Genomic DNA, 115,343 nt, shown 5'->3' with positions numbered 1-115,343 from the left:
GCTGACGTTCTAATCGTTTCAGCCAACGCAGAAAAAAATAGACCCACAGGCCAATCCCGATCGCAACCAAGTATCCCAATTCTGTTAACAGTCCAACGACCGTTAATAACGATGCAATATATAACGGAACCTTTGATGTCACTTGAAATGGTTGTTTTGATGAACTCAGTGCATCAGCGCCGTGCTGTAAATCATCGACATAATTCATCACACTGAGCATAAAACCGATGCCACTGATATAACTCAGGATTCGGACATCTAAGTACCATGCCCCGATCCCTACCAAGATCAGCGTCATCAACCAAATCATCTTGATTTCATTATTCTGTTTCAGCATACCTGCTTCGTCATTTTCCTGAATGTTTTGATGATACATGAGCCTGACGGATGGATTAAAACTATTCATCAGTGATTCGGTAAGTTACATATACAATCTAGACTCAGCGTACGGGCAAAAAATCACGTACAATAAAACCGTTTTTAGGATTAGGAAATTATCAATGCCACCATTTGTCTTGGTCGATGGCTCATACTTTTTATTTCGTGCCTACCATGCACTGCCACCATTAACCACTTCAACCGGTTTGCATACCAATGCAATCCGAGGTGCCATTTCTGCCATCCAAAAATTAATGCGTCGTATCCAACCGACGCACATGGCCGTTATTTTCGATACACCTGAACCAACCTTCCGTCATGAATTGTCCCCGATTTATAAAGGTGACCGTCCAAGCATGCCTGAAGAATTATCACAACAAATTCCATATCTTCATGCATTAATTCGTGCTCTAGGGATTCCGCTGCATATGTTGCCGGGTGCTGAAGCCGATGACATTATCGGAACTTTAGCCAAACGCGCTGAAGCAGCCGGTCATCAAGTTTTGATCTCCACTGGTGACAAGGACATGGCGCAGCTCGTTACTGAGCGTGTCACTTTAGAAGACAGCTTCAAAGACAAACCGATGGACGTTCAAGGCGTTTTTGAAAAATTTGGGGTGTGGCCGAATCAAATCATTGACTACCTTACGCTGATGGGCGACGCCTCTGATGGTATCCGTGGTGTACCCGGTGTTGGCGCAAAAACGGCAGCGAAACTTTTAACCGAGTACGGCTCGATTGGCGGCATTTTAGAAAATGTCGACAGTATTAAAGGTAAAGTCGGTCAAAACATTAAAGACAATGTCGAAGGGATTGCTCTTGACCACCAACTGGCGAGTATTGTTTGTGACCTCGACATGGGTCTTAAATACGAAGATTTGAAACTTGCCGATCCAAATATTCCAGCACTGCGTGATTTATATACGGAACTAGAATTCCGTAACCAACTGCAGTCTTTAGATCATCCGAACAACCCCAATGGCGCAACTTACAAACAAGCAGCCAAAGCCATCAACACCACGGCGACTGTTGCCAATGCACCTGAAGTTGAAGATCAAGCGGACAAAACCAGTGTTGATGATTTACTCGGTGAAGCACGTTATCACACGGTATTGACTCAAGAAGATTGGGATGTGTTATTTAAACGTCTGAGCACTGAAAAGCGTTTTGCCTTTGATACTGAAACCACAAGCCTCGATTACCGCGTGGCACAGATTGTGGGTTTCTCAGTAGCTTTAGATGCACATGATGCCTATTACGTGCCGCTTGCGCATGATTATGAAGGTGCGCCGCAACAACTTGATCGCGACACGATCCTGAATCAACTCAAACCTTTACTTGAAGATAATGACGTACAAAAAATTGGTCATCATCTCAAATATGATGCACATGTCTTAGAAAATCATGGCATTCATTTGGCAGGTTGGTATTTCGATACCATGTTGGCCTCTTATGTCCTTAACTCTGTGGCTACACGTCATGGGATGGATGACGTCGCACGTTTGTATTTAAGTCATCTCACAACGACGTTCGAACAAGTGGCGGGCAAAGGTGCAAAACAAAAGACCTTTAACCAAATTGAGCTTGAAACTGCAGCCCATTATGCCGCAGAAGATGCCCATGTGACCTATCGTCTGTATGAAGTACTCGATAAGAAGTTACAAGCCCATCCGGAACTGATCAATATTTTGCACAATATTGAAATGCCAGTTGCCCGTGTTCTGACCTCTATGGAAGAAAACGGCATTGAGCTAGATATGGACTTCCTCGACCAACTCGGTGTGGAATTTGCCAATACCATTCAAAATTTAGAAACCGAAATTACCGATCTTGCGGGTCAAAGCTTCAATGTCAGCTCACCAAAACAAGTGGGTGAGATTCTGTTTGATAAATTAGGTTTAAAAGGCGGTAAGAAAACCTCTACAGGTCAGTACAGTACCAGTGAAAGTGTGTTAGAAAAAATCGACCACCCGATTACCGACTTAATTTTGGAATATCGTGGTCTCTCTAAACTGAAAAGCACCTATACCGATGGTCTGTTAAAGCAAGTGAATAATGACACACATCGTGTGCATACCAGTTATCACCAAGCGTTAACAGCTACAGGTCGTTTATCATCCACAGATCCCAACTTACAAAACATTCCTGTCCGTGAAGATATTGGACGTCAAATCCGTAAAGCCTTTATTGCACCTGAAGGTCGCATTTTACTGGCAGCCGATTACTCGCAAATCGAATTACGTTTAATGGCGCATTTCTCGCAAGATCATGCATTGGTCGATGCCTTCAATCATGGACAAGACGTACATAAACGGACTGCGGCAGAAGTTTTGGGTATTCCACTCGACGAAGTGACCAGCAACCAACGTCGTCAAGCCAAAGCGGTGAACTTCGGTCTGCTCTATGGCATGTCAGAATTCGGTTTGACTCGTCAGTTGGGTTTCACTCGTGAAGAGTCGCGTAACTATATTGGTAAATACTTCCAACGCTACCCTGGTGTTTTGGAATATATGGAACGTACTCGCCAAGTTGCACGTGAACAAGGTTTTGTGGAAACCATTTTAGGTCGTCGTCTGTATACACCAGACATTATGGCGAGCAACAAAATGGTGAAACAAGGCGCTGAACGTGCAGCGATCAATGCACCACTACAAGGTTCTGCGGCAGATATTATTAAATTGGCTATGATTGCAGTCGATAAAATCTTACCAAAAGATCAAGCCAAAATGTTACTGCAAGTACACGATGAATTGGTATTTGAAGTTGATGCTGCAATTGCCGATGAACTCTCTGCCCAACTGACTGAAGTGATGCAATCTGTGTTGAAAATTTCCGTTCCACTGATTGTGGAAGTCGGTCAAGGTAATAACTGGGACGAAGCACACTAATTCATTCACGTTCATTCACACCTTTCTCCTTCTAGGAGGAAGGTTGGGATAGAGGTGAGATGTTTCTTAGTTAGTAAAAATATCTTGTTTTACACCTCATATTAAATCCACAAAAAAGGACGCCTCGGCGTCCTTTTTAATTTAACTCATCTTAGCTCAGATTAAAGACCAGTCAATAATGCAATTGCGACTTGCTTCATAATGGTTTCCGCAACCAACAATGCCAAAATCGCAAAAATTGGTGACAAGTCAATCATCCCCATATTTGGAAGAATACGGCGGAATGGCGCAAGTAGCGGTTCTGCCAATTCTTGAACCACTTCAATATAAGGCGAACGTGACTGACTAAACATCACGACCCAACTCAAAATAATCGATGCAAAAATTAAGTAACGACAGAAACGGATTAAATCCTGAATCATGGTCACAAAGGTCATAATAATCAGATGGAATGGACTATTCACCGCCACGCCAGACAAATACATCAAACCAAACATTTTTAACAAATACAGAATCACCACCAACACCAATGCTGCGGTATTCACTCGACCTTTGGCCAAAGTAGGGAAAATTCGGCTAAAGATATCGACAATTTTTGTTGCTTTTGCTGTTGCCAAAACCACAGGGTTATATGGACTCACGGCAGCAAGCTGCATTAAAAAACGGAAAAATACGAGCAAAATTGCAACGTTAATAATGATTCCAAAAATTTGAGCAGAGCCCATACTTGAACTTTCCTAAATCAAATCGAATTATTTGGTGCTTTCGCTTAACTCTTGTGCCAACTCTTGGCTACGCTTTTGCGCTGCGGCTAAAGCGGCCTGAATATTTTGTGAAATTTGAGCATGATCAAATACTTCAATCGCAGCTTGTGTTGTACCGTTTGGAGAGGTTACATTTTTACGCAACTCCGCAGGACTGTTGGCACTGGTAATCGCCATTTGTGCAGCGCCCAATGCAGTTTGCAAGGTTAGCGCTGTAGCTACCTTTTCATCCAAGCCCATGTTTTTACCTGCACGGATCATACTTTCCATCATATAGAAAAAGTATGCAGGACCTGAGCCAGAAACAGCTGTTACCGCATCAATTTGCGCTTCTGAGTTTACCCAAAGTGTTAAACCCGTTGAAGCCAAAACTTGACTTGCAAGATCACGATCTTCAGCTGTAACCGCTTCACCTGCATATAAGCCATGCGCACCGGTTTGAACTAAAGCCGGTGTATTTGGCATGACACGAACAATACGCTCTGTGCCTAATAGTTTTGAAATCGTTGCAATTTCTGCACCTGCAACAATTGAAATCACCAACTTCCCTTCTAGCAAACCTTGTAATGGTGCCAAAACTTTTGCCAACACCTGAGGTTTAACCGCAAAAAGAACAATGTCAGCATCTCGAATTGCCGCAACATTATCATCGGTCACATGCAAATCTTTTTCAGCCAAAAGCTCACGTACTTTTTCTACGGGATCTGAAACTGTAATACGTGTAGTCGGGACACCACGTGCAATTAGGCCACCAATTAAAGCCTGTGCCATGTTGCCGCCACCAATGAAACTGATATTACAATTTAGAATTGCGCTCATGATTGAAGATCCGATATTGCAGATTTAGCGTTAAGAGATAATGTCGGTTGCCAGCCAGCTTGAGTACAAAATTCAGACTGCGCCAACCAAAAGCCCTGAGGCGTAAAGACGCCTAGCATAACATTATCTCGGCTTAATATTTGAATAGTATGACGCTGCCATGGAAAAATTTGCGCCTGCTGAATGGCTTTTTTCAAAGGCCAACTTCCGACACGACCATATAAATGAATTTTTTCTCCGCCAAGGCGTGGGCGAATCTGCAGTTGCTGCCCCAATAATTCTGGTGATAAGCCAACCTCTGAGGGTTGAATCACAAAATGTCCTGCAGGCAACTTGAGGCACTGACCTGCAACACAAGTTACAACCTCAACCTCTTGAATGGGTTCAGTTGGCAGATATTCCGCTTTGGCAATCCGATGAAGTTGCTGTTGAAAGCGCAGATAATAAAATCCATTCCAGTGTAATGCCGCTTGCGAGTCTTCGCGTGAGCCAATCACTTCTGAAAATAAACGCTGTACCATTTCAAAACTTGGACGATATTGCCCCTCACCTTTCATCCAGTGCGATAACAACTGACGCTGACGTGCCTGACTGAGCTGTTGTAAAGCAGCCAAAGATAACATTTGTGATGAACCACAGGCCGCTAAATCTTGCTGCAACACCTCATATAAAATTTCATCAGCATCTTGCATCAAGTAACTGGTTCGGCTCAGAGCTTGCTGCATTTTAGGAAATCGCTCGCTGAGTAACGGCCACAAAATCTCACGACTCCACGCGCGGTCATAGTCAGTATCAAAATTGGTGAGATCTTGAATATTTTGCACATGCAGCTGTGCTGCCCATTGGCAAATTTGCTCACGTGAAAGATCCAATAGCGGACGCCATAATGTAAAATCTTCACGTACATCGAATTTTTTCATGGCAGCAAGGCCATGGACACCGGCACCTGAAAGTAGGCGCAATATCAGTGTCTCGGCTTGATCTTGCTGATGATGCGCGAGTACTAATATTTCATCTGCTTGTAAATGTTGGGCAAAGGCTTGATAGCGGGCCGAGCGTGCTTGATTTTCAAGGTTACCTTGCGCAACCTGGACTTTCTGTATAATGAATGGGAGATTTAACGCTGCACACTGAGCGTGTACAAACTCGCCCCAAGCATGACTACACGCTTGTAGTTGGTGATCAATATAAATCACCCGTATTTTTTCAGGGCACAAAAACGACATAAGATGCAGCAGCAACATGGAATCCATGCCACCACTACATCCTATTAAAAATCGGCTTTGTTCAGGCAGCGCCTGAATTTGACTTAAGCAGTCAGCCCTAAATTGTCGCTGCCAAACTTCATTAAACGCTGATAACGCGCTTCGCATCGTTCGTTTGCATCCATTGGTTGCAGTTCTTCTAGAGCTTGCTTCAAGACCACTTTCAAATCCTGCATGACTTTTTCAGGGTTTAAATGTGCGCCTTCCGCTTCGTCCACCACGTATTCTACAATGCCCATCTTCTGCAATTTATCTGCCGTCAATGCCAATGCTTCACTTGCTTGTTCTGCTTTTTCTGCAGTTTTCCACAAAATAGATGCACAGCCTTCAGGTGAAATCACTGAATAAATACTGTGAGATAACATAATCACACGGTCAGCTACGCCGATACCGAGCGCACCACCCGAACCACCTTCACCTAATACCGTTGCCACTACAGGCACTTTGAGTGAAGAAAGCTGAGCTAAGCTGGTTGCAATCGCTTCAGCCTGACCACGTTCTTCTGCACCGACACCTGGGTACGCCCCCATGGTATCAATAAAGGTAAAGACAGGCAGATTAAAACGCTCGGCCATATCCAATAAACGCTGTGCTTTACGGTAACCTTCGGGGTTACTCATACCAAAATTATGTTGTAATTTTTCACGTGTACTACGACCACGGTGCTGACCTACAATCATCACAGGCTGACCATCTAAACGAGCCAAACCACCAATCATCGCTCCGTCATCACCAAATAGGCGGTCACCGTGCAAAGCATCGAACTCTGTAAAAATTTCGCCAACATAATCCAAAAACTGCGGACGTTCAGGATGACGTGCGATCTGAACCGTAGTCCAGGCTTTAGATTGAGCTGCTTTATTTTTCATAGGTCGATCATTATCCCTAACTTAACTGGTCTGTTAATTGATAAATTGTTCCGACTGGATATTCAGTTCAATATCCCAATGCTTAAATTGCACTTGCTCATCATGCAAGTCTGCAACCAACAAAGGCCACTGTTTGGCATCACCAGAAACACTAAGTTGCCATTGTTGCGCATTGTCCACGCTTAATTCAATGGCAGGAAGCATCTCATCGCTGCGACTATGATTTAATAAAACTGCTAAACGAAGCAATAGACATAAGTAAACAAGTTTGTTACCACCGACTTTCATCACATCGACACGTGCATCACTGCGTAACTTACGACGATGATGCGCCACTAAATGCGACAAATGATTTTGATCAATTTGTGAGAAACCCGGAATATCCGAATGTTGCAGTAAATAGGCACCATGACGATGGTAACCACTATGACTGATCGCTAAGCCAATTTCATGCAAATACGCTGCACGACGCAGTAAATCACTGTCATCACTGGTCAAATTCAGTGCGGTCGCCACACCATTAAACAGCTGTTGCGCAGTATTTACCACTCGCTCAGCTTGTTTCATATCTGCGTTGTAGCGCCCCATCAACGCATGTACAGAACGGTCACGAACATCTTCATGTTGGAAACGTCCCAATAGGTCGTACATCACGCCTTCACGTAACGCGCCATCAGAATAAACCAATTTATCGATATTCAGCACATCAAAGACTGCATACAAAATGGCAATGCCGGCTGGCAAAACTGCTCGACGGTCTTCTTTTAGACCATCAAATTCCATTTCATTGACATGCTTATATTTAAGCAATTTATCTTTGAGTTTAAATAAACCGTCACGTGTCAGTTCTTCCTGATCGTTGCTCCAGCCCATATTGACACAAATCTGACGACACGCTTTGATCGTGCCACTTGAACCGACAACAGTATCCCAGCCTGCAGCTTTATAAGTGTTGGCAATGCCTGCGATTTCCTTGCGAGCAGCATTTACCGCTTTATCAAAACTTTTCAGGTTAATTTCACCATCAGCAAAAAACGCTTTGGTAAAAGCGACACAGCCCATTTGCACAGATTCTGTATGAATCGGTTCAAACTCTTCACCAATAATCAACTCTGTTGAGCCCCCACCGATATCAATCACAAGGCGGCGACCACTATTTGCCATAGTATGTGAAACCCCTAAATAAATTAGACGGGCTTCTTCACGACCAGCAATGATTTCAATTGGTTTTGGTAAAATTTCAGCGGCTTTTTGAATAAATTCATGACCATTTTTTGCTTGACGCAAGGCATTAGTCGCCACAATACGTAAACGGTTAGCTTGTACAGGATTTAAACGCCCCACAAAACGTGCTAGGCAGGCTAATCCTCGTTGCTGTGCGGCTTCAGTCAAATTTTTATTTTCGTCTAGACCTGCGGCAAGCTGTACTTTTTCTGACATTGATGCAACTTTTTTCACTTCACCATGGTCTACGCGTGCGATAGCCAAGTGGAAGCTGTTCGATCCCATATCGATAGCAGCAAGTAATTCTTCATCAATCAAAAAATCAGACATTATTCAAAAAAACCTGTTCAGAATTGTGCTTAGATTAATTCACATACATGTAATTTAAAAGCCATTTATGAGTAGTTCGGGCGGAACTTATCGATTTTTTATCTGAAGCAATGATAGTCATACACGATCATCGGCATCGTGATCATCCATTAGACAAACTCGCCATTCAGGTCGAAAATTTACATAACCCCCTACATTGTTATAGTTGGCTATGTAATACTTATAAACATAGAGTCAACTTAAAAATTAATTCCGGAGCAAAATCCATGTCTGGCAATATCGTAAATACAACTGATGAAAACTTCCAAGCCGATGTACTAGAGTCTGATACTCCTGTACTTGTAGATTTCTGGGCAGGTTGGTGTGCTCCTTGTAAAGCCATTGCACCTGTACTTGAAGTACTTTCAACTGAGTTTGAAGGCAAAGTTAAAATCGTTAAAGTAGACGTAACTTCTTGCGAACAAACAGCTGTAAACTACAACATCCGTAACATTCCTGCATTATTAATGTTTAAAAACGGCGAAGTTGTAGCAACCCAAGTCGGTGCAGCACCAAAATCTAAATTGACAGCTTTCATCCAAGAAAACATCTAATATTTTTTCGATAAAAACACTCGAAAATACGCTGTTTTACACAGCGTATTTTTTTGGTTGATAAATTGACAAATGCTGTGTTCTCTCTTATATTGTTTACTCAAGAAATTAAGGATCTCAAATCCTGTCATTTTCTTACAACACAACACATAAAATGCCGCTCGGCAACAGAATTGTTTTTCACATCTCTCTTCATATAACGAATCAGATCTCTGAATTGTTTTGTGCAAACCAATTGCTATCGTTTCTTGCATGATCGCGGCACATTTGTTGCTCCCTTTTCCAACCTGTACCTCAGAATTTTAGATTCTATCTGACCACCTATGAACTTAACCGAACTCAAGAAAAAACCGATTGGCGAACTCATCAAGATTGCCGAGTTTATGGGCCTCGAAGGAATGGCTCGTAACCGTAAGCAAGATATTATTTTTGCCATCTTAAAGCGCCACGCAATGAACGGCGAAGAGATTTTTGGTGATGGCGTTCTAGAAATTCTGTCGGACGGCTTTGGTTTCTTACGCTCTGCAGCGGGTTCTTACCTAGCCGGCCCTGACGATATCTATGTGAGCCCATCACAAATCCGTCGCTTCAACCTTCGTACTGGTGACACTATTACAGGTACGATTCGTCCACCTAAAGAAGGCGAACGTTACTTTGCATTATTAAAAGTTAATCAAATTAACTACGACACACCAGAAAACTCACGTAATAAGATTCTTTTCGAAAACTTAACACCTTTATTTCCAACCGAACAATTGGTAATGGAATTAGGTAATGGTACAACAGAAGACTTAACTGCGCGTGTGGTTGACTTGGTTGCTCCGATTGGTAAAGGTCAACGTTCAATTATCGTTGCACCACCAAAAGCGGGTAAAACCATGTTGTTACAAAACATCGCACAGTCGATTGTTCGTAACAATCCTGAATGTTTCTTGATTGTCCTTCTGATTGACGAACGTCCTGAAGAAGTAACAGAAATGGAACGTACTGTTCGTGGTGAAGTAGTTGCTTCAACATTCGATGAATCACCAGCTCGTCACGTACAAGTTGCAGAGATGGTGATCGAAAAAGCTAAACGTCTTGTAGAACACAAAAAAGACGTGGTGATTTTGCTAGACTCAATTACTCGTTTAGCACGTGCTTACAACACCGTAATCCCTTCATCTGGTAAAGTTCTTACTGGTGGTGTGGATGCCCATGCTTTAGAACGTCCAAAACGTTTCTTCGGTGCAGCACGTAATATCGAAGAAGGTGGTTCACTGACAATTATCTCAACTGCCTTGATTGAAACTGGCAGTAAGATGGATGAAGTGATCTACGAAGAATTCAAAGGTACAGGTAACCAAGAAATTACCCTAGACCGTCGTATTGCTGAAAAACGCGTGTTCCCTGCGATGAACATCAAAAAATCAGGTACACGTCGTGAAGAGCGCCTAATGTCTGAAGATAACCTCCGTAAAGTTTGGATTTTACGTAAATTGCTTCATACACAAGACGAACTTGCAGCGATGGAATTCTTGCTTGATCGCATGAAAGAAACCAAAACCAATGATGATTTCTTCGATCAAATGAAACGTAAAGCATCCAACTAAGTTGAATGTTTGACTGAAAAGGCCATCTATAACGATGGCCTTTTTATTTGGTTGACTTTAGTTACACAAAGAAACATTTGATAGATCTCCATGTAAACTTATTTTCAAGTTTATGATTATAAAAAATATATGTTAAAAAACCCTATTCTTTTTAGTAGTTTATTTGCTATTTCGCCAATATAAAACTTTCTCTTAATTGTTATTTTCTGTTAAAAAATGGCCGTTTTTCACCTATTTTTAACGGTTTTTTCAAAGTCACTAGTAGCATTTCAAAATACTCAGTGATAGCATACACGCAGACCAGTTAGACTGCTCTATGCATTTTTAATACCTATTCAAATTAGGCATAATAAAAGCACACAACAGACTAACGCAGGTTATTTTTTAATCTCATATTTTAGAGAGTGATGCCATGTTATTCAAAAAAATCGCTATTGCTGCTGCAGTTGCTACTACTTTAGCTTTCGTTGGTTGTGCTAAAAAAACTGAAGAAGCTGCTCCTGCTGCTGCATCTGAAGCTGCTGCTTCTGAAGTAGTTGCTGCGTCTGACGCTGCTGCTGTTGAAGCTTCTGCTGCTGCATCTGAAGCTACTGCTGCTGCTTCTGAAGCTACTGCTGCTGCTTCTGAAGCTACTGCTGCTGCTTCTGAAGCTCAATAATCTAACCGATTATTCAGCACAAAAAGAGAGCCCTTTGGCTCTCTTTTTTATTGCCTCAAACTTTAAACCTTTGTTAATAAAAATAGCTAAAATTCAAAATACTAAACCCATGCTTATTGAAAAATAAAAACTGAAGATTTAGCTCAAAGAAAGCCACAATCAATCTTTACGACAACTCAACTCAAATATATCGTCTCACTTTAAAACGAATATTCTTCAACATGAATTGTGCGATAGATGATGAGCACTGCGCCTCCTAAATCAAAGGAAAAAAAAGCAGATCAATTGATCTGCTCATTTCCAACACGTTGACGGAATTTTTGTCCCGCACGGAAGGTCACTACACGACGGGCAGAAATCGGAATTTCTTCACCCGTTTTCGGGTTACGGCCTGGGCGTTGACGTTTATCACGCAACTCGAAGTTACCGAAACCTGAGAGTTTAACTTGTTCCCCAGAGATTAGCGCTTGGCTAATCTCATCGAAGAATAACTCGACCATTTGTTTTGCTTCACGACGGTTTAAACTCGTGAGCTCACTTAAATGATCAGCCATTTCTGCTTTTGTTAATGCTGTCATGAAGCCCTCAATGTCGCCTGGTAAGTGTTTTCCAACACCTGAAGTATGTTATCCATACCGGTTTTGATTTCAGCATCTTCTAATGTACGTGTTGGATGTTGCCATTGAATTGCAAATGCCAATGAGCGCTTGCCTTCTTCGACACCTTGACCAGTGTACACATCGAATAACCAAACTGCGTCTAAAAGCTCACCGCCTGTTTTTTCGATAAGTTGCTGAATTTCACTAACATTAATCTTATCACTAATTAAAAGCGCAATATCACGTCGAACCGACGGAAAACGTGATAATTCTGTAAAATTAGATACATAAGTTTGCAAAACAGCCGATTGATCCAATTCAGCTACCCAAGTAGTCGCCAAATCCAACTCATCTTCTAAAGATGGGTGTAAACGACCGAAGTAACCAATTGATTGACCATTGACTAAGATTTCAGCAGATTGACCCGGATGTAACCACGTACGCTCTGAACGTACATATTCAACATTTAAACGTGCAGAATTTAAAATCTCCTCTACATCGCCTTTAAAGTCAAAGAAATCCATTGGCTGTGCTTTACCATGCCAAGATTCAGTCGTACGCGAACCTGTTGCAACCAGTGCAAAGGTTGGTATCTGTTTGAGATCATGAATGCTGTTCGCACCTTGATAATCAAAACGTAGACCAAGCTCATAGAAACGCACACGGTTTTGCTGACGGTTCACGTTGTATTGCACACATGGGATCAAACTTGATAATAAGGTTGAACGCATCACTGCAAGGTCGCTAGAAATCGGGTTTGCAAGCGCTAGTGGTTGAACCTGTGGATTCAATTGTTTCTCTAGTTTCGCATCTGCAAAGCTAAAGCTAATCGCTTCTTGATAACCCAAAGTAACTGCAGTTTGGCGTAACTGAACCAATTCAAATTGGTCTTGGTATTTCGCTAGTTTGACATCAATCACTGGCAAGCTGATTTGAATATTGTCGTAACCGTGAATACGTGCCACTTCTTCGATCAGGTCTTGATAAATCGCCATATCAAAGCGGTGTGATGGCGGTACAACTGTCCACTCACCTTCTGCTTTCACAGTGACATTGCAACCCAAACGCGTTAAAGCATCGGTAATAAATGCATATTCAACTTTATAACCAAGCAGTTGATCGACTTGCGCTTGGTTCAGTTCAATGGCTTCACGTTTTGGTAATAGCTCTACTTTTTCAGCAACAGTAATTGGACCAAACTCACCACCAGCTAAATCAGCGATAAGTTGAGAAGCACGGTGCATTGCCGTCATCGGCAATTCAAAGTCTACACCGCGTTCATAACGCTGAGATGCATCAGTATGCAAACCAAAACTACGTGCACGACCTGCGATATAGAGTTGATCAAAGAACGCCGACTCAAGGAAAATTTCAGTGGTATCATCAGAAACCGCTGAACTTAGACCGCCCATGATTCCTGCAATCGCCAAAGCTTTTTGATCATCCGCAATCACCATCACGTTTTCAGATAATTCAACTTCTTGTTCATTCAACAACGTTAATTTTTCTGCTGCTGTTGCTTGGCGTACACGAACTGCTCCTTCAACTTTACCGCCATCGAATGCATGTAAAGGTTGACCCAATTCCATTAAAACGTAGTTGGTAATATCGACCAAAATACTGTGCTGACGGATGCCCGCACGAGCCAATGCACGCTCCATCCACTCAGGAGTTGGTGCTTTGGTATTGACGTTTTTGATCACTCGACCTAAGTAACGTGGGCAACCATCAGTTTCAACAACAACTTTCTTCTCATCAGTAATTGTTGCAGCAACTTCTTTAATTTCAGGGGCAGTCACAGGGAGTTGATTAATCACACCAATTTCACGTGCAATACCACGAATACTGAAACAGTCTCCACGGTTTGGTGTAATACTAATATCAATGACATTGTCATCAAGATCTAAGTATTCACGAATATTTGTGCCTACAGGAGCATCTGCAGGAAGCTCCAATAGACCGTCGATTTTGTCTTCAAGATCAATTTCAGACGCACCGCACAGCATGCCTTGTGATTCAACACCACGAAGCTTGCCTTTTTTAATTTTGAAATCGCCCGGAAGTACTGCACCAATGGTTGCTACAGGAGCTTTCATGCCTACACGTACGTTTGGAGCTCCACAAACGATTTGTAACGGCTCGCCTGAACCGATGTTTACAGTAGTGACACGTAACCGGTCAGCATCGGGATGTTGAACCACTGTTAAAACTTCACCGACTACTACACCAGTAAATGGTTTTGCAGCAGGAGATAAATCATCAACTTCTAAACCTAACATGGTCAGTTGGTCAGAAAGTGTATCGCTATCAATGGCTGGGTTAACCCATGTACGCAACCAATTTTCGCTAATTTTCATTGTATAAAAACCTATTAATTCTAAATTTCTAATCCCCTCTAGCGCCCCTTTAAAGAAAGAGGACGAACCCTAAGTCATGATGGACAACCCCTCTCCTTTTAGGAGAGGTTAGGGAGAGGTATAAAACTGTTTAAGCAAATTGGCGTAAGAAACGCACATCATTTTGGTAGAACATACGTAGGTCATTAATGCCATAACGCAACATTGCAAAACGTTCTACACCTAAACCGAAGGCAAAGCCTTTGTATTTTTCTGGGTCAATGCCAGCGGCTTGTAAAACGTTTGGATGCACCATACCGCAGCCCAAAACTTCCAACCATTTACCACGTTCATCCATGATATCCACTTCCGCACTTGGCTCTGTAAATGGGAAATAAGATGGACGGAAACGTACTTTCAAATCTTTTTCAAAGAATTCATTTAGCAAGTTCACTAACAAACCTTTAAGTTCTGCAAAGCTGGTGTTTTCAGCCACATACAAACCTTCGATTTGATGGAACATTGGCGAATGCGTTTGATCTGAGTCACAGCGATAAACACGACCAGGACACACAATACGGATTGGAGGCTGCTGAGTTTCCATCGTACGAATTTGCACGCCTGAGGTATGCGTACGAAGTAAATGATTCGCATCAAAATAGAAAGTGTCGTGCATCGCACGTGCAGGGTGATGACCCGGAATGTTCAATGCTTCAAAGTTGTGATAATCATCTTCAACTTCAGGACCAGTCGCAACAGTAAAGCCAGCTTTGGTAAAGAATTGGCAAATACGTTCTTGAACTTGAGTCACAGGGTGAATACTACCCACCGTTTGACCACGGCCGGGTAAAGTAATATCAATCGTTTCGCTAGCAAGCTTTTGTTCTAATGCAGCTTTTTGTAATTCAGCTTGACGAGCAGTCAGTGCGCCAGTAATCGATTCACGAACGGCATGAATTTGAGCACCAAAAACTTTACGTTCTTCTGGGTCCATTTTACCGAGCGACTTCGATTGTTCCGCGAGCTGGCTTTTCTTCCCTGTAAATTGCACTCGCACTTGGTCGAGTGTAGCAAGGTCCTCTGCTGCTGCAATCGCAGCGAGCGCTTCAGTGGTCAGGGCTTCCAGTGACATAGTAACTCTCAAAGCAACAATTTAAAAAAATAATATAAACCCCTTATTCTAACAGTTTTTAGCCGTTATGATGAAGCGCATTCACAAGTTAAAATTGCATTAGCATCAAGTTTTAAAAAAAGTATAAGATAAACACAATATCAATGGGATCCAATCTTTATGGCACTCGATCCAATCTGGAAACAACAGCTCACACTCGTCACTTATGGCAATAAATTTCTCAACCAAGGTTTGAGTTTTCAACGTTGGTTGAATCACCACATTTTTGATCAGCACAGTTTCCATTTTCGTGATTTGCTATCACAGCATTTATTGGCTCAACATTTCCAAATTTGGCTAGAAGGCTTAAAAAAACAAGGGGTACAACGCTTAAGTTTACATAGCTCTAGCTTGCTAAATGATGAACAAAATCCGAATGCTAACGTTGAACTTCTTCCCTTTGCCCATTTTATTGTGAGCCACGAACAAAATAAAAAGCAGGCGTGGATTTTTGGTAAAGAACTTGCCGAGTGGTATAACGCAGAAAATGACTATGAAGCACCGGCATCCCAACAACTACAAATACGTCGCGAAACCTTTTGGCGCTATGAGCTGAACCATAAACTCATTAAACGCATCGAAGCGGATATGCAGTTACCAAAATGGGATGATATTCACAACTTCACTGAAGCAGAATTATTTTTACAAAAACCTGCGGAAGGTTTTATTGAGCCGGAGGTGTTAGGCACACCTTATTATGGTACGCAGCTTGATCTAAGCAGCGAATCGAATGAATCCGCAAAACTTGCACTCTTGCCAACGGATGCACAAGCGGATTTCGCACATGATAGCTTGCATCGCTTAGATGCATTAAACCGCCATATTCAGTCTAAAATTCAACATCCCTATCACGCAGATGGCAGCATCTATACACCTGAAGAACAGTTAAATTTGCGCCATTTTGCTCAAAAAACTGAAGATTTAACGGCAAAATTTATTGTTAAAGTCGCCAATCACTATAAAACTGCACGTTTAACTCCTGTGGTCGAAAGCTCTCCTCTGGATGGATTTAAAACTGAGCAAAGAAAATCAAATCCTCAGCATGCACACACGCCAAATCCAACCAATAAACCCGGTGCAGGTGGAGTGATTACTTTAATTATTATTACGGTAGTGATTTGCTTATTGGCTTATTACTTCGGACTTTAACTGTATAAATGTAATTGACATTAAAATGCCCTTCTCATAGAAGGGCTTTTTTTATAAACATACTTCTGTATGAAAGATTTCAAAATTATGAGGTCGTTAAATAATTAAACGGACGAATTTCTAATCGAACGCGATGCTGATCGGCATGTTGATTAATATAATGACTGACAGAGACTACTTCCCCCTCAAGCTCTGCGTCTGCACCATACATGATTTTGACTGCCTCACCTTTGCGGGGAATCATTTCGAGCTCTACAGTAATGCTACCTTGACCCATACCAACTATTTCAGCCAACATTTTATTTTCCTTTTGTTCTTTTCTATCCATACATTAGGCATGTCGCAAAGCGCGGTATAAAGATTATTTCTGTAACTTAACTGAACTTTTTATTGATAAAACATCAAAACTTAAACATCAAAAACATAAGAATCTAATTGTTCTAAAAATGCATCAACTGCATTTGCAGACTTTAAACGAATCCATTGAATATGTTGATATTCAGGTGCATTCATCATCTGTAGATATTTTTCACGATTCGTTTTATGGGTTTTAATCATCCACCAGACAATGGAATCTCGACCAAACATCCGCCACAAACTTTCCTGATTATTTGAATCTGGCCAAAGATCTTGTTTGGACTTAGCCCGAGAAATTGCGCGCTTTACAGAGCGGTATAAATTGACTGGAAACGGAAGGTCTAACCATATCACCGTATCTATTTCAGACCATTTAACAGGAATCGCCCGAGTATAATTGCCATCAATAACATAACCATTTTTCGCTTTAGCAATTTCAGCTCCGATACGTGCAAAAAAGATTTCGTCAGGACACTCCTGCCAATCATCTAGCCAAAATAGATTATCCAGTTCTATATAATTTAGTCCTAATTTGTCCGACAAAGCTCTGGAAAAGGTTGATTTTCCAGTGGCCGATGTACCGACTACGTTTATTCTTTTCATTGTCATGATGATCTACTTGAGTCTGGTGAATCTACTTCAAGATAACAGCATTGGATCTGTAGGTTAACTTTTATTCTTCACGATAATTTAAAAGATCTGCATCGATATTGATAAAGTCAGGCTTTAGGGTTTGTTCAAATTGAACGGCTAATATTTGCGACTGAGTGGTTATGCATGCTTTTGCGACTCGATGCATACCATCCATCACTCGACCACTAGCACATAAAATAATGGGATAACTTAAGTCCGCAGCATTTACCAATTCCAGATGTTCAATAATTTGCTGTGTGGTCGGTGCAGATTTTGGAAATTAATATGCTTCATTTAACTCCTAAATGTCATTTACAGGGATTTGCTGAATCTTAAAATTTTGACTGAGTTTTACTAAGTGATGCACATCCCAAATATACGTATCGTCGCCTACTTGGCGGAAGTGATACTGTTTGCGCATCAAGCAGTTACCTTTTAAGTCAAATTAAAGCTAAGATAGCTTACAATTGAAAAATAAAAAAATGCTTCATTATGATAGATCATTACGAGCAATTTATTCTTGGTTTGCAATATAATGCTCAACGCTTTTTTAACCAGAAAATTTACTATGACGAGATTTTGCACCCATGGTGCGGCCAAGCTTGCGACATTTTCTTGATTCGCGATTTTAAAACCAATGCATTACTACATGACTCAGTTGATCATTTGATCATGTATATGGCTGAAAAGCGGATTAGAAAATGCTCACTTTATCCATTTGATCTTCTTTTTGAGCATGCAAAACTTAATCAACATCCTCATTTTGACTTTGTAAAAACCAACTACCCTCTTGCTGTTTTCCACAACAATTTAAATCAAGCCTTTGCACTGGTTCAAATCCAATCTGAAACGAAAATTTTAGATATCAGCCCTATTGGTGATCCTCGGGAGTTTTGGGGTGCAAGTTCCACACAATTTCATGACGCATTCGGGCTGTTTACATTAATTGAGCTCAATCAACAACAGCGCAATGAATGCTTTTGCTTTGATAAAAAATCGAGTTGGAGCAGTTTAGTAAATAGCATTCAACTGGATTTATTTGAACATCCGTTTTCTACCCACATTCAGCCTCAATTTAAACTAATCCATAATTTGTATTATTATGGCCTTCTGAATGACTCACTCCCTCTTTTGGAGAATCCTCAAGCTTCACCTCAAGTTGGATTAAGTCTGCTTGAAATGCTCAATTCAATCGAAGCTGCTATCCAAAATTTAAAACATGTAAAAAACGAAAGCTCACCGATCCATTTATTTACAACCGAAGAATATGCACAACTATTGGATTATGAGTACAAACTGTCAGAACACCATGTAGATGTCACGTGCTATACAGCCAATCATTTCAACCGCGAAAATTTAGTCAATGATGAAGAGAAAGCTTTACTCAAACAACTACAGAAAAAATACCCCAAAGTTAATTATTTCAAGTCGACATCTGATCAAGCTCTTTCCGCCACCAACACTTCAACAGATAAAGAGCCTGAAAAACCATGGGTTGTATTTTTTTCTTTAGTTTTAATTTTTGCCATGCTATTCGCTTTACTTTATGGCTTTTATTTACTTTTTAAACAATTTGAGTTTATAAAATTTGCCGCAATCACAATTGGCATCATTGTGTTTTTAGCCATATGGTCGAAAAAATAAGATGTCTAATCAATTTCGTCCATAAAAAAAGACCGCTAAAAGCGGTCTTTTTTTAAGTCATAAAGACTTATGCAGCTAATGCATCTTTAGCTTTAGAAGCTAAAGATGCAAACGCAACTGCGTCATGCATAGCGATGTCAGCAAGTACGCGACGGTCGATAATCACTTGAGCTTTTTTCAAGCCAGCGATCATACGGCTGTACGACAAACCATTTTGACGAGCACCAGCATTGATACGCGCAATCCATAGAGCACGGAATTGACGTTTCTTTTGACGACGGTCACGGTAAGCATATTGACCTGCTTTGATTACTGCTTGGAACGCTACGCGATATACGCGTGAACGAGCGCCGTAGTAACCTTTAGCACGAGCAAGAATTTTTTTATGACGGCGATGAGCCTGTACACCACGTTTAACACGAGCCATTTATAATCTCCTTAGATGTATGGGCACATACGGCGAACTGAAGCAACGTCACTTACGTGAACCATTACACAGCCGCGTAATTGACGGATACGCTTAGCAGATTTTTTGGTCAAAATGTGTCGTTTGAACGCTTGGTGACGTTTAAAACCGTTTGCAGTTGGCTTGAAGCGTTTAGCTGCACCACGGCGAGTTTTCATCTTAGGCATAAGAACCTCTTTTGAACACCTGTTCGGCACGCCTGCACCATTGCAAAGACGCCCTGCAGGTAAGGGAGCGAGTATTCTAAAGCATCTTTGCTCAAAACAAAAGCGAATCTTTCTACCGAATATCGAACTTAATTAATTTTCTGATATAGATTTTCCGATGATTTTAGAAGCGATGATTTTAGAAGCGATGCCCAATAAGGCTTATATAATGTCGGCACGCCAACTATTAATGTCCATTATGAAACCTGCACAGGATGCTTTTGCAGCCCTACGTTATCGGGATTTCTCGATTGTTACGCTTAATCAATTTTGTCTGACCTTAGCCATTTTGATTCAAGAAATTATTGTTGCTTACTCACTGTATCAAATCACTAAAGACCCGCTAACACTGGGCTTAATTGGTTTAGCCGAAGCAATTCCTTTTATTGCTCTCTCTTTGTGGGGAGGATACTTTGCAGATCGTTTCAATAAACAGACCATTATGAAAATTTGTCTGTTTTTTTCTGTACCTATGCCACTGATTCTTTGGGGGTTATTTCACCAATATGGTCTCGGCCAAATTGATGTCACCCAACTGTCTTGGGGGATTTATGCAGTCATTTTTGGGCTTGGAACGATCCGTGGTTTCTATAATCCCTCGGCAACGTCGCTTAAACCTTTTTTAATCCCGCGGGAGCTCTATGCCAATGGTGCAACATGGACAACGATTGGTTGGCAAAGTGGGGTGATTATTGGGCCAATGCTTGGCGGTTTTATGTTGGCATTTTTAGGCCGTGAAACCAGTTTGCTCAGTGTTGCAGCACTACTAACGGTCTGCTTCGCCCTCATTAATCTGCTCAGTAAACGCAGTTTCCCTAAAATTGAATCTGACAATTTAAAAGATAGTTTAAGTGAAGGTTTTCGATTTATCTGGAAAACCAAAATTGTCCTTTGGGCGATTTCACTCGATTTAGTTTCTGTGCTTTTTGGTGGCGTGATTGCCCTCTTACCGATTTTTGCCGAAGATATTTTAAAAGTGGGGCCTGAAGGTTTAGGCTACTTACGTGCAGCGCCGTCTATTGGCGCCCTGATCACCATGATTGCATTGACCAAATTCCCTCCAACTCATCATGCATGGCGTAATATGTTATTGGCTGTAGCGGGTTTTGGTGTATTTACCATTTTATTCGCATTTTCAAGCCATCTTTGGTTATCACTCTTTGCACTAGCAATGACCGGCGCATGTGACAGCATCTCTGTAGTAGTTCGCCAAACCATTTTACAGCTCTACCCGCCCGAAAATATGCGTGGCCGTGTAGCCGCGGTCAATGGCATGTTTGTCTCCAGTAGTAATGAACTTGGAGCTTTTGAATCGGGACTTGCAGCAAAATATATGGGCACGATCATGGCGACACTTTTTGGTGGCTGTATGACCATGGCTGTAGTTGCGATCAGTTGGGCAAAAACCCGTGACTTGTTTGGGATCGACATTACCCATCAGTCAAAAAAATAATGGCATATTTTCCATTTAAACCTTGCCAGTATTTCCAATACAGGAAATACTGCGCAGCAATATCGACACATTCATCACTCACTTTGTGATCTTAGAATAGACTTATGAAACAATATCTGTGCTTAACCCTTTTGGCCTGCGCTCCATTTTCTACAGCGTTTAGTGCTTCAACCAAAACCCATCAACTTCCGGCACAGAATATTGAAGTTGCTCCTGCCCACTTAACCACGCGTTTAAATTGGTCGGTTTTTCCAAAACCAGTATATGCCAATGAAGACCTCAAGCAACGTGACCGCGCGGCCATTATTCGTGTCACAGCGAATGCAAAAGGTACAATTACAGATGCAAGTGTTGAAGAAAGTACAGGGGTCGATCAACTCGACCGAATCTTAATTTCTGCTGTCAAAAAAGCTAAAGTCAAACCACATTTAGAAAATGGTGAATCCAAAGCCATTATTGGCTATCAAGCGTTTAATTTGAGAGTTAAAGGCAATACGCCTGAATGTGATTTCAACTTTGATTCAAAAGTTTGGAATGCACAAAGTGCAAATAAGAAAACGCCATTCCAATATGTATCTCAACCAAAATTAGATCTCACTAGTCATGAATTGAAACAGCACGATCGTAAAGTCAAATTTAACTTTAAAGTGGATAAACACGGACAAGTAAAAAAGGTGAAGATCAAGCAAGGCTCTGGCATTTATGCACTCGATCAGAAAGTCGTTGAAGCATTGAGAAATAGTCAGATCTCGGTTAAACGTACTGCGAGCACCCTTTGGATCTATAAAAAGTCGAACTTTAAAGATGAAATTCAATTTAAAGTAAATGGCTGTAAATAAGTAATAGATTCAACATTTCAAGCAGGGATTGAATGTTTCAATGCCCTGTTTTATCTCAGAAGAAACCTAAAAATATAAGATAAATACAGAGATAACGCCCGGTTTTCGCTACGGTCACCATGAACACAAAGCGCCAGAAGTTTTCTTTCATTAAACCCGCAATTAAAGTAATAGGGTCTCCAATCATCGGCAGCCAACTCAGTAGCAAAGACCAATAACCATATTTGTGATAAATACCCTGTGCCTGCTGCATTTTCAGCTCTGACACGGGAAACCATGTTTTATTTTTATAATGTTCTACTTTTAAACCGAGCCACCAATTCACACAAGAACCGAGAATATTACCAATACTAGCCACCACAATCAGTAGCCATGGATTGTGTTGACCATAGCTCAACAAGCCGAGCAATACGGCTTCGGACTGTAAAGGAAGTAAGGTCGCAGCCCCAAATGCCGCGAAGAATAAAACTAAAAACGACCACATCGAAACGAATGCTTAGAGACCTAATTTTTTCTTCGACTTCAAATATTCAAAATTTGACCAAAGCACTGCTGCAACAATTACAACGATTCTCGACCATTTATATTGTGAAGAAATCGGTTCAATCGCAGCCCGCATCAAGTTTTGATCTTTGGTATGTAAATCTGCAAGAATATTTTGAACATGCACAATTTCAGCGACAAATAGCACTAAGCAGCCTGCAATACCAAAAATAATACTCCAATAGATTCTTGGGTTATTTTCAACAATACGGGTAAAATTTAAGAAAAAGTCTTTCATCGCAAAATCGTCCAACTAAGCCGTCAACAACGCGTTCTTTTCGGCAGCGCCGCATTCTAACACAGCGTTAGAATTTTCTTCCGTCCTATCTAAAATCTTAAGGTGAGTCTTTCCGCACTTTACTTTTATACATGAGACTTCTAATCTGCCACGCAAATATTGAATAATTTTAACTCACTTTATGAAAAAAATTCTTTGCTTAAGTTTTATCGTGTTATTACAAATTTTGACCGCTTTATATGCACAAAGTCCTTCTGAAGTTGCCAAACAACACCTGATTACACAAGATCAAATGATTTGGCAAAAGCGACCTATCTTTAACTTCAACAATGACGATATGGGCAATCAAAATCGTGACCTTAGTTTTAAATTGTATGTTTTAGCCACCGGCGAAGTTCAAAAAGCTGAATTAATCAAAAGCTCTGGACTTACACACATTGATAAGCGGGTTGAGCAGTCACTTTTACGTGCCAAGTTCAAACCTTATATCGAAAATGGTGTAGCCTCCCCCTTTGTTGCCTTACAACCCTTCTCACTCAAGACCCTGAAAGAAAACCAAAGACCTTGGTGGAAAAAGCTTCTATTCATTCCATAAAAAAAAGAGCATGTTTCCATGCTCTTTTTTTAAACGTGTATTGCTAAGGCTTTTTGTACCGCTGGACGGGCCGTCAGTCGATCGATATAGTCTTTCACGTATGGATAATCTTCCAGCTGAATTTGCTGCCATTCATGACGCAGTGCCCAAGGCAGAATAGCCATATCTGCAATCGAATACTCTCCAGCCACAAATTTTTGACCAATCAACTGATGGTTCAAAACTTTATATAAGCGTTTAGTTTCATTGACATAACGTTCAGTTGCATACGGAATACGTTCAGGTGCAAAACGACTAAAATGATGATTTTGTCCTAACATGGGCCCAAAACCACCCATTTGCCACATCAACCATTGTTCAACTTCAACGCGCTCAAACTCATCTTCTGGATAAAACAAACCTGTTTTACGTCCAAGATATTGCAGAATCGCACCAGACTCAAAAACTGAAATTGACTCTCCTCGTGGGCCATTCTGATCCACGATTGCAGGGATTTTATTGTTCGGAGAAATTCTCAAAAAGTCTGGCTGAAATTGATCATTTTCCAAGATATTAATCGGAAAAATTTGGTATTCCAAACCCATTTCTTCTAAAGCGATGGTAATTTTATGTCCATTGGGTGTACCCCAATAGTAGAGATCAATCATCTATATTCCTTTTTAATTTTCAGTAAGGCAATCTCATTTTGCTTTATGTATAACATGTTTAATCCAGTGAAAGCTTGTCAGTTTTTCTGCAAAGTAACGTTAAAATGTGAATTATCACTTTGCTTTTAAAATCACTTAAGGTACAAAAATTCAAAAAATATAATTTTTTTTATAAAAATCCCTTGAAAAAAATCAGCACAGACCGATATTGATACATGTACAAGGATCAAACGATCTTGTTAGTGAACAGTGGATGCCAAGCATCACTGAACATTTCTTATTGTTACAACTTTGCTTATTAAAGAGAGTTCTAATTATGAGTAGTTTAAATCTTAACCCACTTTTCCGTCGTAGCATTGGTTTTGATCGTTTTAACGATTTATTTGATTATGCCATGCAAAGCGACACACCAAATTACCCGCCATACAATATTGAAAAAACGGCTGAAAATAGCTATCGCATTGTGGTGGCAACCGCAGGTTTTACAGAAGATGAACTTTCGCTAAACTTAGAAAATCAAGTGCTAAGCATTTCAGGTAAACCAACTGAAGCGCAAGATACAACTGTGGAATTTCTGCATAAAGGCATTGCTCGTCGTACATTTAAACTGTCTTTACGCTTAGATGAACATATAGAAGTGCAACAAGCCCTATATGAAAATGGTTTATTGACAGTGGACTTACAGCGTATTATTCCTGAAGAAAAACTACCACGCCAAATTCCAATTGGCAAAAAGGCATTGATAGAAAGTCCTGTCCAAGAAAATATCGCTGAGTAAACCCTCATAAAAAAAAGACCCTTCGGGGTCTTTTTTATATTAAGAAAATTAGTTAGATTCAAAACATGACAAACAAGAATAAAAAATCATGCCATCTCAAGAATATAGTGTCTCGATTCCAATTTATATGTTTCGTTTTTTATCTATTCTCAACTTAATCTTACCCATAGGTGTTTTTAATGAATCCTTGGTGGGTCTGGCTTACAAGTTGTTCATCTACTCTTTTTAAATTTTGGCGTATCTTGCAAAAAATAATCCTACTCTGTATTACTATCTATTTATATGAAATGTACTTTGTTCTGATTGCTTTTATGACATGGAATATACGACCTAATATTACCAAGATGAAAATCTATTGGAGGGTACTGAAAACCCCTATTTCACGGCCTGTTTTATGTAAATAGATCTCACATAGTTAGCTCAATAAAAAGCTTTGCTCACTTTATACCTACATCAAGCGCAAGTTAAAGCATTTCGATACACTAGATTCGGAACAACGATTTAATAACCGTTACCGCACAATTGAATTTGTCTTTATTCAAAAGAGCCTATTTAGTACCCTAAGGCATAAATTTGCGCTGATTAATTTCGCACTATTTTCTAATCACCACTCAGCAGACATTCTTGCTGCCCTTCAGCAACATTGGAATTTAAAACCCGACATCTAGACAAAAAAAAAGCACTGCAAATGCAGTGCTTTTTTTATGGATACTTACTTTTTCTTTTTAGGACCAAGTAGCATACCCATTTGACGGCCTTCCATTTTCGGGGTTTGTTCAACAACACCGTATTCAACTACGTCAGCTTCAATTTTTTGTAATTGAGCCAAACCAAGTTGTTGGTGAGCCATCTCACGACCACGGAAACGAAGCGTGATTTTTACCTTATTGCCTTCTTCAAGGAACTTGATAATGGCACGTAGTTTAACGTTGTAGTCACCAACATCAGTACCAGGGCGTAGCTTGATTTCTTTCACCTGTACTTGATGTTGTTTTTTCTTCGCTTCTTTTTGCTTTTGTTTTAGATCAAACAAATGCTTGTTAAAATCCATGATTTTGCAGACTGGTGGCTCAGCATTAGCAACAATCTCAACAAGGTCAAGATCTACTGCTTCTGCAGCACGCAAAGCGTCAGCAAGAGATACAATCCCTTTTTGCTCGCCATTTTCGTCTACTAGACGGACTTCTTTTGCACGAATTTCATCATTCAAGGCAGGACGGTTTGATTTTCCGCCCTGTTGATTACGGTCAGGCTGTTTAATCGCTTTTACTCCACAATGTACCGGCCGCGTTCGGCTACGGCTGCTTTTACTAGGTCAACGAATGCATCAATTGACATAGTACCCAAATTTTTTCCAGAGCGAGTACGGACGTTTACAGTACCTTCCTCAACTTCACGGTCCCCAAGAACCAATAAGTAAGGAATACGCTCTAAAGTACGTTCACGAATCTTAAAGCCGATTTTCTCATTTCTCAAGTCTGAAATCGCGCGGATACCGCTTTCTTTAAGTTTAGCGACGACTGACTCACATGCTTCAGCTTGTGAATCGGTAATGTTCATCACACATGCTTGAATTGGAGACAACCAAGGTGGCATGAAACCAGCATAGTGTTCAATAAGTATACCAATAAAACGCTCGAAACTGCCAAGTATTGCGCGGTGCAACATTACAGGCTGATCACGGTCGTTATCTTCAGTCACATAAGATGCGTCAAGACGTTCTGGTAAGTTAAAGTCACATTGAATTGTACCGCACTGCCATACACGACCTAAGCAGTCTTTCAATGAGAATTCAATTTTCGGACCGTAGAATGCACCTTCACCCGGTTGAAGTTCCCACTCTAGGCCTGCAGCATCTAAAGCATCTGCTAAAGATTTTTCCGCCATGTCCCAAAGTTTGTCATCACCTACACGTTTTTCTGGACGTGTCGACAACTTCATTTGTACTTCTTCAAAGCCGAAGTCTTTATAAACATCTAATGTCAGTTTAATAAAGTCTGCAACTTCAGTACCGATTTGTTCTTTGGTACAGAAGATATGCGCATCATCTTGTGTAAAGCCACGTACACGCATAATGCCGTGTAATGAACCCGATGGTTCGTTACGGTGACATGAACCAAACTCAGCCAAACGAATTGGAAGATCACGGTAAGATTTCAAACCTTGGTTGAAGACTTGCACGTGACATGGGCAGTTCATTGGTTTTACAGCATAGTTACGGTTCTCTGAGTGAGTCGTAAACATGTTTTCAGCATAGTTTGCTGCGTGACCTGATTTTTCCCAAAGCGTGAAATCAACCACTTGCGGTGTACGGATTTCTTGGTAACCGTTGGCTTGTTGAACTTTACGCATGTATTGTTCAAGCACTTGGTAAATCGTCCAGCCGTTTGGATGCCAGAACACCATACCCGGCGCTTCTTCTTGCATATGGAACAAGTCTAACGCTTTACCAATTTTACGGTGATCGCGTTTTTCAGCTTCTTCAATACGTTTGATATACGCAGCTAACTGTTTTTTGTCAGCCCAAGCTGTACCGTAAATACGTTGCAGCTGTTCGTTTTTCGCATCACCGCGCCAGTAAGCACCAGAGATTTTAGTCAACTTGAACGATTTTAAGAATTTAGTATTTGGAACGTGCGGACCACGGCACATGTCCAAGTAGTCTTGATGGTAGTACAAGCCCATTTCAGTTTCTTCAGGCATGTCTTCGATCAGACGCAATTTGTATTCTTCGCCGCGTGCAGTGAACTCTTTGATCACTTCGTCACGTGGAGTCATTTTTTTGATGACATCATAGTCTTGGTCGATGAGCTTTTTCATGCGCTCTTCGATTGCTGCCATGTCATCTAAAGTAAACGGACGTGGCATCCAGATGTCATAGTAGAAACCTTCTTCAATGACAGGACCAATGACCATCTTTGCTTCTGGGAACAATTGCTTAACTGCATGACCCACCAAGTGCGCACAAGAGTGACGAATGATGTGAATACCATCTTCATCTTTAGGCGTGATAATTTGTAGGCTAGCATCTTCTGTAATTAAATCAGACGCATCAACTAAACGATCGTTTACACGACCCGCAACTGTATTTTTTGCTAGACCAGGACCGATGCTTTGAGCAACTTCCATCACAGACACGGCATGATCAAATTCTTTTTGATCGCCATTTGGCAAAGTGATAATTGGCATATAAAAATCCTTAAGGAGTGATGCCCCGTACAATGGAGCATATCACCGCGAGATTATGATCGAGGGAGACCCTCAAAAGATAAAAACGGTGGATAAATAAAATTCGACCTAAATTTTACACGCCCTGCCAACTTTAATAAACCTCTAATCCCATGGAAGTTGATTTTTCTACCACCTTTTACAAGACTCCTGATAATTCAAGCAGATTTCAGCCGAAATGCACTTTATGCTGTCAATATAATAATCACGTTCTAATTCATAAAATTATTCTGAATTTCGAACACCTATACCCACTGAACTCTCTATGTAGGCAGGTATCATGCAAGCACATTCACTTATATCTTGGTCTAGTTTAAAACCGCTCCAACCCGCTTATGCCCTTGCAGCCAATGTCGATCTTGTGGTCTTAAGGCTCGAAGATAATGATGCAGAACAAGTCGTGGTCATGTATGGTCGCTGTCAGCATCGTGGCGCCCTCATGGCTGATGCCCATATTCAAGGAGATAAAATCGTCTGTGGGCTGCATGGCTCGCACTATGTTAGATGATGCACCCGTAGCAACCGAAGTGGTAATTGGCCCAAATGCTAAAAAACCATTAAAACTCAAAATCCCCCTGTTTGTGTCAGATATGAGTTTTGGTGCGTTATCTCAAGAAGCCAAAGTTGCCCTTGCAACAGGTGCTGAACTTGCAGGTACAGGCATTTGTTCAGGTGAAGGTGGAATGCTTGCTGAGGAACAAGCGGCCAATTCACGTTATTTTTATGAACTTGCATCGGGTCGTTTTGGCTATGACATCGAAAAAGTTAAAAAGTGTCAGGCCTTTCATTTTAAAGGCGGTCAAGCTGCAAAAACAGGTACGGGAGGACATCTGCCAGGCCATAAAGTGGTTGGCAAGATTGCAGAAGTGCGCAAATTACCAGAAGGCACCGCAGCCATTTCTCCTGCAACTTTCCCCGACTGGACTCATCTTTCACAATATCGTGAATTTGCAGAATATGTCCGAGCAGAAACCGGCGGCATCCCGATCGGCTATAAACTCTCCGCACAGCATATTGAACGTGATATTGACGCAGCACTAAGCATCGGTGTGGACTATATTATTTTAGATGGTCGTGGCGGTGGAACAGGTGCAGCCCCAACCTTATTCCGTGACAATATCTCTGTACCGACCATTCCTGCACTTGCACGAGCACGTCGTCATTTAGACCGTTTAGGACGGTCAGATATTAGTTTAGTGATCACAGGTGGACTTCGTGTACCCGCTGACTTTATTAAGGCACTCGCTTTAGGTGCAGATGCCATCGCGATTTCAAACTCTGCCATGCAAGCCATTGGCTGTTTAGCTATGCGTGCCTGTCAGACCAATGATTGTTCTGTCGGCATCGCCACACAACAAGATCATTTACGTCGTCGTTTAGAAATAGACAAATCGGCACAACAACTGGCGAATTTTCTAAATGCATCCGTTGAACTGATGCAAGTCATGGCTCGTGCCTGCGGACATCATCATCTGAATCAATTCTGCAAAGATGACCTGACCACATGGAAAAAAGAAATGTCGAACCTCACGGGTATTCACTACAGTGGATTTGAGTAAGCTTCAAATCATGAGCTTTTTTCAAAACAATTGAACCTAAAAAGAGTCCATACGGGCTCTTTTTTTATTCTCTGAAGGTCTCAAAGGCCATGAATTGATCGGATTGGTACAACCAAAGCTGTGCAAATTGAGGGATGATCATTTCACTCTGGGTAGGGCGTAAAAAAATATAATCATCTACGTTTATGCTGCTTGTCTGTGGAATTTGCACAAGCTCCTGATTACTACTGCGACCATATAACGCATGGGGCTGACTGCCTTGAGGATAAACATAGTCCCCTCGCCAATAGCCTCCATAAATAAACACAGCCTGAGATTTTGCCCAACGACTGAGCCATTCTAACTGTGGTAATTCAGTCCGCGGCAACACTTTTAACACAGGCGTGGCGATCCACAAGGCACTTTGGAAAGCTTGTAAATTTTTCAGTTCAAAATCTGCAGGTTTTAATAACATCGAGCCAAACGAGACTTCGTTACAGACACTCTGCTGACAATGAAAACTAAAACTAGGACTACCACCACCATTCCAACAGGTGTGTTCATCACATAAGGTTGGGTAGCGCTGTTGTACATAAGCTTTGAATTGTTGATAACTTTGCTGGGACTGTTGATAAGTCTGTTCAGCAGATTGGATCAGCCGTGGAATCTTCGCCACATGTGCGTCATAGCCCATTAATCCTGAAAATTTTAAATGTTGGGGATGTTGAACGATTAGATCCAAAACAGCCTTTAGCTCATGGATCGTTTTCAGGCCACCACGGTGTAGCCCCACATCGATTTCGATATTGATGCGTAGACACAGTTGATGCTGCTCAGCAAATTTGAGGTATTGGGCTAAACGCTGTTCACTATCAATCAGCCATTGCACTTGCGATTGCGTTGCCTGCAAAAACGCCTTGTCTACATGGTTCAAAGCCTGAATCGGCATCGGTTTTCCAAACAACACATCGGCTTGCGGTATCGATTCGAAAAGTGTTTTTAGATGTGCAAAATGAAATAGCATGAAACGCTGTGTCTTGAGCTGTGTAGCACAGTGTTGAAGCAGAGCCATGCACGCCAAGGATTTCACCACCAAGCGCGGATGCAGACGCTCTGGCATTTGCTGCTGAGTGATCACCAAGTTGTGATTTAATGCATCAACATCCACGATTAACTGCGGCATCCCAGTGCCTTTTAGCTTTAACAGCGTATTCAACTGTTGAAAATATGCATCCATGCCATCCCCTTTTTCATATCGTTCAATTGGTCTTCAACGTTTAACGTTCCACGATGCTTATTCAATCAGTAATTGCTGTAGCTCTGGACTGAGCCACTTTTGCTTCGGATCTAATTCTTGTCGAATATTTAAAAAATCCAGCCACTTGGGGTACACATTTTGAAGCTGCCGCGCATTTAGGCTATGCAATTTCCCCCAATGCGGCCTCCCGCCATATTTTAAAAAAATCGGCTCCACAAGCTTAAAGATGACTTGATAATCTTGCTTATAAAACTGATGCACCGAAATTGAGGCCGAATCTTGCTGATAAAACGGACTGAGCCAAATATCATCCCCACGTACAAGTCGATATTCTAGCGGAAAAAACATCGGAACCTTATGTCGTCGAAGGGTATGCAAAATTTCTTCTAAACAATTCATCCCGTGTTGCAGCGGAATCTGGTATTCCATCTCATTAAATTTGGTATTTCGAGCAGAAGGAAAAATTCGACTTGACCAGTCTACGCTGATCGAGGGTTGGACAAAAACACCCAATAAGTTTTGTAGCCATGGATTCAGTGGTGGAAAAATTCGCGTCAATTCTGCACAAAATTTGAGTAATACGTCATCATCTAACCACTGTTCTTTCCGCGGTTGAAGGTTATCTTCCGTCTCATCTAAGGTTTTTAAAATAACCTGATCGGCATGACTAAATGCCCAGAACTCAATATGTCGATGTTCATATTGCCATTGCTGCATATTCTGCATGACTTCTTTCAGCGGACATAATCGCGTTTGTTCTTTGAGTTTATACATCGGTCGGTTTTGCAGCTGTACATGCGTCAGCACGCCTAAACTCCCGAGTGAAACACGCCCTGCTTGGAAAATTTCGTTGTTCTGTTCAGCACTGCATTGTAGTAATTCACCCTGCGCGGTTAATAATTCAAACCTCGTAACCAGCGCCGATAAACACGGTAATTCGAGTCCGGTACCATGCGTCCCTGTTGCAATAGCTCCAGCCAAACTTTGACGATCAATATCACCTTGATTAATCAGTGCTTGATCAAAAGCCGCGAGCTTCTCCCCCAAATCAAATAATCTTGTGCCAGCTTGGACGGTACTTTGGCAGCGTTCAGCATCGATATCTAGAATGCCTTTGAGATGATCTAAACGTACTAAGGTATCTGTAGTTTTTGCCAAAGGGCTAAAAGAATGCCCTGCACCGACCATACGAATCTTGGGATGGGATTGCACTATATCCATTAATTGCTCAAGATTTTGCGGTTGTATAAATGACTTCGGGATCGACTTCTGAGCACCTGACCAATTTTCCCATGCAATGTCGTGTTGAATTGTCATATTCATCCTTGTCGCCATACTTTTTATTGTATTTAGCCGTATTGTTTTATTTTTGATTTCTGCTTTTGCAATGTTAATGCGCAAGCCATCTTGATTTTTTAATTAGATTATACGAAGTTAAGCATCTTCTCAAATTTCAGTTTATTTTTATAAAACAGTAAATAAGCCACGATCAATTAAAGAAAAAATCATTCGTTTATACCCCCACAAAGACTATTCAAGGCACTCTACATTATTCGTTAAGCATCATTCAAACCTGATCAATAAAAAGGATCACGCACGAAAACATCGGTAAAATCAGCATAAAAAACCAACAACTATTGTATATTTTTCAGCTAAATTATTTATGCTAAAAAATCAATTTTGAGAACCATAGGGTTCATTTTTGTCACTTTACTGTTTTTATTTTATTCAATTTCAATAACTTAAAAATTTAGTATAAATACTCGACTAAAGCATAAATGCAGAGAAGCTACGGACTGAATTATTGTTAAGTCAGATTTAAAACAAATAGACATGGACTTGGAGTACCACGATGGTTAGCGCATACGATGAATTGCCACGGACCCCGGCAAATTTTGTGGCACTTTCGCCTCTACGTTATTTAGAGCGTGCAGCTTATATTTATCCTGATCAGGATGCCATTATCCATGGCAAACGTCATATTTCATGGCGCCAAACGTATAACCGTTGTCGTCAATTTGCACATCAGTTGCAACAATTAGGCATTGGCAAAAACGACACCGTGTCTGTGTTATTACCGAACGTTCCGGCTATGGTTGAAGCACACTTTGCCGTACCGATGGCGGGTGCTGTACTAAATACGCTAAATACACGCCTTGATGCGAAAACCATTGCCTTCATGCTGGAACATGCAGAAACCAAAGTCCTGTTGGTTGACCCTGAATTTGCTCAAGTTGCCACCGAAGCTTTGGCTTTGATCGATCAAGACATTTATGTCATTGATGTTGCAGATGCTGAATTTGAAGGCACAGCACAACCGATTGGACAAATTGAATTTGAAGACTGGTTGGCGCAAGGCGATGCCAACTTTGAGTGGCACTTACCTCAAGATGAATGGGATGCAATTAGCTTAAGCTATACCTCGGGTACCACAGGGAATCCAAAAGGCGTGGTGTATCATCACCGCGGCGCATATATCAATGCAGCGAGTAACATCATTGCTTGCGGCATGACGCCACGTGCAACGTATCTGTGGACGCTTCCTCTATTCCACTGTAATGGCTGGTGCTTTGCATGGACGATGGCAGCCAATGGCGGAACCAATATTTGTCTACGTAAAATCGACCCTGAACTGATTTTCAAACTGATCGCAGAACACAAAGTAGATTATTTCTGCGGTGCGCCAATCGTACTTTCAATGATGATCAATACGCCTGAAGAGAAAAAAGCACAATTTGACCATCGCGTTGAAGTGATGGTTGCTGGTGCAGCGCCACCTGCAGCGATTATTGAAGGGATGCGTAATATTGGCATCAATGTTACACATGTTTATGGTTTGACTGAAACATATGGTCCATCGGCACTTTGCGCATCGCAAGCTGGTTGGTCTGATCTTTCCATTCAAGAACAAGCACAGTTGCATTCTCGCCAAGGTGTGCCATACCCGCTTCAAGATGGCATGAAAGTCATTGATCCTGAAACCATGTTACCTGTTCCGCATGATGGCCAGACCATGGGTGAAATCATGTTCCGTGGCAACATCGTAATGAAAGGTTATTTGAAAAACCCAGAAGCAACGGCTGAAGCCTTTGCCGGTGGCTGGTTCCATACCGGTGACTTAGCAGTCTGCCAACTTGACGGTTATGCCAAAATTACTGACCGCTCTAAAGATGTGATCATTTCAGGGGGTGAAAACATTTCATCGCTCGAAGTAGAAGAAATTCTATATCAACACCCTGCTGTACTGACAGCTGCAGTGGTTGCAAAACCTGACCCTCGTTGGCAAGAAGTGCCTTGTGCCTTTATTGAATTAAAAGCAGGTAAAGAAGCAACGCCTGAAGAACTGATCGAATTCTGTAAGCAGCACCTTGCACGTTTCAAAGTACCTAAAGATGTAGTGATTACCGAAATTCCAAAAACCTCGACAGGTAAACTTCAGAAGTTCGTTCTCCGTGAATGGGCTAAAGAGCGCGCTGTTGGTGAATTTGGTTAATATTAAAACTCAAAAGCCAAGCATGATTTTTTCAATCATTTAAGCAAAAAAAGCGACCTAATCAGGTCGTTTTTTTGATGTGAAGTCTATAACTTCACGTTTTGCTTCAATGATCAGATCATGTTGAATTCTCTGATCATTGAGCTATCTAAGTACTTGGCTATCTAATCATGCATTAGTTATCAGATAATAAAGCCACTTGTTGAATGTAGTTAAACAATTTCAACTTTGACGCAGTCAGTTCTTCTTCGCTTACATTTTTTGCTATATCACGTTGAATACGCAAAATATGCTGACGAATAGGATGATGTTCAGCAGCATTATGTGCTTTCATGAACTCTTTAATGACGGGATCACCTTGGGCAATCATACGTTCAGTCCAGCGTTGAAGCTGCGCTGTTTTTTTCGCACCTTGCTGCGGGGTTAGGTAAGATAAAATCATGGTTTCATCTTCATTACGCAGCAATTTACCTACACGTTGAAACTGACGACGTCGCGCTTCATGTGAAGTAATGGTTTGTGCATCAAGTAGTGCTTCGATCAGACGCTCTTCTACAGGAAGATTTTTAATCTGTTTAGGATTCAGTTTTGCAAGTTCCTCACCCAAAGCAGCCATACGTTGTACAGCTTTCTTTTGCTCAGTTTTACTTGCACGTCCTTCTAAGGATTCAAAGTCTTCTTCGGTATAGCGGTTCGGTCGACGTGCCACGTTTAATCTGCCTCGTAAAATTTTGCCGCAAACAGTGCTTGAATTTCAGATAAAGCTTTTTCTTCATCTGCACCTTCAATCACTAAGCGTAAAGTTGTGCCCTTGCCTGCGCCAAGCATCAGCAAAGACATAATATTTTTGGCATCTACTAATTTTCCACCCTTACCAATTTGAATCGACGAGCGAAATTTGGTCGTGACTTCGATTAGCTTGCCAGATGCACGCGCATGTAAACCCAGTTTATTAATTACGTCAACAGTTGTGTCGATCATGACCAGTGCTTCATTTCTCTATGTAGAACCTGAATAGACCATTTTGCCTCAAGTGCTTTTTTTAGTCTATCTACGATATATACCGAACGGTGTTGCCCACCTGTACAACCGATCGACACCGTCATGTAATGACGATGCCCTTCGGAAAATGCCGGCAGCCATTTATCCAAAAAATTATAAATATCTTGGAACATTTCATTGGTTTGTTCACTTTGTTGTAAAAACTGACGAACTGGCTCATCTAATCCTGAATACTTACGCAATTCCATATCCCAGTGCGGATTAGGCAAATGACGGACGTCAAAAACATAATCTGCATCGAGTGGAATACCATGCTTATAGCCAAAAGACTGTAAGATCAAAATTAAATTATCTGCCTGTCCAAGTTTAGACAGCAAGGTATGTTTTAAATCATGTACGCTCTTGTCTGTAGTATCAATATGTACTGTCGAGCGTAATTGAATCGGCAACAGTAAAGATTTTTCTTCCTGTATGCACTCATTTAAACTTTTGAAACGACTTGCCAACGGATGGGGACGTCGAGATGAACTGAATCGCGCAATCAATTCCTGATCACGCGTGGTCAAATAAATAATATCGACTGAGCCATGGCGTTGTAGCTGTTGAAAAACCAAATCGAACTCTTGTAAATCTGCACGTGTACTGCGGACATCCACACCCAGTGCCAATTGTTCAAGATTATTTTCTGAATCGAGTTTTTCAACAATTTCGGGGAGTAAGGCCAATGGCAAATTATCGATACAGTAATAGCCCAAATCCTCAAGTATCTGTAATGCAGATGACTTTCCAGATCCAGATTGTCCTGTAACAATTAAAATGCGCTTCATCGCTTGCTACCCCATAGCCGTTTTAAACTGCAGTATATTTAACCTGCATATTATCAATAAGACGTGTTGCGCCTAATTTAGCCGCAATAAACAACACCACGTCTTGATCAAATTCTTCAATTTTCTGTAATTCAGGTGTACGTGCTTCAACATAGTCCACAACAAACCCCGCTGCTGTCAATGTTGCTTTAATATTCGCTAACACATCTGCCAGTTGAGTTCCAGCATGTAATTCTGCCTCAGCCGTTTTCAAGCTTTGGTAAATCGTTGGTGCAATCGCACGATTTTCCGCACTCAAATAACCATTGCGTGAGCTCAATGCCAAACCATCTTCAGCACGAGTAATCGGCACACCAATCACTTCTAGTGGAATATTTAAGTCACGTACAAACTGACGAATCACTGCAAGTTGCTGGTAATCTTTTTGCCCAAAGAATGCAAAATTCGGTTGAACAATATTAAAGAGTTTTGTCACAACAACAGCAACACCGTCAAAATGACCCGGACGCTGTTCGCCACACAAATCATTGGTAATGCCGCCCACGCTAATATTGGTTAAGCGCGGTTTGTTGCCATACATTTGTTCAACAGTCGGTGCAAACACAATGTCACAACCCACTTCAGCCAATAAGTGCTGATCTTGTTCCAAAGTACGTGGATAGTTGTCAAAGTCTTCATTTGGACCAAACTGAATTGGGTTAACGAAAATACTCACCACCACGACATCACACAGTTTACGTGCTTCACGAACTAAATTAAGGTGACCTTCATGCAAGTTCCCCATCGTTGGTACAAAACCAATGATTTTGCGCGCAGCACGTGCTGGATTTAGCGATGCACTTAAACCTTGAATCGTTGTTTCAGTTTTCATGTCTTACAGCTCAATTTGGAATGTATGTTCTTTGGCAGGGAAGCTACCATCTAATACGGCAGCATGATACGCCTTAAACGCATCCACAATTGCCGTTTCCCCTGCTTGCTCTTTCATAAAGTTGCGAACAAATTTCGCCACGTGACTAAACGTCAGTCCCAACATATCTTGTTGAACCAAGACTTGAGCATCCGTTTCTGCACCGGCACCGATCCCAATCACAGGTGTATTTGGGAATAATTCACTAATTTCTTTACCCACTTGGGCAGGAACACATTCCAAAAGTAAAATTGCTGCACCTGCATCAACCACAGCTTTACAATCTGCAATGAGTTGATCCGCGGTTTCGCGTGTACGTGCTTGTACTTTATAACCGCCAAACACATGAACCGATTGCGGAGTTAACCCTAAATGCACACACACTGGAATACCATTACGGGTCAATACTTCAACTGTTTCTGACAACCATGCACCACCTTCCAATTTGACCATCTGTGCGCCTGCTTGCATCACGGTCTTTGAATTCACCAAAGCGTCATTCAAAGTGGCATAGGTCATAAATGGCAAATCAGTCAAAATAAACGCATGTTTATTGCCACGACGCACTGCAGCAGTGTGATATACCATATCTTCAACAGTGACAGGCAAAGTTGAGTCATTCCCTTGAATGGTCATCCCCAATGAATCACCAATCAGAATACTATCGACTTCAGCAACTTCCATTGCTTTTGCCATGCTCGCATCATAGCAAGTCAGGCAGGAGAATTTGCGGCCTTCCGCTTTAAATTTTTTCAAGTCACTTAGACTAATCATTTCAATATTCCTCAGATGACGGCTTTCTCAAGTGGTCATACAAAAATTAAAGATGGGCCCAGTTTCCTGCATCCAATACAGTTAAATTTGGATTATTCAAAATAGGTAAATCTTTTAATGGTTGTCCTTTAATCTGTAGATTCTCATCTAAATCCAACAAAGGCTTCAACACAAAATCACGTTCTAAAACACCAACATGAGGCACCGTCAAACGTTCATTTTGAATGTGCTGTTCACCATAAATCAGTAAATCTAAATCCAGTGTACGCTCCCCCCAATGACGTAGGCGTACACGCCCCGACTCTTGTTCAAAGCGTTGCAATTCATCCAACAAGGCCAAAGGTGCTAGATCAGTTTCTAATGCAACCGCTGCATTTAAATAATTCGGCTGATCTTGTGGCCCCATTGGCGGGCTTTGATACAGTTTTGAGACTTTCACTTTTCCGAGTGTTGCAAGTTTATGCACCGCTTCACTAAGGATCTGTAGAGAATCACCTAAATTACTGCCTAAACCAATATATGTCAGCGTCATTGTGTTGGCCCAAAAATAACCTGAGTCAAATCTCGTTTCACACGTTTACGTTTTAAAATCGGATGATCTGCACCAATTTCACCACTGGCTGACGCTGCAACGATTGACACTGTCTCTAGACTATTGGCATGTGATTTAGGCTTACGTTGACGGCGACTTCTGCTTTCTGGTTCATTCACCAGCGGTTCAATTTCAACTTGCTGATGTGCAGAAGTTTTGGCTTCCACATCTTCATGCGCCGCTTTACGACGACTCTTGGCACGTTGACGATTGTATTGGCTAATTGCTCGTTCTTTTTCGTCAGTGCTCATCTGCTGATATGCATCCCACCACTGCCCCATGCCTTGCGTGCTTGTATCGCCCGATTTTTCACGCAGCAGCAGAAAGTCAAAGCCTGCACGGAAACGTGCATGACCTGAAAGTGCTTCAATTTGCTGTGGTTTTGGACTTAGTAAACGGGTTTGCATTTCCCAAACTTCACGAATAAATGTTTCGGCAAAGCGTGGAATAATGGTTCGTGTAGCCTGACGTTTCAATACATCCAAGCCTGCTTGAGCACGTGCTTCAGCAGGAACAACACCTTTATTTAGATAGAACGTACAACGCTCTTGGAACGGAATCCACAATAACACGGCATAGAAAAATGCAGGGTTAATGGTTTTCCCAATCGAAATACGTTGATCGGTATTTTTTGCTGCCAATTCAATAAATGGCGTTACGACCGGTTTGATATCTGCAAATAATTGATACCAAATACCAAAATCGATCAGCATCGGTAAGACGCGATTGAGATGCCCCATAGTAAAGAGTTTTTGTGACTCGTCGTATAAACGATGTGGAGACACATCACGCAGTAATCGAGTAAGTTCTGGGGTAAAGACATCCAGAATTTTTTCATCAATATTAAAGTTTAATTTGGCTGCAAAACGTAAAGTCCGAAGCATCCGCACAGGATCTTCTTCAAAACGTAGTTGTGGATCACCCAATAAACGCAACATTTTATGTTTTATGTCATCTACTGCATGACAAAAATCTAGCACTTCGCCTTTGCGTGGTTGGTAATACATTGCATTGATCGAGAAGTCACGACGTGCAAAGTCTTGCTCAATCGTACCCCAATTATTATCACGTAAAATCATGCCCGCAGCAGAAGTCACGGCTTTTTTAGGCGGCGCACGGAAGGTCGCAACTTCGATCAGTTCACGTCCTGAGTAGACATGCGCCAGCTCAAAACGACGACCAATAATTCGGCAACGTCGCCCGAAGACTTCTTTCACCTGAGCTGGTGTCGCATTAGTTACAGCATCAAAATCTTTAGGTGCATGACCCAACATTAGGTCGCGGACACTGCCACCCACGATATAAGCTTCATAGCCTGCCTTAGTTAAGGCATCAATCACATCTAAAATGGAAGAAGGTAATTGTGCGGTTGATAAACCACATTTGGACGCGCGCAAAGTTTGCAAAAGACGCTGTCTCCTACGTCTGAACGTAAAATTCTTAAGATGTCGCTAATGATATCTCTAACACAATCAAAGGGCAATTTGATTATCTCGATGCTCAAGCTGAGCTTAACCTAATTCTTTTTTTTACACTTCACTTAAAGTGCCAATTTTGCTTTATTTTTAGCAAACAGCGCAGGACCGATTCCCTTAACCTGTTGAATATCATCAATGCTTTTAAATAAGCCATTACTTTTGCGATATTGCACAATTGCTTCTGCTTTTTTCTGACCAATTCCATGCAATGTCTGCAGTTCATCGACTGAGGCTGTATTTAAACGTACCTGATCTGTTCGACTATTTTGTTGGGTGCTGGGTCGTGACAAATAATAGTTGGCATTGCTCGGTGCAGTTGTCGCTTTGGACTTCGAGGCCTCAGATTGCTTTTTTAATTGTTGATCTTTGGCTTGCTGTAAGGCTTTCCATTCCGCGTAGCCCGAAGGGCTTTGCGCAAAAGTTAAATCTGCCATTAAACTCAAAGCCAAGATAAGTAGTTGTGTAAAAAATTTATTCTTTAGGATGTTGTACATATTCAGCCTGTTGTTTTAATTGTTGTTTTGCCTGTTCCCACAACTGATCCATCTCAGTTAAGGATAAGTCTTCTACATGTTTTTGTTGTAATGTGGCCTGTGCTTCAATATAAGCAAAGCGGCTTCTAAATTTATGAATGGTACTTAACAGTGCCATCTCACTTGAGATGCCAATCTTACGTCCAACATTCACCAGAGAAAATAAGCAATCACCAAATTCATCAAATATTTCGTCGGATTTTTTGCCTGCTAAGGCCTCTTTTAACTCCCCTAGCTCTTCCTCAAGCTTGCCATAAGCCCCTTCAATATCTGGAAAATCAAAGCCAATTTTCGCCACATTTTTTTGGATTTCATCTGCTTGGCTTAATGCAGGAGCATGTTTAACTTCATCTAATCTAGATACTGATTTCCCTGCTTTTTCTTGTTGTTTAATCTGTTTCCATAGTGTTGCCACATCATCCGCATTGAGTGCTGAGAATTGCTCTGCCTGAAACACATGGGGATGACGGCGAATTAATTTATCTGTAATCGCTTGCACCACATCTTGAAAATCAAATGCGCCTTGTTCGCTATACATCTGCGACTGAAAAACCACTTGCAGCAACAAATCCCCCAGTTCATCTCGTACATCATCACTCTGACCTGAACGAACTGCCGCTTCAACTTCATAGGCCTCTTCGATGGCATAACGAGTCAGACTTTCTGGGGTTTGCTTTTGATCCCATGGACATTTTTCACGTAATTCTTTCATCACTGCTAATAATTGTTCCATGTGAACTCCAGCTATTTACTCATCAGTACATTGTTTCGATTACAGAATTTGATATGCTCAAAATTCACTCAGGGAATGAGCAACTCAATTCAGGGAAGCATAACATGCAAAGTATTTTTATTAGCGGTGCAGGACAAGGGATTGGCGCAGCAATTGCACGACTGTTCATACAACAAGGCTATAAAGTTGGGCTTTACGACATCAACCAATCTCAAGTCACCTCATTAGCTGCTGAACTCGGTAGCCATGCCAAAGCTGGGCTTTTAGATGTGACACAACCAGAGCAATGGCAAAGCGCTTTAGCTGAATTTGTCGCTTGGGCAGGTCAGCTGAATATCTTAGTCAATAATGCCGGAATTCTGTATTCAGGCAGCTTTGAACATACGGAACTGTCTGCACACCACCGAACAATTGATATCAATGTCAAAGGGGTGATAAACGGTTGCTATGCGGCATTCCCCTATTTACAGCAAAGCAATTTTGCTCGTGTGATTAACCTCTCTTCGGCTTCAGCAATTTATGGACAAGCCGATTTAGCCAGTTATGCCACATCTAAATTTGCTGTCCGCGGGTTCACTGAAAGTTTGGATATTGAATGGCAAAAATACAATATTCGCGTTTTAGATGTGATGCCTTTATTTGTTCAAACCGCGATGGTGCAAGACATGGATGCCCAAAGCATTAAGAAAATGGGCGTCAATCTTCAACCGAGCGATGTCGCTCAGCAAATTTATACCTTGGTACAAAAAAAGGATACGGTCTTAATGGCCACACATACACCTGTGGGGATGAAAGCTAAATTTTTATTTAATTTATCGAAGTTTAGCCCGCAATTTGTCAACCGCTTAAGTAATATTTGGATTGCACAAAAACCCAAATAGCAACGTGTTACTAATCATTTAATTTTGCAATCATATTTGTACGCAAATTACACAAAGTTACACAATTGTCACATTTTAACAGGACAAAATTCCTTTTTTTGAATAATATTCACCCGCCCATTACTTTCGGGCGTTTATTTTCTAACAATAAAAGTGAATTATTTCATGAAAAAATTACTTGTTCTTGCAACTGTTACTTCTATTTCAATTTCTGCTTTTGCTACAACTCAATTCGCATCTTCAGAATTAAAAGCGATGGATTGTGCAACTCTTGCTGTTGAAAAAGCGAATGCTAAGCGCTCTTTAGAAGCTGCTGACAAAAACATTGCAAACATCCAAGCATCTGCTCAAGCGCCAGGCAAATCATTAAGCAAATTTGCTGGTTTAGCGGGTGGCGCTCTTGCTGCTTTCGGTGGTAACTCTGAAAAAGCTGCTCGTGCAGGCAACATTGCAAACAGCTTGGCTGGTGAGCAAGATACTTCTGATGCAAGCAACCTTGAACTTCAACAAGCGAACAAATCTGCTGCTCAAGCAAACATCGACAACATTGGTATCTATCAAGGTTCTAAAAAATGCAAAATCTAATCTAATGCCAGTTTAGATTGATTTTCAAAAAAAGCCCTGTTCAGCCAGAACAGGGCTTTTTTCATGGTGATTTCTATTTCATACCGATTTATAAGACATTCAACTCAATTTTCGGCAAATGAAAGCCTCGGCAAGATTGTTCACTTTCCCATGCCACCGTCAACATCACATGCGGCAGTTGAATATTCTGATAAGCAAAAGTGCCAATTGCGGGATGACTACACATCCCACCATTCTGCTCAGGATGACACTGTGTATTCAGTTCATTCAGGTTCACTCGAATCCCTAAACCTGACGCTTTAAGTACCGCCTCTTTGGTGGTCCAAACTTTAAACCAAAAATCAGGATCATGCTCACAGCTCTCCCAATGAAGCAATTCTTCGGGATGAAAACTGTGTTGAGCCATCGCATCAAAACGAACTTTTCGATTTAAATCCTCAATATCAACACCAATATTGACGATTTTTTCACTGCTGGCCAAAACATAATGCTGCTGGCTATGACTATGATTAAAATGAAAGTGTGGAAAATCAGGAAGAAAAGGCTTACCAAATGCAGACTTTGAAAAATCTGAATTTTCAACTGACCTATTTAGCCGCTGCCCAAGTAATTGATTGCGATATTGGTAAATGGCTTGTCTACGCACGGCAATTACCTCTTGACGACTCAAGCCATGCGGCTCCACAAAGAAGTCAGTAATTGCACTATATTCAAGCTGAATTTTCGCCATAAGTTATTGATCCAATATCTTTTACACTACGTCCATGACGCTATATTTTATGCGACTCTCCGACACAAAATACACCACAATACAGATGAGCGCATCGGTCCTTTGACTCGTCGAGATTTTAAAACTCAGTTTAAAAATATTTTAACCCACTTAAGAAATACTTAATATTATAAATATATTCAAATACTTAAGTATAATAAATATTTTAAATACATCTTCAATTAGATAAAATACTCTAGATTCTTATAACTTTAATTTAAAACTCGGGGTAAATCAGATGCTAAGAAAAATTACGTTAATCAGTTCACTTTGTGTCCTACCATGTTTCGCTCAAGCAGGCTTATTGGATGCAGCTGTTGCAGTAATGGGTGCCAAAAATGGCGCGATTATGGACCAAGCTGAAGCGCGTATGAATCAAAGCCGTCAAGAAGCTGCTAACGCCGTGGCTCAAGCAGACCGTGGCTATGCCTCAAATTTCAATCAAGCTAACCAAACCAACAATAGTGTTTATAGCACCAGTTATTTAAAAACCTTAGATTGCACTGATCTGAGCGTTGAACGTAAAACTTTCGAACGTACATTGGAAGCATCGCAACTGGCATTAAGCCAAGCGTCTGCACAGCAAAATAATCAAGTTTCAAAATGGGCGGGGCTTGCTGGTAACGCGCTATCCGCATTTTCAGGTCAATCTGAAACAGCGGCCCGTATGGGACAATTTGCGACAGCTTTTTCTGGCAATAAAAATACACAACAGGATAGCAGCAGCGCACAGCAAGCCATGGAAATTGTTCAAGCTAATCTGGATAATATTGATATTTACCGCCAAGCTAAAAAGTGTAAAAACTAATTTCTACATCTTTTTAGATAAATAAAGTGAAATAAAAAAGCCTGCATATCTGCAGGCTTTTTTTTCTTATCCAAACTTAGCGTTTGAATTTCTTTTCCGCTTTTTTGAACTTCTGAACATAACGACGTTTACGTGCAGCCGTACGCTCATCGATTTGCGACTTACGACCTTCAAATGGGTTATCAGAGGTTTTAAATTCAATTTTGACTGGCGTACCTTCAAGTTTATAAACTTTACGGAACACGTTTTCTAGGTAACGACGATAGTCATTTGGCGTTTTATCGACCTTGTTACCATGAATCACAATCGTCGGTGGATTTTGTCCGCCAATATGCGCATAACGCATTTTGATACGACGACCTTGAACCATTGGTGGTTGGTGCGCATCAGTTGCATCATTCAAGATCTGAGTGATTTTCGCAGGTGATACTTTCAAATGCGAAGAATCATAAGCACGGTGGATCGATGGATAAAGATCACCAACACCTGTACCGTGAAGTGCAGAAATTAAGTGAATTTTTGCCCATGGAATAAAGTCAAAACGACGTTCAACATCTAATTTACATTGTTTACGGTCGTAGTCAGACATGTTGTCCCATTTGTTGATGGCAATCACCATCGCACGGCCTGCTTCAAGCGCATAACCAATTAAATGCAAGTCTTGCTCAACGATCCCTTCACGTGCATCGACAACAATAACCACAACATGCGCATCTTTCATCGCTTGTAAAGTTTTCACAATCGAGAATTTCTCGATCATTTCGTCCACTTTACCTTTACGACGTACACCCGCAGTATCGATTAATGTGTATTTACGACCGTCACGTTCAAATGGAATATAAATTGAGTCACGTGTAGTACCCGGCTGGTCAAATGCAACCACACGGTCTTCACCCAACAAACGGTTCACTAAAGTCGATTTACCCACGTTTGGACGACCAATAATCGCTAAACGTAAGCCTGTGTCTTTATCGTGTTGTTCTTCACTTTCATCTTCAGGCACTTCAGCTAACACTTCTTCAAGCATTTGCTGAACACCACGACCATGGCTGGCAGCCACTTGAAGTGGTTCACCCATACCCAATTTGAAGAATTCAACTAAAGCTGCTTCGGCATGAACACCATCAACTTTGTTGGCAACAAGATAAACTTTTTTACCTAGCGTACGTAAGTCACGTGCAATTTGCTCATCAGATGCCAATAGGCCTGCGCGCGCATCGACCACGAAGACAATAATATCTGCTTCATTAATGGCAGTTTTTGACTGTTCTGCCATGTACGAGTCGATACCACCTTCAGTTTCGCCAATACCCCCAGTATCAACGACGATGAAGGATTTATTTTGATAAGTCGCGTCACCATACTTACGGTCACGAGTCAGACCGGCAAAGTCAGCAACGAGAGCATCACGGCTCTTGGTTATCTGGTTAAACAACGTTGATTTTCCGACGTTCGGACGACCAATGAGCGCAATTACGGGTTTCATAGATTAACCTTTATTCCAGATCAGCCAGTTTGGTCTGGTCTGAACATCAGAAAGCTTAGGAAGAATGGAAATAGGATAAATGCCTAAAATAAATAAAAACACGGGGCATTGATGATTCAATCCCCCGCGTTAAAAATACGGTTTGGCTTATTTTAACATAAGCCGCAGAAAAATTAACGGTTCTGCCAAATGCTTAATGCACCCTTACGTGTCGACACATATAATTGGTTGTCAATTACACGTAGTGAACGTACTTCACCACTGGTTTTAGAACGACCAACCAACTCACCTGTCGCTGGGTTGATTAAGTGAAGTACACCATCCAGATCACCAACCACAAGGTCTTGACCTAACATCACTGGGTTACTCAAATTACGATTAAGCAATTGGTCATTTTCCCACAATGTTTGACCAGTGGTAATTTCATAAGCCACAATTTTACCATCAGTTTGTGTCACAAAAACACCATTGCCCGCAACTTCAGGACGCTGAATGCTACTCGCATCATTGCTCCAGATCACTTGTTGTGAGGCAAGATCAAGCGCTGTCACTTGGCCTTGGTAACTGGTGGTAATTAAAAATTGACCTGCTACAGTCGGTTCACCGTCAATATCAATGAGACGTTGTACATCTGAACGACCGTCTGACACTGCAACACGACGCTGCATTTTCGGAATACCGCTCAATGCATCAATCACATAGATATAGGCATTTGAAGAAGCGATGAGAACATGACGCGCATCGAGTGATACCGGTGCTGCCATACCACGTAAACTAAACTGCACATTTGGCAAGTTATAGGTCCAAGTTTGTTGGCCCGTTGCCACATCGTTTGCGTATACCGTACCATCATTGGTAACTGAAATAACGCGACCTGCTTGAATCAACGACGGTGAAAGTAACGCGCCGGTTAATTGCGCAGTCCACTTTTGTTCACCTGTTGCCTGATCTAATGCAAATAATTGACCTTTTGCATTACCAACAACCACAATTCCGTCAGCTGCTTCTACACCTGCAGTCAAACCTTGTTTAGAGATTTTCTTCTGCCATAAACGCTCTTTGCCTTTGTAGGCTTGAACTTCACCATTAGGATTTACGCTAAAAACAACGCCATTATCTGCATCCATACGTAAACGTAGTGGATCTGCTTCTTCAGTTGAAGCCACACTGTTTGAAAATACAGGTGCTAAAGTTTTTGCCTGTTCCAATTTTGGTAAAGGATTTGGTTTTACTTTTTCTACTTTTCCTTTATTTGCACAACCAGCCAAAGCAAGTGTTAAAACTGTCAGCGCACAGGTAATTTTGTATTTTCTATTCATTCAGTTGCTTCCACTTGTGTATCTATAATCGGACGTTCAATTTCAGGATCATCAACTAAAACGCCTACACTTTCGAGTTTAATTTGTAAAATTTGACGTTCTTCTTGTCGCTCAACTAAAGCATCCCATGCACTTTGATAAACTTTCTTTGCATTTTCGATATCATTTTTTGCAACATAGACATCGCCACGGGCTTCATCTGCAGTTGCTTGAAAAGCAGGTTCTTTAACCGCTTCTAAAGTTTTTAATGCTTCATCAAATTTCTTTTGTGCCAATTGTGCATACGCCAAACGTAATTTCACCAATTGAACTAAGCCTGCATCGTCAACTTTTGAATTTTCAACTTTTTTCAAAGCTTTCTCAGCATTGGCATAATCGGCTTTATCATATGCCAATTTTGCCATAAGCAACTGAGTTTGGATGGCTTGTGGCGAATCTGGCGCTTCTTTTACAATTTTATCTGCAGTCGCAGAAAGTTGTGTAAAAGCGTCACCCGTCGCCGACTGAGCTTCATCCATTAACTGCTGTACTTTGGCTGTTTGCATTTGCGATTCAGCCAAAGTTTTCTTCTGCCAGTATTCCCATCCGAAAAAGGCAATCAACGCAATTAAAATGCCGCTAACAATGGCAGAGCCATATTTTTTAGCAAACGATTTTAAATTATCAAGTTGTTCTTCTTCACTCAATGCGCTCATGAAATTACCTTTTTCCTTATGTTATAGGGATTATTTTGAAGAAATTTTTTCGATAATGAAGGCAACAAAGTCTGCCACATTCACTTCGTGTTGTTCTGCAATAGCTAGCTCTTTCACCAGCACTTGCCCTGCTGCTTGCTCACGTTCACCGTAAATCACAGCAAATAAAGCACCCGATTGGTCTGCTTTTTTCATTTGCGATTTCATTGAACCTTGTGAACCAACTTTTAAGCGAATGTTGCTACCCGCTGCTTCAAGTTGATCACGAATTTGTTCAGCAAGTACCAATGCCTTACCTTGAGTTGCAGGATCTGAAACCAAGAATAGCTCACAGTCACGCACTGGGGTATTGTCTTCCACTTGTTCAAGTAGAAGAAGCAAACGCTCCATACCCATTGCAAAACCAACAGCAGGCACAGACTGGTCTGCTTTACCTTTAAGCTGACCGACTAAACCGTCATAACGACCACCAGCACATACCGTTCCTTGAGAACCTAAGTGTGTAGTTGTCCATTCAAAGACCGTTTTATTGTAGTAGTCGAGACCACGAACCAATTTTTGATTGATCACAAAGCCAATACCTGCGTCAGTCAAATACTGCTGCAATTGGGCAAAGTGAGCCAACGTTTCTTCACCCATAAAGTCGTGAAGTTTTGGCGCATTTTCCAAAATGCTTTGTGTTTTTGCATCTTTAGAATCCAAAATACGCAGTGGATTCGTAGTTAGACGACGCTGTGAATCTTCATCTAAGTCATTTTTATGTGACTCTAAAAATTCAACCAATGCCGCACGATAAGCTGCACGTTCATCAGACTCACCTAATGTATTGAGTTCTAATTGAACTTTATCTGCAACGCCCATGCGTTTCCACAAACGCGCAGTCATTAAAATCAATTCTGCATCTTGATCTGGTGTTGCAACACCAAAAGTTTCTACGCCAAATTGATGGAACTGACGGTAGCGACCTTTTTGTGGTTTTTCATAGCGAAACATTGGGCCAACATACCATACACGCGGTGTAGCACCACGAAGTAAGTTATGTTCAAGCATTGCACGCACACACCCTGCTGTTCCTTCTGGACGCAAAGTCAAAGACTCAGGCGGATTACCTTTGTCTAAGAATGTGTACATTTCTTTTTCAACGATATCCGTTGCATCACCAATAGAACGTTTGAACAGATGAGTCTGCTCCACAATCGGCAAGCGAATTTGCTGATAACCATAAGCATCCATCAGGCTAGATAGATGCTGTTCTAGACGTCTCCATGCAGGACTTTGCGTAGGGAGAATGTCATTAAAACCTTTGATTGCGACGATTGAACTCATGATCTACTCAGAAAAACTTGTGCGAATAATCTCTTTAGCTTTAGCGTCTTCAAGATCGCTAACACGTTGACGAACCATCGCTTCGATTTCGTCAACCAACTGATTTGTGTCAATTAAATGGCTCTTTTCGCCATTACGATACACCAGTGAACGCGGACTTGCACCTACTACACCAATATCGGCTTCTTTGGCTTCGCCCGGACCATTTACTTTACAACCAATCACCGATACATCCATTGGGGTACGAATATCTTCTAAACGCTCTTCCAATGTTTGCATAACTTTGATGACATTAAACTCTTGGCGTGAACAACTTGGGCACGCAATAAAGTTAATGCCATTTGAACGTAAGCCCAATGATTTTAAAATATCAAAGCCAATTTTGATTTCTTCTTCAGGCTCTGCTGCCAATGAAATACGCATGGTGTCACCAATGCCTTCCATTAACAAACCACCTAAAGCGATAGCAGATTTGACTGAACCCGTGCGGTAGACACCAGCTTCAGTCACACCCAAGTGTAATGGGTTATCAATTTGTTTAGATAACAAACGGTAAGCATCCATCGTCAGAAAGACATTGGATGCTTTGACTGACACTTTAAATTCATGGAAATTTAAACGGTCTAAAATATCAATATGGCGCATTGCCGATTCAAGCAAAGCCTGACCTGTAGGCTCACCATATTTCTTTTGAATATCTTTTTCCAGTGAACCAGCATTGACACCAATACGCATAGAGATGTCATTATGTTGTGCAGCAGCTACCACTTCACGAATTTTAGCTTCTGAGCCAATATTACCCGGGTTAATACGCAAACAATCTGCACCAAGGTCTGCAACACGTAAAGCAATTTTATAATCAAAGTGAATATCGGCAACCAATGGCACTTGCACACGTTTACGAATTTCACCAAAAGCTTCAGCAGCTTCCATACTCGGTACAGAAACACGCATGATGTCCGCACCGACGTCTACACAGCGCTGAATCTGTGCCACGGTCGCTTCGACATCACAGGTTTCAGTATTGGTCATACTTTGGATGCTGATCGGCGCATCACCACCGACATACACCGAACCTACTTTAATTTTACGCGTTGGACGGCGCTTAATTGGATTTTCAATCATTGTTCAGTCTGCTCTGTTGTCCCTTAACGTGATAAACGGAAATCTGCTTTGCCGTTTACGGTATATGGTGACAATGAAATATTTTCATTATTTAAGCTTAATGACACTGCTGTTGCATCATCCAAACGAATTTGGAATGGTGTTTCACCGTTTAAGTTGAGCGTCGATGCTTGACGACCAGTTGCCAACACCTTACCCGTCGAATCAACAATATGTACTGAAGTCGGGCTACTAAAGGTCAATGTCAATTGATCACCGCTGACTGTTGCATTCCCACCATTCATGTCGAGGACTTGAACTTCTGAAGCGACTTCACTGGTCACAGCCTCTTCATTATCGCTGCCCGAGGTCATGCCCTGAATCGCTGCCACGATCGCACCAATGACCACCAACACCGCCAATGCAATCAGACCACGTTTGATCCATTTACGATTACGGTCACGGTTAGAACCGGGTAATTTACCCATAATTTTAATCGGTGAATTGTTTAACGCGTGATTTGGCAACAATCCCGTATCGTTGGCATAAATATCATCAAAACGTTGAATGATATTGGTTGCATCAACTTTTAAATATTTGGCATAAGTGCGGTAGTAACCTTTAATAAAGGTCGCTTCAGGCAATGACTTATAATCATCTTGCTCAAGTGCAGTCAGTGTTTTTAATGGAATATTGAGTTCTGATGCGACAGCTTCAAGTTCCAGTTTTTGCGTAATACGTACTTGACGTAAATACTCACCTGGGCGTTGTACATTTCCTAATGCATTTGGAGCTACGCTCGAACCATTCGATTGCGGTGAATTAGGATTTACTTCCATACGGCCTCAGTACTGTACTGTAATTGCAAATAGCGTTGGTATTCAGGACTTTCTGGGAACAAAGCACGTAACTGGTTAACCAGTACTTGCATACCCAAATTGTCGCCATTGGCACGCGCTGTTCGAATGCCAATCCAGAGTGCACGCGCACCCTGATTTTTTTGTCCTACTGCACGTACAAATTGTTCATACATTTGTGTGGCAGCAGGGAACTGCTGATTCAAATAAAAGATTTCAGACAACTCTAACATTGAAACATAGGAATCACGATTAGCCTGCAAAGCTTGTTTGAATGATTTTTCAGCATTCGCCACATCACCCACTTTCAGGTAAATTCGACCTAAATTTTCCAATGCTTTGAAACGTTGATCATAACCTAAAGTTGAACCTGCGATGCTGAACTGTTCAATCGCATCATTATAACGCTCAACTTGGTATAAATACGTACCGTAGTTGTTACGTGCTTGAGAATTTTTTGAGTCTGCTGAAATTGCACGCTTAAAATAACTATCTGCTTTTTCTAAGTTGGCTGGACTGCCTTCTCGTTGTAGTAAGACACCCATCATCATATTGGCTTGGGAATCGCGAGAATCCACCTCTAAAGCCTGATCTAATGCACGTTTAGCAGAGTCCAAATCCCCTGCTTTCAGGTGTTCAACAGCCAATTGCGTTCTGATTTTTACGGCTTTCTCTGGGTCTTTTTTCCCAATCTCAGGCGTTTGACATGCTGTTAATGCCAAAACCGATGCACATAAAGCTGAAACGAAAGTGAACTTATACGTTAACTTTTTCAATTGGCTGCCTCTTTATTATCCTTGTGAGCGCAGTATCTCATTTTGCTGCGCAACTTTCTTTTTCCATTGCTCCGCACGACGAGTACGGTCAGCAACTTGCCCCACGAGTTGTCCACACGCAGCGTCGATATCATCACCACGTGTCTGACGAATCGTACACACAAAACCGGCATCAGACAAAGTTTTTTGGAAAGAAATAATACGGTTACGGCTTGAACGACCGTATGGCGCATGCGGGAACGGGTTAAACGGAATTAAATTAATTTTGCTTGGTAAGTTTTTCAACAGCTTTAACATTTGCTGTGCATGTTCAGGATGGTCATTTACACCATCTAACATCACGTATTCGATGGTCACGTGTTTACGTGAACTTTCATTACCATCTTTAGCGATATAACGCTGACACGCGGCAATCAACTGTTCCAACGGATATTTTTTATTGATCGGAACAAGTTCGTTACGTAGTTCATCATTTGGCGCATGGAGTGAAATGGCCAAGGCCACATCAATGTCTTGTGCCAATTGGTCAATTTTAGGCACTACACCTGAGGTTGATAAAGTCACACGACGCTTCGACATACCATACGCAAAGTCATCCAACATGATACGCATTGAATTCAATACGGCATCATAGTTCAACAGCGGCTCACCCATGCCCATCATCACCACGTTGGTCACTGAACGTTCACGATCCGCAACTGGCACATCTTCCATATAAGAGAAGTTCGCCATCCAAAGCTGTCCAATAATTTCAGCTTGACTCAAGTCACGTTGGAAGCCTTGTTTACCAGTTGAACAGAATGAACAGTCCAGAGCACAGCCCACTTGTGATGAAATACACAAGGTCTTACGTGCGCCGGTTTTATCTTCCGCAGGAATCAGCACAGTTTCAACCAATGAACCTGCACCTTCACCTACACGGAACACCCATTTACGAGTACCGTCTTTTGAGTAATTTTTATGCACCACTTCAGGCGCTTTAATTTCACAAATCTTTTCTAGTTTTTCACGCAATTTTCCAGAAATATTGGTCATTTCAGCAAAATCAGTCACGAAGAACTGATGAATCCATTTCATCACCTGCCCAGCACGAAATTTCTTCTCCCCCATATCTTCGAAGAATTTTTCCATTTGTGGACGTGACATGCCCAGTAAATTCACTTTCTCCACAGTGTTTTGCTGCGTCGGAGCGGATGGAGATTGTTGCTGTGCATCAGAAACAGCTGATGTAGCGACTACTTCAGTACTCATGTGTAATTACCTAAACCATGTCTAAAGATCAAAGGAGATGCTCAGTATTTGAGCGAAGAATTATTCAGAGAATAAAAAAACCAGACAAGCAGTATACCACTTATCTGGTTTGAATACTTCGAATTAACGAGTACGTGGAGCGATCTCAGTTTGAGCGAAGAAGTAGTTAACTTCACGATCAGCAGATGCTACAGAGTCAGAACCGTGAGCAGCGTTTTCGTCGATGCTTACAGCGAAGTCTGCACGGATAGTACCAGGAGCAGCTTCTTTAGGGTTAGTTGCGCCAAGGATTTCACGGTGAGCAAGAACTGCGTTTTCGCCTTCAAGAACTGAAACTACAACTGGACCAGAAGTCATGAATGCAACTAGGTCACCAAAGAAACCACGTTCTTTGTGCTCAGCGTAGAAGCCTTCAGCTTCAGCTTGAGTCAAGTGTTTCATTTTAGTTGCAACGATTTGAAGACCAGCTTTTTCGAAACGAGCAAAGATGTCGCCGATGTGGTTTTTAGCAACTGCGTCTGGTTTAACGATAGATAAAGTACGTTCAATAGCCATGAGAGGCTCCTTAAGTCAATTTGACGTGAAAAATTTGCCGCATTATACCGAATAATGCGCTATTTTCTGCTTTTGCTATACAAAAAAATTGCTTTTTTCGATGTAGGGATTAACTTGCCTCATCAATCCAGGCCATCTGAATTCCCTCAAGCAGACCTTCAGTCGACTTTTCTGGGTCATCAGTGAAATTTGGCAATGCACATACCCATGCATGTAGGTCAGTAAAGCGAATCCATTGCGGATCAACATCAGGGTGAGCTTCATACAGCTCAATTGCGATATCAATGGTATCTGTCCAGCGTAAACCCATGGGTCTTCCTAACATCGTCTATAGAATGATGGCTTACTTTAACAAATTTCAGCAATTGGACGTGATAAACCCTTTTAATTTTTTTATTACCAGATTTTGCAATTGTGATGTCCACATCAAACTATAAAACCAAACCAAAAAGAGGTGCACAGAGAATAATAACGGCACCGACGGCAGCGCCTATTGCAGCACCGACTGCGACATCACTGGGGTAATGCAAACCTAAGATCATGCGGGATAACGCCACTAATAACGTAAAGGGCAACATCAAGACCAACAGCATGGGTTGAATATAGCCCAATACTGTTGTCGCCATGACCGCATGCAAAGTATGCCCCGATGGAAAACTAAAATGATCTAGAGGGCGTTCACCTAAGCGAATCACTTGATGCACTTGGTACGGTCTTGGGCGCACAGTTTTCTTTTTGAGGAGTTTATAGATCGAGGTGCCGACGGAACCACCCAGTAATACATAGACGATTTGTACACTGTAAGACATGCCCTGCACGATCCAAACCGTCGCCAACATGACATACCAAAACATACCATCACCAAGTCGACTCACCATTTTAAATATGTCAGCAACAACTTGTTGATGTGAAAAATGATTGAGATAAATACAGCCTTTTAAATCGAGATGCAGCATTCTTGTTTTTGCATTTTTAAAATTCATCGCTAATCTCCTATCTACAGTCAAAGCCTGACTGTGTTGGGGTTGAGCTAGATTTGTGTTGTTATTTTTACAAGTTGAGATCTGTACTTGACTCAGCTTAAGTTATCTTTTTGACAGTGCAATGATGCTTTGATGACAGTTCAATGAATATTGGTTATGAGGATGCTCAACCAGTATATAACCAATAGCGCTAGCTCCATTGGCTCATCATGGCTTGATCCACCACGCGATATAGCGCTTGCTCAAATTGCTGTACAGGATATTGCCATCCGATTTTAGCAGCGTCTTTTGCCGCCTCGATGCCCATTGTTTTTAATTTGGCGCGTTGCGGCAATTGTTGCATAAGACGAATAAATTCATCGGTTCGGGATAAATGACATAACCATCCCGTTAGCTGATTTCTCACGTGCAGTTGGGCACATGCAGCATTATATGCAATCACAGGCAATCCGCTGGCCATCGCCTCCAAAACCACATTACCAAAGGTCTCAACCTGACTTGCGAAAACAAAAACATCCGCACTAGCATAGGCTTCCGATAAAGCCTGACCACTTAAACTTCCCATAAAAATAACATCTAGGGATTTTGCCAGTTGCATTAATCGTTCACGATCAGGCCCATCACCCACAATGACCAATTTCGTTCGTGCATCCATGGCCAACATCGAACGATAGGCTGAAATTAAAACATCTACCTCTTTTTCAGGAGATAGCCGACCGACATACAGCATCACGCGGGTATGTTCATCTGCTCGCCACTGTTGTCTCAGATCTGCTCGATAATGTGAGGGAGAAAATCGACTATGGTCCACACCTCGCCCCACCACCACCAATGGACAACTAAAACCTAATCGATGCAAGGCATCCGCAGTATCTTGGCTCGGGACACAGGTGAGTTGAGTATTATTATGAAACCATCGTAAATAATGTTGTACAGGCTTCATTAAAAACGCTAAATCAAAGAATCGACTAAAATCATGAAAGGCCGAATGAAAACCACTGGACACAGGAATCTGTAAAGAACGCGCCAGTTGAAGCATAGCAAATCCCAAAGGCCCTTCAGTGACTATATGCACAATGTCGACTTGGGCTTTTTTTAGAGCTTTACTGAGTTTGATCAGTTGCGGCCAGCCAAATTGTAAACCTGAATATTTAGGAATCGACTGCGCTCGAACCAAACACTCTTGATCAGGTTTGAAATCCTGACAACTTTCGGACTGTTCTGGGCGTATTAAAAAAATTGAGTTGCCTTGTTGCTGCAAGCCTTTACACAACTGCAATAAAGAATGTGCAACACCATTAATTTCTGGCGCCCACGTATCTGTAACAAAGGCGATTTTTAGACCTGGACGGATTAAAGTTGAGACCGTTTGCACATCCATTCGTGATTGCATATGCTTAAATTGGAATTGAAAGCGTGCAGGTTCATCCTGCATACGCCCTAAATTGATAGCCGATTCTGTCATGATCTTACATGCTTCTTATAAATGTATATCCACAGTTTAAGCAGCAGTTTTTTGCATTTTGATGATTATTTGATGACAGTTTGTTGAAAAAAATTATCTTATTTCATCTACAAAATCATGATTTATCCGTAATTTTTAATCAGTTTTAAAATCGTCTGACCCACACGAGAAGTGATTTGCATATCTGCGTTCATCCGTTCTAAACACCCACTCATACTACGAAGCCCCACACTTAAACCAGCTTGATTGACCAGATCCACATCAACCCCCACGCCATTGTCTTCAACTTCCATTATCAAAGCCGAGTTTTCGTAGTAAATTCGGATCTGCACCACGGTCGCATGACTATGCTTCACAATATTGGTTAATGCTTCTTCAGCTACACGCTGTAAGCTTAGACATTCCAATGGAGTAACATCCACTTCCCATTTCGTAGGAACTGACCATTTAGCGTGTATATCGAGCTCATCAAATAACTGATTAAAACGGTGTCTAAAGTTGTTATCGGGGAAGCATATGCTGAAATCAAATTTCCTTCATTTCTGACTTTATACGCATAGCAGAAAATTAAGCTTCTTAGATTGAAGCCCAAGATTCACCTAAATATCTATCCTCAAGCTTCAATCTAGCGACATGAACTTAGCACTCTGCATATAATCACCTTGGGCTTGAAATAAATTTTGTCGCTAAGCAACTCAAAACACCATATTTACAAAGACTGTATCGCGGTAGATTCCTGCAGGTGTCGTTGCATTCACTCGCTCTACCAAACGCACAGCAATCACATAGTTATTTTTGCCAGCGCCTTGCTCAGTAGAAACATTCCACAAATTTTCCATCGCACCTGAAACAGTCATTCGTGTTTTGAGCTTAATCGGGCCATTCGTTACAAAACTACTGCCCGAAGTATCCTGCAAATTACGGCTATTAAAGCGTATGCGGTATTTACCGGAACAATCGACACTAAATGAACTTGCCGCTTGACTATTATAGTAATTCGCCAAGCGCATATTGGTTTCACTGATTCGTCCCATTTCACAACGACTCGGTGCTGCAAATGTCATTGAACTAAATAACGCTGCTGAGATGAGTAAAATGCTTTTCATTGGAAATACTCCTTTATTTACACTGCAATGTAATTAATTCAGGAGTTTGGTTTTCTACCTTTTTCGGCACTGTTAATGCTGTTTGGCAAGATCGACCACCACTGGTCCTCACCGTCAACTTGTAGTAGCCTTCAACCAAACCATATAACATTACCGTGCCATCTGAACCCACTGGATAAACATCAGCTTCTGGGGTATCAATTGCAACTTCACTTCCTGCCACAAATTGATGACCTTGTTCATCCAATATTTTGACCAATATTTGTTGTGTATCAAATACTGAAAAATTAATGTTATAACCACGCTGTCTTAACGCAACTAAACGATGTGCAGCATTCGGAACTTTGCTTTCGATCGGCAATTGGTTTTCATCGAATGAAATATCGTAATTAATATAAGGAACGATATCGTGTACAAAGGCATAGCCTTTTTTATTGGTTTTCGCGACTGGAGACATTGATCGCATGACATCAATATCTTCACGACCACCAACATTCACTAAAGCAAAAGCATTATCGACAAAACTGGTCAATGCGTATTGACCACCCAACCACACCATAGCGCCACGGTAGCCAACCTGTGTTGTTGAATCATTTTCACTATAGAGATGACTCAAGGTTAAATCACCAACATTAGTGGACAAACCACCATACGCATTCAATACCGTTTCATCATTACGATAATCCACACCGAGCGCATAATTTGCACCATATTCACCAAATGCATTTTGGATGAAACGTACACCGCCGGATTTATTGGTACCTGCATCAGCCTGAATACGTTTACCACCACCAAAATTATAAGAAAATGTAATAAAGGCACCTGAGTCATCGCTATCACCAAATTCTTTAAAATAATTGGCGGTATACATTAAATTCTGTGTGATTTCGCGACTCACACCCACTGTGAGCATTTTGCGATCCTCTAATTCAAATAAAGGATCATTAGATTCATACTGGGTTTGTTCGATATAGTTCAGGTTTAAATTTTGAAAGAATGGGAAATTAGCAAAACTCAAATACGCCATATTTTCAAATTTTGGAAAAATATGATTATCTTCATAACCTAACGCCCGATAATCATTTGTAGCGTAGCGTGAACTCACACCAAAATTGAGTTTCCCGAAATTACGACTAATAGCCAAACCTGCAGAATAGCCATCGTCATTATCGGTTTTACTGCCTAAAAAAATACTGTCTAAAACAAACCATCGATTGACCGCTTGCGTCCATAGCAGTCCTGCATTTTTTACTTTGTCACTATAGGTAGCACTTGCACCCAACGTGGTACGACTGGTGACACCTCTACGCCAATAGGCTGAACTGAAAAAATCGCGATAATCACTATTTTCTTCGTCATAACTGAAGCGTAGTTTCCCTAATGAAATGTTGTAATCATTTAAGTCTTCTTTGAGCAATTTACTACTAATTAACACCGGGAAGCTTCGAACAGTGGTATTCCCCAAGACATCTTGTACAACCATTTGCGCTGTACCTGCACTTTCAATATTGGCACCTGTTTGTAAGTTATAATCTCCAGGTGAAATCTTTTTCTGATAAATATTTACGCCATCAATATATAAATCAACAGTCGAAGGTAAAACTGCACTACCTTTTAGACTTGGAATATTCCAATACACAAAATCTGGACGTGACGTATAGTCTGTACCAAAACTCAAACCACCAAATCGCACACCATGAATTAATGCGCTATAGGCAGAGGTCGTATCACCAATAATCAGCTTGGTCGCACTTTTGGAGAAATCAAACTCAAGACTACTATTTAACCTTACAAATTTTTCTTCACGATAATCATCCCCTTTATTATTTCGATAAAAGGCATTATTTCTTAAAATCCAATTGTCTTTAAACACCCCAAGTTCAGGCAGTACACCAAAATTATTATGTTGAGTGTTATTTTCAAAGTGCATTTCATAATTGAGAAATGCACCAAAATTTGCAGGCATCGGCTGACTGATTAAGGCATCCGTTTCTAGCCCAAAGAAATATTTTGATGGAAGATTAATTTTGATGGCTTGCAATTGAGGATCAAATCCAGACTGAATATCTTGATCCGTTACCAAACAAAATGAATTTTTAGTTGCATGTCGTTTCAGAATTTCTACTTTGATTTGCAGCTTATCAAGATCTGCACACTCTATATAAAACTTGTTATTTTCAGTCAGTAATAATACTTCGCTCTTGCGGTCTACTTCGTTTACCCAAATACTGGTTGGAAACAAATCATCAGGCATATCAACGGCTTCTGCATGAGCAGAATTAGCACATAAAATACAATATAGAAGCAATGTAATTCTATTCATAGCCACTACTCAACTAAATTAAACTCCAAAGGAGTGTCACCTTTATCTGTTTCCACAACGACTTTATAATTACTAGCGCCTTGTAAAGAAACATTCCCGATGTCGTATTGGTTTTTACCTAATGCCAATAAATATTTCATATCGGAAGATTCAGCGACTGTTTTCTTGCTTTTATCGATGACATAAAGTTTTTGGATTTGAATGTGTGATTTTGCTAAATTTTCAACCTGAATAATGGTGCGACCATTCGTTTTTTTGGCAATAAATTTCAAATAAGCGGGTTCTTGTTTGCCGACAAAAAATGGCACATTAATACTTAATAACAGTGCAATTTTCGATTCAGAGTTCGTCACTTGTGGTAGCTCAGTATAAAGAATACGCCATGCTTCTTCTTGTTGTAGATTCATACTTTCTACAGATTGAGTAAAACCCACACGAACCATTTGTTTTGAATTTGGTTTTAAAATAAAGTTTTTCGGATTGATAATAATATTGGATTCAGGTGAAAGAACATCTTCCCCTGCGGCATTTTGAGTCCATTTAAATGCTTGAGCTTCAAAAATACGTGGTGTCTCATCATCCCCTTTCGATTCCAAAGTAAATGTCGCACTGCGTTGTTTAGATTTATCGGTTAAATATAACTGCACAGGGCTAATTGAAATACCTGCAAATATTTGAGGACTCAATAAGCAAGTCATTAAACTAAATGAAACGACTTTGAATAAACTTTTCATATACCCACCCCAGTACATTTAAATATTATTATCAATTCAAAAATAAAAAGAAGTTGACCCTAACTGTGTAGAATCAACTCCCGAAATTTGGATTAGTAAGCTACTTTAATATATAAAGTATCTTTGTATGTACCAGCACGTTGAGTACCTGAAATTGTATTTTTTGGAGCTACAGATACAGCAAAGTTATCAACGCTCATACCAGCTACAGGTGTAGAACCGATTGGATAATTCACACCACCTTTTGAAGTCGTGATTTTTGTAAATACTTTATCACTAGTGGTTTCATGTTTTACAAAAGTATCTGCACTTGAACCCGCGTTTAGCGTAGATAGATTTAATGTATATGGAGTGTTCGTTGTAACTGTAAAGCCACTAGCACCCGTATAACTGTCTTCAACGAGTTTGATGTCTTTACCTACCAAAAGCTCACATGCTTTCAGAATCTGTAACTCGATGTCGATTTCGCCTTCACACGGCGCACCGCCACATTGTTTAGATTCTTTTTTACCACCAGCGATTGCAGATGTTGCTGGAAGTGCTACGAACAATGTTGCAGATAGTACTGCGGTTAAAATTTTAGATGTAGACATTTCACTTCTCCATTCTCATATGAGATTTATTAGTATGTGCATCAAAGGATATTTATTAAGAAAAACTAATTAATCTTACTTTCCCTAGGTGCTGATTCATTCTTAATCATGTGGAGAAAAAAAGAACCCAATATGGAATTTTCACACGAATATTCATGTAATATTATTTTTTACAAATATTTAAATTATGTGTTTGTAATATATTAAATATTTTTAATTTTTATGTTTTTATTTAATTTTCCTCTTTATCCCAAATTTTGGGGATTTTTTTCATATCCCTATTTTTTGGTATATTATATCTTATTGTTTTTATTAAATTTAGTAACATTAAAAATAATATAGGCTGTTACATATTTCACCAAATATTTGTGAAATAGTTCAAAATAATTTTCAAACAAAACAATATTACATGAATATTCAACCATATTAATAGTAAAGACCGATTAAATTTAAATTTTAAATAGAATCTTAAATATATAATCACTACTTTCAGGTATGTCCTTTGAAACGCAATACAAGAATTACGTCACCAAATACTGAGCCTTTGTATTAAATTACAGGTTCTGAAACACGTCTTAGTTTCCAATGTTTAGCTTTTGTAAAACATATTTTCTTTCTTTAAATTTCAGTTTTTGTTTTTCAAATTTTTAGAATCTCATTTATTACGTGATTTATCACATATATATAAATTCACCGCCTCTCTTTCAACACTCATTTTACTTTGCTTTTTTATTCAAAATACGGACTACCTCTTTTAAAACTGCCTGAATTCTTCTTTAGAAAATTCTATAAATAAAAAAGCCCCAAGTTATGGGGCTTTTTAAAAAATTTAACTTACTCACTGACTGGATAAAGCAATCCTTGATCGACTCGAAAGATTTGACCTGATCCAAAGTCGATCTGCTGCAGCTCTCCTTTTAATTTTGGGAAGCCAGCAATTTTCTCCAATTGCGGTGAGCGTTGAAAATTCTTCGTTTTAGGATTGTACATCCAATAAATAAATCGCTTATCTTCTATTTTTCGACCATCAGAAGTGTCTGAGAGTACAACATCATAGTATCCATCAAAGTTTACATCTAAGAATCCCATACTATTCCCAAAGGCATTAAAGCCTTGTAATGACTGTAGTACCTCGCCATTTGACTTATTTATTACATCTACGCGCTTTAGAGATTTGCCATAAGGCTGATCTGCGGATTGCACTCCATAGAACTTAAACAACAGGATAGGTTTATCTACTGCTTTAAACGCAGGTTCAAACTGTAGATAACTTGTAGATGGTGATGCCGTTTTTTCCATCAGTTCAGCTTTAAACGAGCCTGTATTTGCATTCAAGGCTCCTGCCAATCGATAAGCAGTTGCCGCACTTTGTTCAGTCCCAACATTGACTGAATTCAGATCTATAAAATCAGCTTTTTGAGTCCCTTTAAAGTTAATTTGTTTGGGCTCTTGCAGATCAGTCAAAGTCCCGTGCGGATTCCATATACCAGCATACAAATCTAAGAAATAGCGTCCTTCAGTCGAGCGAAGCATCCGCTGCATGGATATCCGAACATCAGGTAAAGGCTTTAACTCAGGCAGTGTTATATCTGCCTCTTGTGCAAAACTCACCACTGGTAGACAAAGAGCGAGTAAAAGAGAGATTTTTGATATTTTCATTGCAATTACACACTCCATACAGCATGAATAATGCCTACTCTATCACAACCTAAATTCAACACAGATGACACAAATATAGGAGTTTTGAAACCACCTACAACTCAAATCATCAGATTAAATTGGAGTCGCTTTGAAAGCCCAAGTTTCCAAATCTAATGAAATACATTTCAAACCAATATTAAATTGAATACATAGATCTTTCAGCAATTCAAACTGATCTACCTTATGATCAATTACTAGCTTCACAAGCTCTTGCTTTCTTCTAAGATCAATATATGCATTTTTCCCAACATATACTTCAACAAAGGCTTCTTCAGGCAATTTTAACGTATAAATTGGACGCGTTTGCAATTGGACTCTTTGCCAAAGTTGGTCATTGATATATGCATGTATTTTTGTAGAAAAGTGATACCCGAATTGAGCATCGCTAATATTTTTTACAATACGTACTTCCTCTTTGTATGCCCATTCCTGCATTTTATAAAGCAAACCATGCTTTATTAAAACTTCTTCATTATCCCAATTTAAAATATTTGAATTTCCTACCGACATTAATTTTTCAACACTTGCCACATTGGCCTGCTTCGGCGCTGTTTTTAAATATCTCAACTCCCCTTTTGTTGAAGGAATAATAAATTGATCACCATCTTCAAGGCCTGCTTTGCATGTGTCTATTCCGATCACGACACCTTTTTTAACTATCCCCATAATGTGGCCAGATGAGTGGATTTAAAGCGGTTCTAGTCAAACTTAAAATCACATACTTTCTAGAAAACTGATTACGGAATGCCCCTATTGCTACGGATGTCGGTACATCCAAATCATAAAAACCAAAACCAGTGCATTCAAATGGGTCGTTAAAATCTTCTAAATGTGAAAAACCTAGAGATTTTGTTTTCAAAATCGTTAAAGCAGCTTCAAAACTCACATATTTATATAAAATCATTATTCTAACCCACGCTAATATTGGGTTCCTTGTAGCATAAAACTCAAAAGATAATTAAATAAATTCTTTTCTTTGCTTACGATTTTGTTCGCTTGGATCCAAAGTATGAACGAGTACAAAACATTGTTTTGTACGAAGTACAACGAGGCAGCACACTGTTTTGAGTGACGCGTAAGGAATGAGAGCACTACTTTTCTATTTTTAAGGCAAGTAACTTTAAATATTAAAAAACCCACTCAAAATGAGTGGGTCTTCGTATTCAAATCAATTGATTCAAGAAATTAGTTTTTCTCTTTATCAACGATTTTGTTCGCTTGGATCCAAGGTACGCAAAAATAGAAAAGTATTCTTTTCTATTTTTAAGGCACGTAACTTTAGATATTAAAAAACCCACTCAAAATGAGTGGGTCTTCATATTCAAATCAATTGATTCAAGAAATTAGTTTTTCTCTTTATCAACGATTTTGTTCGCTTGGATCCAAGGCATCATCGCACGTAACTTGTTACCAGTTACTTCGATACCATGCGCCGCGTTTTGACGACGACGAGCAGTCATAGAAGGATAGTTCAACGCACCTTCTTGGATGAACATCTTCGCGTATTCACCAGATTGAATACGTTTAAGCGCATTACGCATCGCTTCACGAGACTGTTCGTTAATCACTTCAACGCCAGTTACGTATTCACCATATTCAGCATTGTTTGATACTGAGTAGTTCATGTCCGCGATACCGCCTTCGAACATTAAGTCAACGATCAATTTAAGTTCGTGTAGACATTCGAAGTAAGCCATTTCTGGTGCATAACCAGCTTCAACCAAAGTTTCGAAGCCCATTTTAACCAATTCAACAGCACCACCACAAAGAACTGCTTGCTCACCGAAAAGGTCAGTTTCAGTTTCTTCACGGAATGAAGTTTCGATAATACCAGTACGGCCACCACCAACACCTGAAGCGTAAGAAAGCGCAACGTTACGTGCATTACCAGAAGCATCTTGGTGAACAGCGATAAGATCAGGTACACCTGAACCACGTTGGAATTCTGAACGTACAGTATGACCAGGCGCTTTTGGAGCAACCATGATTACGTCAAGGTCAGCACGTGGAACAACTTGGTTATAAAGAACAGAGAAACCATGAGCAAATGCTAGCGTTGCACCTTGCTTGATGTTTGGCTCAATTACGTCACGGTAAAGTTGTGATTGGAACTCATCTGGAGTCAAAATCATAACTAAGTCAGCTTGAGCTACAGCAGCAGGAACTTCTGAAACTTTAAGACCAGCATTTTCAGCTTTTTTCCAAGAAGTAGAACCAGCACGTAGACCTACAGTTACATCAACGCCTGAATCCTTAAGGTTAAGCGCATGAGCATGGCCTTGTGAACCATAACCAATGATTGCTACTTTTTTGCCTTGGATGATAGATAAGTCTGTGTCTTTATCGTAAAAAATTTGCATTGCTGTCTCCGCTAAAATGCTTTTGTTTCCTTTAACTTGATAACGTGATTCTGTTTGATTATTCACGTTTCAAGTACCTCACCCATAGGAGTGAGGTGAAAATATAAAATTAGATAGTTAAAACTTTTTCGCCACGTGCGATACCTGAAACACCTGAACGTACAACTTCTAGAATTGTATTTTCAGCTAAGGCATCAATAAAACCATCTATCTTTTCAGTTGTACCTGCGATTTGAATGGTATATGTTGTTGGTGTTACGTCTACGATTTGTCCACGGAAAATATCCGCAGTACGTTTAATTTCTGCGCGCGCTGAACCAAGTGCTTTGACTTTAATTAACATCAATTCACGTTCAATATGAGCACCTTCAGACAAATCAACAACTTTAACAACTTCGACAAGCTTGTTGAGTTGTTTGGTGATTTGTTCAATTTTATGCTCATCGCCATACGTGGTTAAAGTCAAACGCGAAAGCGTCGGATCTTCTGTTGGCGCTACGTTTAATGTCTCAATGTTATAACCACGCTGAGAGAATAAACCTACCAAACGTGAAAGCGCACCTGCTTCGTTTTCTACAAGTACAGAGATAATATGTCTCATTGTGTGCGCTCTCCTTTGCCTAACCACATATCTTTCATTGACTGGCCAGCAACCAACATTGGATATACATGCTCTGAACGGTCAACCATCACGTTAATAAACACGCACTTGTCATTGATCGCCATCGCTTCAGCAAGCTTCGACTCGAGTTCATCTGCATGGTCAATTTGAATACCTACATGACCATACGCCTCCATTAATTTAGGGAAGTCTGGAAGTGACTCAACATACGAGCTTGAGTGACGACCTTCGTAGTTCATGTCTTGCCATTGCTTAACCATACCTAATGCACGGTTATTCAAGCATAGAATTTTTACATTCAAGCCATATTGCTTACATGTAGATAGTTCTTGGATACACATCTGAATCGATGCTTCGCCAGTAATACACACTACTTGTTGATCTGGGAAGGCAAGTTTAGCTGCCATAGCATATGGCAAACCTACACCCATGGTTCCTAGACCACCTGAGTTGATCCATTGACGTGGACGTGTGTATTTGTAGTAAAGCGCACCAAACATTTGGTGTTGACCAACGTCTGAAGTAATGATGGCTTGACTATTGGTAATTTTATCCAACGCTTCAACAACTTGCTGTGGCTTCATCGAACCATCAGTTGGTTTGTCATAGTTCAAACCATGAACTTGGCGCCATTCATTGATTTGTTTCCACCAAGCCCCGATATCTTCAGGATTTGGTTTAGACACATTCAATTGTTTTAATTGCGCCAACATTTCAGTCAATACAGGCTCTACTGCACCCACAATTGGGATGTGCGCCATAATTGTTTTTGAAATCGTCGCTGGGTCGATATCAATATGAATGACTTTTGCATTCGGACAGAATTTTGCAGGATTGTTGGTTACACGGTCATCGAAACGTGCACCTACACACAAAATCACATCTGCATTGTGCATCGTCATGTTTGCTTCATATGTACCATGCATACCGAGCATACCAATGAACTGTGGATCATTCCCCGGGAATGCACCTAAGCCCATCAAAGTATTTGTTACTGGGTAACCAAGCAAATGAGCAAGCTCTGTCAACTGTGCAGAAGCGTTGCCTTGAACCACGCCACCGCCTGAATAAATAATTGGGCGTTTAGCATGAATCAATTCATCAATTGCTTTACGAATTTGACCAGAGTGACCACGATGCGGCGGTTGATACGAACGCATTTTCACTTTTTCAGGATATTCGTAAGCAAATTTCTCTGCAGGATTCGTCGCATCCTTTGGAATATCAACAACAACAGGACCGGGACGGCCACTTGAAGCGATATAAAATGCCTTCTTAATAATCGAAGGGATTTCGCTTGCATGACGTACTTGGAAGCTGTGTTTTACGATTGGGCGCGAAATACCGACCATATCCGTTTCTTGGAACGCATCCTCACCGATAAGATGGCTTGCAACCTGACCTGACAAAATCACCATTGGGATTGAGTCCATATAGGCAGTTGCAATTGGAGTTACGGTATTTGTTGCACCAGGACCAGATGTCACCAATACGACACCTGTTTTACCTGTGACACGTGAGTAAGCATCAGCCATATGACCAGCAGCTTGCTCGTGGCGCACTAGGTAATGATTGATTTTTTCTTGTTGAAATAGCGCATCATAAATATGCAGTACTGCGCCGCCTGGGTATCCAAAAACATGTTCAACGCCTTCGTCCGCTAAAGCGCGAACAAGCATTTCACCACCAGATAAAAGTTCCAACGTGATTCACCCTAATCTTTTTTCACGCACAAATGGAGGGCATTTGTCGTGGTTAATTCATTAACTGTGTGCTCTGTTATAGCACACAAATTTCATAGTTTTCATAGCAATAAGAAAAAAATCTGACCTGCTTGCTGTTTAAGCAATATGGGGTCTAAAACATGTTGGGATAAACATATTTTGTTGGCTTTGTTCAACCTCTCGGCTAGAGAAGAAGTCCATTGCTAAAATGCACTCATTCGAAGGGTGATCGATCTAAGGCATATAAAACTAAAGACAGCATTTTTGTAGTTTCAACCATTAAAGTCAAGTTTAAAAATGGGCTTTTTTCTGATTACTTACAGACCGTTTGTTTTTTAAGCACACTCCCGTTCTTTGCATTCTTTGTAGTTTGTTTATTTATAACCAGTTAGCATGTATTTAATAAAATACTTTTATAAATCTAATAAATAAATTAAATGAATTGCTGTGGGTTTTTAATTCAATTGCCTCACTTTCAACTTAAGGCATGGATTAAATGATAAAAACACAATATTTTGATTGCTTATTAATTCCACAATTCATCATTCACAAAGTTATTCATCCCACACGATGCCCCTTTTATCCTTTGTGCTAAAAAATGCATAGATTCTGCTGTCAAAAAAGCGCAAAATTTTCAGCATAATTTTGCATGATCACTCTAACTTTGGGACTGAATTTATGATGAAGACGACGATTGCTCGCACTGCCTGTATTTTATCTACCATGGCATTTTGCCTAACCAGTTTGGACCTTTCAGCGAAAGAATATTACAAGTGGGTGGACGCTAAAGGTTCAACGCATTACACCACCACGCCACCGCCAAAAAATGCGCAGCGTAAAGGTAAAGTGAATACCTATGGTGCAACAACAACTACGCAATCTGCTCCAACAAAAAACCAAGAAGAAGTTTCACGTGAAGCCGAACAGTCGAATGAACAAAATGAGCAACAAGCCGAACAACAACGCGAAGCCAATGCAGCGCTCCGCCAAGGTCAAGCCGTAGCCTCCGCACCACAATAATTTACGCCAAAGCCTTCAATTTTGACTTAAATTATTTACATCTACACAGCATCGCAAAATTCACTCTAGGCGTATTTTGCGCTATGCTGTAGCACAAACTTTTTAACCGTTATTTCTATTTACGTTTATGACTACTCACATTGACCCTGAATATCAAGCCAGTGCGATTGAACCTACAGTCCAACAAGACTGGGAAAATCGCAAAGCCTTTAAAGTTGCCGACCAAGTAGAAGGACCACGTCGTTATATCCTCTCTATGTTCCCTTATCCAAGTGGCAAACTGCATATGGGTCATGTGCGTAACTACACCATTGGTGATGTGATCAGCCGTTTCCACCGTTTACAAGGTGAAACTGTACTACAGCCCATGGGTTGGGATGCTTTCGGTTTGCCTGCTGAAAACGCGGCAATTGCACATCAAGTCGCTCCTGCGAAATGGACTTTTGAAAACATTGATTACATGCGTAATCAGCTTAAAAAGTTAGGTCTTTCTATAGATTGGGATCGTGAATTTGCAACTTGCACACCTGAATATTACCGCTGGGAACAATGGTTATTCGTACAGCTTTATAAAAAAGGTTTAATTTACCGTAAGCTTTCAACAGTGAACTGGGACCCAGTAGACCAAACTGTTTTAGCAAACGAACAAGTTGAAAATGGTCGTGGCTGGCGTTCTGGTGCATTGGTCGAAAAACGTGATATTCCAATGTACTACTTCCGCATCACTGACTATGCGCAAGAATTACTTGACGATTTAGAAACATTAAAAGACGGCTGGCCACAGCAAGTTTTAACCATGCAACGTAACTGGATTGGTCGCTCACAGGGTATGGAAATTACCTTCCCTTCAGCGAATCCAGACGTTTATGCAGATGGTTTAACTGTATTTACCACTCGTGCTGACACCTTAATGGGTGTGACTTATGTTGCGGTTGCAGCAGAACATCCGATGGCACTTAAAGCTGCGGAAAACAATCCTGAGCTTGCTGCATTTATCGAAGAGTGCCGTATGGGTTCTGTTGCAGAAGCTGATCTTGCGACTGCTGAAAAGAAAGGTATGGCAACAGGTTTATTTGTTAAACACCCTGTTACTGGCGAACAAATTCCTGTTTGGATCGCAAACTACGTATTAATGTCTTACGGCTCAGGTGCGGTGATGGCAGTGCCTTCACACGATGAACGTGACTTCGAGTTTGCGAATAAATATGGCTTAAAAATTAAGCAAGTGATTGATGCCAAAGGTGCAGACGATGCAGACTTTGACGCAACAACTTGGCAAGAATGGTACGGTTCTAAAGAAGGCAAACTGGTGAATTCAGGCGAATTTGACGGTTTAGACTTACAAGGGGCGTACGATGCATTCCTTGCAAAATTAGAACCGACTGGACTTGCCAACTCGAAAGTTCAATTCCGTTTACGTGACTGGGGTGTTTCTCGTCAGCGTTATTGGGGTTGTCCAATTCCTATGATCAACTGTGAAAAATGTGGTCAGGTTCCAGTACCTGAAGAACAGCTTCCAGTTGTATTGCCAACGGACGTGGTGCCGGATGGTTCAGGCAATCCACTCAACAAAATGCCTGAGTTCTATGAAACCACTTGCCCATGCTGTGGTGGCGATGCTCGTCGTGAAACAGATACTTTGGATACCTTTGTAGAATCATCTTGGTACTATGCACGCTATGCATCTCCAGATTTCACTGACGGTATGGTGAAACCTGAAGCGGGTCAAACTTGGCTTCCTGTGAACCAATACATCGGTGGTGTTGAACATGCGATTCTGCACTTACTCTATGCACGCTTCTTCCACAAATTGATGCGTGATGAAGGTGTGGTACAAGGCAACGAACCATTCACCAACTTGCTTACTCAAGGTATGGTGCTTGCGGATACTTACTACCGTGAATCAGAGTCAGGTAAGAAAACATGGTTTAACCCTGCCGACATCGAACTTGAAAAAGACGAAAAAGGTCGTATCATTTCTGCGAAATATCAAGGTGATGGTCAAGACGTCGTGGTTGGCGGTCAAGAAAAAATGTCGAAATCAAAAAATAACGGTATCGACCCGCAAGCGATTATTGACCAATACGGTGCAGATACTGCACGTGTATTCATGATGTTCGCAGCTCCACCAGATCAATCACTTGAATGGTCTGACGCTGGTGTTGAAGGTGCAAACCGTTTCTTAAAACGTGTATGGCGCCTAGCAACAGGTTTCCTTGAACAAGGCAACTCTGCTGTAAACATCGACAAAGCGACACTTTCTACCGCTGCACAAGACTTACGTCGTAAAACACACGAAACCATTCAAAAAGTGGGTGATGACATTGCACGTCGTCACGCCTTCAACACCGCGATTGCTGCGATGATGGAACTTTTGAATGCAAACAATAAGTTTGAAGCCAAAGATGACAATGACGTTGCCGTTGTACGTGAATCAATCATTACCCTTCTAACTTTACTTGCTCCGTTTGCACCACATTTAAGCCAAACCTTATTGGCTGAGTTTGGTATCGAATTAACATCAGCACGCTTCCCTGCGGTAGATGAATCTGCGCTGACTCGCAATACACAAACGATTGTAGTGCAAGTGAACGGTAAACTTCGTGGCAAATTAGAAGTGTCTGTCGATGCCTCTAAAGATGACATTTTGGCGCAAGCAAAAGCATTACCTGAAGTTCAACAATTCTTGACTGGTCCAACCAAGAAAGAAATTGTGGTGCCGAATAAATTAGTGAATTTGGTGGTTTAATAACCTTACAACTCCTTCTCCCTTTGGGAGAAGGTTGGGATGAGGGTAATTAATAAAACTCACCTCTCCCTAACCCTCTCCTAACAGGAGAGGGAATATAAGGATTTCACAATTCCCAAACAAAGCCCGTTGCCAGTCAACGGGCTTTGACTTTACAATCCACACAGGATTTCTACATTATCCCTTCGGGAAACAGAGGACACTTTATGCACTTGGTTCAACGTGTTGCTGCAATTGTATTAACTATGGGCCTGAGCGCAGGCATGGTCGGTTGTGGTTTTCATTTAAAAGGCACCAACCCTGCTGCTGTACCTGTAGCCTATTCCAATATGCGATTGGCACTTCCTGAAGATACGGATGACTTACATGAAAAGTTAGCGATTTATTTAGGTTCTGCAGGCGTGCAATTGAGCAATAATCAAAATGCCTATGTCTTACATGTGTTGGATTACACTCCGCGACGTTTAGAACTCAATGGTAAATTGGTTGAAACTTTATTGCGTTTGAATGTGACATTCCAAATTGAAGATGCTCAAGGCAATCCTGTAACTGAACCCCGTACATTGATGGCAACACGTAGCTACCAATACGACGTTGCAACCGTGAACACCGATGACCAAGAAGAAAAATATTTAAAACAAGTGATTATTGATGACATTGCACAACAGATCGTGCGCCAAATTTCATCAAACCGCTTACCGAAAGCAAACCCACTAACTGCACCGACCAAAGCTGAGTAATTTTGATTTATGAAACTTGACTATCTTCAGGCATTAAAACGTGTAGATGAAGCGCAAGGTGCCTGGGTGCTACATGGTCAAGAGCCATTACTTGAACAAAATCTCCTTGATGCATTTCGTAAGAGTTGGAACACTCGAGAAGTCGAGCGTCAACGGTATGACATTAGCTCTGCTGCTGATTGGAAAAATGTCTTTAATGCTTTAAATAGCTTGTCATTATTTTCCAGTCAACTGGCAATTGAGGCACATGGCAGCATTAAACCCGATGCCAATGGACTAAAACTGTTAAAAAGCTATTTGCAGCAAAATGAAAGTAACTTGCTGCTCGTGGTCATGCCGAAGCAAGACAGTGCGAGTTTAAAGACCAGTTTTTTCCAAACCATTGATGCCAATGGAGTCAATGTTGCACTGACTGCAAACTACCCTAAAGATCGTCAGCAAATTTTGGCCGTTGAAGCACAAAAGCTCGGCATTAAACTCGCCAATGATGCTTGGCAATGGCTAGAACAGCATCATGAGCACAACTTACTGGCTGCAAAAAATAGTTTAATGCGTGTCGCAGATACTTTTCCTGAAGCTGAAATGATTCAGATTGATCATCTGTACTCTTGCTTACAAGATCAGTCACGCTATACCACTTACGATTTAAATGATGCCATGCTGCAAGGCAATTTGGCACAGTCGATAAAAATCTTTCAATACTTAATCGCTTCAGGCGAGCCGATGTCGCTGATTTTATGGAGTATCAGTAAGGAAATGCGTTTGCTGATGCAACTGTTTGAGCAGCCACAAAATGCCTTGCAAATTGGTATTTGGAAAACCAAAGTCGGGCTGTATCAACAAGCGTTACGCCGTTTAAATGCGAACGATTTTTTGACTTGGCCTGCCCTATTACTTCGTTTAGACGCGTCAATAAAAGGTTTAGGTCATGAAAATCCTGAGCACTTGGTACAACAAGCTATTGCCAGCTTGTGTGGGCGCAGACTCTTCTAGTCTAATAAAAGGCTGTAATAACTTGCATTGCAGTATAAAAGAATAATTATCATTACTGTTTGTTCAAAAAGTTCACAATTTATCCGTATTTAAATCTTATAATTCAATCATCTTTATAAACTTTTAACTGCCAATCATGACAAAAATAAAACCAGCAAAATTGATCGTAGCCATCATCGTTGCTTTGGCAATCGCTGTCACTGCATGGCATTTCCTAAAACCTAAAGAAACTCAGCCGCAATATATTACTGCTGAAGTGAGTCGTGGTGACATTGAAAACTCTGTACTTGCAACAGGTGTACTTGAAGCAACCAAAATGGTGAGTGTTGGTGCACAGGTTTCTGGTCAGGTGAAAAAGATGTATGTGCAACTCGGTGATGAAGTGAAACAAGGTCAGCTGATTGCCCGTATTGACTCGGTACGTCAGGAAAATGATTTAAAAACTGCAGAAGCCAGCATCAAAAACCAACAAGCGCAATTGGCAGTTAAACAAGCAAATCTTGCAAAAGTCCAAGCTGAATATAATCGTCAACAAGCAATGTACGCTCAAGACGCGACTAGTCGTGCAGAACTTGAATCTGCGCTAGCAAGTTATAAAACTGCGCAAGCTGATATTGCAGCCATTAATGCACAAATCGAACAATCACGTTTAACTTTAGCGACTGCAAAAGAAGACTTAGGCTATACACAAATTGTTGCACCTATGGATGGAACCATCGTGGCGATTGTGACTGAAGAAGGCCAAACCGTAAATGCCAACCAAAGTGCGCCAACCATTGTGAAATTGGCAAAACTCGACACCATGACCATTAAAGCTGAAATTTCTGAAGCCGATGTGATGAAAGTCCAAGAAGGTCAAAACGTTTATTTTACAACCTTGGGCGACAGTGAAACAAAACACTATGCTACCCTGCGCCAAGTTGAGCCTGCGCCAAACTCAATTAACACCGAAAGTAACAATAACACCTCTTCGTCTTCAAGTACTGCGGTTTACTACAACGCGTTATTTGATGTCCCAAATGAAGACGGTAAATTGCGTATCGATATGACTGCTCAGGTGTATATCATTTTAGATGAAGCCAAGAATGTCTTGACTGTACCTGCCGCAGCCGTTCAAACCTCGAACCGTCCACAACGTAGCCGTAATAATGCATCTGCAAATGGTCAATCTGCTGATAAAAATGCCAACGCAGAAGCTAGATCGAACAAAGACAATCCAAACCGTCCTAAACGTTTAGAACTGACTGAAGCTGAAAAAGCATTGGTCAAACAAGGTAAAGCGAGCGTTGCCATGGTACGTGTATTGCAAGCGGATGGTTCTGCGCAACCTCAACCGGTATTACTTGGTTTAAATAACCGTGTGACCGCACAAGTGATCCGTGGCTTAAAACAAGGTGACAAAGTCGTGATTGCCGACGGTTCTGATACTTCAAATGATTCAGCTAAACGCAGCAACCGTGGTGGTGCTGGCGGCCCAATGAGAATGTAATCATGAGTCAACATCAAACACCTCTACTCGAGGTCAAGAATCTGACGCGTGAATTCCCTGCCGGAGAAAACACCGTCCAGATTCTAAAAGGGGTCAATCTTGAGATTTACCCAGGTGAACTGGTAGCAATTGTAGGTCAGTCCGGTTCTGGTAAATCAACTCTCATGAACATTTTGGGGTGCCTTGATAAGCCAACCAATGGCAGTTACAAGGTCAAGGGGCGTGAAACCCGTGAACTTGAACCTGATGAACTGGCACAGTTACGCCGTGAATATTTTGGCTTTATTTTCCAGCGTTATCACTTACTCGGTGATTTAAATGCTGCTGGTAATGTCGAAGTTCCCGCGATCTATGCCGGTGCAGATGCAACCGAACGCAATGCACGTGCCAAGCAACTACTAACCGATCTTGGACTGGGTGAAAAAACCCAAAACCGTCCGAGCCAACTCTCGGGTGGTCAGCAACAACGTGTATCGATTGCGCGTGCCCTCATGAATGGTGGTGATGTTATTCTTGCCGATGAACCGACCGGTGCATTGGATAAGAATAGTGGTATTGAAGTAATGCGGATTTTGCGCGAACTCAATGCCAAAGGTCATACCATTATTTTGGTCACGCACGACCATAATGTTGCAAAAAATGCGACTCGAATTATTGAAATTTCAGATGGTAACATCATTTCAGATCAGCCCAATGTACCTGAAACAGATGATGAACCTTTAGAAAAACAACAACTCGTTCCAAATACCCAGAAAAAAACCTCAAGCTGGCGCTCTGCCGTTGACCGTTTAGGTGAAGCCTTCCGTATGGCGATTTTAGCCATGAATGCTCACCGTATGCGAACATTTTTAACCATGCTCGGGATCATTATTGGTATCGCTTCTGTGGTTTCTGTTGTGGCTCTTGGGAATGGTTCGCAAAAGCAGATTTTAGAAAATATCAGTAGTTTAGGTACCAATACCATCACGGTGTATCAAGGTCGTGGATTTGGTGATAACTCAAGATCATCGCAAGTAAAAACATTGGTTCCAGCCGATGCGACGGCCCTTGCGGAACAACCTTATGTTGACGGTGTCAGTCCATCAGTCAACTCATCTGTCACAGCACGTTTTAAAGACACAGAAGCGTCAACCACAGTAAATGGCGTGAGTGAAGATTTCTTCTATGTCAAAGGAATGAACTTCGCTTCGGGTCAGCCTTTTGATAAAGAAAGCGTGACTGAGCAAGCGCAAGATGTGGTGATTGATAGTAATACTAAAAATACCTTCTTTGCAGATGGCACCAACCCTGTGGGTCAAGTGATTTTATTAGGCAGTGTGCCGAGCCGTATCATTGGCGTGATCGAAGAACAAAAAAGCATGATGGGCAACTCAGATAGCCTGAATGTGTATTTGCCGTATTCAACGGTTATGAGTCGTATGCTGGGGCAGTCGAACATACGTAGCATCATTGTCCGCGTAAAAGATGAATACCCAAGTGCCGCTGCTGAAAACGCCATATTAAACTTGTTAGTGCAACGTCATGGCGCGCAAGATGTCTTTACACAGAACTCCGATAGTATCCGTGAAACCATTCAACAAACCACTGCAACAATGACCTTATTGGTGTCTGCGATTGCGGTGATTTCATTGATCGTCGGTGGTATTGGGGTCATGAACATTATGTTGGTTTCTGTGACTGAGCGTACTCAAGAAATTGGTGTACGTATGGCCGTGGGTGCCCGTCAAAGTGACATTCTGCAACAGTTCCTGATTGAGGCGGTGTTGGTGTGTATCTTAGGCGGTGTGCTTGGGGTTTTATTATCTTTAGGTATTGGACAATTGATTAGTCATTTTGCCGGGGGAACATTCCAAATGGCCTATTCAACAACGTCTATCGTTGCTGCATTTGTCTGCTCAAGTATGATTGGTATTGTGTTTGGCTTTATTCCTGCACGTAATGCCGCACAGCTGAACCCTGTCGATGCGCTTTCTCGCGAATAAGGAAATAATGATGCAAATGACCTTAACTAAACTTGCAAGTGCCTTCATTCTCGGAAGTAGCTTAGTCGGCTGTGCCGCTGTGGTTAAGACGCCGTATGAAGCCCCTGCAACACAACTCCCGACGCAATTTCAAAATGCGAAAGCCATGAGTCAGCAAGTTCATGCAGATACGTATGCTGACCAATGGTGGACATTGTTTAATGATGCTCAGTTGAACCAGTTGGTGAATCAAGTTTTAGCGGCCAATACAGACCTCGCGGTTGCAGGTATTAATTTACAGCAAGCTCGACTACAAGCAGGTTTGGCTGAAAATAAACAAGGGCCACGCGTGAGTTCAAGTGTTTCAACTGGACATAACTTTGACCTTAACTCAGGTGATGACTCATCAAAAGGTGTATCACTCAGTGGTGGCGTTAGTTATGAAGTAGATTTATTTGGTCGTTTGGCTAGCCAGACTGAGGCCGCAAAATGGGAAGCTTTAGCGACTGAACAAGACCTGCAAGCCACTGCCCAAAGCTTGATTGCAACAACAGCAAACCTATATTGGCAACTTGGCTATTTAAATGAGCGCTACAGTATTGTGCAGCAAAACTTAGCCAGTACGCAAAAAACCTATGACTTAGTCAAGGTGCAATATAAAGCCGGTGCTGTGTCAGGTTTAGATCTAACCCAAGCGGAACAGTCGGTCCAAAGTCAAAAATCGACCTTAAGCCAAATTGCCCAACAAAAAGTGGAAACACGCACTGCATTGGCTGTGTTGTTACATCAACCTGTGCAACAACTGAATATTTCAGAGCCGCAGCGTTTACCTCGAATTGCATTACCGACGATTGCAGCAGGTTTACCTGCCGAGTTGTTGTCTCGCCGTCCAGATTTACAAGCGAGCGAATTAAGATTACGTAAAGCTTTAGCCAATAAAGATGCAACTAAAGCCAGTTATTATCCCTCAATCAGTTTGACTGGTAATTTGGGTTCGAGTAGTACCTCTTTGAGTAACTTATTGCAAAACCCTGCTTTGACTTTGGGCGCAAGTCTCAGCCTACCCTTCTTACAATATAATGATATGAAGAAAGACCTTGCTATTAGTGATTTGGATTATGAAAAAGCCATTATTCAATATCGTCAGACTTTGTATCAGGCTTTTGCCGACGTGGAAAATGCGCTATCGAATCGTACAGAGCTCAGCCAACAAGTTGCTTTACAAGAGCGTAATGTACAGCTTGCAGAAAAGACTGAGCGTTTAACAGAAGTTCGTTATCGTAATGGTGCAATTGCGTTGAAAAACTTGCTAGATGCCCAAGAAACTACACGTAATGCACGTTTGTCCTTGGTTCAAACCAAGCAGAGTCAATACAATGCTTATGTGACCTTGATGCAGGCATTAGGCGGTAGTCCGATTCAGCAGTTGCCTTGATTAATATAATAAAAAGCCCGAAAGGGCTTTTTATTATAGAAAATTCCAAAACTTCAAATAATTATCAAACCCACGACCTCGTGTTTGCATAATAAATTCAATAAACGAAGTAAAACACAATAACCCTATATAAGCGCATAGAATACATATTAAATAGTGAGTGAGTCCAAATTTAGTTGAATTTAAGCTAACACCTTCAACCTCACGAGCATCATGATCATTTTTAAAAGAATAATTTCTATTAAACACGTGAATAAATAGATTACCTAATAATGAAATAAGATAATAAAAGAAAAAGAAAGATCGAGCATAGTCAATAATTTTGTTTCTTTTTAAACTTCCAGCCTCATCAACCACATATTCATATTTCGAATGGCTTTGTTGCACAAAGATTTGAAATGCAAAGCGCCCCTAATTGAGCCAAATTTAAGGCGTAACCTGGGTAAGTGGTCGACCTAATTCCGTAAATCTGTTGAGCACTGCTACACGTGCATGAATCTCATTCACTTGGCTATCTAAACTCCTTGCACTGAGTTTATCTCCTAATAATTTAATGCAGTACATCTTAGTTTCAACCAAACTTCGCCGATGATAGCCTGACCATTTTTTCCATAGTGTCCTGCCTAAACGTGTAACTGTTCGAAGTAATTCATTTCGCTCTAGCGAGCTACTCTTTTTATCTTTCCATGGTTTCGCATTTTTTCTAGGTGGAATCACCGCATGTGCTTGCCGATCTGCAATGACCTGACGGCATCGTTTTGTGTCATAAGCACCATCTGTATAGACAGAATCGATTTGTTCATCTAAAGGGATTTGAGCAAGTAAATCTTCCAGTACCTGTGAATCACTGACATTATTGGTTGTAAGCTGAACTGCTCGTATTTGTAGGGTTTTAGCATCTATACCAATATGAAGTTTACGCCATTGGCGACGATATTCAGGTCCATGTTTCTTGCGCTTCCATTCGCCCTCACCTAGAAACTTCATGCCTGTAGAGTCTATGAGTAGATGCAGCCCATCGCTACTTTTTTGGTAGCTGATTACAATATCAATATGCTTTTGTCTTCTACAAAGCGTGGTGTAATCTGGAGCTATCCAATTTAATCCGCAAAGTTTAATCAGACTTTGCACAAAGCCAGTAACCATACGTAAAGACAGACGAAATAAGGATTTAATCATTAAGCAGCATTGGATGGCTGCGTCGGAGTAGGTTTGATTTCGCCCTTGTTTGCCTTTTGATGGCGCATACCATTGCGTAGCAGAATCAAACCAAATGGCAATATTTCTGCGACTCATGAGTGCTCGGTTATATGCGGGCCAATTGGTTGTGCGGTAGATTTTGTATGTAGGCTTCTTCATTTGAAAATTATATCGCTGAAAAAGCCCTCAAGAACAGCTTTGTGCAACAAAGCCATTCAGCTCTGTTTTTTCTCTTTTCGGTTTTCCATATCGGGTCTTTATAAAATTGAATAAGGTTCTGTTTGGAAACGTGAATAGTCTGAGGTTTCAATCTACTTAATAAAACCTGCATAGCCTGTTTGAAAAAATGGTAAAACTATTTGGTTCAAAAAATAATGCTTGGTGTAACTTGTATGCTGTAAGTTCTCTTGTATTTTATTATTGCTTTGAGTGTAATGTTGCGACTCGAAAATCGTCAAATCACTATCCCAACCAAATAATGTCAGGCTGTGTTCCACTTAATTTTGATTAACTATTTGACTTTGTTCAGATATTCGTCTTCCAAATATATCATAACCATAAATGGTGATTTGACTATTGTGATCACTTTGGATTAAGCGATTAAGGTTTCTGCTTATTTGGCTGGTTTCAATCACATTTTTTTGGTAAATTTAATACACATATTTTTCAAACACCTACACCTAAAATATTTTAAAAGTCTTCGTTTTTTTTATCTGGAAACAAATATTCAATTATAAGAAAAATTACTGAAACTACAATACCTATCGTTTGAGTTATTAAAAAGAAAAACATTAGATCATTAAAAGGCATTATATAATCATCATTAAAATAATTATAAATAACGGCTAAAAAAAATCCTGTCAACCCCAGTAAAACCCCCTTTATAAAACAAAACAAATAGGGATGATTATCTGCTTTCAGATTAGATATAAATGTACCTAACACAATTTCAATAATTATATTGAACATATAAAAGTACTTCCTTTATTATTTACTGTACTGTGGTTCATCTAACTTTAGACTCGGATTCTCTTTAATAGGCTTTGTTGTAATAGATTTTACTGCTGTTTGACCATAAAATATTCTTTTTCCAATAGTATTTGTAGTATTTTTATAGAAATTCATAGCTGTAACATATTCTACTCCATTTGCTTTTGCAAGATTTGCGCCAACTCCTCCTGCTAATGCTCCCACACCAGCTACACCAAGAGTTCGCTTATAATTATAGGCATTGCATTTACATCTAACACTATCAAATGTTTGAAAACCACCGTCTACTGCAGCAGAACCAACAGCACCCATTATTGGTGCCTTTGCACCTGCTCCAAAACCGCCACTAATTACTGTAACTCCATATGGTAAAGTAGCGGCGGCAGCTCCAACTGTACCTACATTTCTCATTCCTTGCTGATTTCTTAAAACATTTGCATCTTGCTTATTTTTCGCAACACTTGACATAGTTCCTGGCAATAATGCACCCAATATTCCAGTACTTGGTCTATTTTGTTGTTTGGATCTTGCATCTTTTATTTTTGAAACTTGCCAAGCAGCTTTTTGTTGAGCGAATCTTTCAGCTGCATGCTTTTCAACTAACGCATTATTCGCAGCAACTTTTTCCCTTTCCCCTTGTGCCATCAACCCCATCGAATCGACCCATTGATTCGGATCGCTCACATAAATTGAATTATTTAACCCACCAAACAACCCAATCGGATCTTTACTCACATACCTTGCACTATGTGGCTCATAATAACGATATCGGTTATAATGCAATCCAGTTTCATGGTCATAATATTGACCTTGGAAACGGATATTGGTTTGCTCTAATAAATTATCACTAGTATTAATCTCTAAAGCACTACCCCATGTATTTTGTTTGATTTCCCAAATACATTCGCCCAGCTCGTTACTCAAAGTTTGTGGCGTCCCCACTTGGTTGCAGTGATAAAACGCTACTCGCTCTAATTCAGCTCTGTTCTTTCTCGTTTCGTTTTTCCATATCGGGTCTTTATAGATTGAATAAGGTTCTGTTTTAAACTTTGAGTAGTCGGGTGTTTCAATTAGTTTAATAAACCCTGCGTAACCTGTTTGCAGCAGCGGTACAAAGCTATTCGGCTCATAAACATAATGTTTGGTGTAGTTTTTATCATGCTGAGAATTGTCTTGATCTTTGTTTGACTGTTGCGACTCCCAGATCATTAAATCACCATCCCAACCAAATAAAGTTAAGCTGTATTCTGGTTTGTTAATCTTAAATAAACGTCTTCCAAACACATCATAACCATAGCTTGTGATTTGACCATTGTGGTCACTTTGAATCAGGCGGTTTAAGTTATCCCATGTCAGCTTTAAAGTTTTACCTGCTTGGGTCGTTTCAACAACATTCCCTTGTGCATCGTATTTATAGTGTTTGCCTTGATATTGGGTGATCAGGTTATTTTTCACTTGTGATGACTGTGTTGCAATCGGGTCAATCAAGTTACCTGCTGGATCAAAGGCAAAGTTCTCAGTTTTTTGTGGGCTTTGGCTTTTGATTAAGCGTCCAATTGGATCATATTGGTAATTCAATTTTCCTAAGCGATTATCATCCACTTGAGTCAGTAAGTAGTTATTGTCATATTGATAATGGCGTTCGGCTTGGTATTTTACTTGTTGCAACTGGTTTGGCGTTTCTTGTTCAGGTCGGATGATCTGCGAACTGAGCAATCCAACTTCATTGTAGTTTTTGGTTTGAATGAGACCATTTGCCAACATCCGTGCCGTTTCACGATGTAAGTCATCGCGCTGGAACGCCACCATGTCTTGTTGGTTAAAGGCGATGCCATAGATATGCCCTGAACCATAGCTGAGATTAGTTTGCACTTGTCCATCGGGGCGGATGGTTTTAGTTAAATTGCCTAACTCATCATATTCATAACGCAGTACTGCAGTCAGCGGCTTTAAATTTGGTACTTTGTAGTGCTGATGTTCACGTATCAATTGCCCCATCGGATTACGATAGAAATCGATCTGACTGACTGCATTTTTGGCTTGGCTTAGTTGGTTATTCAGGTTGTATTCAAATTCTTCAATTTGGCTATGTCCTGTTTGTAAATGAGTATAGGTTTTTGAGGCAATAGAGCCATCTTGGTGATAGCCGAATTGAGTCAAGATATTCGGTTGGCGAATCTGCAATAATTGCCCCTTATCATCATAGCTGTAGTGTTTTTCTTCACCATCAAAAGCTTGCTCAAAAGTTAATTGCCCAAAGCTGTTATAAGCAAATAAATATTCTGCGTGGTTTTGATTGATGAGTTTTTGAATCCGACCTTGCTTGTCCCATTGGTAGCCAATTTGATGCCGATTGGCGTCAATCCGTTGTTCTAATAGACCGACTTGATTGTAACGATACTGAGTGATTAAACCTTTGCTATCGGTATGCTTTAGTAAACGTCCTTCTTCATCATGTTCAAACTGTTCTTTTAAACCATCAGGATAAATGATCGCTTGTAGTTGTCCTTTGTCTTTGCCTTGGGTGCTATAGAGATATTTCACTTGCTGCAGATCAGCAGAGGCTTGAGCAATGAGTGTGCCTTCCTCATCATATTGCCATGCACTTTCTTTGCCCGAACAATCGCTATAGGACAACATTTGTCCAAGCTCATTGTATTGGATTTTTTTTGAGCCACCCTTAGCATCGGTAATTTCAACAATTTGATTGTTATTGTTATATTTATACTGCGTGGAATGACCCAGTGGATTGATTTCCTTGGTCACATTACCATCGGCATCATATTCTTTTTTCCAGATATTGCCTTCGGGGTCTTTGGTTTCGGTTAAATTCCCCGCTTCATCATAAGCAAAACGGATGATGCCACCATTCGGCTGTACAATTTTAACCAGTTGATCTTGGTCATTATAGACTTGTTCGATTTCTAGGCCTGCAAAATCAATCTGTCGGGTAATGCGTTTTTGACTGTCACGTGATAGCCATTTTTCTCGGCCATCGGCTAAGCGTGTGCGATAAGTAAAACCATCTAAGTCGAAATAATAATAGGTTGGTACATCATAGGCATCGTACACAGCAACTTGACGTAGTCTCGGATGCCACTCCAAACGGGTTTTAAAACTACCATCATCCGCCCATTCGGCAATCGCTTTGGCTTTGGCATCAGTCGACTCATAACGAATATTTTGCCCCCGTCCGGTACGGTCGGTGTATCGGGTCAGCTGATGTGCTTCGTTATATTCATAACTGCGCACATGCCCATTTTGATCAATCGCTTGTATCAAATTACCTTGTGTATCGTATTGATAACGCGATAGTGGCTCTGCTTGCTCATCTACAAAGGCTGCAATGATTTTCGCTTGCTCATTAAAAGCAAATTTAACTTTGTGCTTAGCCCGTTTGAGCTGAAAATCAATGGTCTGCAAATAGGCACTTTGTTCGAATAGAAGATATTCAAGTACAACTTTTTCATCAGTCTTTTCGTTGAATTGCTGAATCAGTTGATAGTGATTTCCGCCATTAAAACTATGAAAATGAAAATTCCAGTCGGAACCAAAATTGAGTAATAAATCTCCATTGTCTAAAGGCTCGATACTAAAGCCCTCATAAGGGACAATATATGCTTCATACACAATTGACTCAGGCAACTGATGCTTACGTCCATTGCTATCAATAAACAGATAGCCCTGTTGATTTTGCAAAATCACATTGGAAAAAGGCAGCATCCAACGTGCCCCCATAATGCTGTGATCAAATTCATTCATTTGCGAATTATATTGACGACTAAAAGCAAAACCAACTTTAGGTAAATAGAAATCGGTATGATTAACTCGTTCTGCACCTATCGCATAACTAATACTGTTATTAGTAGCTGAGTCACTAGGTGTAGCATCCTCACTTGGAATTGAACAAGTTGAATCATTGAGCGCATCCACCTGTAAAGCAACAAACTCCAAGGTATCACCTGTTGTATGCTGCTCATGCTCACCGGTTTGATGAATCGGCACACTGGCATTGGCTTTATTGCCTTGTGCTTTTATGGCTTTTAACGTGCCTTGAATTAACCACGCCAACGTATATTTTATGCCTGCATTGCCTTGTTGTTGAATTACATTGGGGAGCTGCTTTAAAGCTGCTGTTGCTTCATTTTGTAATGGCGTATTGCTTTGTGCCTTTCTAATTTTCGGCAGCATATTGGCAAGTGCACTGGTCTTGGTCAGATCTATCAGTGGCTTGGTCCAATTACTAAATTGTTCCGTTGGATCACGTTTTTCCGCCGTTGCCCCGAAACTAATGGTCGGGGAAACCAAGCCGCTTTTAATCGGTGCTGCAAAGGTGTTGAGTATTGCACACCCCAAAGTATTTGCACCTGAAAGCAATTCCGGCAATTTAGCTTGTGTTTCAATAAGAAACTTTTCTAAATCCCCCGCCATTTGTGCATTTAAATGCAAGCTCATACGGCGAATATCGGCTTCTTGAATTTTGCCATTTTCGGGATATAACTTTTCCGCCATTAGCCCCAATAGCGGACGTAACGCCATCCGTACATGCGCTTCGGCTTTAGGCTCTAAATATAAACCTATCAAGTTCATGCTGAGCAATGCTGCTTTTTGCACTGCCGCATCACCTTGTTCTTGTTCAGTTGCAAATAATAGCAAATCTAAAACAGCACCCGATAATGCAAAAATATTGGCAACCGTTGGTACATTAGCAAGACTTTTCAACTGCCCTAAGTTGGTATTACCACATTGCTTTAAATAGTTTTCAATTTGATGTGCAATAAACTTATGATCTTCTGTATGCGTCACACTCTCTAAGTTAAAAATCGCCAGTTCAACTGCTGGCTTAGTTGTTGTCTGTTGTTCTTGTTGAACATTTTGCTCAGTTGTCATGTAAAAACCTATTACTCAAATTCTAAATATTTAAAATTGTGTTTTGCTGTCGCTCTTATGAAGTACTAACCATTGTTCTTTTTCGGTCGTGTGGTTTCACTGTAAGTGAGGTAAGGACTTGAATATTGTTTCCGGTCCACCCAATCATCATCACTAGCAAGGACAGGTATCGCTTTTTCTGTTGCAGCTTCCGCTACTTTTATTTCAGGCACTTTAGGCACTGCGACTGGTGCAGCTGTCACATTCGTAGGCGTTGCAGAGCCTTCTCGAATGGTTTCTGTATAGGTCAATGCGCGTGTGGAATAAGAAATTTTACGGCCCACTATATCCTTATCAATGGTTGCTTGTGAGTTCTGAACTGCGGCAGCAGTTGACCCAGAAACGATGCCGTTACTCATTCCACTTCCACCTAATACGCTGGATAAGCCTTGTGCACCCTGACCCAAACTTGCCATTTGTGAAGCAGAAAGTCCCAAGTTGAGTTTCGATGAAATTGCAGATAGTGCGGAATTGGTGACTTGGTCTTTAAATTGATTTAATGCCTGTCCACCTAGATCTTTTAATGCATTTTTTCCGATATTTTTTAAAGAATCGGCATTTAAATTAAAGAGATTATCTTTTAACTGTGATGTTAAATTTTGCCCCAACGACCCGAGTGCATCCTGAATCAAGTCTGAAGCTCCCGGTACAACGTTTTCTGCCCATTGATAGTCACGCTTAAAATGACTCGCTGAATCCCAAGCACTTCGAGGATCTTTGTCGAACTCAACTTTAGCCGGTCCTGGTGCAATACCCGTTACTTGAGCAAAGCCATTGCCGTCTAATTTTCCTGTAACTTGCTTGCCCAAAGCATCAATCACTTTAAATCCAGTTCCGCTAAAGAAATCTTGACCACCATAGCTCTTAAGCAGTTCTAAGGCCCCTTTCATCGGATTAGAAGCAGGAAGTTGTGCAGACTTGCTAGCACTCGATGCTGGTTTAAATAGATGCTGCCCTGCATTTACTTCAAATTTACCGCCTGTCTTAGCAAAAATTCCCGAGCCATTTAAAGTCATTTGCGACGATGCACCTGTAATCACAATTTCTTTCGGACTACTGATTTCAATTTTTTCATCCGTCGAAGAAATCGTGATACCGCTCTTAGCTAAAATATCTAAAGCATCAGATTGTGCTTGAATTTCAATTTTACTTTGTGCTGCTATTGCTTTAATGCCACCTTGTGCTGCAAATAAACTGACTTTGCCCAGTGCTTGGCCCACAATATTTTTTTGCGTACTCAGGTTAATGCTATCACCGGCAATTTGGTTGATCATGCCTGTTGCTGATAAATGAATATCCTCTGGTGTACTCAGTGCAATACCATCCACTGAGTTAAGTAAAAGAATGGCTTTTTTAAATTTAGCGATATCTTTTTCTATTTCACTGGCAAAAGCTTTTAGCTGTTCAACAGATTCAATTTCATCTGTTTTTTGTTGTTTTGCAATATCACTTAAAGACTTACTATTACTATGACTCGTCTCCAGCTGTGTTCTTGCAATCTCTGCATCTAAATGTTCACCATTGGCCTTTTCCTGTTTATAAGTCGACACCAATAAACCTTGTCCAGCTCGTACTGCCCCCCATTGATCGGTCCGCAGCTCAAAACCTTCACCCCGATCTTCACTTTCTGCTTTATCTTTTGGATGACTGAGCTTACCGAGGTTCAGTTGGCTCGCACCATGACTACTTTGCAGCTGGGTACTAATTTGCCCCGTGGTGTCATCAAAGCGTAATTGACCAAAACCCTCTCCCGCCACTTCTTTGGAACGAATTCCCGCAAGTTTTTTGGTATCTGGTAATTGTCCTTTATTGTCAAATTTAGTGGGACTACGCTGCGCTTCATGAATACGACCCACGACAAAAGGTCGGTCAATGTTGCCATCAAAGAAATCAACGACAACTATTTCACCAACTCGAGGTAAGAAGCGCGCACCATAGCCTTCGCCGGCCCAAGGGGTCAGTACATCGACCCAAGCCGAGTCTGTGTCATTATTGTTCGCACCTGCACCGCCATCATGACCATGATCATCTGAACGGGTAAACAGAAAACGGACTTTTATCCGCCCCCATTCATCAACATGGATTTCTTCACCGGCAGGACCCACAACTTTAGCACGCTGCGGATGTGTTACTGGTCGATGTGTAAGCGGATTAAATTCAGGGACGGTCGTAATATTTCGACGTTGCAAAGCCAAGGTATTGGCTTGGCGTTCATCAGCATCGCTTTGTTTGACTTGCCACTGACTTTGATGGATCAGTTGTGTAACTTGATCGGTTAAGTCTTTGGGTAAATTATTTTGGTTATAAAAAGACTTGGATAAAATCAAAAACTCTTGATCGGCACCTCGATGCTGGTCAATCTCTGGATGCTCATCCAATTTGAACCAATAACCAACTTGTGTATCACGCACGGTACTTTTAGCAATAAATTGTTTGGCTTGAGCTGCATAATAATCACTAAAATTTTGATTGAGACGTTCAACTTGAGCACTATTAGAAGCTGTTGCAGCATCTTCACCATTCAGATCTTGCATCCATGCAGGGCTCACATGCCATGCTTGCTCTAAGCTTAAGCTCGCATTATCTTGATTTTGACTATGTAGGTGCTTGCTTTGTACTGCACCACCACCCTCGTCCTGTTCAAGCACATCCGCCTGCCACCGCTGCACATGCACCGACGTCGGTTGCAGACTGCGCTGACCGATAAAACTGGTCATACTGTCATTTTTTTCAGTCGCACTACTGCGATGAAAACGGATATTACGTCGCTCCAAAGCTTGATATTGACTATTATCATCAATCAAACGTAGCTTTTGGGCTGCGATGGGTGCCGCAGACGATGTTACAAAAGATTGAGCTTCATCAACCAACCAATGAATGCCTTCACTGCGTAATAAGCGGGTAATAAAATCATAGTCGGTTTCATTACTTTGCATCATGAATGGTCGAACGTCATACTCTTTTTTTAAGCCACTTAAGTCCAAACTTAAGCTCGCTGCAAAAAGTGGGCTCTTTTTTTGCCATTCCTTAAAAATAATCTCGACCACATCTTTGACCGATTTATTCATAAACACACGGCTATTACGACGCTTATGCCACAATGCCGTTGCATCTTCTAAGGTCAACTTATATAGCGTTAATGCACCATCACTTTGGCCTTGAAATGCTTCAGTAATGATCCCGGTAATACGGAAAAGTTGCCCAGCATCGGTCACCTGATCGATTGCGACTTGTGTACCAATAAATTGTTTGAGTTCTAAGGTGGCAGAAGTTGAGAGACAGATGAGCTGAACATTCAAACCTTCACTTAAGGCATGTTCCCCATCAATACGTTGCAAGAATACTTGTTCATTCAGCGTGGTATTGGAAAATTGAATATGCAAGGCACGTTTTTGTGGACTAATGCCCAATTTCTCAAGTGCAGAATAAATATTGTTCAGCATCGTTATTATCTAAAATCAGATTTTTATAAAATATGCGGGGTATTTAATCAAAAAAACTCATATTTTTCTAGGCATAATCTGCCTGCTTTTTTGGGTTTTATGTAAGTAAAAATTCAAATTTCTACATCAATTCTTTATGTTATTTTTACTCTATTTATTTCTGCATTAAAAAAATATAGAGACCATCAAACTAAACTTCAGGTCTCTTCATACCACCTTACTGCTTTGCATCGCGATTAATTGGTATATAAAAATGCGTGAATATTCTCCAATTGCTCTTGTGCTTCGACATAGCCTTGCAAGGCCGCTTTTTCCAAATATTGCTGTGCAATTTTAAGATCACGCTCTACGCCCATGCCATGAATATATAAATAGCCCAATCGCGTTAACGCCGCAGCATTCATCCCCTGAGCCGCTTGTGCATAATAACTATGTGCCTGAGTTAAATCTTGCTGCACACCCAAACCATGTTCTGACATTTCACCAAGCTGGTACAAGGCAGTCACATTTCCTAATCCCGCCGCTTGCGAGAAATACTGCAACGCTTGTTGGAAATCTTGTGTTCCCCATTGTCCTTTTAAATTAACTAGACCTAGTTGCGTGAGTGCATCAGGATGGCCTAATTTCGCCGCCTTCAACAATGCTCGCTGTGTTTGACTATCATCAAATGAGAGATCAGGCAAGATATTGTCCACGGCTAAACGATAGAGATACCAAGCAGCATCCTGCGAACCTTGTTCTGCGGCTTTTTCCAGATAACTCAAACAGTGATCACGATGTGCTAATGGATACTCTGGCAATGCATAAAAACGTCCAATCACATAGTTTTGATCAGCGACACACGTAATGGACATATCATTTAAGTGTCTTGCCGCTTCAACTAAAAGTTGCTGCGCTTGCTTGATATTTCGCTCAACACCGACGCCGTGTAGATAGCATAGGGCCAAACCGACTTGGTTAATGAATAATGGTTTGAATTGATACGCTGTTTGATATAACTCAAATGCTTTTTGCGGATCATCACTAACCAAATACTTTTCAAAATACAGCGCTGCAATAAGACTAATTGCATCAGCATCTTTAAGTTGAGCAGCTTCGGTCAGAAAGCGAAAACCTAAAGTTTCCTGCTTCTCCAAATACCAACCATGAAAATGTGCAATACCTAATAATCGGCTGGCTGCAGCAACTTTGTGCTCTTTGGCCTGCTGCAAAAGATCATGATAAACCCGCTGACGCTGATCGACGTCGATTTTACCCATCAATACTGCTTGATAATATTCATACAACTGCTGCTGGTGCCCGAGTAGCAATCCTCGCTTTAAATATTGCAATGACTTTTCATCATTTTGTGCAAGATACTTTCCTTGAGCATAGAATTGCTGCAATTGCTGAATAGCCGCCATATGGTCTTGTTGAGCAGCTTTCAGTAAATATTCCAATCCTAGAGCAATATTTGGCGTGGCTTGGTTTAAATAGAACTGTGCCAATTGATACTGTGAATTGGCATGTCCATTGTCCGCATTTTTTTGCAACAAATCTAAATGTTGCTGCTCGGCATGTGTTTGATCTTCTGGGTTTAGTTCGGCGAGTCGATATTGTGCATCCAAATGACCGCGTGAAATCGCATGTCGATACCAATACTGCGCTTTTTCAAGATTGGGTACACCGCCATAGATACCTTCTTCAACTTGTCCCAACACATATGCAGCATCATCGCTGCCTAAACTATTGGCTTTTTCCAATAGAGCCAGCGCATTTTCCACACTGACTTCTCTGCCTAAGCCTTGTAAATGCATCTGTCCCATAGCGACATAGGCCTGTGGAATTTCATGCTGTTTGGCCAAATTTTGATACAACTCATAGGCACGCGCATAGTCGGTTGGTGCATCAAGCATTAAACGTTCTGCAAATTTCAGCTGTGCATCTAATTGATCTATCCACAAGTCATGCCCAATCGCTTTAGCCTGATCGCGTTTTACTGGATCGGGTCTTTTCCACATCCAAAACGCAAGTGCTCCCATCCCCAAAATTAGTATCAGTAAAAACCACATACTCGCCCCAAAAAAATCAATATTTTAATTATTCCAACATTGTGTCTGATTTTAATTCTATATACAAAAAAAGCACCGAATTCGGTGCTTTATTTTTTTCAAAATGAGATAGCTGTCATGTTTTTGCTCGTTTTACATCAAGTTTTTTGAGCACCTCTGACACAGCCACCATCGCAAAGCTGGACGTCACGACTACTGCTGAACCATATCCACCACAACGTAAGCCTGCACTTGGACAAACATCAGCACTGGAAAATGGATTATCAATCGAATAAACACAGGTAATCCCAAACTTTTCTTTCGGCTTTTTACAAATGCCTTTGCCGCGTAATTGTGTCCGCAATTTAGCTAACATTGGGTCTTGCTCTGTTCTTGATAAATCTGCGACTCGGATTTTCAGCGGATCAAGTTTACCCCCTGCTCCACCGGAAACGATCAACGGAATTTTATTAAAACGGCAATGTAGCATTAAGGCAAATTTGGCCTTCACATCATCAATACAATCTAGAATTAGGTCAGGAGCACCTGCCAAAATTTCTTTGACATTTTCGGGTGTGAGATAATCATCAATCAAATTTATTTTGATTCGGGGATTAATCGCACGGCAGCGCTCTGCCATCACTTCAATTTTTTCATGTCCCAGTGTCGTGCTCATGGCAGGCAATTGTCGATTAATATTCGATGCAGCAACGACATCCATATCGACCAAGGTCAGCTCACCAATACCAGTACGCGCTAAAGCTTCGACCGCCCATGAGCCTACACCACCAATCCCAATCACCATGACATGACTTTTTTCATAATGATGAAAACTTTCATCACTATATATTTTGGCTACGCCAGCAAAACGGCGGTCATATTCATCATCTTGGAGCAGTTCAGTCATAGGTTTGGAAGCTGTGTTAAATCAGCCGCCATTTTAGCAAATTCGCTACTTATTTTCTTTGATAAAACGCAATTCAGCAGACAGCGCAACAGAGCGGCATTCGCATCAGGTCTAAATCCATCAAAATAAACATTTACAGTGAACGGAGGTCTGCTTTAAAAAGTATAACCATAAATCTAAAACTTAAGTGTGTATTGCCATGGACATCCATCCTCTGCTAAATAATTTAAAAATTACCGATGACAAAAATGAAATGGATTTAGACACCGTGCATCGCTTTTTAAGCCATACCTATTGGTCAAAAGATATTCCGAAAAATTTGGTGAAAAAAGCGATTGAAAACTCTTTGGCCGTGGCTCTACTTCTCGATGATGAACTCATCGGTTTTGGTCGTGCTATTACGGATTATGCAACTTTTGCTTATTTAGCCGATATTTATGTCGCCGATGAGCATCGAGGCAAAGGCTATTCAAAATTAATTGTGAGTACTTTATTTGAAAAATGTGGCTCCGCAGATCTCAGACGCATGTTACTTGCAACGGCGGATGCACATGGTCTATATCGTCAATTTGGCTTCACTGATTTGGCTCAACCTGCAAGTTTTCTCGAGATTCATCAAGCCAACATCTATCAACGATAGAGAAAATATCTCAGATAAAAAAAGAGGCTTTCGCCTCTTTTTCGATCTTACAACCTTAGTCTTTATTCATAATAAAGAAATATTCACGGTAGTATTTAAGCTCTGCAATCGAGTCACGGATATCATCCATCGCTAAATGTGAAGCATTCTTTTTCAAGCCACCCATGATCTCTGGGCGCCAGCGTTTCGCCAATTCTTTCACTGATGATACATCGAGATTACGGTAGTGGAAGTATTGTTCCATTTCAGGCATTAAACGATGCAAGAAACGACGATCTTGGCAAATTGAGTTACCACACATTGGTGATGATTTTGGATTCACCCATTTTTTCAAAAATTCTAAAGTTTGCTGTTCAGCATCTTGTGCTGTCAATTTACTACGACGTACACGTTCGATCAGGCCTGATTGACCATGTTGGCGAGTATTCCATTCATCCATTGCATTGAGCACACGGTCAGACTGATGTACCGCAAGCACAGGCCCTTCCGCCAGAATATTTAAATTATCATCCGTCACAATTGTTGCAACTTCAATAATCTGGTCGTTATCTGTATCTAGACCTGTCATTTCAAGGTCAATCCAAATCAGGCGTGTATCAGGTGTGCTGCTCATAAATGTGCAATCTTATTAGGCTGTAAAAATGAACATAGTAGCAAATTTATTGGGCTTGCGCTGTAAATAGACCCTGCTTTCATGCTATTTTTGCCATCTAGTTTTCATGGTTTTTTAGGATATGAATGGCTTTAATTCGTAAGCGCCGACTGACTGAACAGCAGCAACGTCGCATTCAGAAGCAACATAAATCTCGTCAGGAAGAAATCGATACTTCTGCAGATTTGGAAGGCTTGGTCGTCCAACATTATGGTCGTCAACTTGAAGTTCAAGCGCTGTCTACACCCGATCAACATCCTGAAAAACCCATTGTGCAAGCAGGTGAACCTGAACCCCATTGGAAACCCATCGAATTAGGCAGTGTTTGGCGCTGCCATACCCGTACCAATCTCGAATTATTGGTGACGGGTGACTGTGTCAAATGGCAAGCTGACCCGATCACAGGTTTAGGGATTATTACCGCGATTCATCCACGCCAATCTTTACTGACACGCCCTGACCGTTATCACAAAGTGAAACCTGTCGCAGCCAATGTCAGCCTGATTGTGATTGTATTTGCACCACTTCCTGAGCCAGCACCAGGTCTGATTGACCGCTATTTAGTGGCCTGTGCAGATGCCGATATTCCAGCATTATTGGTCTTAAATAAATCCGACTTGCTTAAAGACAACGATCCGATCTTAACGCTATTACAAGAATATCGTGACTTGGGCTATGAGGTCATGCAAACCCAATCTGATGGTGACTTAAGCGCACTTTCTGCTCGACTTTCTGGTGAAACTGTCGCATTTGTAGGTCAGTCTGGGGTTGGTAAAAGTACTTTAATTAATGCCATTGTTCCGGATGCTGCGCAAAAAACCAATATTATTTCGGAAAACTCCGCGCTCGGTCAGCACACCACCACCTCTACGCGCTTAATTGCGTTTGGTGAAGGTTCTGCATTGATTGATTCACCAGGAATCCGTGAATTTGGTTTATGGCACCTAGAATTGGAAAAAGTTCAGCAAGGTTTCCCTGAGATCGAATCACATTTGGGTTATTGTCAGTTCCGTAACTGTACGCATAAACATGAAAAGCAATGTGCGCTTAGAATGGCGGCTCAAAATGGCGAAATTTTGCCGCGCCGATTAGACAGTTATTTACGTCTGATCGACGAAATCACGGAAGCGCAGCAAAAAAATTAATTTTTATTCTGTTCATGCCCTTGAAGGGGTGATTTTGATCACCATATTTATGGGCTATACTCTTGGCAATTTAAAATTGTAGTTAGGTGAATTGTGGAACGTTGGTTCGAATTTATGGGGAATCACCCCTTCTTATTTGGAACGCTGGCTGTATTAGTCGTGCTGTTCTTTATTCTTGAAGGCCAGCGTAATGGTCGCAAAATTTCACCTCAATCTTTAGGGATTTTAGTTAAAGCTAAAAATGCTCAATTGATTGATTTACGTGATGCGAAAGACTTCCGCGAAGGTCATATTAGCGGTAGCCGTAATATTCCATATAGCCAAATTACAAAACACATTGAAGAGTTAAAAACTTCTGATCGCCCGTTGGTTTTTGTATGTAACCTTGGTCAAGTGGCAGGTTCTGCATTGCAACAAGTCGGTCATGCAGATGCATACCGTTTAGACGGCGGCATTAGCAACTGGAAAGCTCAAGGCTTACCTCTAGTTAAAAGCAAATAAGCGCTTCTTAGGAGATTAACATGGCTGAAGTTACGATTTATTCAACAACTGTATGTCCTTACTGCATTCGTGCAAAACAGCTCCTAGAGCGTAAAGGCGTGGCTTATAAAGAAATTAATTTATCAAATGAAGCGCCTGAAGTACGTGTTGAATTGATGCAACGCACCAACCACCGTACCGTTCCTCAAATTTTTATTAATGATCAGTTTATTGGCGGTTTTGACCAACTTTATGCTTTAGAGCGTGAAGGCAAACTCGACGGCATGCTATCTTAATTTTAAACATAAATCGTCACCTCATATTAAGGAATAAACAATGAGTGAAGAACAACAAGCTCAACCACAATTGGCATTAGAGCGTATTTATACTAAAGATATTTCTTTCGAAGTACCTGGGGCTCAAGTATTTACTAAAGAATGGCAGCCTGAACTAAATATCAACCTTTCTTCTTCTGCAGAAAAAGTTGATCCAACACACTTCGAAGTTTCACTGAAAGTTGTCGTTCAAGCGAACAATGCGGGTGACACTGCATTTATCGTTGACGTTACTCAAGCAGGTATCTTCCTAATCGATAGCGTTGAAGAAGAACGTCTTCCTTACATTCTTGGTGCTTACTGCCCAAATATCTTGTTCCCATTCCTACGTGAAGCTGTGAACGATATGGTTACTAAAGGCAGCTTCCCACAATTATTGCTTACACCAATTAACTTCGATGCTGAATTCGAAGCGAATTTGCAACGTGCGCAAACTGCTGCTGAAGGCCAAGCTTAATCGCTTATCTTCAAATCTAAAAAAGACCGCTTTTGCGGTCTTTTTTATTGCCTTTTAGCTTCCCCCTTTACTAAAAGGGGGAATGAGGGGGATTTACTTCTACTTAACAAAATCCCTCCCACCCTCCCTTTTAAAAAGGGAGGAGCAAATTACTCAGCATCTGCCATTAGATCAGCGCTCATACCTACAGTATTAAAGCCAGCATCAACATACAGAATTTCACCTGTGATACCATTTGCCCAAGGTGAGCAAAGGAACAATGCTGCATTACCGACATCTTCAATGGTGACATTGCGTTTAAGCGGTGCGACTTTTTCATTTAGATCTAACATTTTACGGAAAGATTTAATCCCTGAAGCCGCTAAGGTACGAATCGGACCTGCTGAAATCGCATTTACACGAATACCTTCAGCGCCAAGACTTGTTGCCAAATAACGTACGCCTGCTTCTAGTGACGCTTTTGCCATACCCATAACGTTATAGTTTGGCATTACGCGTTCAGAACCTTGGTAAGTCAGCGTCAATAAGCAACCTTGACGTGCAGCCAATAAAGGTTTTGCCGCACGAGCCATCGCAATAAAACTATATGCGCTGATGTCGTGAGCAATTTTAAAACCTTCACGGTCGGTAATATCAGTGAAATCGCCATCTAAAGTATGTGCCGGTGCAAAACCAATTGAATGCACAACACCATCTAGACCATCCCAATGTTTAGCAAGTTCAGCAAAAGCGGTATCAATTTCAGCGTCCACTGCTACATCACATGGGAAAACTAAAGTTGAACCAAATTGTTCAGCAAAATCATCTACACGTTTTTTTAATTTTTCGTTTGGATAAGTAAAAGCCAGTTCTGCACCTTCGCGATGTAAAGCTTGCGCAATACCAAATGCGATTGATAACTTACTTGCAATACCCGCGATTAAAAAGCGTTTGCCAGCCAATAGTCCTTGTGCCATGTGAAACTCACTCAAAATAATTTAACAGCATAATGCCAAGTCTAAAGCATTTTAGAAATTGCATAATGCGCCTTTTTTTAGAAAACCATCATTGCATGCACGATGCAAATAAAATCAGATTCAATCAAGCGGCGTCATATTTGTTGCCGCTTAAGCGTCCAGATGCAATGCCTGTAATGAATTTTTCCATAAGATCTGTGCAATCTCAGACTCAGTACGGTTTAAGCTCTGAGCTAGCCCCTGCAATACATAGGGCAAATTGACTGGCGTATTACGGGTACGCCCTTCCGTCGAATGCTGACAACATAAGGGTGTCATATCGGGACAGTCGGTTTCTAAGACCAAATGATCTAAACCCAAAGTCTGAACCACTTGATGTAATTTTTTTGCATTGGGATTGGTGATTTGCCCTGTTACACCAATTTTAAAACCTAGCTTGGTAAATGCCTTCGCTTCTTCAACACCACCACTAAATGCATGTGCAATACCACCGAGCTTAAATTGATGCTTTTTCAACATCGAAAGCACCTCCGCATGGGATTTGCGAATATGCAGCAATATCGGTTTATCAAACTGCTGTGCTAATTCAAGTTGTGCGGAAAAATACTGCTGCTGCTTTTGAAAAAGTTCGGGCTGTTTATGCTGTTTCAAAAAGGTATCTAAACCTATTTCACCGACAGCAAGACAATCATGCTGCTTTAGCATCTGCTCCACATCGAGCAAATGTTCTGTACGATGTTGCTCAATATAAAACGGATGTAAGCCGGGAGCTAAATAGCTTTTGGGAGCATTGGATAAACGATCTAAAAACTCTTGAGTATGCAGCAAATCTTGAAAACGTGACTGTACAAAACCAATCAATACTAACGCATCGACACCCGCCTGTTTGGCAGCATACGCCAACTGTTCCCGATCAGCGTCAAAATCGGGAACATCAAAATGCGTATGCGTATCAAACAGTGAGTAAGTCATTGCACTGATTAATTTGCTTTTGCGGCTGAGGCTTCAACAGCTTCAACTGGAGGTAGATATTGCTTTTTCAATACACTTTGCAATTGATCATACGGAATGGTCAAACGTGGTAAACCCACCACATACGGCCCAATTTCATATTCAGCATATTGCAAAATTAAACCTTGCTGACTTAGATAAAAATTATCAGACAGTTTAAATTTCCAAATCTGTTCGTATTCTTGAATATTGTCTGCCAACTTGGCATCTTTCACCCAAGTTTTAAATACTTCATAGCCCCGCTTTTCAAGCTCAGCACGTTGATTTGGCAATAATATGTCGTTGAGCTGCACCAATTTTTGAGTGCTTAAATCGAAGTTATAATATTGCTGTGCAGAAGAACCATGAGCTCCACCTAAATATGAACTGGTATTTAAAACCACTGTTGCCAAGGGTTTTTCAGCATTTAATATTTTAGGTTTAATCATCAAACTGATTTGCTGATTGGCACTTAAAGATTTCAATTCTTTATCTAAATTTAAGAACGCTTGCATGTAAGGCTGCGTGGCTTTTTCCAATTTTAATTTGGGCGTTTCAACCTTTGCCAAAGCAGATTTTGCTTCAGACGCTGCAGGAACTTCACTTGCAGCGGGAGCATCAGTACTCAGCGTTTTATCTTCTAAAGGCGATACAGATAGAATTTCACCTAACTGTTTTAGAATTTCCGCATCAATAAATTCATCAATAAAGGCTTGATTACTGTTTAAGCGTTCAACTGAAATTTCAGGACAGACCCCGCCATCACATTCAGGTAAATTCAGTTGTAATTTTTCCGCATCACCAATCAGTTTTGCACTCAAATCTGGCTGTTCAGTTTTTGCTTGATCTGGCTTTTGTTCAGGTTCAGCTTGTTGTGGCTGACACGCCGTGAATGCAACAGAAACTGCCAATATTGAGCTTGCCCAAATTTTATTTTTTTGCACCATTGCTTCAACCTTTCATTTTGAATAATTGATATTTATTTTGGTAAATATCTTATCAAATTAAATACTTTCGTTGATTAGAACATATGCTGATAAACGTCAGCTTTCAATACTTGTTGTGTTTGCGCTTTGCTGAGATAAATATCCAGTTGTTTACTATCTTTGACAATTTCATCTGTACGATAATGCAAACCAACACCTTCTTGATCAAAGAACCAATCTGCTTGGCCCCAATAGAGTTTTTTCGGTGCCGATTTTTTGACATCCACCTCTTGTTCATCTAACCATTTGCTATAGGCTTGTTGCACAATAGCATCCATATTTTGCTGTTGCTTTGCTTCAATAACATCTAAAGGTTTAAGATTCTTTTTCGCACGGCGGTCTGCCACAAAAAAATAATAACGCTCTTTGACCGTGATATTTTCCTGTTTGGTATCAACACCGATTTGCAGCAACACATATTGATTCCGTTGATATGGAACTCGTGTGTACATGGCCAATTCATAGGCTTTATTGGTTTTAAACTCTGCCTGCCAAGCATCTGATTTTTTCACATACGCATCGACGGCTTGTTGGAGATTCATATTTTGCTTTAATGCAATCTGATCTTGTACGACGCTGGCCTGATTTTTTTCAATCCAACCATTCAACCACGTATCTACGGTCTGAATGGTTTGTATCTCTAAATCAATACAACTTTTATTTTCACAAAACGGTTTGGCGATTTTTGCGGCTTGCTCTTGGATATTTAAATAAGGCAAAACATCTGGATTGATCACAGTCACTTCAGAAGCGCCATCATCGGCCAGCTTTGTCGCTTTGTTTTCTTTTCCTGAATCACATGCACTGAGCAGCAAAACACTCCCCAAAAGTGCAAAAACTGTAGCATCCTTGAATTTTTTCATGATGTCCTAAACGACCAAATGATTGCGTAATGTATGGATTTAAAAACTCTACCACAAAATAAAACAGCTTCACGAAGAAGCTGTTTTATTTCTGTAAAAGAACAACTTAGTGTTCACGTGTATTACTGAACACAATATCCGGATAACGTTCTTGCATTAACTGTAAATTCACACGACTTGGTGCAAGATAAGTTAAATGACCACCGCCATCGACAGACAATTGGTCGTGTGCTTTTTTCTTAAATTCGTTGAATTTTTTCTCGTCATCACACGATACCCAACGTACGGTATTGATACTTACAGGCTCGTAAATACAATCAACTTTGTATTCTTCTTTCAGACGATAAGCCACAACTTCAAACTGAAGCACACCCACAGCACCCACGATTAAGTCATTACTGTTTTGCGGCATAAAGACCTGAGTCGCCCCTTCTTCTGAAAGTTCTTTTAAGCCTTTTTGTAGCTGTTTTGACTTCAAAGGATCTTTTAAACGCACGCGACGGAACATTTCAGGGGCGAAGTGAGGAATACCGGTAAAATGTAAATCTTCACCCGAAGTGAAAGTATCGCCGATCTGAATCGTACCATGGTTATGCAAACCGATAATGTCGCCCGGCCATGCTTCTTCAAGGTGCTGACGGTCACCAGCAAGGAACGTTAAAGCATCACTAATACGCACATCTTTACCTAGACGCACATGTTTCATTTTCAAGCCTTTTTCATACTTACCTGAACAGATACGCATGAATGCAATACGGTCACGGTGTTTTGGATCCATATTGGCTTGAATTTTAAAGACGAAACCTGTGAAGCCTTCTTCAGTCGCTTCAACTTTACGGTCTTGCGTCGGATGTGCTTTAGGTTCAGGTGCATATTGACTAAATGCATCCAACACATGGTCCACACCAAAGTTACCGAGTGCCGTTCCAAACAAGACTGGCGTTTGGCGACCTGCCAAAAATTCATCACGATCTAAGGGCTCGTTGGCCATTTGAACCAATTCCAACGACTCTTCAAATGCAGCCCAAGCGAGTTCGCCGACTTTTTCACGCAAATCTGCATAGTCATAGCCATCACGGACTTCAATATCCGTAATAGTTGAACCGAAACCTGCCTTATAAACGTAGAATTTTTCTTCGAGTAGGTTAAATACACCAGCAAAGTCACGACCTGTGCCCAGTGGCCAAGTAATCGGAACACATTTAATTTTTAAAACGTTTTCGATTTCATCAAGCAGTTCTAATGGCTCACGAATTTCACGGTCCATTTTGTTGACGAATGAAATAATCGGCGTGTCGCGCATACGACACACTTCCATCAATTTGATCGTACGGTCTTCGACACCTTTTGCACCATCAATCACCATAAGCGCAGAGTCAACAGCGGTTAATGTACGGTAGGTATCTTCAGAAAAGTCTTCATGCCCTGGGGTGTCGAGCAAGTTAATCATCTTGTCTTTAAACGGGAACTGCATAACAGAAGTGGTGATCGAAATACCACGTTCTTTTTCCATTTCCATCCAGTCAGACGTTGCCGCACGATCAGATTTACGGCTTTTTACCATACCTGCAACCTGAATCGCCTGTCCCCATAACAACAGTTTTTCTGTCATTGTGGTTTTACCGGCATCGGGGTGGGAAATAATAGCGAAAGTACGTCGCTGAGCGACCTGTGTCGCTAATTCTTCTTTAAAACTCATGAAAGACACCTACTGCAAAACTCGCAGTGCAAAAGATCAGATCTGATCAATATGGAAAATTGGCGATATTGTATCAGATTGACCATTAAAAATAATCAACCACATCGGGTTGAGTCAAAATCTTAGCGTGGTGTGTCTTGATGTTTTACATTGGATGATGACCTGTTTTTATCGACGATATAAAGCATTTCTCTGTCTTTTTTTCTCACTCATTGGCAATGCGATCAGACTACAAATGACTTTATTCAACTTTCATTTTCATGCTTTCTTCAAGCTGTGCCACTGGCATCGGCATTCCTAACAAATATCCCTGCAACTGTTGGCAACCTAAACGTTTTAAAATTTCTGCTTGTTGTTCTGTCTCTACACCTTCTGCAGTGACCGTTAAACCCAGTCGAATTGCCAAGTGAATAATACTTTCTAAAATAATTTCTTCTTTAGAACCGACGCTCAAATTGCGGATAAACTCACGGTCAATTTTCAGCTCATCTACAGGCAGTTCTTTTAAATACAAGAAACTTGAATGTCCCGTACCAAAGTCATCAATCGCAACTTTAATTCCGATCTTTCTCAAATGTTCAAAAGTTACAATACTGGCATCGATATGATGCATCGCAGTTGACTCGGTAATTTCAATAATTAAATGTGACGGGTTAATTTCATACCGTGCAAAAAGTGACTCTAAAGTACTAAATAAGTGTTTATGTTCAAACTGAATCGCTGATAAATTGACCGCAATAGGATACAACGGCATATTCAGCTTTTCCCAGTGCTGAATTTGCTTACAGGCTTCTTCAAGCGCCCAATAGCCCATGGCAATAATCAGTCCAGTTTTTTCCGCGCCATTAATGAACTTATTTGGCGTCAGCATACCTAGAGTTGGATGATTCCAACGAATTAAGGCCTCAACCCCACAAATTTCACGATCAACGGCATTAAATTTTGGCTGATAAAATAAAATAAATTGCTGTTCTTCTACCGCTTTATATAAATCATTGATCAGTTTCGTCTGACTTTTTTCTTCAAATTGGTCGGCAGTATAATTAAAAAATGAATAGGTATTACGCCCCTGATACTTCGAACTCAGCATTGCGGTGTCTGCATTGATCAGTAGGTCTTGTAAGTTCGCACCATGTTCAGGGTACATCGCGATACCAATGCTGCCTGAAATATTGATTTCCTTACCTGCAATTAGGAAGCTTTCTTGCATCAATTCCAATATTTTTTCAGACATTGCTGTGGCAGAGTCATTGCTTGCCGATTCAAGCACAATCAGAAACTCATCGCCACCAATTCGCAGCAATTTGGCTTGATCATCAATTAAGCGGTGAATACGCGTAGCAATTTGAATCAGTAGTTGATCACCCACATGGTGTCCAAACACATCATTGACCGCTTTAAAACGGTCGATATCAATATAAATAAAAGCAATTTTATCTTGTCTTAAGCGATGCTCTGTAAATAGAAAATGTGCATATTCAGCCAAAAATAGTCGATTAGGTAAACGGGTTAAATTGTCCTGTACAGCTTGATTGGCTAGTTCTCGATTTGCGCGCATCAACTGCAAACTGCGATGTTCTAAACGTTGCTCAAGTACTGCAACGCTAAAGGCCGCCATCAACAATAAACTGGTGACAAATAAGACAATAAATAGCAATAAATTATGGTTAATTTGAGCCGCAACCAATACATCCATCGAGTTTAGCGGTACAAAATCAACAGCCGCCATACCAATATAATGCATAGCGACAATGCTAAAAGTCAGCATGACCGCAACAAAGGCATTCATGATGTTACGTTTAGACGAATACTTATTTTTAAATGTCAGCCAAAATGCTAAACCTGAACCACAGATCGCGACCAAAATTGAACAGATAACAATTAAGGGCTCATAACGTTGTTCGTAGTCCTGAACGGCCAAACTCAGCATACCAGTATAATGCATGCCGGAAATGCCTAGCCCCATTAAAACTGAGCCTAAAATTAAACGAGGAAATGGTAGCGTCAGTCGTGTGGTTAACCACACGGCAAAAGTGGACGCGACAAAGGCAATAAAATAGGATGTCAGAGTAAGACTGGTATCAAAACTATGATTTGAAGGCAAATGGCTGGCCATCATGCCTACAAAATGCATGCACCAAATCGCAGCACCTAAAATTGCACCGCTGAATAATAAAATGACATTTTCATATCTTGGTCGTGTTCCACGGAACAACATTTGTTCGAGTGAAACAGCTAAGTAACAACTTAATAATGCAACTACGATTGAACCAACGACCAGATTGTAATCATAATGAATATGGGTCATATCAAGCGTTCCGCTTAGGTTATCGTGGCACTTTCTTTAACCGAATTACCCAATCTATCTCTTCCCTTTAACTTGTTACATTTTCAATTACTTACTTATTTTCTCTTAGAATCTATTAGTCTACGGTAATGGTCAAGTCTTTCTTTCAAGATTTTAAGCAACTGATTAATTTAAAAAAATAAAGCTTGATGAAGTTCACTAAAACTTAAACTTTTGATAAAAATTGCATCAGGTGTTTATTATTTTAGAACAGTTTCTAATCATAATAAAATGAATAAGTTAGAATCATTTATAGATTGCTTTCTAGATTTAAATCGAACACCGCCCTACTCACAAAAAAATAGCGAGCCGTAGCTCGCTATTTCTCAATGGATAAATTCATCTTTTCTGTCAAAAACTCAAGCAATCATCTCAATGTTATTTATGGATGAATTACTTACTTTTTGGCTGTTGTTGTATGCGTTTTGCCTTGTAATTTGGCATAGTCCATTAGCACGTTTGCCGCTTCCGTCACAAAGACTTCTTCTTCAGGCAGTGCTGGGCGTTGGTTTGCCTTCATTTTTGCACGTGCCTCCACCAATGCATCCATAGACGCTTGGTAGCTTTCCCAGTTGGCATAAGGTTTTTGACCCACCACTTTACGACGCTGATTTTCAGCATCCAAAGACTTTTGCTCTAGTGCCAACAGCTCGGCTTTACGCTTCGCTAAGTCAAGCACCACACGCTTTTGCTCTTCTGTCTTTTTCGCAATCGCAGTACGTTGCTCTAAATATTTAAATTGCGGATCAATGCTGACACGTTGCTGAGATGACTTAATCAAATCGGGAACATAGGCTTGGATCGAGCCTTCACGTTTAAACGGTGCTGTAGGAATGGTATCCCACTGTAAAGCATTTTTCGCTTTACGTTCACCAAACTCTTCATTGTAAATATCAACCAACTTAATATCAGGCACGACTCCTTTATTCTGGGTACTGCCGCCAGTCACGCGGTAAAATTTACGTTGCGTTAAGGTTGCTTGACCATAGGCTAAAGAGTCAAGTTGTACCTGCGCTGTTCCTTTACCCGTTGTGGTGCTACCAATCACCACACCACGTTCATAGTCTTGAATCGCAGCAGAATAAATTTCACTTGCAGACGCCGAAGCCAAGTTAATCAATACTGCCAATGGACCTGCATAAGTTTGCGCGCCCCCATCATCATCTTCAAACACGCTGACATTGCTATTGCCATCACGGATTTGCACCACTGGACCTGATTTAATCACTTGACCAAGCATACGTGCCACTTCTTCAAGTGAGCCACCAGGGTTGTTACGCAAGTCAATGATGATACCTTCAACATTTTGAGCATCTAAAGTTTTTAAGGCTTTATTGGTATCTTCTGACACAGAACGGTAGTCTGTACCTGCACGACGTGCACGATAGTTCAAGTAAAACGATGGAATTTCAATTACACCGAACTTATGCTTTTTGCCATCACGCTCAATTTCAACGGTACGTGAACGCACGCCTGCATCTTCTTCTTGAATCACATCACGTACAATTGTGACATTTCGCGCTTGATTCATGGACGCACCAGCACCCAATAAACGTAGAGTCACTTTGGTGCCACGTTTACCACGAATCAGTCCGACAATTTCATTGCTCGGCCAACCGATCACATCCACCATTTTGTCGCCATCTTGGGCAACACCAACAATGCGATCACCTGACTTGACTTGTCCTGATTTGCTGGCTGGACCACCTTCTACAATCGTTTCAATTTTAGTGTAGTCTTCGTTGCCACGTTCAGGACGAATCGACACCCCAATCCCTTCCAATTGCAGCGTGGTTTGACGGTTCAATTCCATCGCATCTACAGGTGGGAAATAGTTACTGTGCGGATCATACGTCAGCATCATGGCATTCAGAGTTTTGTCGAGCACATCATCGCTTTTTAAACGACTAATCCGCTCTAACTGACGCGTATAACGCTTGGTTAAAGTCTGTACAGGTGTTAAGTCTTCAGGACCTGTTAAGTCTTGACCATTTGCCAGTGTTGGGTCATCTTTCAACGCTTTTTGTTTGGCTTTCTCTTCTTCTTTGCTGATGGTTAAGTTGATCAGCTGAGAGACCAACATTTTATTCCAATGCGCACGCTGTTCTTCTGTCGATTTAAAGAATGGCGCTTTTTCACGATCAGTTTCGATGTAGTTATTCGGTTGATTTAAGTTCTGTGGCTTTTTCAGCTCTTCCAACATATAGGTGTAGAACTGTTTTAAGCGCTCACGATATTGCGCATGAATCGCATACGGCCCTGTTAAATTGCCCGCTTTGAGATTTGCACCAAAAGTTGAGCCATAACGTTTTTTATAATTTTCAATATCTGATGCCAAGAACAACGTATGTTCAGCATCTAAACTATCAATATAAAAATCTAAAATACGATTAGAGGTATTGGCATCTAAACGCTGATTTAAATAGTGTTGACGGTCTACCAATGTTGCAAGCTGACGTGAGACCAAGGCTTGCTCTTGTGTGGGCTGAATGGTACCCGCGCTCACTGCTTCTGTATTATTGGCAGCAATTGCGTCATTCACCACATGAGTGAAAAAGAATCCACCTGTCGCAATCGCAACGGCACAAGCTAATGTTTGAAGTTTCATAAATAATTTGTACTTCCTTGGTATTAAGACCAATATTACCGTGTTGGTTTTCGACCTGAATTGAATAGATTCAAAATCTTAAACAACTTAATATGTTTATGTCGTGTAGTTTTATCATATTCTCTGCTGACAAAGTGTAGCAAATCATTGCAGAATTCAGGTATTGTTTTTCCTTAAAAATTCCAACACGGACACCGAATATGATTGGCGCATTAATGCTCGACATTGCTGGCACAGAACTTACCCAAGAAGATATTGAACTATTACAGGCACCACAAGTTGGCGGCATGATTTTATTTGGTCGCAACATTGAATCTCCTGAACAAGTTCGTGCCCTGACCGACCATATGCGTCAAATCCGTCCTGATATTTTAATTGCCGTCGATCAGGAAGGTGGTCGTGTACAACGCTTAAAACAAGGCTTCACACTCCTACCAGCTATGGGTAAGTTTGGAGAACTTTACTTAACTGAACCTGAAAAAGCTGTTGAACTGGCTGAACAATGTGGCTGGTTGATGGCAGCTGAAGTCCTTGCGGTCGGCATCGATTTTAGTTTTGCACCAGTGCTGGACCTAAATGATGTCAGTGATGTGATTGGTGACCGTGGTTTTGCCAAAAATATGCAAGACATCATTCCACTGGCAAGTGCTTTCTTAAAAGGTATGAAACGTGCGGGGATGGCATCTACAGGTAAGCATTTCCCAGGCCATGGCTCGGTGAAAGCAGATTCACATATCGCTGCTGCCGTTGATCATCGTAGTTATGAAGAAATCTATCAAAAAGACATGCAAAGCTTTATTCAACTGCAACCACAGCTTGATGCATTAATGCCTGCGCATGTGATTTATGAAAATATTGATCCTAATCCTGCTGGATTTTCACCGTATTGGATTCAGAAAGTCTTACGTCAAGAGCTCCAATTTGATGGCGTTTTATTCTCCGATGATTTAAGCATGCAAGCCGCTTGTGTCGCTGGCGGCGCAGATGCTCGTATCCAAGCAGCATTAAATGCAGGTTGTGATATGGGCCTTGTATGTAATAACCGTGAATCTGCATGCATTGCACTTGATGGCATTCAAAACTTGGCTCTTCCAAATCAAGAACGCCTAGAACGTATGCGCGGTAAAATCCCACAAATTGAGATTGGGCAAAGCATTGAACTCGGGGCGGACTGGCAGAACGTGCGTAACCGCATTGTGGATTTTAAAAATCAATATTGCTAATCCACGACGTTTAAAATCATAAAAAGGAGCACGACAAGGTGCTCCTTTTTGATTTATGATGAAGTCAAAATAAGTGCTTCGGCGCTATACAAAAATTGCCAATAAAAACAACATTAGGTCAGGACGACATGACACAAAGTTTATCGGAACATCGACACATTTCCTTTACTGCACATTACACCGGCTATATTTGGTACAGCATGGGGATTTCGCATCCCGTTTTTGCCACACGTAAAGGTAAATTTTTAGCACGTTTAGTCCATCCTTTAGAAAGTTGGGCAGAAAAGAATGTGGGCGGTAGCATGCGTTCGACGCTTAAACAGCGCCATGCCATGATCGATCAACATTTAGATCAACTCATTGCCCAACACCCTCAGCTACAAGTACTCGAAATTGCCTGTGGCCTCTCCCCGCGCGGTTGGAATTTTCGCACCAAGCATCCTGAAATTGACTATCGTGAACTCGACTTGCCAGATATGGCAAAAATCAAAACACAGGCACTCAAACAGATTGACCCGCATGCCCCTGAGGTCTTAACTGGGGACATTTTCACTCAAGATTTTGAACGTATTTTTCAGAGTTTTGACCCTGAACGTCCTTTGGTGGTGATTAGCGAAGGTCTGATTAATTATTTTGATCAAACCCTACTGAATAAGTTATTGCAAGGGATCACCGAATATGGCGCCTCGTTTCAGGAATTACATTATCTGACCGACATCTATCCAGAACCCGTTAAAAACCGTTTAGCACGTTTTATTTGGGCCAGTAGTAAATTACTCAAAGTCATGTCTCGCAGCGCTTTTACTTTTCATTTTCAATCCCCTGCTGAATTACAGCAGTTCTTCAGTCATACAGGATTTGAAGAAGTAGACGTCGTTCAGCCGGCCTTATACTTTCCACAACAGCAGCAAGAACAAGTGATTCCTTTTCACGATGCAGAGCAGCACTGTGGAGATTTGGTTTGGATGGTTCATGCCAAAACAAAAAAACAGCGCTAAAGCGCTGTTTTTTTATATGTTCATGTTTTAACTTACAGCTTCTAATATCAACACATCTTCTTTTTGGCGTTGTACAAAACGCAATAAACGCTCTGCCAACTCAAAACTACCATGCTTAAACAAAGCGCGAACCTGCGTATCTACAACGTCAAAGATGAGACATTCAATTTTAAACTCACCTTCTTCATCTTCTAGATGTAAAGCCAAATCCCGAGGATATGCGTGCATGGAGTCCAACATTTCAGCCTGCACATTCAGCAACACGCCGAAATAATTTAAATCCGTAATTTGAGTTTCAACCACGAGGTCTGAATGGCGATGAGATAAATGCGTGAATGGCTGTTGTACACTCACCCGCGCTTCGCCACGGCGTTCAATATTTTGCATTTGCTCTCGGCTCATTGGAATGATTCCTTCCAACTGCTGAATAGACTCACCGCGTAGATAAGTTGCAAACAAATTCATGGTTTCCTTACGGCGTTGCAACTGCGGTAAATGATCCGCATTGGCAATCATGGCAAATTGCATATTCGGACATTGCAAGGCAAAGCCCGCATTTTCATGTGGCAAAGTAAAACTGTCGTACTGCCCGCAAGACACCAATACATCACACTGTGGAATCGGCACGTCTTGCAAACGCAGCAAACGGTTACAGTTAATATCATAACGCTCTTGTTCGGTATTGGTGAATTCAGCCATTTGTCTAAAGAACAAACGCTTTGCTGTCGGTGACATCCGCGTCACATCCAGTTTGGCATGATTAACCAAATACAAAATCACCGCTTGACCAAATTCATCCATGCGCTGTTCTTTCATCAAGTGCAAGGATTCTTCAAGCAACATGCGCCAGCTCTTGCGCGTTTTTTGCATCACGCCCATCAATATCATGCGATCAATCAATTCAGGACGTTGATCTGCCAGACCTGCTGCCACCACTGAACCTAGTGACATCCCCATCACGGATACTTTTTCTAGCCCGACGATATCCAGCCAAACGCCCAACATCTGCGCCAGATCACACAACTCTAAAGTCCCTGCCGACACCGAAGTATCGACATTGGTAATTTGCTGGTTTGAGCCCATGGATGGTAAATCAATTAAAATAATAGGGCCTGCCGCAAATAATTGTTCGACACAATATTTGTAGGAATTAAAGTTTTGAAATGCCCCACCAATAATAACGATCGGGGTGCGATGAATGGTTTCAGGTTGTGCAATGGCCATATATTCGACCTTCCAGCCATCAATCCATGTCGTTCTGGCAGGCTGTTTAAAGCTTTGCTTGTCATACAGATCGAAAAAACTGTAATGCGTACTTTCCTGTACGGTGGGATCCATTTGGATAATGGAATTCATATTCCTTTCCTCCATTCCTGCCTTATTTTTATTGTCAGGAATTCATTTAGAGACTCTGCTCGACTTAGCGTCCTGCTCTTTAATCGTTATTTGTACGACTTCAATGTCGCTATTGTTTCATTCTATACAGAGGTTCATTTTACAAGCAACTGATATCCCCGCCGCTTATCTACTTTTGCTCTAAAAACAATTTCAAAATGTTAATTCTGGTCAGCAAGTACAGTCGAATATGCACTTAAGTGCTTCATTGTTCAGTCACAGGCTGTTAATATCGAGTTGAAATTTCTAAGTGATCAAACCGCTATGCAAGAGTCTATTGAACAATACATGCAAACGGTAGGACAGCAAGCACGCACAGCATCACGTGTGCTCGCAGGGGCTTCTACCCAGACTAAAAATAATGCCTTATCAGCAATTTATACTGCTTTACAAAACAGTGAAACTGCAATTTTGGCAGCTAACCAAGTGGATATGACCAAAGCGCATAACAACAACTTGGATAGTGCTCTGCTTGATCGCTTAGAACTTACCCCCATACGCTTTAAAGGCATGCTTCAAGGTCTAAAAGATGTAATCGCACTGACTGACCCGATTGGCGAAATCACCGATATGGCCTTTCGTCCGACAGGTATTCAGCTGGGCAAAATGCGCGTACCGTTAGGTGTTGTCGGCATGATTTACGAATCTCGCCCAAATGTAACCCTTGAAGCCGCATCTTTAGCGCTTAAATCAGGTAACGCGATTATTTTACGTGGTGGTTCTGAAGCTTTGGAATCTAACCAAGCAATTGCGGCAGCGATTCAACATGGCTTAACTGCCGCAGGTGTACCTGAGCACGCCGTTCAAGTGATAAATACCCCAGACCGTGCTGCGGTTGGCCAATTAATTACTATGCCTGAATATGTCGATGTGATCGTACCTCGTGGTGGCAAAAGCTTAATTGAACGTATTACCAATGAAGCACGTGTGCCTGTTATCAAACATCTTGATGGTAACTGCCATGTTTTTGTGGAAGCTCAGGCTGATTTGCAAAAAGCATTACCTATTGCGCTTAATGCCAAAACACACCGTTATGGCGTATGTAATGCCATGGAAACCTTACTTGTCGATGAAAATGTCGCTGAAGAGTTTTTACCTCGCATTGCTGAACTTTATGCTGAGAAAAAAGTTGAACTGCGTGGCTGTGCTGAAACGCAGCGCATTTTGGGTGAGTCGATTGTTCCTGCAACTGAGGAAGATTGGTACACCGAATACTTAGGCCCGATTTTGGCAGTGAAAGTCGTTACAGGCCTAGATGAAGCGATTGAACACATCAACAAATATGGCTCACACCATACCGACTCAATCATTACCGAAAACTTTAGTTTGGCTCGTCAGTTTTTGGCGCGTGTAGATTCGAGTTCAGTGATGATCAATGCCTCAACGCGCTTTGCGGATGGGTTTGAATATGGTCTTGGTGCTGAGATCGGTATTTCAACCGATAAAATCCATGCACGTGGTCCAGTCGGTCTTGAAGGTCTGACTTCTCAAAAATGGATTGTGTTTGGTGATGGTCAAATTCGCCAATAACACCCAATAAGACAATGAAAGCTGTGCTTTTCTGATTAAAGGCACAGCTTTTTTTATGGTGATTTAAAAAATTAGACCCAGGGTTCACATATTGAAATATAAGCCTGTAAACACACAGGATCTAGAATCGAAAAACAGATTTTTTGACAATTAAATACTTAAGAAGAATGAGAAAAAGTTAAATTTACCTGCTTTTTTGCAACAATTTTAGGATTACAGCGCAGCGAACGCATGTTATGTTCTATGTATATCCCTTAAATCGTATAAATTTTGAGGACTATTTTATTAATAAATGAAAACTATGAACTGATAAATTTTAATTATTATTGTGCTCAGGGTCGATAGTGCTTAAGTCTAATCTCCTAAAGTCTATCTAGGACGATAAAAAAACCCATGATAAAACATCATCACAGATCTAAATTGTATCAATCAATACAACTGCAATCAGATCAATATTATGGATAAGTATTTCAATTAGAATTCGGGTATTTAAACGTGTCTACATCAGTATTAGTAATTAACTGCGGATCTTCTTCTATCAAATATGCGTTAGTTTCTGAGCGCCGTGAAGATCGTATTTTTGGTCTAGCCGAGAACCTAGGTTCTGCTGATGCACGTATTAAAGGGGTCACTACAGGTGGTGATGCGCTTGAGCTGTCTATTCCACATGCTGACCATGAAAAAGCCCTCGAAACTATTTTAGAGCGTTTGGCTCACCATAATCCTCAAGCGATTGGTCACCGCGTTGTTCACGGCGGTACATTAACCAAAGCTGAGCTCTTAACACCAGAAATTATTGAACGTATTCGTGAAGCTACACCGCTTGCTCCATTGCATAACCCGGCTCACTTGGTAGGGATCGAAGCAACCATGCGCTTGTTCCCTGAACTTCCGCAAGTAGCCGTATTTGATACAGCATTCCACCAAACCATGCCGTCTCATGCATACCGTTATGCTTTACCAAAATTCTTGTACACACAACATAACGTACGTCGTTATGGATTCCATGGTACTAGCCATGCCTACGTATCTGAGCGTGGCTCAATGTTGGCAGGCAGCTTTAAACAAGGTGGCTGGTTAACTGCTCACTTAGGCAATGGTAGCTCGACTTGTGCGATTTGGAATGGTCAATCTGTAGATACGTCAATGGGTCTGACTCCACTTGAAGGTGTGGTCATGGGCACACGTAGTGGTGATGTTGACCCAAGTATTCACAGCTTCCTTGCGAGCAACTTAGGTTGGGATATCTACAAAATCGACAAGATGCTGAACAGCCAATCAGGCCTACTCGGTTTGTCTGATCTTTCAAACGACATGCGTACATTGATCGAAGCGTCAGAACAAGGTAATGAAGATGCCGCGCTTGCCATTGAAGTATTCTGTTACCGTTTAGCAAAATCTTTAGCAGGCCTCAGCTGTGGTCTACCACGTATTGACGGTTTATTCTTTACTGGTGGTATTGGTGAAAATTCTGCCTACATTCGTGAAAAAACAGTTTCATACTTACCGCACTTTGGTTTCAACCTTAGTAAAGAATTAAATGACAACTTAAAACGCGGTACTGAAGGTCGTATTGACCACGGTACTGGCCCACAAATTTGGGTTGTTCCAACCGATGAAGAAGGCCGTATTGCCAAAGAAACTGAGCATGTTGTAGACGAGGTGACAGCGTCTGCTACAAAAAAGTCTGATGCTGAAGCTGCGATTGCATAAGCAATCGCATCAGCCCCTTCGCCTTCAATATTAATTTTTAGCTTTAATTTAGACACCGTATGAAAACAATTTTACTCGTGCCAACTGGGGAAGGTGTAGGTTTAACATCTGCATGCTTAGGTTTAATTTATGCTTTGGAATGCCAAGGGGTCAAAGCAGGTTTTCTGAAACCATTTTCACAGGAAAATGTCGCAGATACTGTAGACCGTACAACGGCTCTTTATCGTCATTTATTTAATAATGAAACGGTAGAACCTATTCATCATGCCACCATCGTGAAGCAACTCAGTCATGATGAAAGTGATGAACTGCTCGAAGAAGCGGTTCGTTTGCACCGTGAAATTGCAAAAAAGCATGATCTGATTATTGTTGAAGGCTTGGTTCCAAACAGCCGAGATAATTTTGCCTCAGAACTCAACGCAACTTTAGCAAAAGCTCTTGATGCTAAAGTAATTATTGTCAGCACAGCAGATATTCAAAATGCCACGAAAACGGCTGAGAAAATTGACAGTTCTCTACGCCAATTCGGTGGTGCAGCATCTGAACGCACTGCGGGCGTTTTGTTTATGCGCACACGTGGTTTGCCAGAAGAATCTGCGCAAATTCCTGTCACACTTGATCCAAATCTGCGTTTAATCAGTGATACCAATAAATTTGTACTCGAATTACAACAAAGTAATCCGCAAATTGGTTCTACACAGCTACCTGTTATTGGCCTCGTTCCATTTAGTAATACGCTCAGCGTACCGCGAATGTCTGACTTGGCGACACATATTCAAGCGGAATGGATCAACCAAGGCGATGCTGCTCATCGCCGCGTACTACATAGCAGCTTAGTTGCATCTAATATTGAACATGAACTTCACAAATTTGTGGCAGGTGAACTGATTATCAGCGCCTCTGACCGTATTGATGTGTTGTTGGCTTCTAGCCTTGCAAGTAGCAATGGTATTCCACTTGCCGGTTTGGTTTTGACTGAACACCATCAACCGAACCCACAAGTTTTGGATTTCTGCCAAACCGCGATTAAGCAAGGCTTACCGATTTTACATACGCCTTTAAGCACTTTTGAAACGGCACAACAACTTTCAAATTTAGGCAATGAAATTCCTGTCGATGACGTAGAACGTGCAGAACAAGTGACCCGCTTTGTTTCAAGCCACATCAATGCTGAGTGGATTACTGAAGTATTGAATGGTTCGTATCAACCCCGTTTGTCCCCTTCTGCATTCCGTCATGAATTGGTACAAAAGTCCATTGCTGCGAAAAAACGGATTGTTTTACCTGAAGGTGATGAACCACGGACCATCCAAGCGGCTGCCATTTGTCAATCTCGTGGCATTGCACACTGTATTTTATTGGCAAAACCTGAAGCCGTAATTGAAGTTGCAAAAGCACGTAACATCGAACTTCCACATGATTTGGAAATCATTGATCCAGATCTGATTCGTGAAAACTATGTGCCGAAAATGGTTGAGCTGCGCAAAGGCAAACTTAATGATCTACAAGCACGCGAACAGCTACAAGATACCGTGGTTTTAGGCACCATGATGCTTGCACTCGATCAGGTGGATGGCTTAGTCTCAGGCGCAGTACATACTACAGCGAATACCGTACGTCCTGCATTCCAATTGATTAAGACTGCACCTGATTATTCATTGGTTTCTTCTGTGTTCTTTATGCTGTTGCCTGATGAAGTCTATGTATATGGTGACTGTGCCATTAATCCAGATCCAAATGCAGAACAGCTTGCCGAGATCGCGATTCAATCTGCAGATTCAGCGAAAGCTTTTGGTATTGACCCACGTATTGCGATGATTTCATATTCAACAGGTACTTCTGGTGCAGGTGCAGATGTCGAGAAAGTGGCTGAAGCAACACGCATTGCCAAAGAACGTCGTCCAGACTTACTTATTGATGGCCCGCTTCAATACGATGCCGCATCGGTGGAAAGTGTGGGACGCTCTAAAGCACCTGACTCTAAAGTGGCTGGTCGTGCCAATGTGTTTATCTTCCCTGACTTAAATACAGGTAATACAACCTATAAAGCCGTTCAACGTTCTGCAAATGTAGTCAGTGTTGGTCCGATGCTGCAAGGTTTAAACAAACCTGTAAATGACTTGTCTCGTGGCGCATTGGTCGATGACATCGTGTTTACCATTGCATTAACGGCAATTCAATCTGAACAGCAAGAAGCTTAATTTTAGTTTCGAGTTCTAAACCACCCTTTCGAAAGATTGGGTGGTTTTTTTATTCATTCCGATTTTCCCGCATTTCAATCTTATTTATATTGCGATAATTTTCATCTTATTAATTCTTGTCATCTTAGAGTCAATATTATTGCTTATGGTATGAGCGCTTTTTTAATTATTCAAAACTTAGCTATATCATGACAAACTTAAAATTTTATACTCCATGTGCCATCTCTACATTAATATGGGTTTGCTTAAGCGCACACTCCATGGCCGCAGATTCATATCTAACACCTGACTCAGCTCCAAATAGTCTTGAAATATTATCTACTCCTCCACAAGCCCATAGTGGAGATTTTATTCGTGATCAAAGTATTTTTAAACAATCTCAATATTTGAAAAATACGGCTCGCTGGCAGCAAGCACAAATTGATGCTGATGTTTCAAATGCACACTTAGGGCGACCTTTTTCACATGCATTTGGCGTAGAAATTAATGAGAAAAATACACCTATTTTATTTGAAATTTTAAGAAAGATTAAACTTGATAGTAGATACTCTACTCAAACTGCAAAAAAGAAATATAGCCGTGAACGTCCATATGGCTATTTTAATGTCAGCACCTGTACGCCTGATGAGGAAAATAAAAAGAACCAATTTGTTTCATATCCATCTGGCCACACCACAATTGGTTGGACTTGTCAACGGCATTCTAAAATTGACCCCTTTTACCTTTCAAATGGCAAAGTAAAATTGACCCCTTTGATCTCGTATTAAGTTTCAACCTGGGGCTGAATCCCAATTCTTTTTTTATCCTTCAAACGAT

Annotated in this window: 102 protein-coding genes and 1 pseudogene (1 of these 103 running past the window's edge); 34 read left to right on the top strand and 69 right to left on the bottom strand. The window is 41.0% G+C overall.

The window, feature by feature from the left end; all coding sequences use genetic code 11:
• On the bottom strand, positions 1–337 hold the beginning of the coding sequence (locus FTU62_RS10000; protein ID WP_180102579.1) for a DUF2339 domain-containing protein. Its footprint begins 2,450 nt before the window's first position; only the first 337 of its 2,787 coding nucleotides appear in the window; the start codon lies at positions 335–337; the stop codon falls past the left edge of the window.
• Between the two features lie 163 nt (positions 338–500).
• Between FTU62_RS10000 and polA the strand changes: the two genes are divergently transcribed.
• Positions 501–3,266: a DNA polymerase I gene (gene polA, locus FTU62_RS09995; RefSeq protein ID WP_180102570.1), complete on the top strand. Its 2,766-nt coding sequence runs from the start codon at positions 501–503 to the stop codon at positions 3,264–3,266.
• Between the two features lie 161 nt (positions 3,267–3,427).
• On the opposite strand, the gene FTU62_RS09990 is transcribed toward polA, so the two are convergent.
• Genes FTU62_RS09990 through ppx form a run of 5 tightly spaced genes read right to left on the bottom strand, consistent with a single transcriptional unit; the run spans position 3,428 to position 8,537 of the window.
• Positions 3,428–3,991, bottom strand: coding sequence for a YggT family protein (locus tag FTU62_RS09990; RefSeq protein WP_078189567.1), 564 nt, complete (start codon positions 3,989–3,991; stop codon positions 3,428–3,430).
• Positions 3,992–4,018: 27 nt separating this feature from the next.
• Positions 4,019–4,849: a pyrroline-5-carboxylate reductase gene (gene proC, locus FTU62_RS09985; RefSeq protein ID WP_180102569.1), complete on the bottom strand. Its 831-nt coding sequence runs from the start codon at positions 4,847–4,849 to the stop codon at positions 4,019–4,021.
• Positions 4,846–6,222, bottom strand: coding sequence for a tRNA lysidine(34) synthetase TilS (tilS, locus tag FTU62_RS09980; RefSeq protein WP_180102568.1), 1,377 nt, complete (start codon positions 6,220–6,222; stop codon positions 4,846–4,848). The genes proC and tilS overlap by 4 nt, the downstream gene beginning before the upstream one ends.
• Complete coding sequence (locus tag FTU62_RS09975) at positions 6,159–6,983, bottom strand: acetyl-CoA carboxylase carboxyltransferase subunit alpha (protein ID WP_078189570.1); 825 nt, start codon at positions 6,981–6,983, stop codon at positions 6,159–6,161. The genes tilS and FTU62_RS09975 overlap by 64 nt, the downstream gene beginning before the upstream one ends.
• A gap of 33 nt (positions 6,984–7,016) precedes the next feature.
• Positions 7,017–8,537, bottom strand: a complete 1,521-nt coding sequence (gene ppx, locus FTU62_RS09970) for an exopolyphosphatase (protein ID WP_168378483.1) — start codon at positions 8,535–8,537, stop codon at positions 7,017–7,019.
• Positions 8,538–8,803: 266 nt separating this feature from the next.
• Here ppx and trxA point away from each other — a divergent pair, with 266 nt between their 5' ends.
• The 3 genes from trxA to FTU62_RS09955 all read left to right on the top strand — a co-directional run bounded on the left by trxA (position 8,804) and on the right by FTU62_RS09955 (position 11,380).
• Positions 8,804–9,130, top strand: coding sequence for a thioredoxin (trxA, locus tag FTU62_RS09965; protein ID WP_180102567.1), 327 nt, complete (start codon positions 8,804–8,806; stop codon positions 9,128–9,130).
• A 323-nt stretch (positions 9,131–9,453) separates the two neighbouring features.
• On the top strand, positions 9,454–10,722 hold the full coding sequence (gene rho, locus FTU62_RS09960; protein WP_067731074.1) for a transcription termination factor Rho: 1,269 nt from the start codon (positions 9,454–9,456) through the stop codon (positions 10,720–10,722).
• Between the two features lie 412 nt (positions 10,723–11,134).
• The gene (locus tag FTU62_RS09955) at positions 11,135–11,380 is read left to right on the top strand and encodes a hypothetical protein (protein WP_078192631.1); all 246 of its coding nucleotides are present in this window, start codon (positions 11,135–11,137) and stop codon (positions 11,378–11,380) included.
• Positions 11,381–11,661: 281 nt separating this feature from the next.
• Here FTU62_RS09955 and FTU62_RS09950 read toward each other — a convergent pair whose 3' ends face one another.
• From FTU62_RS09950 to pheS, 3 genes are all read right to left on the bottom strand, one after another.
• Positions 11,662–11,958 carry an integration host factor subunit alpha gene (locus tag FTU62_RS09950; protein WP_004783565.1) on the bottom strand — a complete coding sequence of 99 codons (297 nt, stop codon included), beginning with the start codon at positions 11,956–11,958 and terminating at the stop codon, positions 11,662–11,664.
• Positions 11,955–14,336 (bottom strand): phenylalanine--tRNA ligase subunit beta, encoded by a 2,382-nt coding sequence (gene pheT, locus FTU62_RS09945; RefSeq protein ID WP_180102566.1) that lies wholly within the window; start codon positions 14,334–14,336, stop codon positions 11,955–11,957. Before pheT ends, FTU62_RS09950 begins: the two co-directional genes overlap by 4 nt.
• Positions 14,337–14,466: 130 nt before the next feature.
• Positions 14,467–15,447, bottom strand: coding sequence for a phenylalanine--tRNA ligase subunit alpha (gene pheS / locus FTU62_RS09940; RefSeq protein ID WP_180024390.1), 981 nt, complete (start codon positions 15,445–15,447; stop codon positions 14,467–14,469).
• A 159-nt stretch (positions 15,448–15,606) separates the two neighbouring features.
• On the opposite strand from pheS, the gene FTU62_RS09935 reads away from it, so the two are divergent.
• Positions 15,607–16,635, top strand: a complete 1,029-nt coding sequence (locus tag FTU62_RS09935) for a hypothetical protein (RefSeq protein ID WP_180102565.1) — start codon at positions 15,607–15,609, stop codon at positions 16,633–16,635.
• Between the two features lie 85 nt (positions 16,636–16,720).
• On the opposite strand, the gene FTU62_RS09930 is transcribed toward FTU62_RS09935, so the two are convergent.
• The 3 genes and pseudogenes from FTU62_RS09930 to FTU62_RS09920 form a co-directional block, all read right to left on the bottom strand.
• Complete coding sequence (locus FTU62_RS09930; protein WP_111884721.1) at positions 16,721–16,933, bottom strand: hypothetical protein; 213 nt, start codon at positions 16,931–16,933, stop codon at positions 16,721–16,723.
• A gap of 110 nt (positions 16,934–17,043) precedes the next feature.
• Positions 17,044–17,595, bottom strand: a complete 552-nt coding sequence (locus FTU62_RS09925; protein WP_180102564.1) for an adenylate kinase — start codon at positions 17,593–17,595, stop codon at positions 17,044–17,046.
• A 70-nt stretch (positions 17,596–17,665) separates the two neighbouring features.
• Positions 17,666–18,046: pseudogene (locus FTU62_RS09920) on the bottom strand (hypothetical protein).
• Positions 18,047–18,117: 71 nt separating this feature from the next.
• Here FTU62_RS09920 and FTU62_RS09915 point away from each other — a divergent pair.
• Positions 18,118–19,269 carry a hypothetical protein gene (locus FTU62_RS09915; protein WP_180102563.1) on the top strand — a complete coding sequence of 384 codons (1,152 nt, stop codon included), beginning with the start codon at positions 18,118–18,120 and terminating at the stop codon, positions 19,267–19,269.
• Between the two features lie 67 nt (positions 19,270–19,336).
• Here the strand turns inward: FTU62_RS09915 and rplT are convergent, their stop codons facing one another.
• Together rplT and rpmI are read right to left on the bottom strand one after the other, a co-directional pair.
• Complete coding sequence (rplT, locus tag FTU62_RS09910) at positions 19,337–19,696, bottom strand: 50S ribosomal protein L20 (protein ID WP_180102562.1); 360 nt, start codon at positions 19,694–19,696, stop codon at positions 19,337–19,339.
• A gap of 11 nt (positions 19,697–19,707) precedes the next feature.
• Complete coding sequence (gene rpmI, locus FTU62_RS09905; RefSeq protein ID WP_065994397.1) at positions 19,708–19,902, bottom strand: 50S ribosomal protein L35; 195 nt, start codon at positions 19,900–19,902, stop codon at positions 19,708–19,710.
• 238 nt (positions 19,903–20,140) lie between these two features.
• On the opposite strand from rpmI, the gene FTU62_RS09900 reads away from it, so the two are divergent.
• Both FTU62_RS09900 and FTU62_RS09895 read left to right on the top strand, forming a co-directional pair.
• Positions 20,141–21,394, top strand: a complete 1,254-nt coding sequence (locus FTU62_RS09900) for an MFS transporter (RefSeq protein ID WP_180102578.1) — start codon at positions 20,141–20,143, stop codon at positions 21,392–21,394.
• A gap of 104 nt (positions 21,395–21,498) precedes the next feature.
• Complete coding sequence (locus FTU62_RS09895) at positions 21,499–22,233, top strand: energy transducer TonB (protein ID WP_180102561.1); 735 nt, start codon at positions 21,499–21,501, stop codon at positions 22,231–22,233.
• Positions 22,234–22,288: 55 nt separating this feature from the next.
• Here the strand turns inward: FTU62_RS09895 and FTU62_RS09890 are convergent, their stop codons facing one another.
• Together FTU62_RS09890 and FTU62_RS09885 are read right to left on the bottom strand one after the other, a co-directional pair.
• Complete coding sequence (locus tag FTU62_RS09890; RefSeq protein WP_078192638.1) at positions 22,289–22,717, bottom strand: YqaA family protein; 429 nt, start codon at positions 22,715–22,717, stop codon at positions 22,289–22,291.
• Between the two features lie 12 nt (positions 22,718–22,729).
• On the bottom strand, positions 22,730–23,014 hold the full coding sequence (locus tag FTU62_RS09885) for a hypothetical protein (protein WP_078192639.1): 285 nt from the start codon (positions 23,012–23,014) through the stop codon (positions 22,730–22,732).
• A gap of 211 nt (positions 23,015–23,225) precedes the next feature.
• On the opposite strand from FTU62_RS09885, the gene FTU62_RS09880 reads away from it, so the two are divergent.
• Positions 23,226–23,609, top strand: a complete 384-nt coding sequence (locus FTU62_RS09880) for an energy transducer TonB (protein ID WP_180102560.1) — start codon at positions 23,226–23,228, stop codon at positions 23,607–23,609.
• 29 nt (positions 23,610–23,638) lie between these two features.
• Here FTU62_RS09880 and FTU62_RS09875 read toward each other — a convergent pair whose 3' ends face one another.
• Positions 23,639–24,256, bottom strand: coding sequence for a glutathione S-transferase N-terminal domain-containing protein (locus tag FTU62_RS09875; RefSeq protein ID WP_180102559.1), 618 nt, complete (start codon positions 24,254–24,256; stop codon positions 23,639–23,641).
• Positions 24,257–24,572: 316 nt separating this feature from the next.
• Here FTU62_RS09875 and FTU62_RS09870 point away from each other — a divergent pair, with 316 nt between their 5' ends.
• On the top strand, positions 24,573–25,034 hold the full coding sequence (locus tag FTU62_RS09870) for an Hsp20 family protein (protein ID WP_078192642.1): 462 nt from the start codon (positions 24,573–24,575) through the stop codon (positions 25,032–25,034).
• Between the two features lie 712 nt (positions 25,035–25,746).
• Here the strand turns inward: FTU62_RS09870 and infC are convergent.
• Positions 25,747–26,295, bottom strand: coding sequence for a translation initiation factor IF-3 (gene infC / locus FTU62_RS09865; RefSeq protein ID WP_180026032.1), 549 nt, complete (start codon positions 26,293–26,295; stop codon positions 25,747–25,749).
• Positions 26,296–26,300: 5 nt separating this feature from the next.
• Positions 26,301–28,223 carry a threonine--tRNA ligase gene (gene thrS, locus FTU62_RS09860; protein ID WP_078189589.1) on the bottom strand — a complete coding sequence of 641 codons (1,923 nt, stop codon included), beginning with the start codon at positions 28,221–28,223 and terminating at the stop codon, positions 26,301–26,303.
• A 319-nt stretch (positions 28,224–28,542) separates the two neighbouring features.
• Between thrS and FTU62_RS17270 the strand changes: the two genes are divergently transcribed.
• Complete coding sequence (locus FTU62_RS17270; protein WP_218948611.1) at positions 28,543–28,770, top strand: Rieske (2Fe-2S) protein; 228 nt, start codon at positions 28,543–28,545, stop codon at positions 28,768–28,770.
• The gene (locus tag FTU62_RS09855; RefSeq protein ID WP_218948610.1) at positions 28,748–29,821 is read left to right on the top strand and encodes an FMN-binding glutamate synthase family protein; all 1,074 of its coding nucleotides are present in this window, start codon (positions 28,748–28,750) and stop codon (positions 29,819–29,821) included. The genes FTU62_RS17270 and FTU62_RS09855 overlap by 23 nt, the downstream gene beginning before the upstream one ends.
• 64 nt (positions 29,822–29,885) lie before the next feature.
• Here the strand turns inward: FTU62_RS09855 and FTU62_RS09850 are convergent, their stop codons facing one another.
• Both FTU62_RS09850 and FTU62_RS09845 read right to left on the bottom strand, forming a co-directional pair.
• The gene (locus tag FTU62_RS09850; protein WP_180102558.1) at positions 29,886–31,037 is read right to left on the bottom strand and encodes an alanine racemase; all 1,152 of its coding nucleotides are present in this window, start codon (positions 31,035–31,037) and stop codon (positions 29,886–29,888) included.
• 57 nt (positions 31,038–31,094) lie between these two features.
• Positions 31,095–32,375 (bottom strand): D-arabinono-1,4-lactone oxidase, encoded by a 1,281-nt coding sequence (locus FTU62_RS09845; RefSeq protein ID WP_180102577.1) that lies wholly within the window; start codon positions 32,373–32,375, stop codon positions 31,095–31,097.
• A gap of 535 nt (positions 32,376–32,910) precedes the next feature.
• On the opposite strand from FTU62_RS09845, the gene FTU62_RS09840 reads away from it, so the two are divergent.
• Positions 32,911–34,551 (top strand): acyl-CoA synthetase, encoded by a 1,641-nt coding sequence (locus tag FTU62_RS09840; protein ID WP_180102557.1) that lies wholly within the window; start codon positions 32,911–32,913, stop codon positions 34,549–34,551.
• A 175-nt stretch (positions 34,552–34,726) separates the two neighbouring features.
• Here the strand turns inward: FTU62_RS09840 and yjgA are convergent, their stop codons facing one another.
• The 9 genes from yjgA to mazG form a co-directional block, all read right to left on the bottom strand.
• The gene (yjgA, locus tag FTU62_RS09835) at positions 34,727–35,260 is read right to left on the bottom strand and encodes a ribosome biogenesis factor YjgA (protein ID WP_078189593.1); all 534 of its coding nucleotides are present in this window, start codon (positions 35,258–35,260) and stop codon (positions 34,727–34,729) included.
• Between the two features lie 2 nt (positions 35,261–35,262).
• The gene (locus FTU62_RS09830; RefSeq protein WP_067763492.1) at positions 35,263–35,532 is read right to left on the bottom strand and encodes an HPr family phosphocarrier protein; all 270 of its coding nucleotides are present in this window, start codon (positions 35,530–35,532) and stop codon (positions 35,263–35,265) included.
• On the bottom strand, positions 35,529–36,380 hold the full coding sequence (rapZ, locus tag FTU62_RS09825) for an RNase adapter RapZ (protein ID WP_180102556.1): 852 nt from the start codon (positions 36,378–36,380) through the stop codon (positions 35,529–35,531). The genes FTU62_RS09830 and rapZ overlap by 4 nt, the downstream gene beginning before the upstream one ends.
• 22 nt (positions 36,381–36,402) lie before the next feature.
• On the bottom strand, positions 36,403–37,251 hold the full coding sequence (panC, locus tag FTU62_RS09820; protein WP_078192648.1) for a pantoate--beta-alanine ligase: 849 nt from the start codon (positions 37,249–37,251) through the stop codon (positions 36,403–36,405).
• Between the two features lie 3 nt (positions 37,252–37,254).
• The gene (panB, locus tag FTU62_RS09815; RefSeq protein WP_111884734.1) at positions 37,255–38,064 is read right to left on the bottom strand and encodes a 3-methyl-2-oxobutanoate hydroxymethyltransferase; all 810 of its coding nucleotides are present in this window, start codon (positions 38,062–38,064) and stop codon (positions 37,255–37,257) included.
• Between the two features lie 46 nt (positions 38,065–38,110).
• On the bottom strand, positions 38,111–38,596 hold the full coding sequence (folK, locus tag FTU62_RS09810; RefSeq protein WP_078192650.1) for a 2-amino-4-hydroxy-6-hydroxymethyldihydropteridine diphosphokinase: 486 nt from the start codon (positions 38,594–38,596) through the stop codon (positions 38,111–38,113).
• Positions 38,593–40,062: a polynucleotide adenylyltransferase PcnB gene (pcnB, locus tag FTU62_RS09805; RefSeq protein WP_180102555.1), complete on the bottom strand. Its 1,470-nt coding sequence runs from the start codon at positions 40,060–40,062 to the stop codon at positions 38,593–38,595. Before pcnB ends, folK begins: the two co-directional genes overlap by 4 nt.
• Positions 40,063–40,196: 134 nt before the next feature.
• Positions 40,197–40,628 (bottom strand): ComEA family DNA-binding protein, encoded by a 432-nt coding sequence (locus tag FTU62_RS09800; protein WP_180102554.1) that lies wholly within the window; start codon positions 40,626–40,628, stop codon positions 40,197–40,199.
• On the bottom strand, positions 40,606–41,400 hold the full coding sequence (mazG, locus tag FTU62_RS09795) for a nucleoside triphosphate pyrophosphohydrolase (RefSeq protein ID WP_180102553.1): 795 nt from the start codon (positions 41,398–41,400) through the stop codon (positions 40,606–40,608). Before mazG ends, FTU62_RS09800 begins: the two co-directional genes overlap by 23 nt.
• Before the next feature lie 104 nt (positions 41,401–41,504).
• On the opposite strand from mazG, the gene FTU62_RS09790 reads away from it, so the two are divergent.
• Both FTU62_RS09790 and FTU62_RS09785 read left to right on the top strand, forming a co-directional pair.
• On the top strand, positions 41,505–42,281 hold the full coding sequence (locus FTU62_RS09790; protein WP_180102552.1) for an SDR family oxidoreductase: 777 nt from the start codon (positions 41,505–41,507) through the stop codon (positions 42,279–42,281).
• A gap of 165 nt (positions 42,282–42,446) precedes the next feature.
• A complete protein-coding gene (locus tag FTU62_RS09785) occupies positions 42,447–42,866 on the top strand; it encodes a hypothetical protein (RefSeq protein ID WP_180102551.1) in 420 nt (139 codons plus the stop codon).
• A gap of 88 nt (positions 42,867–42,954) precedes the next feature.
• Here FTU62_RS09785 and FTU62_RS09780 read toward each other — a convergent pair whose 3' ends face one another.
• On the bottom strand, positions 42,955–43,596 hold the full coding sequence (locus FTU62_RS09780; RefSeq protein ID WP_180102550.1) for a 4'-phosphopantetheinyl transferase superfamily protein: 642 nt from the start codon (positions 43,594–43,596) through the stop codon (positions 42,955–42,957).
• 277 nt (positions 43,597–43,873) lie between these two features.
• On the opposite strand from FTU62_RS09780, the gene FTU62_RS09775 reads away from it, so the two are divergent.
• Positions 43,874–44,443: a hypothetical protein gene (locus FTU62_RS09775; protein ID WP_180102549.1), complete on the top strand. Its 570-nt coding sequence runs from the start codon at positions 43,874–43,876 to the stop codon at positions 44,441–44,443.
• A gap of 76 nt (positions 44,444–44,519) precedes the next feature.
• On the opposite strand, the gene der is transcribed toward FTU62_RS09775, so the two are convergent.
• The 23 genes from der to FTU62_RS09660 all read right to left on the bottom strand — a co-directional run bounded on the left by der (position 44,520) and on the right by FTU62_RS09660 (position 67,402).
• Positions 44,520–45,929: a ribosome biogenesis GTPase Der gene (gene der, locus FTU62_RS09770; protein ID WP_078192658.1), complete on the bottom strand. Its 1,410-nt coding sequence runs from the start codon at positions 45,927–45,929 to the stop codon at positions 44,520–44,522.
• Positions 45,930–46,102: 173 nt separating this feature from the next.
• The gene (gene bamB, locus FTU62_RS09765) at positions 46,103–47,248 is read right to left on the bottom strand and encodes an outer membrane protein assembly factor BamB (RefSeq protein WP_078189607.1); all 1,146 of its coding nucleotides are present in this window, start codon (positions 47,246–47,248) and stop codon (positions 46,103–46,105) included.
• A complete protein-coding gene (locus FTU62_RS09760; protein ID WP_180102548.1) occupies positions 47,245–47,943 on the bottom strand; it encodes a tetratricopeptide repeat protein in 699 nt (232 codons plus the stop codon). The genes bamB and FTU62_RS09760 overlap by 4 nt, the downstream gene beginning before the upstream one ends.
• Positions 47,944–47,973: 30 nt before the next feature.
• Complete coding sequence (gene hisS, locus FTU62_RS09755; RefSeq protein WP_078189609.1) at positions 47,974–49,269, bottom strand: histidine--tRNA ligase; 1,296 nt, start codon at positions 49,267–49,269, stop codon at positions 47,974–47,976.
• A gap of 3 nt (positions 49,270–49,272) precedes the next feature.
• Positions 49,273–50,394: a flavodoxin-dependent (E)-4-hydroxy-3-methylbut-2-enyl-diphosphate synthase gene (ispG, locus tag FTU62_RS09750; RefSeq protein WP_078192661.1), complete on the bottom strand. Its 1,122-nt coding sequence runs from the start codon at positions 50,392–50,394 to the stop codon at positions 49,273–49,275.
• Between the two features lie 23 nt (positions 50,395–50,417).
• Complete coding sequence (locus FTU62_RS09745) at positions 50,418–51,212, bottom strand: RodZ domain-containing protein (protein WP_180102547.1); 795 nt, start codon at positions 51,210–51,212, stop codon at positions 50,418–50,420.
• Positions 51,203–52,006 (bottom strand): type IV pilus biogenesis/stability protein PilW, encoded by an 804-nt coding sequence (gene pilW / locus FTU62_RS09740; RefSeq protein ID WP_078189612.1) that lies wholly within the window; start codon positions 52,004–52,006, stop codon positions 51,203–51,205. Before pilW ends, FTU62_RS09745 begins: the two co-directional genes overlap by 10 nt.
• 15 nt (positions 52,007–52,021) lie before the next feature.
• A complete protein-coding gene (gene rlmN, locus FTU62_RS09735) occupies positions 52,022–53,257 on the bottom strand; it encodes a 23S rRNA (adenine(2503)-C(2))-methyltransferase RlmN (protein ID WP_180034883.1) in 1,236 nt (411 codons plus the stop codon).
• A gap of 123 nt (positions 53,258–53,380) precedes the next feature.
• Positions 53,381–53,812, bottom strand: a complete 432-nt coding sequence (gene ndk, locus FTU62_RS09730; protein WP_078189614.1) for a nucleoside-diphosphate kinase — start codon at positions 53,810–53,812, stop codon at positions 53,381–53,383.
• A gap of 109 nt (positions 53,813–53,921) precedes the next feature.
• Positions 53,922–54,122 carry a Fe-S cluster assembly protein IscX gene (gene iscX, locus FTU62_RS09725; RefSeq protein WP_078189615.1) on the bottom strand — a complete coding sequence of 67 codons (201 nt, stop codon included), beginning with the start codon at positions 54,120–54,122 and terminating at the stop codon, positions 53,922–53,924.
• A gap of 121 nt (positions 54,123–54,243) precedes the next feature.
• Positions 54,244–54,795: a phosphatase PAP2 family protein gene (locus FTU62_RS09720; protein ID WP_180024404.1), complete on the bottom strand. Its 552-nt coding sequence runs from the start codon at positions 54,793–54,795 to the stop codon at positions 54,244–54,246.
• A 190-nt stretch (positions 54,796–54,985) separates the two neighbouring features.
• Positions 54,986–56,263: a glycosyltransferase family 4 protein gene (locus tag FTU62_RS09715; RefSeq protein ID WP_373886358.1), complete on the bottom strand. Its 1,278-nt coding sequence runs from the start codon at positions 56,261–56,263 to the stop codon at positions 54,986–54,988.
• A gap of 119 nt (positions 56,264–56,382) precedes the next feature.
• Positions 56,383–56,682 (bottom strand): ATP-binding protein, encoded by a 300-nt coding sequence (locus FTU62_RS09710; protein WP_180102545.1) that lies wholly within the window; start codon positions 56,680–56,682, stop codon positions 56,383–56,385.
• Positions 56,683–56,955: 273 nt separating this feature from the next.
• Positions 56,956–57,366 carry a hypothetical protein gene (locus tag FTU62_RS09705; protein ID WP_180007213.1) on the bottom strand — a complete coding sequence of 137 codons (411 nt, stop codon included), beginning with the start codon at positions 57,364–57,366 and terminating at the stop codon, positions 56,956–56,958.
• Between the two features lie 13 nt (positions 57,367–57,379).
• Positions 57,380–59,689 carry a fimbria/pilus outer membrane usher protein gene (locus tag FTU62_RS09700; protein ID WP_180102544.1) on the bottom strand — a complete coding sequence of 770 codons (2,310 nt, stop codon included), beginning with the start codon at positions 59,687–59,689 and terminating at the stop codon, positions 57,380–57,382.
• 5 nt (positions 59,690–59,694) lie between these two features.
• Positions 59,695–60,423, bottom strand: coding sequence for a molecular chaperone (locus FTU62_RS09695; protein WP_168378452.1), 729 nt, complete (start codon positions 60,421–60,423; stop codon positions 59,695–59,697).
• 92 nt (positions 60,424–60,515) lie between these two features.
• Positions 60,516–61,016 carry a hypothetical protein gene (locus FTU62_RS09690; RefSeq protein ID WP_180084670.1) on the bottom strand — a complete coding sequence of 167 codons (501 nt, stop codon included), beginning with the start codon at positions 61,014–61,016 and terminating at the stop codon, positions 60,516–60,518.
• Between the two features lie 834 nt (positions 61,017–61,850).
• Complete coding sequence (locus FTU62_RS09685; protein ID WP_257223157.1) at positions 61,851–62,675, bottom strand: hypothetical protein; 825 nt, start codon at positions 62,673–62,675, stop codon at positions 61,851–61,853.
• A gap of 114 nt (positions 62,676–62,789) precedes the next feature.
• Positions 62,790–63,383 (bottom strand): hypothetical protein, encoded by a 594-nt coding sequence (locus FTU62_RS09680; RefSeq protein WP_180102542.1) that lies wholly within the window; start codon positions 63,381–63,383, stop codon positions 62,790–62,792.
• A complete protein-coding gene (locus tag FTU62_RS09675) occupies positions 63,370–63,621 on the bottom strand; it encodes a hypothetical protein (RefSeq protein ID WP_078192672.1) in 252 nt (83 codons plus the stop codon). The genes FTU62_RS09680 and FTU62_RS09675 overlap by 14 nt, the downstream gene beginning before the upstream one ends.
• A gap of 439 nt (positions 63,622–64,060) precedes the next feature.
• Positions 64,061–65,077, bottom strand: coding sequence for a ketol-acid reductoisomerase (gene ilvC / locus FTU62_RS09670; protein ID WP_078192867.1), 1,017 nt, complete (start codon positions 65,075–65,077; stop codon positions 64,061–64,063).
• 109 nt (positions 65,078–65,186) lie between these two features.
• The gene (ilvN, locus tag FTU62_RS09665) at positions 65,187–65,678 is read right to left on the bottom strand and encodes an acetolactate synthase small subunit (RefSeq protein ID WP_078189625.1); all 492 of its coding nucleotides are present in this window, start codon (positions 65,676–65,678) and stop codon (positions 65,187–65,189) included.
• The gene (locus tag FTU62_RS09660; RefSeq protein WP_180055671.1) at positions 65,675–67,402 is read right to left on the bottom strand and encodes an acetolactate synthase 3 large subunit; all 1,728 of its coding nucleotides are present in this window, start codon (positions 67,400–67,402) and stop codon (positions 65,675–65,677) included. Before FTU62_RS09660 ends, ilvN begins: the two co-directional genes overlap by 4 nt.
• A gap of 699 nt (positions 67,403–68,101) precedes the next feature.
• Between FTU62_RS09660 and FTU62_RS09655 the strand changes: the two genes are divergently transcribed.
• The 7 genes from FTU62_RS09655 to FTU62_RS09625 all read left to right on the top strand — a co-directional run bounded on the left by FTU62_RS09655 (position 68,102) and on the right by FTU62_RS09625 (position 77,810).
• Positions 68,102–68,443, top strand: coding sequence for a DUF4124 domain-containing protein (locus tag FTU62_RS09655; RefSeq protein WP_257223155.1), 342 nt, complete (start codon positions 68,102–68,104; stop codon positions 68,441–68,443).
• Positions 68,444–68,570: 127 nt separating this feature from the next.
• A complete protein-coding gene (leuS, locus tag FTU62_RS09650; protein WP_180102541.1) occupies positions 68,571–71,192 on the top strand; it encodes a leucine--tRNA ligase in 2,622 nt (873 codons plus the stop codon).
• Between the two features lie 206 nt (positions 71,193–71,398).
• On the top strand, positions 71,399–71,932 hold the full coding sequence (lptE, locus tag FTU62_RS09645) for an LPS assembly lipoprotein LptE (RefSeq protein WP_078192675.1): 534 nt from the start codon (positions 71,399–71,401) through the stop codon (positions 71,930–71,932).
• Between the two features lie 9 nt (positions 71,933–71,941).
• On the top strand, positions 71,942–72,925 hold the full coding sequence (holA, locus tag FTU62_RS09640) for a DNA polymerase III subunit delta (protein WP_180055669.1): 984 nt from the start codon (positions 71,942–71,944) through the stop codon (positions 72,923–72,925).
• Positions 72,926–73,061: 136 nt separating this feature from the next.
• Positions 73,062–74,414, top strand: a complete 1,353-nt coding sequence (locus tag FTU62_RS09635; RefSeq protein ID WP_180102540.1) for a MacA family efflux pump subunit — start codon at positions 73,062–73,064, stop codon at positions 74,412–74,414.
• Positions 74,415–74,416: 2 nt separating this feature from the next.
• Complete coding sequence (locus FTU62_RS09630) at positions 74,417–76,396, top strand: MacB family efflux pump subunit (protein WP_180102539.1); 1,980 nt, start codon at positions 74,417–74,419, stop codon at positions 76,394–76,396.
• Between the two features lie 10 nt (positions 76,397–76,406).
• Entirely contained in the window at positions 76,407–77,810 is a 1,404-nt protein-coding gene (locus FTU62_RS09625; RefSeq protein ID WP_180102538.1) for an efflux transporter outer membrane subunit, read from the top strand.
• A gap of 426 nt (positions 77,811–78,236) precedes the next feature.
• Here FTU62_RS09625 and FTU62_RS09620 read toward each other — a convergent pair whose 3' ends face one another.
• The 6 genes from FTU62_RS09620 to FTU62_RS09595 all read right to left on the bottom strand — a co-directional run bounded on the left by FTU62_RS09620 (position 78,237) and on the right by FTU62_RS09595 (position 91,309).
• Positions 78,237–79,169, bottom strand: a complete 933-nt coding sequence (locus FTU62_RS09620; protein WP_180050115.1) for an IS5 family transposase — start codon at positions 79,167–79,169, stop codon at positions 78,237–78,239.
• A gap of 531 nt (positions 79,170–79,700) precedes the next feature.
• Positions 79,701–79,979: a hypothetical protein gene (locus FTU62_RS09615; protein ID WP_180036263.1), complete on the bottom strand. Its 279-nt coding sequence runs from the start codon at positions 79,977–79,979 to the stop codon at positions 79,701–79,703.
• Between the two features lie 18 nt (positions 79,980–79,997).
• Positions 79,998–84,890, bottom strand: a complete 4,893-nt coding sequence (locus FTU62_RS09610; RefSeq protein ID WP_180102537.1) for an RHS repeat-associated core domain-containing protein — start codon at positions 84,888–84,890, stop codon at positions 79,998–80,000.
• 65 nt (positions 84,891–84,955) lie between these two features.
• Positions 84,956–88,372, bottom strand: a complete 3,417-nt coding sequence (locus FTU62_RS09605; protein WP_180102536.1) for a type VI secretion system Vgr family protein — start codon at positions 88,370–88,372, stop codon at positions 84,956–84,958.
• Positions 88,373–88,608: 236 nt separating this feature from the next.
• A complete protein-coding gene (locus FTU62_RS09600) occupies positions 88,609–90,423 on the bottom strand; it encodes a tetratricopeptide repeat protein (RefSeq protein WP_180102535.1) in 1,815 nt (604 codons plus the stop codon).
• Positions 90,424–90,538: 115 nt separating this feature from the next.
• Positions 90,539–91,309 carry a ThiF family adenylyltransferase gene (locus tag FTU62_RS09595; protein WP_180102534.1) on the bottom strand — a complete coding sequence of 257 codons (771 nt, stop codon included), beginning with the start codon at positions 91,307–91,309 and terminating at the stop codon, positions 90,539–90,541.
• A gap of 199 nt (positions 91,310–91,508) precedes the next feature.
• Between FTU62_RS09595 and FTU62_RS09590 the strand changes: the two genes are divergently transcribed.
• The gene (locus tag FTU62_RS09590; RefSeq protein ID WP_180102533.1) at positions 91,509–91,949 is read left to right on the top strand and encodes a GNAT family N-acetyltransferase; all 441 of its coding nucleotides are present in this window, start codon (positions 91,509–91,511) and stop codon (positions 91,947–91,949) included.
• Positions 91,950–92,004: 55 nt separating this feature from the next.
• On the opposite strand, the gene orn is transcribed toward FTU62_RS09590, so the two are convergent.
• The gene (gene orn, locus FTU62_RS09585) at positions 92,005–92,562 is read right to left on the bottom strand and encodes an oligoribonuclease (protein ID WP_067763591.1); all 558 of its coding nucleotides are present in this window, start codon (positions 92,560–92,562) and stop codon (positions 92,005–92,007) included.
• Positions 92,563–92,687: 125 nt separating this feature from the next.
• On the opposite strand from orn, the gene rsgA reads away from it, so the two are divergent.
• The 4 genes from rsgA (at position 92,688) to secB (ending at position 95,018) form a co-directional block, all read left to right on the top strand.
• The gene (gene rsgA, locus FTU62_RS09580) at positions 92,688–93,746 is read left to right on the top strand and encodes a ribosome small subunit-dependent GTPase A (protein WP_180102532.1); all 1,059 of its coding nucleotides are present in this window, start codon (positions 92,688–92,690) and stop codon (positions 93,744–93,746) included.
• A gap of 93 nt (positions 93,747–93,839) precedes the next feature.
• The gene (locus FTU62_RS09575) at positions 93,840–94,247 is read left to right on the top strand and encodes a rhodanese-like domain-containing protein (RefSeq protein ID WP_078189639.1); all 408 of its coding nucleotides are present in this window, start codon (positions 93,840–93,842) and stop codon (positions 94,245–94,247) included.
• Positions 94,248–94,267: 20 nt separating this feature from the next.
• Positions 94,268–94,522: a glutaredoxin 3 gene (gene grxC / locus FTU62_RS09570; protein ID WP_078189640.1), complete on the top strand. Its 255-nt coding sequence runs from the start codon at positions 94,268–94,270 to the stop codon at positions 94,520–94,522.
• 40 nt (positions 94,523–94,562) lie between these two features.
• Complete coding sequence (gene secB / locus FTU62_RS09565; protein WP_078189641.1) at positions 94,563–95,018, top strand: protein-export chaperone SecB; 456 nt, start codon at positions 94,563–94,565, stop codon at positions 95,016–95,018.
• Positions 95,019–95,167: 149 nt separating this feature from the next.
• Here the strand turns inward: secB and FTU62_RS09560 are convergent, their stop codons facing one another.
• From FTU62_RS09560 to FTU62_RS09530, 7 genes are all read right to left on the bottom strand, one after another.
• Positions 95,168–95,974: an enoyl-ACP reductase gene (locus FTU62_RS09560; RefSeq protein ID WP_078189642.1), complete on the bottom strand. Its 807-nt coding sequence runs from the start codon at positions 95,972–95,974 to the stop codon at positions 95,168–95,170.
• Between the two features lie 150 nt (positions 95,975–96,124).
• Positions 96,125–96,946, bottom strand: coding sequence for a TatD family hydrolase (locus FTU62_RS09555; protein WP_180102531.1), 822 nt, complete (start codon positions 96,944–96,946; stop codon positions 96,125–96,127).
• Positions 96,947–96,954: 8 nt separating this feature from the next.
• On the bottom strand, positions 96,955–97,911 hold the full coding sequence (locus FTU62_RS09550; protein ID WP_180102530.1) for an RsiV family protein: 957 nt from the start codon (positions 97,909–97,911) through the stop codon (positions 96,955–96,957).
• A gap of 74 nt (positions 97,912–97,985) precedes the next feature.
• Positions 97,986–98,813 carry a hypothetical protein gene (locus tag FTU62_RS09545; protein ID WP_180102529.1) on the bottom strand — a complete coding sequence of 276 codons (828 nt, stop codon included), beginning with the start codon at positions 98,811–98,813 and terminating at the stop codon, positions 97,986–97,988.
• Positions 98,814–98,919: 106 nt separating this feature from the next.
• Positions 98,920–100,512, bottom strand: a complete 1,593-nt coding sequence (locus FTU62_RS09540; protein ID WP_180084687.1) for a peptide chain release factor 3 — start codon at positions 100,510–100,512, stop codon at positions 98,920–98,922.
• A 241-nt stretch (positions 100,513–100,753) separates the two neighbouring features.
• Positions 100,754–102,820, bottom strand: a complete 2,067-nt coding sequence (locus FTU62_RS09535; protein ID WP_180102528.1) for a bifunctional diguanylate cyclase/phosphodiesterase — start codon at positions 102,818–102,820, stop codon at positions 100,754–100,756.
• A 436-nt stretch (positions 102,821–103,256) separates the two neighbouring features.
• Positions 103,257–105,467, bottom strand: a complete 2,211-nt coding sequence (locus tag FTU62_RS09530) for a carboxy terminal-processing peptidase (RefSeq protein WP_180102527.1) — start codon at positions 105,465–105,467, stop codon at positions 103,257–103,259.
• 200 nt (positions 105,468–105,667) lie between these two features.
• On the opposite strand from FTU62_RS09530, the gene nagZ reads away from it, so the two are divergent.
• Together nagZ and FTU62_RS09520 are read left to right on the top strand one after the other, a co-directional pair.
• The gene (nagZ, locus tag FTU62_RS09525; protein WP_180093326.1) at positions 105,668–106,690 is read left to right on the top strand and encodes a beta-N-acetylhexosaminidase; all 1,023 of its coding nucleotides are present in this window, start codon (positions 105,668–105,670) and stop codon (positions 106,688–106,690) included.
• A gap of 128 nt (positions 106,691–106,818) precedes the next feature.
• Entirely contained in the window at positions 106,819–107,688 is an 870-nt protein-coding gene (locus FTU62_RS09520; RefSeq protein ID WP_180102526.1) for a class I SAM-dependent methyltransferase, read from the top strand.
• 27 nt (positions 107,689–107,715) lie between these two features.
• Here FTU62_RS09520 and FTU62_RS09515 read toward each other — a convergent pair whose 3' ends face one another.
• Positions 107,716–109,044: an alpha/beta fold hydrolase gene (locus tag FTU62_RS09515; RefSeq protein ID WP_180102525.1), complete on the bottom strand. Its 1,329-nt coding sequence runs from the start codon at positions 109,042–109,044 to the stop codon at positions 107,716–107,718.
• A 303-nt stretch (positions 109,045–109,347) separates the two neighbouring features.
• Between FTU62_RS09515 and FTU62_RS09510 the strand changes: the two genes are divergently transcribed.
• The 4 genes from FTU62_RS09510 to FTU62_RS09495 all read left to right on the top strand — a co-directional run bounded on the left by FTU62_RS09510 (position 109,348) and on the right by FTU62_RS09495 (position 115,294).
• The gene (locus FTU62_RS09510; protein WP_180102524.1) at positions 109,348–110,613 is read left to right on the top strand and encodes a glutamate-5-semialdehyde dehydrogenase; all 1,266 of its coding nucleotides are present in this window, start codon (positions 109,348–109,350) and stop codon (positions 110,611–110,613) included.
• Between the two features lie 495 nt (positions 110,614–111,108).
• Positions 111,109–112,326, top strand: coding sequence for an acetate/propionate family kinase (locus FTU62_RS09505; RefSeq protein WP_111884043.1), 1,218 nt, complete (start codon positions 111,109–111,111; stop codon positions 112,324–112,326).
• A 59-nt stretch (positions 112,327–112,385) separates the two neighbouring features.
• Positions 112,386–114,527, top strand: a complete 2,142-nt coding sequence (pta, locus tag FTU62_RS09500; RefSeq protein ID WP_180004548.1) for a phosphate acetyltransferase — start codon at positions 112,386–112,388, stop codon at positions 114,525–114,527.
• A gap of 188 nt (positions 114,528–114,715) precedes the next feature.
• Positions 114,716–115,294 (top strand): hypothetical protein, encoded by a 579-nt coding sequence (locus FTU62_RS09495; RefSeq protein WP_180102523.1) that lies wholly within the window; start codon positions 114,716–114,718, stop codon positions 115,292–115,294.
• The last annotated feature ends 49 nt before the right edge of the window (positions 115,295–115,343 follow it).

This window comes from Acinetobacter sp. YH12126, assembly GCF_013418745.1.
Classification (GTDB): domain Bacteria; phylum Pseudomonadota; class Gammaproteobacteria; order Pseudomonadales; family Moraxellaceae; genus Acinetobacter; species Acinetobacter amyesii.
This window is presented reverse-complemented; position numbering and strand designations above follow the sequence as displayed.

Coding starts and splice junctions, on each gene's coding strand:
- FTU62_RS09915 (WP_180102563.1), top strand. CDS start 18,118: ATGATAGATCATTACGAGCAATTTATTCTTGGTTTGCAATATAATGCT.
- FTU62_RS09535 (WP_180102528.1), bottom strand. CDS start 102,820: ATGACCCATATTCATTATGATTACAATCTGGTCGTTGGTTCAATCGTA.
- FTU62_RS09605 (WP_180102536.1), bottom strand. CDS start 88,372: ATGCTGAACAATATTTATTCTGCACTTGAGAAATTGGGCATTAGTCCA.
- FTU62_RS09540 (WP_180084687.1), bottom strand. CDS start 100,512: ATGAGTTTTAAAGAAGAATTAGCGACACAGGTCGCTCAGCGACGTACT.
- ilvN (WP_078189625.1), bottom strand. CDS start 65,678: ATGAGACATATTATCTCTGTACTTGTAGAAAACGAAGCAGGTGCGCTT.
- lptE (WP_078192675.1), top strand. CDS start 71,399: ATGCACTTGGTTCAACGTGTTGCTGCAATTGTATTAACTATGGGCCTG.
- rho (WP_067731074.1), top strand. CDS start 9,454: ATGAACTTAACCGAACTCAAGAAAAAACCGATTGGCGAACTCATCAAG.
- orn (WP_067763591.1), bottom strand. CDS start 92,562: ATGAGCAGCACACCTGATACACGCCTGATTTGGATTGACCTTGAAATG.
- folK (WP_078192650.1), bottom strand. CDS start 38,596: ATGACGCTGACATATATTGGTTTAGGCAGTAATTTAGGTGATTCTCTA.
- FTU62_RS09925 (WP_180102564.1), bottom strand. CDS start 17,595: ATGAAAAGAATAAACGTAGTCGGTACATCGGCCACTGGAAAATCAACC.
- FTU62_RS09855 (WP_218948610.1), top strand. CDS start 28,748: ATGGCTCGCACTATGTTAGATGATGCACCCGTAGCAACCGAAGTGGTA.
- panB (WP_111884734.1), bottom strand. CDS start 38,064: ATGATTAGTCTAAGTGACTTGAAAAAATTTAAAGCGGAAGGCCGCAAA.
- FTU62_RS09530 (WP_180102527.1), bottom strand. CDS start 105,467: ATGAAACTTCAAACATTAGCTTGTGCCGTTGCGATTGCGACAGGTGGA.
- rsgA (WP_180102532.1), top strand. CDS start 92,688: ATGGCTTTAATTCGTAAGCGCCGACTGACTGAACAGCAGCAACGTCGC.
- FTU62_RS09775 (WP_180102549.1), top strand. CDS start 43,874: ATGCTAAGAAAAATTACGTTAATCAGTTCACTTTGTGTCCTACCATGT.
- FTU62_RS09690 (WP_180084670.1), bottom strand. CDS start 61,016: ATGTCTACATCTAAAATTTTAACCGCAGTACTATCTGCAACATTGTTC.
- pheT (WP_180102566.1), bottom strand. CDS start 14,336: ATGAAAATTAGCGAAAATTGGTTGCGTACATGGGTTAACCCAGCCATT.
- polA (WP_180102570.1), top strand. CDS start 501: ATGCCACCATTTGTCTTGGTCGATGGCTCATACTTTTTATTTCGTGCC.
- hisS (WP_078189609.1), bottom strand. CDS start 49,269: ATGAGTTCAATCGTCGCAATCAAAGGTTTTAATGACATTCTCCCTACG.
- trxA (WP_180102567.1), top strand. CDS start 8,804: ATGTCTGGCAATATCGTAAATACAACTGATGAAAACTTCCAAGCCGAT.
- panC (WP_078192648.1), bottom strand. CDS start 37,251: ATGAAAACTGAAACAACGATTCAAGGTTTAAGTGCATCGCTAAATCCA.
- rlmN (WP_180034883.1), bottom strand. CDS start 53,257: ATGAGTACTGAAGTAGTCGCTACATCAGCTGTTTCTGATGCACAGCAA.
- FTU62_RS09830 (WP_067763492.1), bottom strand. CDS start 35,532: ATGATCGACACAACTGTTGACGTAATTAATAAACTGGGTTTACATGCG.
- mazG (WP_180102553.1), bottom strand. CDS start 41,400: ATGGAACAATTATTAGCAGTGATGAAAGAATTACGTGAAAAATGTCCA.
- FTU62_RS09550 (WP_180102530.1), bottom strand. CDS start 97,911: ATGGTGCAAAAAAATAAAATTTGGGCAAGCTCAATATTGGCAGTTTCT.
- proC (WP_180102569.1), bottom strand. CDS start 4,849: ATGAGCGCAATTCTAAATTGTAATATCAGTTTCATTGGTGGCGGCAAC.
- FTU62_RS09870 (WP_078192642.1), top strand. CDS start 24,573: ATGAGTAGTTTAAATCTTAACCCACTTTTCCGTCGTAGCATTGGTTTT.
- FTU62_RS09630 (WP_180102539.1), top strand. CDS start 74,417: ATGAGTCAACATCAAACACCTCTACTCGAGGTCAAGAATCTGACGCGT.
- FTU62_RS09680 (WP_180102542.1), bottom strand. CDS start 63,383: ATGGGGATAGTTAAAAAAGGTGTCGTGATCGGAATAGACACATGCAAA.
- FTU62_RS09900 (WP_180102578.1), top strand. CDS start 20,141: ATGAAACCTGCACAGGATGCTTTTGCAGCCCTACGTTATCGGGATTTC.
- FTU62_RS09600 (WP_180102535.1), bottom strand. CDS start 90,423: ATGTGGTTTTTACTGATACTAATTTTGGGGATGGGAGCACTTGCGTTT.
- FTU62_RS09990 (WP_078189567.1), bottom strand. CDS start 3,991: ATGGGCTCTGCTCAAATTTTTGGAATCATTATTAACGTTGCAATTTTG.
- FTU62_RS09785 (WP_180102551.1), top strand. CDS start 42,447: ATGAAAAAATTACTTGTTCTTGCAACTGTTACTTCTATTTCAATTTCT.
- rapZ (WP_180102556.1), bottom strand. CDS start 36,380: ATGAAGCGCATTTTAATTGTTACAGGACAATCTGGATCTGGAAAGTCA.
- FTU62_RS09720 (WP_180024404.1), bottom strand. CDS start 54,795: ATGAATTTTAAAAATGCAAAAACAAGAATGCTGCATCTCGATTTAAAA.
- FTU62_RS09620 (WP_180050115.1), bottom strand. CDS start 79,169: ATGAAGAAGCCTACATACAAAATCTACCGCACAACCAATTGGCCCGCA.
- leuS (WP_180102541.1), top strand. CDS start 68,571: ATGACTACTCACATTGACCCTGAATATCAAGCCAGTGCGATTGAACCT.
- rplT (WP_180102562.1), bottom strand. CDS start 19,696: ATGGCTCGTGTTAAACGTGGTGTACAGGCTCATCGCCGTCATAAAAAA.
- FTU62_RS09930 (WP_111884721.1), bottom strand. CDS start 16,933: ATGTTGGCTGAAATAGTTGGTATGGGTCAAGGTAGCATTACTGTAGAG.
- FTU62_RS09890 (WP_078192638.1), bottom strand. CDS start 22,717: ATGTGGTCGTTTTTAGTTTTATTCTTCGCGGCATTTGGGGCTGCGACC.
- thrS (WP_078189589.1), bottom strand. CDS start 28,223: ATGCCAATTATCACTTTGCCAAATGGCGATCAAAAAGAATTTGATCAT.
- tilS (WP_180102568.1), bottom strand. CDS start 6,222: ATGCGAAGCGCGTTATCAGCGTTTAATGAAGTTTGGCAGCGACAATTT.
- FTU62_RS09975 (WP_078189570.1), bottom strand. CDS start 6,983: ATGAAAAATAAAGCAGCTCAATCTAAAGCCTGGACTACGGTTCAGATC.
- FTU62_RS09590 (WP_180102533.1), top strand. CDS start 91,509: ATGGACATCCATCCTCTGCTAAATAATTTAAAAATTACCGATGACAAA.
- ndk (WP_078189614.1), bottom strand. CDS start 53,812: ATGGCTATTGAACGTACTTTATCTATCGTTAAACCAGACGCAGTTGCT.
- FTU62_RS09955 (WP_078192631.1), top strand. CDS start 11,135: ATGTTATTCAAAAAAATCGCTATTGCTGCTGCAGTTGCTACTACTTTA.
- FTU62_RS09935 (WP_180102565.1), top strand. CDS start 15,607: ATGGCACTCGATCCAATCTGGAAACAACAGCTCACACTCGTCACTTAT.
- FTU62_RS09840 (WP_180102557.1), top strand. CDS start 32,911: ATGGTTAGCGCATACGATGAATTGCCACGGACCCCGGCAAATTTTGTG.
- FTU62_RS09705 (WP_180007213.1), bottom strand. CDS start 57,366: ATGAAAAGCATTTTACTCATCTCAGCAGCGTTATTTAGTTCAATGACA.
- FTU62_RS09695 (WP_168378452.1), bottom strand. CDS start 60,423: ATGAAAAGTTTATTCAAAGTCGTTTCATTTAGTTTAATGACTTGCTTA.
- iscX (WP_078189615.1), bottom strand. CDS start 54,122: ATGGGTTTACGCTGGACAGATACCATTGATATCGCAATTGAGCTGTAT.
- FTU62_RS09510 (WP_180102524.1), top strand. CDS start 109,348: ATGCAAGAGTCTATTGAACAATACATGCAAACGGTAGGACAGCAAGCA.
- FTU62_RS09845 (WP_180102577.1), bottom strand. CDS start 32,375: ATGACAATTCAACACGACATTGCATGGGAAAATTGGTCAGGTGCTCAG.
- FTU62_RS09875 (WP_180102559.1), bottom strand. CDS start 24,256: ATGATTGATCTCTACTATTGGGGTACACCCAATGGACATAAAATTACC.
- FTU62_RS09885 (WP_078192639.1), bottom strand. CDS start 23,014: ATGAAAGACTTTTTCTTAAATTTTACCCGTATTGTTGAAAATAACCCA.
- FTU62_RS09760 (WP_180102548.1), bottom strand. CDS start 47,943: ATGAGCGCATTGAGTGAAGAAGAACAACTTGATAATTTAAAATCGTTT.
- FTU62_RS09520 (WP_180102526.1), top strand. CDS start 106,819: ATGACACAAAGTTTATCGGAACATCGACACATTTCCTTTACTGCACAT.
- FTU62_RS09595 (WP_180102534.1), bottom strand. CDS start 91,309: ATGACTGAACTGCTCCAAGATGATGAATATGACCGCCGTTTTGCTGGC.
- pheS (WP_180024390.1), bottom strand. CDS start 15,447: ATGTCACTGGAAGCCCTGACCACTGAAGCGCTCGCTGCGATTGCAGCA.
- rpmI (WP_065994397.1), bottom strand. CDS start 19,902: ATGCCTAAGATGAAAACTCGCCGTGGTGCAGCTAAACGCTTCAAGCCA.
- secB (WP_078189641.1), top strand. CDS start 94,563: ATGAGTGAAGAACAACAAGCTCAACCACAATTGGCATTAGAGCGTATT.
- ispG (WP_078192661.1), bottom strand. CDS start 50,394: ATGATTGAAAATCCAATTAAGCGCCGTCCAACGCGTAAAATTAAAGTA.
- FTU62_RS09800 (WP_180102554.1), bottom strand. CDS start 40,628: ATGTACAACATCCTAAAGAATAAATTTTTTACACAACTACTTATCTTG.
- FTU62_RS09675 (WP_078192672.1), bottom strand. CDS start 63,621: ATGATTTTATATAAATATGTGAGTTTTGAAGCTGCTTTAACGATTTTG.
- holA (WP_180055669.1), top strand. CDS start 71,942: ATGAAACTTGACTATCTTCAGGCATTAAAACGTGTAGATGAAGCGCAA.
- FTU62_RS09655 (WP_257223155.1), top strand. CDS start 68,102: ATGATGAAGACGACGATTGCTCGCACTGCCTGTATTTTATCTACCATG.
- pta (WP_180004548.1), top strand. CDS start 112,386: ATGAAAACAATTTTACTCGTGCCAACTGGGGAAGGTGTAGGTTTAACA.
- bamB (WP_078189607.1), bottom strand. CDS start 47,248: ATGAATAGAAAATACAAAATTACCTGTGCGCTGACAGTTTTAACACTT.
- grxC (WP_078189640.1), top strand. CDS start 94,268: ATGGCTGAAGTTACGATTTATTCAACAACTGTATGTCCTTACTGCATT.
- FTU62_RS09950 (WP_004783565.1), bottom strand. CDS start 11,958: ATGACAGCATTAACAAAAGCAGAAATGGCTGATCATTTAAGTGAGCTC.
- FTU62_RS09515 (WP_180102525.1), bottom strand. CDS start 109,044: ATGAATTCCATTATCCAAATGGATCCCACCGTACAGGAAAGTACGCAT.
- nagZ (WP_180093326.1), top strand. CDS start 105,668: ATGATTGGCGCATTAATGCTCGACATTGCTGGCACAGAACTTACCCAA.
- der (WP_078192658.1), bottom strand. CDS start 45,929: ATGAAACCCGTAATTGCGCTCATTGGTCGTCCGAACGTCGGAAAATCA.
- FTU62_RS09745 (WP_180102547.1), bottom strand. CDS start 51,212: ATGGAAGTAAATCCTAATTCACCGCAATCGAATGGTTCGAGCGTAGCT.
- FTU62_RS17270 (WP_218948611.1), top strand. CDS start 28,543: ATGCAAGCACATTCACTTATATCTTGGTCTAGTTTAAAACCGCTCCAA.
- FTU62_RS09610 (WP_180102537.1), bottom strand. CDS start 84,890: ATGACAACTGAGCAAAATGTTCAACAAGAACAACAGACAACAACTAAG.
- ppx (WP_168378483.1), bottom strand. CDS start 8,537: ATGTCTGATTTTTTGATTGATGAAGAATTACTTGCTGCTATCGATATG.
- FTU62_RS09560 (WP_078189642.1), bottom strand. CDS start 95,974: ATGGCACAAGGACTATTGGCTGGCAAACGCTTTTTAATCGCGGGTATT.
- FTU62_RS09895 (WP_180102561.1), top strand. CDS start 21,499: ATGAAACAATATCTGTGCTTAACCCTTTTGGCCTGCGCTCCATTTTCT.
- FTU62_RS09625 (WP_180102538.1), top strand. CDS start 76,407: ATGCAAATGACCTTAACTAAACTTGCAAGTGCCTTCATTCTCGGAAGT.
- FTU62_RS09545 (WP_180102529.1), bottom strand. CDS start 98,813: ATGAAAAAATTCAAGGATGCTACAGTTTTTGCACTTTTGGGGAGTGTT.
- ilvC (WP_078192867.1), bottom strand. CDS start 65,077: ATGCAAATTTTTTACGATAAAGACACAGACTTATCTATCATCCAAGGC.
- FTU62_RS09495 (WP_180102523.1), top strand. CDS start 114,716: ATGACAAACTTAAAATTTTATACTCCATGTGCCATCTCTACATTAATA.
- FTU62_RS09700 (WP_180102544.1), bottom strand. CDS start 59,689: ATGAATAGAATTACATTGCTTCTATATTGTATTTTATGTGCTAATTCT.
- FTU62_RS09790 (WP_180102552.1), top strand. CDS start 41,505: ATGCAAAGTATTTTTATTAGCGGTGCAGGACAAGGGATTGGCGCAGCA.
- FTU62_RS09850 (WP_180102558.1), bottom strand. CDS start 31,037: ATGGATGCATATTTTCAACAGTTGAATACGCTGTTAAAGCTAAAAGGC.
- FTU62_RS09635 (WP_180102540.1), top strand. CDS start 73,062: ATGACAAAAATAAAACCAGCAAAATTGATCGTAGCCATCATCGTTGCT.
- FTU62_RS09615 (WP_180036263.1), bottom strand. CDS start 79,979: ATGTTCAATATAATTATTGAAATTGTGTTAGGTACATTTATATCTAAT.
- FTU62_RS09555 (WP_180102531.1), bottom strand. CDS start 96,946: ATGACTTACTCACTGTTTGATACGCATACGCATTTTGATGTTCCCGAT.
- FTU62_RS09685 (WP_257223157.1), bottom strand. CDS start 62,675: ATGAAAATATCAAAAATCTCTCTTTTACTCGCTCTTTGTCTACCAGTG.
- FTU62_RS09780 (WP_180102550.1), bottom strand. CDS start 43,596: ATGGCGAAAATTCAGCTTGAATATAGTGCAATTACTGACTTCTTTGTG.